At 65.6% G+C, this 93,134-nt stretch carries 91 protein-coding genes (1 of these 91 cut by a window edge); 41 read left to right on the top strand and 50 right to left on the bottom strand.

Annotation, left to right across the window (positions count from 1 at the left end):
• Positions 1-208 precede the first annotated feature (208 nt).
• Positions 209-2,107: an ATP-binding cassette domain-containing protein gene (locus J8G26_RS11095; RefSeq protein WP_210568955.1), complete on the top strand. Its 1,899-nt coding sequence runs from the start codon at positions 209-211 to the stop codon at positions 2,105-2,107.
• 52 nt (positions 2,108-2,159) lie between these two features.
• Here the strand turns inward: J8G26_RS11095 and J8G26_RS11090 are convergent, their stop codons facing one another.
• The 7 genes from J8G26_RS11090 to J8G26_RS11060 form a co-directional block, all read right to left on the bottom strand.
• On the bottom strand, positions 2,160-3,260 hold the full coding sequence (locus J8G26_RS11090) for a chemotaxis response regulator protein-glutamate methylesterase (RefSeq protein WP_087743671.1): 1,101 nt from the start codon (positions 3,258-3,260) through the stop codon (positions 2,160-2,162).
• Between the two features lie 15 nt (positions 3,261-3,275).
• The gene (cheD, locus tag J8G26_RS11085) at positions 3,276-3,986 is read right to left on the bottom strand and encodes a chemoreceptor glutamine deamidase CheD (RefSeq protein ID WP_087743669.1); all 711 of its coding nucleotides are present in this window, start codon (positions 3,984-3,986) and stop codon (positions 3,276-3,278) included.
• An 84-nt stretch (positions 3,987-4,070) separates the two neighbouring features.
• Positions 4,071-4,982: a CheR family methyltransferase gene (locus J8G26_RS11080; protein ID WP_210568954.1), complete on the bottom strand. Its 912-nt coding sequence runs from the start codon at positions 4,980-4,982 to the stop codon at positions 4,071-4,073.
• Between the two features lie 108 nt (positions 4,983-5,090).
• Positions 5,091-5,579 carry a chemotaxis protein CheW gene (locus tag J8G26_RS11075; RefSeq protein ID WP_087748149.1) on the bottom strand — a complete coding sequence of 163 codons (489 nt, stop codon included), beginning with the start codon at positions 5,577-5,579 and terminating at the stop codon, positions 5,091-5,093.
• A gap of 54 nt (positions 5,580-5,633) precedes the next feature.
• Positions 5,634-7,760: a chemotaxis protein CheW gene (locus tag J8G26_RS11070; RefSeq protein ID WP_210568953.1), complete on the bottom strand. Its 2,127-nt coding sequence runs from the start codon at positions 7,758-7,760 to the stop codon at positions 5,634-5,636.
• Positions 7,761-7,799: 39 nt separating this feature from the next.
• A complete protein-coding gene (locus J8G26_RS11065; protein WP_086913393.1) occupies positions 7,800-8,162 on the bottom strand; it encodes a response regulator in 363 nt (120 codons plus the stop codon).
• A 49-nt stretch (positions 8,163-8,211) separates the two neighbouring features.
• A complete protein-coding gene (locus J8G26_RS11060) occupies positions 8,212-8,658 on the bottom strand; it encodes a hypothetical protein (protein ID WP_086913394.1) in 447 nt (148 codons plus the stop codon).
• Between the two features lie 175 nt (positions 8,659-8,833).
• On the opposite strand from J8G26_RS11060, the gene J8G26_RS11055 reads away from it, so the two are divergent.
• A complete protein-coding gene (locus J8G26_RS11055) occupies positions 8,834-9,946 on the top strand; it encodes an ATP-binding protein (RefSeq protein ID WP_210568952.1) in 1,113 nt (370 codons plus the stop codon).
• Positions 9,943-10,572: a response regulator transcription factor gene (locus J8G26_RS11050; protein WP_086913396.1), complete on the top strand. Its 630-nt coding sequence runs from the start codon at positions 9,943-9,945 to the stop codon at positions 10,570-10,572. Before J8G26_RS11055 ends, J8G26_RS11050 begins: the two co-directional genes overlap by 4 nt.
• On the opposite strand, the gene fliR is transcribed toward J8G26_RS11050, so the two are convergent.
• The 13 genes from fliR to fliF all read right to left on the bottom strand — a co-directional run bounded on the left by fliR (position 10,573) and on the right by fliF (position 21,690).
• Positions 10,573-11,343, bottom strand: coding sequence for a flagellar biosynthetic protein FliR (fliR, locus tag J8G26_RS11045; RefSeq protein WP_086913397.1), 771 nt, complete (start codon positions 11,341-11,343; stop codon positions 10,573-10,575).
• Positions 11,344-11,499: 156 nt separating this feature from the next.
• Positions 11,500-11,769: a flagellar biosynthesis protein FliQ gene (gene fliQ, locus J8G26_RS11040; RefSeq protein ID WP_086913398.1), complete on the bottom strand. Its 270-nt coding sequence runs from the start codon at positions 11,767-11,769 to the stop codon at positions 11,500-11,502.
• Positions 11,770-11,781: 12 nt separating this feature from the next.
• Positions 11,782-12,486: a flagellar type III secretion system pore protein FliP gene (gene fliP / locus J8G26_RS11035; RefSeq protein WP_157896625.1), complete on the bottom strand. Its 705-nt coding sequence runs from the start codon at positions 12,484-12,486 to the stop codon at positions 11,782-11,784.
• 79 nt (positions 12,487-12,565) lie between these two features.
• Positions 12,566-12,910 carry a flagellar biosynthetic protein FliO gene (locus J8G26_RS11030; RefSeq protein ID WP_086913399.1) on the bottom strand — a complete coding sequence of 115 codons (345 nt, stop codon included), beginning with the start codon at positions 12,908-12,910 and terminating at the stop codon, positions 12,566-12,568.
• A 7-nt stretch (positions 12,911-12,917) separates the two neighbouring features.
• Positions 12,918-13,358, bottom strand: coding sequence for a flagellar motor switch protein FliN (gene fliN, locus J8G26_RS11025; protein WP_086913400.1), 441 nt, complete (start codon positions 13,356-13,358; stop codon positions 12,918-12,920).
• Complete coding sequence (fliM, locus tag J8G26_RS11020) at positions 13,348-14,352, bottom strand: flagellar motor switch protein FliM (protein ID WP_086913401.1); 1,005 nt, start codon at positions 14,350-14,352, stop codon at positions 13,348-13,350. The genes fliN and fliM overlap by 11 nt, the downstream gene beginning before the upstream one ends.
• A gap of 18 nt (positions 14,353-14,370) precedes the next feature.
• Positions 14,371-14,937, bottom strand: coding sequence for a flagellar basal body-associated FliL family protein (locus J8G26_RS11015; protein WP_210568951.1), 567 nt, complete (start codon positions 14,935-14,937; stop codon positions 14,371-14,373).
• 222 nt (positions 14,938-15,159) lie between these two features.
• On the bottom strand, positions 15,160-16,389 hold the full coding sequence (locus tag J8G26_RS19375; RefSeq protein WP_246881352.1) for a flagellar hook-length control protein FliK: 1,230 nt from the start codon (positions 16,387-16,389) through the stop codon (positions 15,160-15,162).
• A 2-nt stretch (positions 16,390-16,391) separates the two neighbouring features.
• The gene (gene fliJ / locus J8G26_RS11005; protein WP_086913403.1) at positions 16,392-16,856 is read right to left on the bottom strand and encodes a flagellar export protein FliJ; all 465 of its coding nucleotides are present in this window, start codon (positions 16,854-16,856) and stop codon (positions 16,392-16,394) included.
• A gap of 20 nt (positions 16,857-16,876) precedes the next feature.
• The gene (gene fliI, locus J8G26_RS11000; RefSeq protein WP_210568950.1) at positions 16,877-18,283 is read right to left on the bottom strand and encodes a flagellar protein export ATPase FliI; all 1,407 of its coding nucleotides are present in this window, start codon (positions 18,281-18,283) and stop codon (positions 16,877-16,879) included.
• Positions 18,261-18,995, bottom strand: a complete 735-nt coding sequence (locus tag J8G26_RS10995) for a flagellar assembly protein FliH (RefSeq protein WP_210568949.1) — start codon at positions 18,993-18,995, stop codon at positions 18,261-18,263. The genes fliI and J8G26_RS10995 overlap by 23 nt, the downstream gene beginning before the upstream one ends.
• Positions 18,982-19,977, bottom strand: a complete 996-nt coding sequence (gene fliG / locus J8G26_RS10990) for a flagellar motor switch protein FliG (protein ID WP_210568948.1) — start codon at positions 19,975-19,977, stop codon at positions 18,982-18,984. Before fliG ends, J8G26_RS10995 begins: the two co-directional genes overlap by 14 nt.
• Positions 19,978-20,004: 27 nt before the next feature.
• On the bottom strand, positions 20,005-21,690 hold the full coding sequence (gene fliF, locus J8G26_RS10985) for a flagellar basal-body MS-ring/collar protein FliF (protein WP_210568947.1): 1,686 nt from the start codon (positions 21,688-21,690) through the stop codon (positions 20,005-20,007).
• 173 nt (positions 21,691-21,863) lie between these two features.
• Here fliF and fliE point away from each other — a divergent pair, with 173 nt between their 5' ends.
• Positions 21,864-22,175, top strand: a complete 312-nt coding sequence (gene fliE, locus J8G26_RS10980) for a flagellar hook-basal body complex protein FliE (protein WP_210568946.1) — start codon at positions 21,864-21,866, stop codon at positions 22,173-22,175.
• Positions 22,176-22,180: 5 nt separating this feature from the next.
• Here the strand turns inward: fliE and J8G26_RS10975 are convergent, their stop codons facing one another.
• The 6 genes from J8G26_RS10975 to J8G26_RS19550 all read right to left on the bottom strand — a co-directional run bounded on the left by J8G26_RS10975 (position 22,181) and on the right by J8G26_RS19550 (position 27,558).
• Positions 22,181-22,516: a type II toxin-antitoxin system RelE/ParE family toxin gene (locus J8G26_RS10975; RefSeq protein WP_210568945.1), complete on the bottom strand. Its 336-nt coding sequence runs from the start codon at positions 22,514-22,516 to the stop codon at positions 22,181-22,183.
• Entirely contained in the window at positions 22,513-22,764 is a 252-nt protein-coding gene (locus tag J8G26_RS10970) for a type II toxin-antitoxin system ParD family antitoxin (protein WP_210568944.1), read from the bottom strand. Before J8G26_RS10970 ends, J8G26_RS10975 begins: the two co-directional genes overlap by 4 nt.
• Positions 22,765-22,847: 83 nt before the next feature.
• Positions 22,848-23,156 (bottom strand): flagellar protein FliT, encoded by a 309-nt coding sequence (locus tag J8G26_RS10965; RefSeq protein ID WP_210568943.1) that lies wholly within the window; start codon positions 23,154-23,156, stop codon positions 22,848-22,850.
• Positions 23,140-23,667, bottom strand: a complete 528-nt coding sequence (gene fliS / locus J8G26_RS10960; RefSeq protein ID WP_246881350.1) for a flagellar export chaperone FliS — start codon at positions 23,665-23,667, stop codon at positions 23,140-23,142. Before fliS ends, J8G26_RS10965 begins: the two co-directional genes overlap by 17 nt.
• A 98-nt stretch (positions 23,668-23,765) precedes the next feature.
• Positions 23,766-25,235: a flagellar filament capping protein FliD gene (gene fliD / locus J8G26_RS10955; RefSeq protein WP_210568942.1), complete on the bottom strand. Its 1,470-nt coding sequence runs from the start codon at positions 25,233-25,235 to the stop codon at positions 23,766-23,768.
• 166 nt (positions 25,236-25,401) lie between these two features.
• Positions 25,402-27,558, bottom strand: coding sequence for a flagellin (locus J8G26_RS19550; RefSeq protein ID WP_210568941.1), 2,157 nt, complete (start codon positions 27,556-27,558; stop codon positions 25,402-25,404).
• Between the two features lie 456 nt (positions 27,559-28,014).
• Between J8G26_RS19550 and motA the strand changes: the two genes are divergently transcribed.
• The 9 genes from motA to J8G26_RS10905 all read left to right on the top strand — a co-directional run bounded on the left by motA (position 28,015) and on the right by J8G26_RS10905 (position 37,263).
• Positions 28,015-28,875, top strand: coding sequence for a flagellar motor stator protein MotA (motA, locus tag J8G26_RS10945; RefSeq protein ID WP_210568940.1), 861 nt, complete (start codon positions 28,015-28,017; stop codon positions 28,873-28,875).
• 27 nt (positions 28,876-28,902) lie between these two features.
• Complete coding sequence (gene motB / locus J8G26_RS10940) at positions 28,903-29,835, top strand: flagellar motor protein MotB (protein ID WP_210568939.1); 933 nt, start codon at positions 28,903-28,905, stop codon at positions 29,833-29,835.
• An 84-nt stretch (positions 29,836-29,919) separates the two neighbouring features.
• Positions 29,920-30,306: a chemotaxis response regulator CheY gene (cheY, locus tag J8G26_RS10935; RefSeq protein WP_210568938.1), complete on the top strand. Its 387-nt coding sequence runs from the start codon at positions 29,920-29,922 to the stop codon at positions 30,304-30,306.
• Between the two features lie 4 nt (positions 30,307-30,310).
• Positions 30,311-30,931 carry a protein phosphatase CheZ gene (locus tag J8G26_RS10930; RefSeq protein ID WP_210568937.1) on the top strand — a complete coding sequence of 207 codons (621 nt, stop codon included), beginning with the start codon at positions 30,311-30,313 and terminating at the stop codon, positions 30,929-30,931.
• 98 nt (positions 30,932-31,029) lie between these two features.
• Positions 31,030-32,184, top strand: coding sequence for an EscU/YscU/HrcU family type III secretion system export apparatus switch protein (locus J8G26_RS10925; RefSeq protein WP_210568936.1), 1,155 nt, complete (start codon positions 31,030-31,032; stop codon positions 32,182-32,184).
• A complete protein-coding gene (gene flhA / locus J8G26_RS10920) occupies positions 32,181-34,262 on the top strand; it encodes a flagellar biosynthesis protein FlhA (protein WP_210568935.1) in 2,082 nt (693 codons plus the stop codon). Before J8G26_RS10925 ends, flhA begins: the two co-directional genes overlap by 4 nt.
• Entirely contained in the window at positions 34,259-35,752 is a 1,494-nt protein-coding gene (gene flhF / locus J8G26_RS10915) for a flagellar biosynthesis protein FlhF (protein ID WP_087743615.1), read from the top strand. The genes flhA and flhF overlap by 4 nt, the downstream gene beginning before the upstream one ends.
• The gene (locus J8G26_RS10910; RefSeq protein WP_210568934.1) at positions 35,745-36,542 is read left to right on the top strand and encodes a hypothetical protein; all 798 of its coding nucleotides are present in this window, start codon (positions 35,745-35,747) and stop codon (positions 36,540-36,542) included. Before flhF ends, J8G26_RS10910 begins: the two co-directional genes overlap by 8 nt.
• Before the next feature lie 4 nt (positions 36,543-36,546).
• A complete protein-coding gene (locus tag J8G26_RS10905) occupies positions 36,547-37,263 on the top strand; it encodes an RNA polymerase sigma factor FliA (protein WP_087748145.1) in 717 nt (238 codons plus the stop codon).
• Between the two features lie 66 nt (positions 37,264-37,329).
• On the opposite strand, the gene J8G26_RS10900 is transcribed toward J8G26_RS10905, so the two are convergent.
• From J8G26_RS10900 to flgA, 3 genes are all read right to left on the bottom strand, one after another.
• Positions 37,330-37,698 carry a hypothetical protein gene (locus J8G26_RS10900; protein ID WP_210568933.1) on the bottom strand — a complete coding sequence of 123 codons (369 nt, stop codon included), beginning with the start codon at positions 37,696-37,698 and terminating at the stop codon, positions 37,330-37,332.
• Between the two features lie 43 nt (positions 37,699-37,741).
• Positions 37,742-38,059 (bottom strand): flagellar biosynthesis anti-sigma factor FlgM, encoded by a 318-nt coding sequence (gene flgM / locus J8G26_RS10895; protein WP_087743609.1) that lies wholly within the window; start codon positions 38,057-38,059, stop codon positions 37,742-37,744.
• A 93-nt stretch (positions 38,060-38,152) separates the two neighbouring features.
• Positions 38,153-38,905 carry a flagellar basal body P-ring formation chaperone FlgA gene (flgA, locus tag J8G26_RS10890; protein WP_087743606.1) on the bottom strand — a complete coding sequence of 251 codons (753 nt, stop codon included), beginning with the start codon at positions 38,903-38,905 and terminating at the stop codon, positions 38,153-38,155.
• Positions 38,906-39,169: 264 nt separating this feature from the next.
• Between flgA and flgB the strand changes: the two genes are divergently transcribed.
• From flgB to J8G26_RS10825, 13 genes are all read left to right on the top strand, one after another.
• The gene (gene flgB, locus J8G26_RS10885) at positions 39,170-39,613 is read left to right on the top strand and encodes a flagellar basal body rod protein FlgB (protein WP_087743604.1); all 444 of its coding nucleotides are present in this window, start codon (positions 39,170-39,172) and stop codon (positions 39,611-39,613) included.
• 30 nt (positions 39,614-39,643) lie between these two features.
• Positions 39,644-40,048 (top strand): flagellar basal body rod protein FlgC, encoded by a 405-nt coding sequence (gene flgC, locus J8G26_RS10880; protein ID WP_087743602.1) that lies wholly within the window; start codon positions 39,644-39,646, stop codon positions 40,046-40,048.
• 18 nt (positions 40,049-40,066) lie between these two features.
• Complete coding sequence (locus J8G26_RS10875; RefSeq protein ID WP_210568932.1) at positions 40,067-40,732, top strand: flagellar hook capping FlgD N-terminal domain-containing protein; 666 nt, start codon at positions 40,067-40,069, stop codon at positions 40,730-40,732.
• 27 nt (positions 40,733-40,759) lie between these two features.
• Complete coding sequence (gene flgE, locus J8G26_RS10870) at positions 40,760-42,004, top strand: flagellar hook protein FlgE (protein WP_210568931.1); 1,245 nt, start codon at positions 40,760-40,762, stop codon at positions 42,002-42,004.
• 33 nt (positions 42,005-42,037) lie between these two features.
• Complete coding sequence (flgF, locus tag J8G26_RS10865; RefSeq protein ID WP_210568930.1) at positions 42,038-42,778, top strand: flagellar basal-body rod protein FlgF; 741 nt, start codon at positions 42,038-42,040, stop codon at positions 42,776-42,778.
• A 31-nt stretch (positions 42,779-42,809) separates the two neighbouring features.
• A complete protein-coding gene (flgG, locus tag J8G26_RS10860; protein WP_210568929.1) occupies positions 42,810-43,583 on the top strand; it encodes a flagellar basal-body rod protein FlgG in 774 nt (257 codons plus the stop codon).
• 11 nt (positions 43,584-43,594) lie between these two features.
• A complete protein-coding gene (locus tag J8G26_RS10855; RefSeq protein ID WP_210568928.1) occupies positions 43,595-44,308 on the top strand; it encodes a flagellar basal body L-ring protein FlgH in 714 nt (237 codons plus the stop codon).
• Complete coding sequence (locus J8G26_RS10850) at positions 44,309-45,298, top strand: hypothetical protein (RefSeq protein ID WP_210568927.1); 990 nt, start codon at positions 44,309-44,311, stop codon at positions 45,296-45,298.
• Between the two features lie 133 nt (positions 45,299-45,431).
• Entirely contained in the window at positions 45,432-46,571 is a 1,140-nt protein-coding gene (locus J8G26_RS10845; RefSeq protein ID WP_210568926.1) for a flagellar basal body P-ring protein FlgI, read from the top strand.
• Positions 46,572-46,620: 49 nt separating this feature from the next.
• On the top strand, positions 46,621-47,517 hold the full coding sequence (gene flgJ, locus J8G26_RS10840) for a flagellar assembly peptidoglycan hydrolase FlgJ (protein ID WP_210568925.1): 897 nt from the start codon (positions 46,621-46,623) through the stop codon (positions 47,515-47,517).
• Between the two features lie 25 nt (positions 47,518-47,542).
• Entirely contained in the window at positions 47,543-49,507 is a 1,965-nt protein-coding gene (gene flgK, locus J8G26_RS10835) for a flagellar hook-associated protein FlgK (RefSeq protein ID WP_210568924.1), read from the top strand.
• Positions 49,508-49,527: 20 nt separating this feature from the next.
• Positions 49,528-50,790, top strand: coding sequence for a flagellar hook-associated protein FlgL (gene flgL, locus J8G26_RS10830; RefSeq protein ID WP_210568923.1), 1,263 nt, complete (start codon positions 49,528-49,530; stop codon positions 50,788-50,790).
• A 75-nt stretch (positions 50,791-50,865) separates the two neighbouring features.
• Positions 50,866-52,104 (top strand): HDOD domain-containing protein, encoded by a 1,239-nt coding sequence (locus J8G26_RS10825; RefSeq protein WP_087743585.1) that lies wholly within the window; start codon positions 50,866-50,868, stop codon positions 52,102-52,104.
• 35 nt (positions 52,105-52,139) lie between these two features.
• Here J8G26_RS10825 and J8G26_RS10820 read toward each other — a convergent pair whose 3' ends face one another.
• Positions 52,140-53,600 (bottom strand): PLP-dependent aminotransferase family protein, encoded by a 1,461-nt coding sequence (locus J8G26_RS10820; RefSeq protein WP_210568922.1) that lies wholly within the window; start codon positions 53,598-53,600, stop codon positions 52,140-52,142.
• A 137-nt stretch (positions 53,601-53,737) separates the two neighbouring features.
• Here J8G26_RS10820 and J8G26_RS10815 point away from each other — a divergent pair, with 137 nt between their 5' ends.
• From J8G26_RS10815 to J8G26_RS10785, 7 genes are all read left to right on the top strand, one after another.
• Entirely contained in the window at positions 53,738-54,337 is a 600-nt protein-coding gene (locus J8G26_RS10815; RefSeq protein ID WP_210568921.1) for a LysE family translocator, read from the top strand.
• Entirely contained in the window at positions 54,334-55,263 is a 930-nt protein-coding gene (locus tag J8G26_RS10810) for a DMT family transporter (RefSeq protein ID WP_210568920.1), read from the top strand. Before J8G26_RS10815 ends, J8G26_RS10810 begins: the two co-directional genes overlap by 4 nt.
• A gap of 178 nt (positions 55,264-55,441) precedes the next feature.
• Positions 55,442-56,629, top strand: a complete 1,188-nt coding sequence (locus tag J8G26_RS10805) for a PLP-dependent aminotransferase family protein (protein WP_210568919.1) — start codon at positions 55,442-55,444, stop codon at positions 56,627-56,629.
• Positions 56,630-56,631: 2 nt separating this feature from the next.
• Positions 56,632-57,255 (top strand): glutathione S-transferase, encoded by a 624-nt coding sequence (locus tag J8G26_RS10800; protein WP_087743575.1) that lies wholly within the window; start codon positions 56,632-56,634, stop codon positions 57,253-57,255.
• A gap of 496 nt (positions 57,256-57,751) precedes the next feature.
• Positions 57,752-58,840 carry a cyclase family protein gene (locus J8G26_RS10795; RefSeq protein ID WP_087743573.1) on the top strand — a complete coding sequence of 363 codons (1,089 nt, stop codon included), beginning with the start codon at positions 57,752-57,754 and terminating at the stop codon, positions 58,838-58,840.
• A 32-nt stretch (positions 58,841-58,872) separates the two neighbouring features.
• Entirely contained in the window at positions 58,873-60,129 is a 1,257-nt protein-coding gene (locus tag J8G26_RS10790) for an ABC transporter substrate-binding protein (RefSeq protein ID WP_210568918.1), read from the top strand.
• Positions 60,130-60,142: 13 nt separating this feature from the next.
• Positions 60,143-61,264 carry an SDR family oxidoreductase gene (locus J8G26_RS10785; protein ID WP_210568917.1) on the top strand — a complete coding sequence of 374 codons (1,122 nt, stop codon included), beginning with the start codon at positions 60,143-60,145 and terminating at the stop codon, positions 61,262-61,264.
• A gap of 26 nt (positions 61,265-61,290) precedes the next feature.
• Here the strand turns inward: J8G26_RS10785 and J8G26_RS10780 are convergent, their stop codons facing one another.
• Genes J8G26_RS10780 through J8G26_RS10770 form a run of 3 tightly spaced genes read right to left on the bottom strand, consistent with a single transcriptional unit; the run spans position 61,291 to position 64,270 of the window.
• Entirely contained in the window at positions 61,291-62,322 is a 1,032-nt protein-coding gene (locus J8G26_RS10780) for a phosphotransferase (protein ID WP_210568916.1), read from the bottom strand.
• Positions 62,319-63,092 carry a glucose 1-dehydrogenase gene (locus tag J8G26_RS10775; protein ID WP_210568915.1) on the bottom strand — a complete coding sequence of 258 codons (774 nt, stop codon included), beginning with the start codon at positions 63,090-63,092 and terminating at the stop codon, positions 62,319-62,321. The genes J8G26_RS10780 and J8G26_RS10775 overlap by 4 nt, the downstream gene beginning before the upstream one ends.
• Positions 63,089-64,270 carry an acyl-CoA dehydrogenase family protein gene (locus J8G26_RS10770; protein WP_210568914.1) on the bottom strand — a complete coding sequence of 394 codons (1,182 nt, stop codon included), beginning with the start codon at positions 64,268-64,270 and terminating at the stop codon, positions 63,089-63,091. The genes J8G26_RS10775 and J8G26_RS10770 overlap by 4 nt, the downstream gene beginning before the upstream one ends.
• Before the next feature lie 129 nt (positions 64,271-64,399).
• On the opposite strand from J8G26_RS10770, the gene J8G26_RS10765 reads away from it, so the two are divergent.
• Entirely contained in the window at positions 64,400-65,107 is a 708-nt protein-coding gene (locus tag J8G26_RS10765) for a GntR family transcriptional regulator (RefSeq protein ID WP_210568913.1), read from the top strand.
• Between the two features lie 108 nt (positions 65,108-65,215).
• Here J8G26_RS10765 and J8G26_RS10760 read toward each other — a convergent pair whose 3' ends face one another.
• The 5 genes from J8G26_RS10760 to J8G26_RS10740 form a co-directional block, all read right to left on the bottom strand.
• Positions 65,216-67,330, bottom strand: coding sequence for an acetate--CoA ligase family protein (locus J8G26_RS10760; protein WP_210568912.1), 2,115 nt, complete (start codon positions 67,328-67,330; stop codon positions 65,216-65,218).
• A 76-nt stretch (positions 67,331-67,406) separates the two neighbouring features.
• Positions 67,407-68,405 (bottom strand): tripartite tricarboxylate transporter substrate binding protein, encoded by a 999-nt coding sequence (locus tag J8G26_RS10755; RefSeq protein ID WP_210568911.1) that lies wholly within the window; start codon positions 68,403-68,405, stop codon positions 67,407-67,409.
• Between the two features lie 61 nt (positions 68,406-68,466).
• Positions 68,467-68,859 (bottom strand): OB-fold domain-containing protein, encoded by a 393-nt coding sequence (locus J8G26_RS10750; RefSeq protein WP_210568910.1) that lies wholly within the window; start codon positions 68,857-68,859, stop codon positions 68,467-68,469.
• 3 nt (positions 68,860-68,862) lie between these two features.
• On the bottom strand, positions 68,863-70,017 hold the full coding sequence (locus J8G26_RS10745) for a thiolase family protein (protein ID WP_210568909.1): 1,155 nt from the start codon (positions 70,015-70,017) through the stop codon (positions 68,863-68,865).
• Entirely contained in the window at positions 70,014-70,853 is an 840-nt protein-coding gene (locus tag J8G26_RS10740) for an IclR family transcriptional regulator (protein ID WP_087743551.1), read from the bottom strand. Before J8G26_RS10740 ends, J8G26_RS10745 begins: the two co-directional genes overlap by 4 nt.
• A 219-nt stretch (positions 70,854-71,072) precedes the next feature.
• Between J8G26_RS10740 and J8G26_RS10735 the strand changes: the two genes are divergently transcribed.
• Positions 71,073-71,744, top strand: coding sequence for a histidine phosphatase family protein (locus J8G26_RS10735; protein WP_210568908.1), 672 nt, complete (start codon positions 71,073-71,075; stop codon positions 71,742-71,744).
• Between the two features lie 43 nt (positions 71,745-71,787).
• Here the strand turns inward: J8G26_RS10735 and J8G26_RS10730 are convergent, their stop codons facing one another.
• Together J8G26_RS10730 and J8G26_RS10725 are read right to left on the bottom strand one after the other, a co-directional pair.
• Complete coding sequence (locus J8G26_RS10730; protein WP_210568962.1) at positions 71,788-72,612, bottom strand: NUDIX domain-containing protein; 825 nt, start codon at positions 72,610-72,612, stop codon at positions 71,788-71,790.
• A gap of 2 nt (positions 72,613-72,614) precedes the next feature.
• Positions 72,615-73,598 (bottom strand): quinone oxidoreductase, encoded by a 984-nt coding sequence (locus J8G26_RS10725; RefSeq protein ID WP_210568907.1) that lies wholly within the window; start codon positions 73,596-73,598, stop codon positions 72,615-72,617.
• A gap of 93 nt (positions 73,599-73,691) precedes the next feature.
• Here J8G26_RS10725 and J8G26_RS10720 point away from each other — a divergent pair, with 93 nt between their 5' ends.
• Entirely contained in the window at positions 73,692-74,591 is a 900-nt protein-coding gene (locus tag J8G26_RS10720; protein ID WP_210568906.1) for a DMT family transporter, read from the top strand.
• 80 nt (positions 74,592-74,671) lie between these two features.
• Here J8G26_RS10720 and J8G26_RS10715 read toward each other — a convergent pair whose 3' ends face one another.
• The 9 genes from J8G26_RS10715 to J8G26_RS10675 form a co-directional block, all read right to left on the bottom strand.
• Positions 74,672-75,502 carry an SDR family oxidoreductase gene (locus J8G26_RS10715; RefSeq protein ID WP_210568905.1) on the bottom strand — a complete coding sequence of 277 codons (831 nt, stop codon included), beginning with the start codon at positions 75,500-75,502 and terminating at the stop codon, positions 74,672-74,674.
• 90 nt (positions 75,503-75,592) lie between these two features.
• Positions 75,593-76,510, bottom strand: coding sequence for a DMT family transporter (locus J8G26_RS10710; RefSeq protein WP_087743539.1), 918 nt, complete (start codon positions 76,508-76,510; stop codon positions 75,593-75,595).
• A gap of 152 nt (positions 76,511-76,662) precedes the next feature.
• Positions 76,663-77,958 (bottom strand): DUF3422 domain-containing protein, encoded by a 1,296-nt coding sequence (locus tag J8G26_RS10705; protein WP_087743537.1) that lies wholly within the window; start codon positions 77,956-77,958, stop codon positions 76,663-76,665.
• A 140-nt stretch (positions 77,959-78,098) separates the two neighbouring features.
• Positions 78,099-79,610 (bottom strand): tripartite tricarboxylate transporter permease, encoded by a 1,512-nt coding sequence (locus J8G26_RS10700; RefSeq protein WP_094098742.1) that lies wholly within the window; start codon positions 79,608-79,610, stop codon positions 78,099-78,101.
• An 18-nt stretch (positions 79,611-79,628) separates the two neighbouring features.
• On the bottom strand, positions 79,629-80,117 hold the full coding sequence (locus tag J8G26_RS10695; RefSeq protein ID WP_087743534.1) for a tripartite tricarboxylate transporter TctB family protein: 489 nt from the start codon (positions 80,115-80,117) through the stop codon (positions 79,629-79,631).
• A 144-nt stretch (positions 80,118-80,261) separates the two neighbouring features.
• Positions 80,262-82,055, bottom strand: coding sequence for a GspE/PulE family protein (locus J8G26_RS10690; RefSeq protein ID WP_094098743.1), 1,794 nt, complete (start codon positions 82,053-82,055; stop codon positions 80,262-80,264).
• Between the two features lie 47 nt (positions 82,056-82,102).
• On the bottom strand, positions 82,103-82,867 hold the full coding sequence (locus tag J8G26_RS10685) for a spermidine synthase (protein WP_210568904.1): 765 nt from the start codon (positions 82,865-82,867) through the stop codon (positions 82,103-82,105).
• Entirely contained in the window at positions 82,868-83,443 is a 576-nt protein-coding gene (locus J8G26_RS10680; RefSeq protein ID WP_210568903.1) for a DNA-deoxyinosine glycosylase, read from the bottom strand.
• 97 nt (positions 83,444-83,540) lie between these two features.
• Complete coding sequence (locus tag J8G26_RS10675; protein ID WP_210568902.1) at positions 83,541-84,371, bottom strand: TatD family hydrolase; 831 nt, start codon at positions 84,369-84,371, stop codon at positions 83,541-83,543.
• 232 nt (positions 84,372-84,603) lie between these two features.
• Between J8G26_RS10675 and J8G26_RS10670 the strand changes: the two genes are divergently transcribed.
• From J8G26_RS10670 to J8G26_RS10655, 4 genes are read left to right on the top strand one after another with little or no spacing between them, the layout of a single operon-like run.
• Entirely contained in the window at positions 84,604-85,524 is a 921-nt protein-coding gene (locus J8G26_RS10670; RefSeq protein WP_210568961.1) for a trypsin-like peptidase domain-containing protein, read from the top strand.
• Between the two features lie 26 nt (positions 85,525-85,550).
• Positions 85,551-86,591 carry a MoxR family ATPase gene (locus J8G26_RS10665; protein ID WP_210568901.1) on the top strand — a complete coding sequence of 347 codons (1,041 nt, stop codon included), beginning with the start codon at positions 85,551-85,553 and terminating at the stop codon, positions 86,589-86,591.
• Positions 86,572-87,624 (top strand): DUF58 domain-containing protein, encoded by a 1,053-nt coding sequence (locus J8G26_RS10660; RefSeq protein WP_210568900.1) that lies wholly within the window; start codon positions 86,572-86,574, stop codon positions 87,622-87,624. The genes J8G26_RS10665 and J8G26_RS10660 overlap by 20 nt, the downstream gene beginning before the upstream one ends.
• A 42-nt stretch (positions 87,625-87,666) precedes the next feature.
• Positions 87,667-88,710, top strand: a complete 1,044-nt coding sequence (locus J8G26_RS10655) for a VWA domain-containing protein (RefSeq protein ID WP_210568899.1) — start codon at positions 87,667-87,669, stop codon at positions 88,708-88,710.
• Between the two features lie 82 nt (positions 88,711-88,792).
• Here the strand turns inward: J8G26_RS10655 and J8G26_RS10650 are convergent, their stop codons facing one another.
• A complete protein-coding gene (locus J8G26_RS10650; RefSeq protein ID WP_210568898.1) occupies positions 88,793-89,650 on the bottom strand; it encodes a creatininase family protein in 858 nt (285 codons plus the stop codon).
• A 115-nt stretch (positions 89,651-89,765) separates the two neighbouring features.
• Between J8G26_RS10650 and J8G26_RS10645 the strand changes: the two genes are divergently transcribed.
• Positions 89,766-93,134, top strand: the 5' portion of a protein-coding gene (locus J8G26_RS10645; RefSeq protein WP_210568897.1) for a DUF748 domain-containing protein. Its footprint extends 480 nt past the window's final position; only the first 3,369 of its 3,849 coding nucleotides appear in the window; it begins with the start codon at positions 89,766-89,768; the stop codon falls past the right edge of the window.

The raw sequence follows: 93,134 nt of genomic DNA, 5'->3' as shown, positions 1-93,134 counted from the left end.
CGCCTCCGAACAGCGAAGCCTGTGACTATAGCATGGAAATTCCTGAGAAGCCAATCCCCTATCAGCGCGCCATCCAACTACCTACATCTGCATTGTCAAAGTAGGCACCTCTCAACTTCGTTGTGCGGCGAAAATGATTTCGATGCACCATGGGTGACTGCCGCCCCCATCAAAGAACCGGTGGCGCCCCCTGATAATCAGCTCCACCATGGCACTTATCACCTTACTGGACGCCCAACTTGCATTTGGGCATGTCGCATTGCTGGATCACGCCGGCTTTTCCCTTGAAACCGCGGAGCGCATCGGGCTGATCGGACGCAACGGCGCTGGCAAGTCCTCGCTGCTCAAAATTCTGGGGGGATTGGCCAAGCCAGATGATGGCACCCTGCAGGTACAGCAAGGAGTGCGCATCGCCTATGTGGCGCAGGAGCCTTCCCTTGATCAGCAAGCCACCATTTTCAAGGCGGCGTCCGAAGGTTTGCAGCATGTGATTGCTGTCAGAGACCAGTATCTTTCTGGGGCGGAGGGGCTTGATCTGGACGCGCTCCAATCCGTGATTGAAGCCTATGACGCCTGGAACTGGGAGCAGCGCGTCGAAGAGACGCTGCAACGCCTGCATCTCGATCCGGATGCTGTCGTAGGCACCCTCTCCGGAGGCACCAAGAAGCGCGTTGCCCTAGCCCAGGCATTGGTGGCACGGCCCGATGTGCTGCTGCTGGACGAGCCCACCAATCATCTGGATCTGGACTCCATCGAATGGCTTGAAGACCTGCTGCTCGACTTTCCCGGCAGCGTTGTCACCATCACCCACGATCGGGCCTTTCTGGACCGGGTGGCCACGCGAATTGTGGAGCTGGACCGAGGGCAACTGCGCTCCTATCCGGGCAACTTCGCCCAATACCTTGTGCAAAAGGAAGAGCAACTCGCACAAGAGGCCGTCATTTCTGCCAAGGCCGACAAATTACTGGCGCAAGAAGAGGTATGGATCCGCCGGGGCGTGGAAGCGCGGCGCACCCGCAGCCAAAGCCGGATCACGCGGCTGGAGCATCTGCGCGCGCGCCGGGAAGCGCGACGGGATGTGGTGGGAAGCGTCAAGATGGACGTTGCCACGGGCTCACAAAATGGCTACCAGGGCAAGATCGTGGCCGAACTGACCGGGGTCAGCAAGGCGTTCGGCGACAAGACCATTGTCCGCAACTTCAGCGCAACCATCCTGCGCGGCGACAAGGTCGGGCTGATTGGTCCGAACGGGGCCGGAAAAACCACCCTGCTCAAGCTCATCCTGGGCGAACTTCAGCCCGATGCGGGACAGATACGCCAGGGCGCGAACCTCCAAGTGGCATATTTCGACCAGATGCGGCACGCCATCAATCTGGATGCCACCCTGGAAGACTTCATCAGTCCCGGCAGCGAGTGGATTGAAATTGGTGGACAGCGCAAGCACGTCAAAAGCTACCTGAGCGATTTCCTGTTTTCCCCTGCCCGCGCGCATTCACCCGTGAGGTCTCTTTCCGGCGGAGAGCGCAACCGGCTTTTGCTGGCGCGCCTGTTTGCGCGGCCTGCCAATGTACTGGTGCTCGATGAGCCAACCAACGACCTGGACATCGACACGCTGGACTTGCTGGAAGACCTGCTGGAATCCTACGATGGCACCGTATTTCTGGTGAGCCACGATCGCACCTTTCTGGACAACGTGGTGACCAGCACCATCGCGTTCGAAGGCGATGGCAACTGGCGTGAATACGAGGGCGGCGTGCAAGACTGGCTGATTCAATCCAAGCGAAGCCGGGCCCTGGCAGCGTCTGCCGCTGCTCCGAGGGAGAGCGCGGCAAATATTTCAAGCAAAATCACCCCCGAGCGCTTATCAGGCAAGCCCGAGCAGCTATCAAAAAAGAAGCTTAGCTACAAAGAGCAGCGTGAACTGGACCAGTTGCCACAACAGATTTCCGATCTGGAGGCCGAACAGAAAACCCTGCAGGACACGCTGGCCGACGGCACGCTGTACAGCCAGGACGCTGCCCGAGCCGCCGCACTCCATGCACGCGAAGGGGAAATCGAGGAGCAGCTGATGGCGGCACTGGAGCGTTGGTCAGCGCTTTCTGCCTGAACTCCTGGCCACCAGCCGCAAAGCGTGCGCCCCGCAGTGCGGTTTGGTTGGTTCAGATGCGATGGTGCAGGCGATTGGTGGCCCCGCGCAGGCGGGTGATCAACGCGGGGGCGATCTGGTTCAAAGGCAGCACCTCGTCTGCCGCACCATGCGCAATCGCTTCGCGCGGCATACCGAACACGATGCAGCTTGCCTCGTCCTGCACATAGTTGTAGCTGCCTGCATCTTTCATCTCCCGCATCGCCACCGCGCCATCGTTGCCCATACCGGTGAGCATGATCCCGAACGCATTGCGACCCACCACGGTCGCTGCCGATTTGAAGAGCACCTCCACCGAGGGCTTGTGTCGGTTGACCGGAGCGCCATCGTCCACCACCGCCACGTAATTGGCGCCACTGCGCGCCACATGAAACTGCGTGCCACCAGGGGCGATATAAGCATGCCCCGGCAAGATCCGCTCGCCATTGACGGCCTCCTTGACCGTGATCTGGCACAAACCATGGAGCCGCGCCGCAAAGCTGGTGGTAAAGCCAGGCGGCATATGCTGGGTGATCACAATCGCGGGTGAATCGGCCGGCATCTGCACCAGCACTTCGCGGATCGCCTCCGTGCCTCCCGTCGAGGCACCGATGCAAATCAGTTTTTCTGTCGACAGTCGCCCCAGCAACGCCGCTGCTGGCGCGGGGTGTGCCACCCCGGAGGTTGATGCTGCAGCCGCATGGCGTGGCGGTGGCGCGGCACGGCGTACCCGTGCCACCGCTGCCACGCGAATCTTGTCGACGATCAGGGAGGCGAGTTCATTGATGCCATTCGCCAAACCCACACGGGGCTTGGCCACAAAATCCACGGCACCCAGTTCCAGCGCCTTCATAGTGACCTCAGCGCCGCGCTCGGTCAGTGTGGAAATCATCACCACCGGCATGGGACGCAAACGCATCAATCGACCCAGAAAGTCAATGCCGTCCATGCGCGGCATTTCCACGTCCAGCGTGATCACATCAGGGTTTAGCTCGCGGATCATTTCCCGCGCAACCAATGGATCATTGGCCGTGCCGACACACTCCATATCCCGCTGGCGATTGATGATTTCGGCCAGCAAACTACGCACCAGCGCCGAATCATCCACTACCACCACCCGAATTTTCCTGTTCATTCCCTCACGCCTTCCTCAAAACAGATCCACCGACCCGCCCGATGTGGTCTTCGCGACAATGGCCGCATTTCCGCGCACCTCTTGGGCCACGAGCGTTTCGGGATGGGTATGCGCCAGCCGCTTCACCATGACTTTGCCAGTCACGGGGAAAAACACCACTTTGCGCGGATAAATATCCAGCACGTCCTCGGACATGATGGGAATACGCTCGGTCTGGAGATAGTTCAATACAAAATTCGTGTTGCGCTCACCCACGTTCATCGTGGTGAAGTTGTGCATCACCTGGGCACCGCCAAAAATCTTGGCCTGCAGCGTCTCGCGCCTGGCACCCAGCTTGAGCATTTCATTGATCAGCAACTCCATCGCGTAAGACCCATAGCGGCCTGAGACATCCGCCAGATCTCCGTCTGGAAGCATGAAATGGTTCATTCCTCCAATACGGGCTCGGCTGTCCCAAAGACACGCAGCAATGCAGGACCCCAGCACGGTCATGATGACCATGCTCTCGTCCGAAACGAAATACTCACCCGGCAACACCTTCACCGCGTTGTGCTGGAAGTGGTGATCCAGATAAAAGAACGATGCCTCACCAGACTTGCGTGCCCGAGCCTTCAACGCCTCCAGGGAAGACGCTTTTGCGACCGACGCGCCAGCAGTGGCGTAGATGTCTGCGCTCAAAGGAGCAATGCGCGGCGCGCGCCGCCGCTCGGTGGTGTCAAACGCCATGGAAAGATATCCCGGAAAGACCGCTGGCTAAATCGCGTTGGATCATTATTTGGTCACGGAAATTGCAAGGCATAGCAGATGCGCTCAACGCCGTTCGTACACCGTTTTGCCGCGCAGGGTGAAGAGGTCGCGGGATTCACTGAAGTTCTCCGCATGACCGACGAACAGCATTCCGCCGGGTTTGAGCACCCGGTGAATTCGCTCCAGCACTTTGCGCTGGGTCGGGGCGTCAAAATAAATCATGACGTTGCGGCAGAAGACCACATCGAAGGGTTCCCGGAACGGCCAATCATCGCGAATCAGGTTCACGCTCATGAACTCGATTGCCTTGCGCATCTCTGGTTTGGCGCGGACCATGCCTTCATTGCCCGCCTTGCCACGCAGGAAAAATTGGTGAAGACGCTCAGGGCTCAGCCCTTTGACATTGTCCAGACGATAGACACCTTGCGCCGCCGTTGCCAGAACACGAGAGTCGATGTCACTGGCCGTCAGTTGGAAGGGCGCATTCGGGCCGAGCGTTTCCAAGGCGGTCATGACAATGGAATAGGGCTCCTCCCCAGTGGAGGCGGCATTGCACCAGACACGCCACGGCGTGCCGGAAGGCTTGCTTTTCAGATGCGCGGCCAGAATTTCGAAATGGTGCTGCTCACGAAAAAACGCCGTCAGATTGGTAGTCAGGGCATTCACGAACTCTTGCCACTCGGGCCCGTCGTGGGCTTCAAGCCAGCTCAGGTACTCGTTGAAGCTCGTGTGCCCCGTCTCCCGAAGTCGGCGCGAGAGCCGGCTGTACACCATCGCGTGCTTGCCGTCGTGCAGGCTGATACCGGCACGCTGGTAAATGAGTCCCTGAACGCGCGCGAAATCGGCTGTGGTCCAGACAAATTCGCGCCCTTGCGACAGAGGGCCGGATGCCGCCGTTGCCCCAATGGCAGTATCCGCCTTGCTGGAGAGTGTCCGCGTTCGCGTCGAAGATGCAGTGCTGGTGGTCTGGGACATGTGTGGTTCCAACGGGAAGTCCTGTTCGCTCCATGGAGCCCCGTGAAGCATTTCACGGGCCTGTAGTTGCCTGAGACTCTGAGCCACCGATTGAGCGATGCGCCCGTTCTAATCGTCGGCAGCTACCAGCCCCATGTCCACACTGGACATCAGTTTCTCAATATCCAACAGGATGAGCATGCGCTCGCCCACCGAGCCCAGGCCAAGGATGCAGCTGTTGTCAATCGCGCTTTCGATATCGGGGGCTGCACGGACACTGCCGGACGCGAGTTCCATGACATCGCTGACCGAGTCCACCACAATGCCGACCACCCGCTGGCGCAGATTCAAAATGATGACCACCGTGAAGGTGTTGTAGTCTGCCTGCGCGCAGTTGAACTTGATGCGCATGTCCACAATGGGGACTATCGTACCCCGCAAATTGACCACGCCCTTGATGAATGGGGGCGCATTGGCAATGCGGGTGGGGGGCTCGTAGCCACGAATCTCCTGCACTTTCAGAATGTCGATTCCGTATTCTTCCTGGTCCAGCCTGAACGTCAGATACTCCCGGGCACCGGACGCTGTGGTTTCTTCTGATTTTCCCATCACACTCATGGTGATCTTTCCTTTCATGACAGCGCCCGCGACGATCTGCGCAGGCGCTATAACCTAGTGGCGTGCTCGCCGCACCAGCCCGCCGGTATCCAGAATCAGGGCCACGGTGCCGTCGCCCAAAATCGTGGCCCCCGATACATTGGGCACTTTGCGATAGTTGGATTCGAGGTTCTTGACCACCACCTGGTGCTGGCCCAGCAACTCGTCCACCAGAAGAGCCACACGGCTGCCATCGGCTTCCACCACCACCATGATGTTGCTGGATTTGCTGGCGTCGAAGCGGGGCACCTGGAATATCTTTTCCAGCGCAATCACGGGCATGTATTCGTCCCGCACCTTGACCAGCTGCGACCCTTGCGCGACAGTGCTGACATCTTCGGCCTTGACCTGGAACGACTCCACCACCGACGACAAGGGAAGAATGTAGACCTCGTCACCCACGCCGACCGACATGCCGTCCATGATGGCCAGCGTCAGCGGCAGCCGCACGGACACCCTCATCCCGTAGCCTTCGGCCGAATCGATTTCGACCGAGCCGTTGAGCGCCGCAATGTTGCGCTTGACCACGTCCATGCCCACGCCTCGACCGGACACATCGGTCACCTCATCGGCCGTGGAAAAGCCCGGTGCAAAAATAAGCTGCCAGACTTCGGCATCGCTCATGTGCTCGGACACATCAATGCCACGCTCCAGCGCCTTGCTCAGGATCTTTTCCCGCGACAGCCCTTTGCCATCGTCGCGCACCTCGATCACGATCGAACCACCCTGGTGGGAGGCCGAAAGGGTGATGGTGCCATGCTCCGGCTTGCCCTTGGCCAGGCGCTCGGCAGGCATTTCGATGCCATGGTCGCAGCTGTTGCGCACCAGGTGGGTCAAGGGGTCGGTGATTTTTTCCACCAGGCCCTTGTCCAGCTCAGTCGCCTCGCCCAGCGTCACAAGGTCCACCTTCTTGCCGAGCTTGTTCGCCAGATCGCGCAGCATGCGCGGAAAGCGGCTGAAGACGATGGACATGGGGATCATGCGGATCGACATCACCGATTCCTGCAGATCACGGGTATTGCGGTCGAGATCCGCCAGTCCCGCCAGCAATTGCTGGTAGGCGCCAGCATCAAGACCTCGGCTGTTTTGCGCCAGCATGGCCTGGGTGATCACCAGCTCACCCACCAGGTTGATCAGCTGATCGACCTTGTTCACGGCCACCCGGATCGTTGTCGATTCCATCTGGGCCTGGCTTTGCACCCTGGGCTCGGCTGCCTTGGGCGCCACGGGCTTGGCCCCGGTGGCTGCTGGCACCGCCGCAACAGGGGCTGCGGATGCACTGACAGGGGCTCCGGGCGCGTCCTGAAAAAACCCGTAAGGCACTTCGGCGGCATCACCGCCTTGCGCGGCCGTCTCGGCCGCGGCAGCACCTGTCGCCGCGGCATCGCTGATCACCACCTGCTCCTTGGCGACGTGGAACGCAAAAAGGTCCAGCAGATCGTCATTGGTCGATGTGGTCTCTACGGCAAACCGGCGCGTGGCAGGCTCCACCCCGGGCAGATCACTGATCGACCCGAGACCGGGGATATCGCGGAACAACTCCTTGATGGCATCCGCATGCTCGGGCCGCTCCAGCGGACCGATCTGGATTTGCAGCGTGCGCGGCTGCCCTGGCACCACTGCTGGCGCAGGCACGAACGCAGGTGCTGCCGCGACTGCCACCACCGCAGGCGCGGGCGCTGGAGCCACGGGTGCGGGCGCGGCCGCCCCCGGAACCCGGCCTGCAGCCAGTTCACTGATGCGGAGCACCAAATCCGTGGTGGAAACCGCCTCGCCCTGCTCTCCCGCCTGGTGGCGCGCCAGCAAACTGCGCGATGCGTCTGCAGATTCGAGCAATACGTCCACCATTTGCGGGATCGGCTGAAGTTCGTGGCGCCGAAGGCGGTCCAGCAGCGACTCCATCTGGTGCGTCAATTCCGCCACGTCGGCAAACCCGAACGTGGCGGAGCCACCCTTGATCGAGTGCGCGCACCGGAAAATGCCGTTGAGCTCTTCGTCGTTGGCATTGACCAGATCCAGATTCAGCAACATGTGCTCCATCTGATCGAGGTTCTCGCCTGCTTCTTCGAAAAAGATCTGATAGAACTGGCTCAGATCAAAATCTGCACCAGACCCCGATCCTTCTTGGTAGGTTTCCGCCATGGAGGCTCCTGTTGTCTTGCTTTCCTCTGTCCAGACGGATCAGCGAATGACTTTCTGAATCACTTCGATCAATCGGCTCGGATCGAAGGGCTTCACCAGCCATCCCGTGGCGCCTGCAGCGCGGCCTGCCTGTTTCATCTGGTCACTGGATTCAGTGGTCAGAATCAATATGGGAACGGTCTTGAATTTTGGGTGCTCGCGCAGCTTGCGTGTCAGGCCGATGCCATCGAGTCTGGGCATGTTCTGGTCAGCGAGCACCAGATGGATGTCGTGGGTTTCCGCCTTTTCCAGGGCATCCTGCCCATCCACGGCTTCCACTACATGGTAGCCAGCACCCGTGAGGGTAAAAGACACCATTTTTCGCATGGAAGGTGAATCATCTACGGCAAGGATCGATTGCATGTAAGGCTCCAACTGGCTTGAATGTATAGGTTAACCAACGAGATAAACGTCAAAACAGATCCACAGAACCCGCATCCATCTCGCTTTGGGTCACAGGATTGGGTCGGTCAGGTGCCATTTCGGCAAAGGGTGCAGCCTCTTCACCGTCCTCATGGCCCATGGCTTCCGAGGCAAGCCGAAAGGCGCACCCCTGGAGCACCTTGGTGGTATGCCAGATCAACTGCGACGCCATGTCCTGAAACTGCAACTCGGTCACGGCCCTGCGCAATGCGGTTCGTGCAGCCACCAGTTCCGGCGCATCGGTATCCACCACATCGGACAAGGCGGCATTGGCCTCTCCAAAGCGCTCCAGCAAGTTGTCCGTGGCGTGGTTCAGCAACCCTTCGAGCCGATGCAAGTCGTGCATGACCACCAGCAGAGAGTCCTGCAACTCCGCCGCGACCATGACGGGGACCTGTACTCCGGGTCCTCCGGAGGGTGTGAGCGTAGATTGCATCGTTTTTCCATCCCGGCAAATATTGCAAAGCACGCACAAAAGCAGATCCCGCGGAATCCGCCACCAAGCACCAGACGTTCACCCTGCACGGTGTTGGTCATCTGGCGCGTCGCGCCGCTTACCTTCCGCGAGATAACACTATTTGTTCCAATATGTATCCTATGATAGCGCCCCTATGGTCACAGCAATACCCGACCATCCCCTAAAGATCCTTCATCTTGAAGATTCTCTTGCCGATCACGGACTGGCCAAGGCGGCCTTGCGGCGCTCCGGGATGGCATTCACGCTCCAGCATGTGGATACGCTGGAAGCGTTCCAGACCCTGACGACAAGCGAGCCTTTCGACATCATCCTGGCCGACTACCGTCTGGCTGGTTTTACAGCCCTGGATGCATGGCGGCATGTTGCGCAATTGCCGCAACATCCGCCCTTTGTCCTGCTCTCCGGGGCCATCGGGGAAACAGCGGCTGTCGACGCCATGCGACTCGGAATTGCGGATTACCTGTCCAAAGACGACATGGTGCGCCTGCCCCACGTCATGGCCCGCGCCATCGAGGTCCACGAGGCGAGGACGATGCGTGAACACGCCATGGCCGAACTGGCCGCATCCCAGCGCCGCCTGGCCGAACTGACCGAGCACCTGCAAACATCCATCGAACAGGAGCGGGCGGCAATCGCCCGGGAAATCCACGACGATATCGGTGGTGCCCTCACTGCCGTACGCTTTGATATCGCCTGGATCGGGCGCCACACCCATGACCCGGCGATGCAGGAACATGCCACTGCTGCGGCCGAAATGCTCCAACATGCCATTGGCGCCAGCCAGCGCATCATGATGAACTTGCGCCCGCCCATTCTCGATCAGGGTCTGGTCGCTGCTGTCCAGTGGCTGGCCAGCAGTTTCGAGCGCCGCACGGGCGTCCCGACCGTGCTCCGTATGAGCAGCGCAGTGGTCAATATACCGGCCGAAGTGCAGTTGGTCGCCTATCGCACCGCCCAGGAAGCGCTAACCAACGTCGCCAAATATGCAGCGCCACAAAGAGTCCACATCGACCTGGCAGACAGCGAAGGCGTGCTGACCCTGGAGGTCGCCGACGACGGCTGCGGAATCGAACCTGCCATGCGCGACAAACCCAAGGCGTTTGGCCTGAAGGGCTTGCTGGAGCGGGCGCGCACCGTGAACGGCTGGCTGGACATCAGCAGCCAGCCCGGCAAAGGCACCAGCGTGATTCTCTCCGTCCCTATCGCGTCGCGCGACAATGCATCCGATGAAGGAGAGCCCCAGTGATTCATGTTGTGTTGTGTGATGACCATGCTGTCTTGCGCCGCGGCATACGCGATACGCTGGCCGAAGCACCCGACATCCTTGTCACCGGCGAGGCGGGGGGGTATTCGGAGCTGCGCGAGGTGCTGCGCGCCACCCCTTGCGATGTGCTGCTGCTGGACCTGAACATGCCGGGACGCAGCGGCCTGGAAGTGCTGGCCAGCGTGCGCGAAACCCACGCCAGCATCAAGGTGCTGGTGGTCTCGATGTATCCAGAAGACCAATATGCACTGCGCTGCCTGCGCGCCGGGGCGCAGGGATATGCCAACAAGGCCAGCGATCCGGTCGAACTTATTGCCGCGGTGCGCACCGTGATGCAGGGGCGCAAATACCTCACACCCGAGGTGGCCCAGATGCTGGCGGAAAGCCTGGCACAACCTGCACCCGAGGCGCCCCATGCCGCGCTCTCCGAGCGGGAGCTGCAGACCCTGGTCAAGATCGCCTCGGGACGCAAGCTGTCCGACATTGCCGAAGAACTGATGCTCAGCCCCAAAACCGTCAGCGTCTACCGCTCGCGCGTTCTCGAAAAGCTCAAGCTCTCCAACAACGCCGAGCTGACGGTCTACGCCATCCGCAACGAGCTGGTTTGACTACCGCTGGACCTCATAAAGATCCATGACCTGCTGCATCAACGCCAGCACCGGCTGCTCCAGCATGGGCAATGTAGCGGCAATACCGAGCAAGCCGACCGTCAGGGTTACCGGAAAACCCACCGCATAGATATTCATCTGCGGGGCCACACGGGAAATGATGCCCAGGGTCAGGTTGACAAACGTCAGCAGCGCGATCATTGGCAGCGCAATCCACAAAGCACTGGAAAACAGCGAGGACCCCAGTTCGTGCAGGTGCATCTGCCCCAGTGCCTGCAGGAAATTTCCGTCAGCGGGAAAACTGTCAAAACTCTTGACCACGGCCATCAACACCATCAAGTGCCCATTGATGACCACAAAGAGCAAGGTTGCGATGTTTCCGAAAAACCGTGCAACAGCGCTGACCTGCGCATTGCTCGTCGGGTCGAAAAACGAGGCGAAATTCAGCCCCATCTGCAGACCGATGATTTCACCCGCCAGCTCCACGGCAGTGAACACCAGCCGCACGGCAAACCCAATGGCCAGGCCCACCACCACCTGCTGGGCCACGGCCCCCAGGGCCTCGCGCCCGTTCACACTGATCACCGGCTGGTTGGTCAAAACCGCCTGCGCGCACAGCGCGACCAGAAAGGCCAGTCCCACCTTCACCCGCATGGGAATGGCGCGCATCGAGAACACGGGCGCTACCGTAAAAACGGCCAACACCCGCAAGAAGGGCCACAAAATGGGTGATATCCAGGCAACGAGCTGCGCCTCGGTGAAGGTGATCACGAAAAATCCACCATCCGAGCCGGAGTCAGGGGCGCGCCCCGGAAGAAACCCGCCGCCCGCATCACAATGCACCCAACGCCCGCGCAGAGCGAAGGCATCGGCACACACCCGAGCCATTGGCGCGGCATGCTCACCATCCCCAAGCGGTCTGCCACATCAGGCAATCACCGACGGTATCGATTCAATGGTCCGGCGGATGTAGTCCACCAGGGTGCTGATCATCCATGGGCCGGCCACCGCAAAGACCACCATGGCGGCGATGAGCTTGGGAACAAAGGCCAGGGTTGCCTCATGGATCTGTGTCACAGCCTGAAAGATGCTGACCACCAAACCGACCGCCATCACGACGCCCAGCACGGGCATGGCGATCATCAAAAGCAGGGTGAGCGCTTCGCGCCCCATGGTCAAAACCAGCTGAGATGTCATAAAACGGCGTCCTCAGGTCACAAAACTGGCCGCCAGCGAGCCAATCAGCAAATTCCAGCCATCGGCCAGAACAAACAGCATGAGCTTGAACGGCAATGCCACCAGCACGGGGGACAACATCATCATGCCCAAGGACATCAGGATGCTGGACACCACCATGTCGATGACCAGAAACGGGATAAAGATCATGAATCCAATCTGGAATGCTGACTTGAGCTCACTCGTCACAAAGGCAGGCACCAGCACCCGCAGCGGCGCCGTTTCGGCGGTGACCGTTGCGTCCAATCGCGCCAGGCGGGAGAACAGCGCAAAGTCGGACTGCCGGGTCTGCTTGAGCATGAACTCCCGCATCGGTGCCTCGGCTTTTTCCAGCGCCGCCTCGAAACTGATGGCGTTGGTGGTGTAAGGCACATAGGCATCCTTGTACACGCGGTCCAGCGTGGGCCCCATGACAAAGAACGTGAGAAACAGCGACAAGCCGATGATCACCTGATTGGGCGGGGCCGATTGCGTCCCCAGGGCCTGCCGCAACAGCGACAGCACAATGACGATGCGGGTGAATCCCGTCATCATCAGCAGCACTGCCGGCAGGAACGACAGCGCCGTGAAAAACAGCAATGTCTGGATAGGCACCGAGAAACTGGTGCCCGCGCTGCCCGATCCCACGAGCAAAGGTAATGAGCCCCCGCTTTGCGCAATGGCCGGTACATGCACCATGGCCAACGCAGCACATCCCACCAGCCATGCCGGCGGGCGCAGTGCCCCCCCCGCCCTGTTACGGCATCCGCCAGCCGCTTCAGACATGGGAAGCCTTTTCGGGGGTTTGTGCGGCCAGCGCCATGGCACCGGCAAACGAAGCCACAGGAGCAGCCTGCACAGCAGCAGGGGAACCCATGACATGCAGACAGGTAATGCTCTGGGCCGTCACGCCCAGCACCAGACAGGCGCGTGCCCCTTCGGGCCCCACCTCCACGGTCACCACACGCTGCTGGGGGCCCACCGCCACGGCGGACAGCACACGAGACGCAGCGCCGCCCGGGGCGCCACCCGCCGCATGGCGCAACTGCACTCGCCGCACCAGCCACGGCAAGGCCGCCATGACCGCCACGAACAGCACCACAATGACAAGCGTCTGCGTCATGCCGGCACTATCCACGGCTGACCCGGCGCAGGCGCTCCGATGGCGTCACCACGTCGGTGAGCCGAATGCCGAACTTGTCGTTGACCACCACCACCTCGCCCTGCGCGATCAGGTAGCCGTTGACCAGCACATCCATGGGCTCGCCCGCCAGCGCGTCGAGCTCCACCACCGACCCCTGGGCCAGCTGGAGGATGTACTTGATGGGCACCTTGGTACGCCCCAGCTCCACCGACAGCTGCACGGGAATGTCGAGCACCATGTTGATGTCGTTGACCGTTCCGTCACTGCCACCGGAGAACGGACGAACCGGTTCGCCGGACAACGGCCCCCCCTGCTCCGCGTCACCAGGCTTGTCATCGGTGCGCTTTTGCTCTTCGAGCGCTTCGGCCCAGCCGGCAAACGGATCGTCCGCGCTGTCTTTGCCTTCTTTATTGTCGTCAGTGGACATCTTTTTCTCCCATCCAGCTCATGTCCGCATTGCGCAGGCATTCTTCAATGCGGATCGCATATTTGGAATTGTGGGTGCCATACTGGCACTCAAAAATAGGCACTCCACCAATGGAGGCCCGAATACGGGGTTCCCGGTCCAGCTCAATGAAATCGCCGGGCTTCATGGCAAGCAACTGCTCGACGGTGGCATCCGCCCGCGCCAGCTCCGCCACCAGGGTCACTTCGGCCGCCTGGATTTCGCGCGTCAGCACCCGCACCCAGCGCCGATCCACCTCGATCGAGTCACCCTGCGTGGACGAATACAGCACATCCCGGATCGGCTCCAGGGTGGCATAGGGCATGCAGATATGGATGGCGCCCGAAAGGTCGCCGATCTCCAGCTGGAACGCCGTGGACACCACAATTTCACTGGGCGTCGCGATGTTCGCAAACTGGGGCTGCATTTCCGAACGCTGGTATTCCAGCTCCAGCGGATAGATACCGTGCCAAGCCTTCTTGTACTCGGTGCAGATCACATCGACCAGGCGATTAATGACACGTTGCTCGGTGGGCGAAAAATCACGCCCCTCAATGCGGGTCTGAAACTTGCCCACGCCGCCATACAGCGTGTCGATGATGCCGAATACCAGCGAGGGCTCGCACACGATCAGTCCACTGCCGCGCAGTGGGCGGATCGCCACAATGTTGAAGTTGGTGGGCACCGCCAGTTCGCGCAGAAAGGCGCTGTAGCGCTGCACCGAAACCGTGCCCACGGAGATTTCCGGGCTGCGGCGGATGAAGTTGAACAACCCGATACGGAAATTGCGCGCAAACCGTTCGTTGACGATTTCCATCGTCGGCATGCGGCCACGAACAATACGTTCCTGGCTGGAGATGTCATAGTTGCGGACAGCCCCCGCCTCGGCAACTTCCTCCACCGATTTCTGACTCTCTCCGGTGACCCCTTCCAGAAGGGCATCGACCTCTTCCTGGGAAAGAAATGAATCACTCATGGGGAAATCCTTACCAGCTCACTGGATGATGAAACTGGAAAACAACACCCGCTGCACAGGGTTCTTCTCGACCTTGCGGCGCGGGGCGGGTTCTTCCACGTCGTCGTCCTGCACTTCGCGGCGGGGCTTGGCCGACGACACCGGGTAACCCAGCGGACGGGACACTTCGCGCAAGATATCGGAGGCCAGTTTTTCCTTGCCCTCCCGCTGCAGCAGCTCTTCCGAGGTGCGCTGCGAGGTCAGCAGCAGAATTCCGCTGCGAATGCTGGGAAGGTATTGCTTGATCTGCTCGGCGGTCTTGGCGTCCGCCACTTCCAGCGTGATACCAATTTGCGCAAAACGGTCGCCACCAGGGTCGGCGAGATTGACCACCATGTTCTCCATGGGCAGGAACGTGGGCACCACCTTGACCGCCTCCTTGCGCTCAGGCGCCGAACCATCGTCTTCTTCGGCATGGGACCGGCTGGCAAGGAACCATGCGGCGCCAGCGCCCACAAGGACCAGCAAGACAAGCACGGCGCCGATCACGATCAGCTTCTTGCTTTTCGCCGGGACCGGTGCGGCAGCGGGAGTGGTGGCAGACACGTTGAAAATTCCTTGCGGTAGAAAGCATGCAGCGTCCGCGTCCGAAGGAACGCACGATCAACTGGAAGCCCATTATTGGGCGAGGTGCCAACCAATAATAGCCAGAATAAAAGCCCAAAACCCCGGCATTCCGCCACCTCACGCCAAGAGTTCAGCGGGACCATTCCGTAAAAATAAGCGTTCCCCCTGCCTGCGCGCCCCAGTGTCGGGGGGGCCAAGGCATCACACAAAGATGTCCACGGCCCGCTCAGGCGCATCGCCAGGGCGCCGCACCGTTGCCACGGCAGCCGGCACCGACGCCACCACCTGTGTGCGCCGCTCGCCTTCCCGGCCCTGGCGCTGTCCGGAGTCGTTGGGCGAAGCGCCATCGCGCGCCGTGGTTCCCACCGTGGTGCCCGCCAACACCAGACCCTCATCGCGCAGCAGATCCCGCAACTGCGACATGCTCGAATCCAGCAACTCGCGGGTCTGCGCCTGATCGCTGCGAAACGTCACATGGGCCTCGCTGCCCGAGAGCGACACGGTCACCTGCACCGGCTGCCCATCGCGGTCCAGTGTCATTTCGGCGTTCTGCGTTTTCTGGTTCACCCAGTAGGCCACCTGGTCCGCGACCTGCTCTTCGGCCCCCGCCTGCGTCGGATCCGCAAATGCGGCAGCACCGTCCACGCCCGCCGCCTCCGGCCCGGTGTGGGCTACTCCCCAGTCGCCCCATGCGGCCTCTGCGGAAGGGCGGCCACCTGCGTCACCACTGGAAGCACTGCCTGCGCGTTGGGGCACCCGGCTTTCAGCAAAGGCGTCCAGCGCGATCGCCGGTGCAGCGCCGCCCGGCCCGCCCGCCAACTCGCGCCCGTCGCGCAAGCCTGCGTCGGGCAACGGACCACCCAGGGCACGCGAATCCACGACGGCCTGAGCCCCCTGTGCTGCAACAGCAGTCATCGTCAATGCCTGCTTTTTTTCTGCCCCAATGACGCCAGCCACCGAACCCGGCAATTCACCCCCTTGCGACAGCGCATTCTGGATGCGCGAAAACATGCGGCTGTAGCCCGCCACGGCGCCGCCGGGCGGCTTCACGCCCGATACGTCCGCAGCGCCATCGAGCATGGCGGTCTGCGCCACCAGGCCATCGGCGGCGGGCAACCAATCGGAACCGGGCACACCCCCAGCACCAAGCGTTGCCGCAGACCCGGGCACCGCCCCAGGCGCCAGCAGCCCCTGCCAGGCGGCCATTGAAGCCGGGTCGGCATTCAGAAGTGCGGGGTCTCCCGCACTGTCTGGGGCAGCCCCATCACCCGGTACCGCGCTGTCCAGAGCCGCCAGCAACGCCATAAACCCGCCCTGGGCCGAGGGGTCCACAGGGCCACCGGCTTGCTGCGCGTTCCCTTTCGCGCGCGTGGACTGGGTACCCTGGGCGCCCTGGCCGCCTTGCGGGGCAGAGATGCGTGTTGGTTCCATTTTCAATACTCCTGGCCATGCGGGCCATTGATCGCATTGCGCACCTGCATCGAGGCGCGCTCATCGGTTTGCTTCTGCTCGCGCCGCATCTGCTGGCGTTGGTGATCTTGCTGGCGCTTTTCCACCACCTTGCGCAAGCTGGCCAGGCGCAACTCTGCATCGAGCAAGTTGCGGGTGGCGTCCTGCACCCGGCTGGCGTGCTCACCCACCACCGTGGTCTGCAGACCCGCAGCATGGCCCAGGCGGTCCATGAACTGGTAGTGGTGGAACATCACCTCGGGCTGCACGGCGGCGTCCGCGCGCATGCCCCAGCGACCTTCGGTTTCCCGTGCATAGCCCTGCAGCTGGTCCAGCTGGTCCTGCGCGGCTTGCTGCGCGCCCTGCGCATCCTGCAACAGCCGCCGGGCCTCATCGCGCTTGCGCGAGGCCACTTCCACGGCCACCGTCAGGGCGTTCAGGGTTGACATGGTGACTCGCTTCCCGTCAGTCAGCGGTCGAGCACCGCAGCCATGCCGCTGAGGCATTGCTCCATGGAGGCCGCATCAAACATGTCTTGCTGCAGGAAGGCGGCCATCTGGGGTTGCAGGCGGATCGCTTCATCCAGCGCCGGATCGGAGCCGCTCATGTACGCCCCCACCTGCACCAGATCCCGGCTCTTCTGGTAGCGCGAATACACCGCCCGAAATCGCCTGGCCAGGTCGAAGTGCCCGCGCGACACCACGTTGTGCATCACCCGCGAGGCAGACTGCTCGATATCGATGGCCGGAAAATGCCCCGTTTCGGCCAGCGCCCGCGACAGCACAATGTGCCCGTCCAGAATGGCCCGCGCCGCATCGGCGATGGGGTCCTGCTGGTCGTCGCCTTCCGACAGCACGGTATAGAAAGCGGTGATGGAGCCCACGCCATGCAGCCCGTTGCCGCTGCGTTCCACCAGCGCAGGCAGCTTGGCAAAACACGACGGCGGATAGCCCTTGGTGGCCGGTGGCTCGCCAATGGCCAGCGCGATCTCGCGCTGGGCCATGGCATAGCGGGTCAGCGAATCCATGAGCAGCAGCACATGCTTGCCCTTGTCGCGAAAATGCTCTGCCACGGCCGTGGCATAGGCGGCCCCCTGCATGCGCAGCAGCGGCGGCGCATCGGCCGGCGCCGCCACCACCACCGATCGCGCGCGGCCATCCTCGCCCAGAATGTCTTCGACAAACTCCTTGACTTCGCGCCCCCGCTCGCCAATCAGCCCCACCACAATCACATCGGCCTGGGTGTAGCGGGCCATCATGCCCAGCAGCACGCTCTTGCCCACGCCCGAGCCCGCAAACAAGCCCAGCCGCTGCCCCCGCCCCACGGTCAGCAGGGCGTTGATGGCGCGCACACCGGTATCCAGCGGTTCGCGCACCGGGTCCCGGTCCATGGCATTGATCGGGCGGCGGTCCATGGGCTCGGAGACCACATCCTGCACCGGGCCGCCATGGTCCAGAGGCTGCCCCTGCGAATCCACCACGCGCCCGAGCAATCCGTCGCCCATGGGCAACCGCAGCACACCGGCGCGATGCACCGGGCGCGGTGGTTCGCCCAGGCGCGGCATGGGGATGTAGGGCGCCGCAGGCACCACGCTGGCGCCACTGGACAGGCCATGGATATCCCCGGCGGGCATCAAAAAGGCCCGGTCGGCAGAAAAGCCCACCACCTCGGCCAGGATGGGCGCGTGGCCCGGCATCTGCACCATGCACTGCGAGCCCACCGGCACGCGGATGCCGGCAGCCTCCAGCACCAGACCCGTCAGGCGCGTGAGCGTGCCCCGCGTTTCCAGCGGCACGCCCGCCTGCACGCGTGCACGGGCATCGTCCATGAAACGCGTCCAGGCAGAACCCGGCTCAGCGGTCGTTGCCATCGCCATCCCCGCCGTCCTGCCACGCAGAATCGAGCCCCAGCGCCGCCACGGCCCGCTGCCAGCGCTTGTCCAGGCTGCCATCCACCACCGTGCCGGCCGACTCCACCAGACAGCCGCCAGCCGGCACCGCGGCGTCCGCCATCCACTGCACGGCGGCGCCATCCCACTCTTCGCGCAACGGCGCTGCCAGCGTTTCCATGTCCGCAGGGTTCAGGCGCACCAACGCCGGGCGCCCCTCGGATACCAGCATGCCCACGGCCTCGCGCACCACCGGCTGCACCGCGTTCGGGTTGACCGACAACTCATGCCGCAGCACCTGGCGGGCAATGTCACTGGCCAGGTGCAGCATGTCCTGCGCCATGTGCTGCTGCATGTCGGCCAGCGAGGCCTGCAGCGACTGGACCACGGCGTTGAGCCGCTGGGCCGCTTCCTGGCCCTGGTTCGCCACGTAGCCGTCCATGCGGCGCTGCCATTCCAGCGCGGCCTGCGCCTCGCCCTGGGCCACGCCCCTCGCATAAGCCTCATCGCAGGCCTCCTGCATCAGGGCCTGCTGCTGCGCCTCGTCAAGTGCAGGCGGCAACTCTGGCACAGCCTCGGCGTCGGGCGTGGGCTCTACCAGGCCAGAGCCGTCCATCGCACCGAACTTCCAGTGGGTGACATCCCCCACCTCTTCGCTGGGGATGAAGCGGGAATACACCCGCTGGTTAGACGAAGGCATCGTCACCGCCACCGCCAATCACAATCTGGCCCTCGTCGGAGAGACGGCGCACCGTCTTGAGGATTTCCTTTTGCTGGGCTTCCACTTCCGACAGGCGCATGGGGCCACGCGATTCCAGGTCTTCGCGCAAGGCCTCTGCCGCACGGGTGGACATGTTGGACAGGAATTTCTCGCGCAATTCGGGCACCGCGCCCTTAAGGGCCACGATCAGCGTCTCCGACGCCACTTCGCGCAGCACCGTCTGGATGGCCTTGTCATCGAGCTTGAGCACATCCTCGAAGATGAACATCTTGTCCATGATCTTCTGGGCCAGGTCGGGGTCGTATCCGCGAATGGATTCGAGCACCACGCTGTCCATGTTGCCGCCCAGCATGTTGATGATCTCGGCCGCCGCCTTGACGCCGCCCAGCGAGCTCTTGCGAATCTTGTCGCCACCCGCCAGCACCTTGAAAAGCACCTCGTTCAGGTCTTTCAGCGCGGTCGGTTGAATGCCTTCCAGGGTGGCAACGCGCAGCAGCACCTCGCTGCGCTGGCGCTCCGAGAAGTTCATCAGCACGGCAGCGGCCTGGTCGGAATCGAGGTGCACCAGAATGGCCGCCACGATCTGGGGATGCTCGTTGCGCAGCAGTTCTGCCACCGACAGCGGGTCCATCCACTTCAGGCTTTCAATGCCCGAGACGTCGCCACCCTGCAAAATGCGGTCGATCAGCAACCCGGCCTTATCGTCGCCCAGCGCCCGCTTGAGCACCGCGCGCACATAGTTGCCGGTGTCGGACACCAGCAGGCTTTGCGCCGCTGCGGCGTTCGAAAACCGGTTGATCACCATGTCCACCTTGTCGCGCGACACCGAACGCATGCGCGCAATGGTCTCGCCCAGCTTTTGCACCTCTTTGGGCGAGAAGTGCTTGAACACTTCGGCCGCCTCTTCCTCGCCGAGGGACATCAGCATGATGGCGGCGTCGTTGAGGCCCTGCTCATCCATAGATAAGTTGTCCGTTCAGATCCGGATTCAGACGGGGTCGCCGTTCACCCAGGTTTTCAGAATATTGGCCACGGCCATGGGGTTCTCCTTGGCCAGCCGGCGTGCATCTTCCAGCTGCATCTGCTCGGGCGTCACCGGCAGCAGCTCATCCTTCCTGGTCGGCGCCGGCAAGGCGGGCCGCTCGGGCTGCTCGGCCTCCAGGGCGTCCAGCGTGCCACCGGCTACCGCAATGGCCCGGGGCCGCGCCGCGCCCTTGAGGGCCGGCCGCACCAGCCCCAGCAAAACCAGGGCCGCAAACAGCACCGCACCCACGGGCCAGGCAAAGCTCTTGGCCAGGTCCAGCATTTCGGGCTGCTTCCACAGCGGCACATCGTTGACCGGCGCCACATCCACCTGGAACGGCGTGTTCATCAGGTTGACAGAATCCCCGCGCTCCTTGTTGAACCCGATGGTTTCGCGCACCAGCGCCGTCATCTGCTCCAGCTGCTCGGGCGTCAGCGCCTTGGCTACGGTCTTGCCCTTGTCTTCGGCCGACTGGTAGTTCACCACCACCGCCGCACTCAGGCGTTTGACGGCGCCGCTGCCGCCCCGCGTCACGCGGACGGTTTTGTCGACTTCGTAATTGATCGTCGACTCGCGCTTGCCCCCAGCACCCAGGGCACCCTGCGGCTGGCCGTTGGCAGCGGCCAGCGGCGGATTGGCGCCGTTGATGGGCGCGGCAGACGGCGCGGGCGGCTGGTTAGAGGCGGCGCCGGGCACGCCAGTGGGCAGCGCGCCGCCCTGGGGGCCATTGCTTTCCACCACCTGCTGGCTGCGGATGGCGCTGGCATCGGTAGCCAGATTGGGGCGGTGCTGCTCAGAGGTGGACTCGGTCTGGGTGAAATCGACCTCGGCAGACACCTGCGCCTTCACGTTGTTGCGCCCCACCACGGGCTCCAGAATCTCCATGATGCGGCGCGTGTATTGCTGCTCCAGCTGCTGCACATACAGCAGCTGCTGCGCATCCACGCCGGTGCCCGATGCGGCGTCGGGCGACTGCGACAGCAGCTTGCCCGTATCGTCCAGCACGCTCACGGCCGATGGCGCCAGCTCGGGCACGCTCGACGCCACCAGATGCACGATGCCCGCCAGCTGCGCCCGGTCGAGCACGCGGCCCGGGTGCAGGCTCACCAGCACAGAGGCCGAAGGCTTTTGCTGCTCCCGAAAAAACCCGTTCTGGTTGGGCAGCGCCAGGTGCACGCGCGCGCCCTGCACCGACGACAGCGCCTGGATGGAACGGGTCAGCTCCCCCTCCAGCCCGCGCTGAAAATTCAGCCGCTCCTGGAACTGCGTCATGCCAAACTTGCTCGACTCCATCAGCTCAAATCCGGCCACCGAGCCCTTGGGCAGCCCCTGCGTGGCCAGGCGCAGGCGCACGTCGTGCACGCGGTCGGCCGGAATCAAAATGGCGCCGCCGCCATCGGCGTGCTTGTAGGGCACGTTCATCTGCGACAGCTGCGCCACGATGGCGCCCCCATCCTTGTCATTCAGATTGGCAAATAGCACCCGGTAATCGGGCTGGCGGCCCAGCACAATGGCCGCAACGGCCACCGCCACCAGCAGCGCCACGCCCACGCCCAGCCGCATGCGCTGCGCCCGGTCGAGCGCCGACAGGCGCGGCAGCCAGCCAGAGCTTGCAGGGGGAGTGACGGGGATTTCAGCAACTGCAGACATTTCGCTTTCCAGTAGGGCAGGCACGGCGGGCGCACCTTGCGTTGACTCGATTATTCGGGCGCATCACCCGGACGTTCGCTGGATAAGCCGCGCATTTGACCATCAATTCCCCCGGATGGCCGGCGCCCCAGGGCCTAGTATTGCGCCATCCCCCCTTCCCGCCCCACACCGCCATGGACCTCCGCATTTCAAGCTCTACCGCCCCCCTGTCGGGTGCCGGCCTGGCGCGCCGTGCCGCAGCGCCCCAGGCCGAAGGCAACGAGGTCGGGTTTTCGGGGGCGCTCAAAGGCGCACTGCAATCGGTCAGCGCGGCCCAGAACCACGCCTCCGGCCTGCAGCAGGAAGTGCAGATGGAAAACCCCTCCGTCAGCCTGGAGCAGACCATGGTGGCCATCCAGAAAGCACAAATCGGTTTTCAGGCCACGCTGCATGTGCGCAACCGCATGGTGCAGGCGTATACCGACATCATGAACATGCAGGTGTAAACGCCTCAAGTACCAAACTCGTCGGGCTCCTGCATCCACGCGGGTATATCGCGTCGGCCGTGCAACACCCGCCAGACATCAATGTGGTCGGCGCGTTCAACATAAAACACCACATGGGGATACCGCGCCAGCGACCAGGAGCGCAGCCCTGGAATGCCCAATGCATGTGCATAGCGGGGCGAACCCGTTGCAGGGTGGCGGCCGATGTGGGCATAGGCCTGCTCCAAGGCATCAATCCATCCGAGCGCGGCTTGCTCGGCATCTTCACTCAGGTAATACGCGATGGCGTCGTCCACATCGCGGTGCGCCTGCGCACGCGGGATAACGGGCTTGGGCATCACCCCCGAACGCCAGACTGGCCCGCCTTGCGAACCCGGTCGCGCAGACCGCCAAAGTAAGCCGCATCGGCCGGGGCCGTGGGCGCAGATGCCGCGCCCACCAGCAGCAAGCCGCGCAGCTGGAGCCGGTCTTGCTCCTTGCGGATCAACTCCCGCATGTATTCACTGCTGGTGCCGTAGCCGCGCTGGCTAACCTGTTCGTCCACAAAGGTCTTGAGGGCGTCGGGCAAGGAAATATTCATCGTGCTCATGCACAAAGCATAGAAACTTTGGCAAAAATTGGCAAGACACCAGCCAACCCCGTTGCAGGGCCGGCCCCTCAAAACCCGGTGCCTCAATGCACCATCTGCGACTGGCCTTCAAACATGTGTTCCACCTGCGCCAGCCAGGGCTCGGCCAGGCAGCGGATCTGGGCGTCGTTGCGCAAGATGCGCTGCATGATGCGGGTCTTTTCCTTGCGCTGCTCGGGCGGCAGGTCCTGCGCTTGTGCCTCGTAACGCAGCTGCTCGATCAGCACGGCGCAAGCGCTCTCGTAGCGCACCACGCCATCCCAGTCTTTGGCGCGGGCAGCTTCCAGCATCTTGAGGCTGCTGTCTTCAATGGCCTTGTAGTAGTCAATCAGCACATCAGGCTCCCTGGGCATAAGCCGCAGCACCGGCAGACACCATACGGCGCAGCGCCATGCCTGAGGTCACGGCGGGGCGCATCGCCACGGGGGCAGCCACCGGCTCGGGCGCCATGGCGGCGGCCTGGTCGCCAATCTGCTTCCAGCTGTCGGCCACGGGAGCAATCAGGCGCACCACCTCGGCGAGCGCGTCGGCATCGTTGTGCAGATTGGCCTGGGTCAGGCGGCGCACACAGTAGTCATAAAGGGCCCGCATGTTGGCTGCCACCTCGCCCCCGCGCTGCATGTCCAGCCCGCCCTTGAGGCCCTCATCCAGAATGCGCACCGCACGCCCCACCTGCTGGCCAAAAGTGGCGATGTCCTTGCGCTGCAGCGCGCCACTGGCGTGGTTGACGGCCTGGAGCAGGCCATCGAACAGCATCACGATCAGCTGGTGCGGGCTGGCGCTTTGCACCACGGTTTCCACACTGGAGGCTTGGTATGCAGTGGCAGCACGGGAGAAGGCGGGAGTAAACACGGTGGCATCCATAGCGGGTTGTTCTTGTTGTATTTATCGGCTGTGCGGCGCCAAACTCAAGGTTTTTTGCCAAAAACTTCTGCGCTTTCGGCTGAGCGCCCATCGCGCCATCATTGGGTGGGCTTGTTCCACTGCTCGACCTGCTGAGTGATGTAGCTGTTGAGTGAATTCATCTTGTTCATCGTCGCGTCCAGCGCCGAATACTGCTTGCGGATGCGCGCTTCCCAGTTGTCCACCCGGGCCGTCACACGCTCCTGCTCCTTGGTCAGGGTCGTCTTCTGGTTATTCAGCGCCTCCGACTTGGAAGCAAACGTGCCCCCCGTACCCAGCACCGCATCGGTCATGCGCTTGAACTTCAACGCCACCCCCTCGGTGGCCGCGTCATCGGTGCTGGCGGTGAACAGCGAGCGCACGGCGCCCACATCGGCCAGCGCCGCCTTGAGCTTGCTGCTGTCGATTTCAAGATTGGTTGACGTGACCTTGCCGCCCACGCTCTTGGGCACGCCAATGCCAATGTCCGACAAGCGCCCGAACACGCCGCCGGCACCCGCCGCATCGCCCACCATGCGGCGCATCTGGTTTTGCAGCGCCAGCACCGTCGAGTCGCCCTGCAGCAGCGAGCCGCCCTCGCCGGCCTTGGCCGTGCTGTCGTAGCCCGTCAGGTTGGTGATCATCTGGTTGGCCGCGTTGTAGGCCGACACAAAGCCCTCCACCGCCTTCTGCATCGATGCGGTGTCGTCCTTCACATCCACCTGTACCGGGGCGCCGGCGGTGGTTTTCTGGTTCAGCGTCAAGGTCATACCCTCTACCGCAGAACTCAGCGTATTGCTGGCCGACTGCACGGCAATGCCGTTGATGGCGGCCTTGGCATCGGTGGCGTACTGCATGCTGCTGGCGCCCTGGTCCAGCACCAGGGTGCTCAGGGCCACCTCGTCAGCCTGCAGCGGCGGGTCGGCGGCATCGGCCGTGGTCATCTGAAAACCCATGGCCTCGCCGGTGCTGGCGGACTTCAGCAGCAACTGCGGCCCCCCGGTGCCCGCCACCACGGTGGCCGTCACGCCCGCCTTGGACTGGTTGATTTGTGCGGCCACGCCCGACAGGCTGGAGCCGGCATCAATCTTGATATCTACCGCCGCGGCGCCGCCAGGCACAAACTTTTTGCCAAACGGCTCGGCTGCGTCGTCGCTCCAGGTGCCCAGCTGCAAGGTCAGCGTGCCGCCGCCCAGGTTTTTGCCCGCCGGCAACACGGTAGAGGCCGACACCTGCGCCTGCGCCAGCTGGGTCACCTCGACCGAAAACGAGGTGACAGCCGCGCCGCTGGAGGCCGAGGCCGACACCGCCGCGCTGTTGGACGAAGTCACCGTGCGCGCCGTCCAGGTGGACGACTGCGACAGCTTGGATGCCGCATCGGCCAAACCAGAAAACAGCGACTGCACCTGGCCATAGGCCGAAATTTTGGTGTCCACCAGCGACGCTTTGCTTTGCAGCAGCGTCAGCGGCCGCTCTTCAATGCTGCGCAGTTGCGTGACGATGGTGTTCACGTCCAGGCCACTGCCCAAACCGACTGAAGTGATTGCCATGATGTGACCTCCGGTGATGCCCTGCCTGCGCCCTTGCCAGAACCGCCATCATGACAGGACGACGGCGGCCATAAAGCTTGAAAAGCGGCGTGCGGACAGGCCGCGCGCCGCTTTACCGTTAAACCCCGGGGCCAGGCCCTGCGGCCCGGCCCTTTGCCAACCGTGCTTAACGCAGCAGCGACAGGATGTTTTGCGGCAGCTGGTTGGCTTGCGCCAGCATGGCCACACCTGCCTGCTGCAGCACCTGCGCTTTGGACAGATTGGCGGTTTCTGCGGCAAAGTCAGCGTCCTGAATGCGGCTGCGGGCGTCGGTCAGGTTGGCCGACGTCGAGGCCAGGCTGCTGAGCACCGAGTCAAAGCGGTTTTGCACCGCACCCTGGTCGGCACGGGCCGAGTCCACCGTGGCCATGGCGTTGTCAATGGCCTTGAGGGCGGCGCTGGCGCCTTCCTGGGTAGACAGGTCGATGGTGTCCAGCGACTGGCCGCTGCGGCCGGCGCCGTAGGTGCCAACACCCATGCCCAGGCTGTCCGTCAGCACCGCCGGGGTGTTGGTGCCCTTGTCAATGGTGAATTCGCTGACCGATGTCAGGGTGACGCTAGCGGTGAAAGTCGCAGCATTTTTCTGAGCTGCGGTCGCACTTGCCGCTGCGACGTCTGTCAAAAATGCAGCATTTAACCCCGAAGAATCAGCCGTCAGCGCAGCGGTTCCGCTATCTTGCGTAACGGTGATGTTGCGACCATCAGCAGCCACAAGTTTCACGCCCTCGGCCTCGTCGTCTACCGCGACCACGCCAGTTTGGGCTGAAAACTTGTTGATCTCCGTAATCACTGCAGCGCGGTTCTCTGCATTGGTTGCGCTTCCAGAAACGGTGATGGTGCCTGTGGTCACGCCATTGATCGTCAGCGTCGCGTCACCATCCGCGGCGGTCATCCCCCCCGCACCAACTCCCGCCACTTCGTTCGCATTGGCTGTTGCAGTCACGCCGGTTTTGTCGCTGATCGCATTGATGGCAGCGGCCCGCGAGATGGCGCTGCTGTCCTTGGCGTTGTACGACGCCGTGTCATAAGTTGTCAGAGACGCACCTACCAACTGACCGTTGATGGCGAAGTCACCGGCTGCAATTTTTGTGGTGGCATTGGTAGCCAGCGCCGCTGTAGCCGCCACACCCGAAGCCGAGGCCACCTGGGCGTCGTAGCTGCCCGCACGCAACCCCGAGTTCGTCAGGTCACCAGAGCCACTGGTAACGGTAATGGGCTTGTCAGATACCAAGGTGAATGAGCCGGCGAAGGTCACATCGTCAGTGGACGTTGCGTCAAGCGCCAAGCCGGTGTTAGCGGCGGTCAACCCAGCGGCACTCGCCTTCAAAGTGATATTGCGACCATCCGCGGCCGTTAACTTGATGCCACCGCTGTCCAGACCCGTGTCTTCGGCTGTCACGCCGGTTTCTTGGGACCTGGCGTTGATCGCTGCAGCAATGCTGGCGCGGGTGGTTGCGCTGTCGTTAGCAGTGGTGTTCACAGCAATATCAACGCCGTTGAGGGTGATGTTGCCTGCGGCGGTAGCAGCACCCCCTACCGTCATGGCGCTGCCGCCCACCTCATTGGCATTGACCTGGGCGGTCACGCCAGTCTGCGCCGACTTGGCGTTGATGGCAGCGGCCTTGGCAATGGCGCTGGAATCCTTGCTGGTGAATGACGCCGTGTCAGACACTGTGGACGAGGCACCGATGGCCACGCCGTTGATCACCAAATCATTGCTGCTCAACGCTTTAGGCGCCTTTTGCCCAATGGAGTTGACGGCGGCCGTAGAAGCGCTGCCCAGCGTTTTGGTGTCCATGCGGCCAATCGACACGCTGATGGTTTCGCCCGCATTGGCGCCCACCTGGAACTGGGTCTTGAACGAGCCATCAAGCAGCTTGGAGCCGTTGAAGTTGGCGGTGCTGGAGACGCGGTTGATTTCTTCGAGCAGCTGCTTGGATTCGGCCGCGATGGCCTTGCGGTCCACACCGGTGTTGGTGCCGTTGGCCGACTGCACGGCCAGCTCGCGCAGGCGCTGCAGGCTGTTGTTGACTTCGCCGATCGCGCCTTCCGCCGTCTTGGACAGCGAGATGCCGTCGTTGGCATTGCGGCTGGCCTGGTTCAGGCCCTTGATCTGGGCGGTGAAGCGGTTGACGATGGACGAACCGGCGGCGTCGTCCTTGGCGCTGTTGATGCGCAGGCCGGAAGACAGGCGCTCCATGGCCGTGGATTGCGCGGCCTGCGACTTGTTCAACTGGTTTTGCGTGTTGAGCGATGTGAGGTTGGTGTTGATGAACTGTGCCATGGTGATAGCTCCTTGTGTAACGAAAGTCCGAACGCGCGGTATTGCTGTCGGTATCCAGTGCCAGCCCACGCTGGCCGCCCAACCCGTTGGCGCCTCACTTTTGCTTGCGGGGTTTGCTTTCGGGGGCAGGGGTTTTGTTCCCTGTTGCTTGGGTTATCGGCCCCATGCGCAACAAACTTTAGGGCTGGCGTAACTTTTTGTGTGTTGTGCGCGCTTTTGGCTTGGTCAAGCCGCAAGCCCTCACCCCGCCCTCTCCCGGCGGGAGCGGGAGTCAAACCGGCGCAACCGAGGGGCGGTCACCAAAACGTTCGGGGCGCAGGGCGACGGGTGACGCGGATTTGCATCGGGCAGTGCAAGCGCTGGCAGTGGCCAACATGCTCCAGCAGCGCAATCTGGCGGCCCAAGCGGGCCTTGTTCGCGCTTATGGGCGCCAAGGACTCTGCCAGAATCCCCACCATGCTCGTCATCATTGGTTACATCGTCAGCCTGGTCTGCGTCTTTGGCGTGTTCATCCTGCATGGCGGGGCCATTGGCGTGGTGCTGAAGGCGCTGCCTTTTGAAATGGCCACCATCGGCGGTGCGGCGGTGGGGGCTTTTGTGGTCAACAACCAGCCCAAGGTGATCAAGGCCACCATGAAGGCCATCCCTGTGGCGCTCAAGGGGTCCAAATACACCAAGGCGCGCTACATGGAGCTCATGGCGATGCTCTATGACATCCTGCAAAAGGCCCGCAAAGAGGGGCTGATGGCGATTGAAAAGGATGTGGAGGCGCCGGCAGAGTCTGAAATATTCACCAAATACCCCACGGTGGGCAGCGACCACCATGTGATCGAGTTCATGACCGATTACCTGCGCATGATGGTGTCGGGCAACCTCAATTCGCATGAAATCGAGGCGCTGATGGACAGCGAGATCGACACCCACCACCAGGAGGCCCATGCGCCGGTGGCGGCGCTCAACCGTGTGGCCGGTGCCTTGCCGGCCTTCGGCATTGTGGCCGCCGTGCTGGGGGTGGTGAACACCATGGGATCGGTGGGCCAGCCGCCGTCGGTGCTGGGCGGCATGGTCGGGTCGGCGCTGGTGGGGACCTTTCTGGGGATTTTGCTGGCCTATGCTTTTGTGGAGCCGCTGGCAGGGCTGGTGGAGCAAAAAGCCGACGATGCGGCCAAAGAGCTGCAGTGCATCAAAAACACGCTGCTGGCCAGCATGCAGGGCTACAACCCGGCCACGGCCATCGAGTTTGGCCGCAAGGTGCTTTTCTCTGGTGACCGCCCCAGCTTCCTGGAGCTGGAGAGCCATGTGAAGGGCAGGAAGTAAGCGCGCGCCGCGCCAGAACACCACGCCATGGCAGAAAAAAAACTCCAGCCCATCATCATCAAGCGCGTCAAGAAGACCGGCCATGCCGCCCATGGCGGGGCGTGGAAGATTGCCTACGCCGACTTCATGACGGCCATGATGGCCTTCTTTTTGCTGATGTGGCTGCTGGGCTCGACCGCCCAGGGCGAGCTGCAGGGCATTGCCGCTTATTTCAGCGCGCCGCTGAAGGTGGCCATGGCGGGCGGTGACGGCGCGGGTAACAGCTCCAGTGTGATTCCGGGCGGTGGCACCGATCTGACCAAGGTGCACGGGCAGGTGAAGCGATCTAACGTTGAGCAGGAAAAGGAGCGCCGCATGAGCATTGACACGGCCCGTGTCGAGCGCGCCAAGCAGGACGCCACGCGCATCAAGGCCTTGCGGGCCAAGATAGACGCCATGATCACTGAGAACCCGCGGCTCAACGAATACAAGTCGCAGATCCGCATCGATGTCACGCCGGACGGCCTGCAGATCCAGATTGTGGACAACCAGAACCGCCCCATGTTTGACAGTGGCAGCGCCCTGGTCAAGCCCTACATGCGCGATATTCTTCGCGAAATTGGCGCGGCGCTGGGCGGGGTGGAAAACCGCATCAGCCTGGCCGGCCACACCGACGCCGCGCCCTATGGCAACAGCGACCGGGGCTATAGCAACTGGGAGTTGTCGGCCGACCGGGCCAATGCCTCGCGACGCGAACTGGTTGCAGCGGGCATGCCAGACGCTAAACTGGGCCGGGTCGTAGGCCTGGCCGCCAGCGATTTGCTGGAGCCCGACAATCCGCGCGCCCCTGCCAATCGGCGCATCACCATCACGGTGTTGACGCGTGAGGCCGAAGAGAGACTCATGGGAAAAAGCATTCCTACCGTCACTTCCACCGAGTTGATGGAAGAAAAGCAGGAAAATGCCGAGCCCGGCAGGTAATCATTGCGACTTGCGTTACGACTTGTCACACAACCTGCACTCTATGACAATACCTCCAGCCAATTTCGACCGAAAGGGTCCCCTGTGACCACCGCCCTTCGCTTTTTGATCGTTGACGATTTTTCCACCATGCGACGCATTGTTCGCAATCTGCTCAAGGAAAGCGGATTTGCCGACGCCGATGAGGCCGAAGATGGCGTGGTCGCGCTCAACAAGCTGCGCAACAGCAAATTTGACTTCGTGGTCACCGACATCAACATGCCGAACATGAACGGCTTTCAGTTGCTGGCGGAAATCAAGAAGGACGAAAAACTCAAGCACCTGCCTGTGCTGATGGTGACGGCAGAAGCGCGCAAGGAAGACATCGTGGCCGCCGCCCAGGGTGGCGCAGCGGGCTACATCGTCAAGCCATTTACCAAGGCGACCCTCGAGGAGAAGGTCACCCTGATTCTCAAGAAGATGGGGTTATGACGCCATGGAGCCCACCGAAAACTCTTCGGCAGACTCTGCCGCCGTTCACCACAAGATCGGCCAACTGACGCGCCAGCTGCACGATTCGCTGAACGAGCTGGGTTATGCCGAGAAGCTGCGCGGTTCCATGGGCGAATTGCCCGATGCGCAAAGCCGGCTGTCGTATATCGCCCGGCTTACCGGGGAAGCGGCCGAGAAGGTGCTCAACCGCGTCGAGCAGGCCAAGGCGCAGCACGATTTCATTGCCAAAGAAACCCGCAGGGTGGTCACGTCGCTGGTGAAAGACCCGGTAGCGGCGGTGGCCAAGGGCGAGATCATGAACTTTCTCACCGATGTGGAGCGCGTGACCGCCGAGGCCGACGAGCACCTGACCGAGATCATGATGGCGCAGGACTTCCACGATCTCACGGGCCAGGTGATTGCCCGCGTGGTGAATCTGGCGGCAACGATTGAGCAGCAACTGGTGCAGTTGCTTATCCAGACCGCGCCGCCCAACGTGCAGGCCGCGCCGCCAGAGGCGCCGCGCGCTCATCTGGCGGGGCCGGTGGTGGACCCCGAGCACACGCCCGACGTGGTGACCAACCAGTCGCAGGTGGATGACCTGCTGGCAAGCCTGGGTTTCTGACCTGCGCCACCCGATAAGCAGGCCCAGCGGGCCTCTTATCGGGCTTTAGATTTCCAGGTCGCTCACGACAATGGCATGGCACCCACCGTCATGCCACCATGGAATCCAGCCAAGAAAAAAGCCTCCCCGCGACCGAGCGAAAGCTCCAGAAAACGCGTGAAGACGGCCAGGGCGCCCGCTCGCGCGATCTCTCGCACCTGGCCATCCTGGGCGCCGGGGCCGGCTGCCTGATGGTGCTGACCCCTGAATTAATGGAGCACATGCAGCGCGCCATGGAGCAGCAGCTGAGCTTCGATGCAGCCACCGTGATGGCCACGGGCAGCATGCTCACCCGCCTGAATGACATGGTGCTGGTGGGCCTGGTGGCCAGCACGGTGTTTGCCGTGCTGACGGGTGGCGCGGCCCTGCTCAGCGCCATAGGTGCGGGCGGCTGGATTTTCAGCGCAAAGCCCATCGCGCCGCAGTTCAGCCGGCTCAACCCGATCTCCGGGGCCGCCAACCTGTTTTCCAAGCAGCAGATAGCCAACGTGGCCAAGATGGTGCTGATGACCGCGATCCTGTCATTCGTGGCGTGGAATTTCATGGGCAACAGCATCCACAGCGTGGCCATGCTGGTGCTGCAACCCTCGCCGCTCGCACTTCGCCATGTTGCACAGTGGATGATTTCCGGCACCAGCCTGCTGCTGCTGGTGGTGTTTTTGGCGGCCGTGATCGATGTGCCGCTGCAGGCATATTTCTTCAAGTCGCGGCTGAAGATGTCGCACGAAGAAGTCAAGCAGGAACATAAAGAGTCGGACGGCAACCCCCACACCAAGGGCCGCATCCGCCAGCGCCAGCGCGAAATGGCCGACCGCGCCAGCGTGGGCGCCGTGCCCAAGGCCGATTTTGTGGTGATGAACCCCACGCACTATGCCGTCGCCCTGAAATACGACGAACAGTCCATGAGCGCCCCGCAGGTGATTGCCCGCGGCACCGACCTGATCGCCTTGAAGATTCGCGATCTGGCCGGCGCCCACGGCGTGCCGGTGCTGCAGTCGCCCATGCTGGCGCGCGCGCTGTATGCCCATGCCGAACTCGACCAGGCCATTCCCGCCACGCTGTACACGGCGGTGGCCCAGGTGCTAGCCTATGTGTACCGCCTCAAGGCCGCCCTGCGTGGCGAGGGCAAGATGCCCGACGCGATGGTGCAGCCCCATGTTCCCCCTGAGCTCGACCCGCTGAACCGGGTGGCACCGCAAGGCCCTGCCGTATGAACACCTCCGTAAACTCTCTTCGGCAATGGGCGGGCAGCAACGCCGGCGCGTTGCAGGGCCTGTCGGCCCCTTTGCTGGTGGTTGCCATCCTGGCGCTGATGGTATTGCCCATCCCGCCGTGGCTGCTCGATGCGTTCTTCACGCTCAATATCGCGGTGGCGCTGATGGTGATGATGGTGGCGGCATACATGCTGCGCCCGCTGGATTTTGCGGCCTTTCCCTCGGTGCTGCTGCTGACCACGCTGATGCGCCTGTCGCTGAACGTGGCCTCGACCCGCGTGGTGCTGCTGGAAGGCCACACCGGCCCCGGCGCGGCGGGTGCCGTGATCGAGGCGTTTGGCCACTTCCTGATTGGCGGCAACTTTGCCGTGGGCCTGATCGTGTTCGCCATTTTGGTGGTGATCAACTTCGTGGTGGTGACCAAGGGCGCCGAGCGCATTGCCGAGGTGTCGGCCCGCTTCACGCTGGATGCCATGCCCGGCAAGCAGATGGCGGTGGATGCCGACCTGAACGCCGGCCTGATTGACGAGAAAGAAGCCAAGCGTCGCCGCGCCGAAGTGGCCGAGGAAGCCAACTTTTTCGGCTCGATGGACGGCGCCTCCAAGTTTGTGCGCGGCGATGCCGTGGCCGGCATCCTGATTTTGCTGATCAATATCGTGGGCGGTTTTGCCATTGGCGTGCTGCAGCACGACCTGTCGGCCAAGCAGGCCGCCGACAGCTACATTTTGCTGGCCATTGGTGATGCACTGGTGGCCCAGATTCCTGGCCTGCTGATTTCGGTGGCGGCCGCCATGGTGATCTCGCGCGTGGGCAAAGACCATGACATGGGCCGCCAGATCGTGGAGCAACTGTTCCTGTCGCCGCGCGTGCTGGGCGTGACCGCCGGCATCCTGCTGCTGCTGGGGCTGATTCCCGGCATGCCGCACATCGTGTTCCTGACCATGGGCGGGCTGCTGGCCTATGGCGCGTGGGTGCTGCACGAGCGCCAGAAGGTGCCACCAGCCGTCGAGACCCCGCCCGCCCCCGTGAGCGACGGCGAAGCCACCTGGGACGACCTGCAGCCGGTGGACCTGCTGGGGCTGGAGCTGGGCTACCGGCTGATCACGCTGGTGGACAAAAGCCGCCAGGGCGACCTGCTGACCCGCATCAAGGGCGTGCGCCGCAAGTTTGCGCAAGAGGTGGGCTTTCTGCCGCCCGCCGTGCATGTGCGCGACAACCTGGAGCTCAAGCCCAGCGGTTACCGCATCACGCTGCGTGGCGTGGTGGTGGGCGAAGGCGAGGCGTTCCCCGGCATGTTTTTGGCCATCAACCCCGGCGGCATCACCACGCCGCTGATCGGCACCCCCACCACCGACCCCGCTTTCGGGCTGCCCGCGCACTGGATCGACGAACGCCAGAAGGAAGCGGCACAAATGGCGGGTTTTACCGTGGTTGATTCAGAAACCGTGATGGCCACCCATTTGTCACACTTGATGCAAGTGCAAGCCGCCAAATTGCTCAGCCGGACAGAGACCCAGCAGCTGGTGGAGCATGTGGCCAAGCTGGCCCCCAAGCTCATCGAAGAAGTGGTCCCGAAAATGGTTTCTATCGCAACGTTCCAGAAAGTCCTGCAGCTGCTGCTGGAAGAATCTGTGCACATTCGCGATATCCGCACCATCATCGAGACGCTGGCCGAGCACGCCGTCAGCATTTCGGACCCGGCAGAACTGGCGCGGCGGGTGCGCATTGCGCTGTCGCCCGCCATCGTGCAGCAAATCTACGGCCCGACGCGCGAACTCAACGTCATCGCCATCGAACCCGGGCTGGAGCGCCTGTTGGTGCAGGCCCTGGGCAATGCCGCCGGCCCTGCCCTGGACCCCGGCGTGGCAGACATCCTGACGCAAAAAGCGGCCGAAGTGGCGCTCAAGCAGGAAGAGATGGGCTTGCCCGCCTGCCTGCTGGTGCCCGACCAGATTCGCACCGCCATTTCCCGGCTGGTGCGCCGCGTAGCGCCGCGCCTGCAGGTGCTGGCGCACAGTGAAATTCCCGAGACCCACACCATCCGTATTGGGCCCATCCTCAAAGGTGCATCCGCATGAACATCCAACGCTTTCACGCTCCCACGTCACGGGAGGCCCTGGCCAAAGCGCGCATGGCGTTTGGCGAAGGCACGCTCATCCTGTCCAACCGCCCCACGGCCAATGGTGTGGAGGTGGTGGCCACCGCCGAAGACACCCTGTCGGACCTGGACAGCGGCAGCGCCGCCTCGGGCATGCAGACGCATCTGACTCCCGCCGCGCAACGCGCCGCCCGCCCGGCACCCGCCGCGCGCAACCCGGTGGAAGAAGACACGGAACAGCTGGCGATGAGCACACTTTCTTTTCAGGACTATGTGCGCGAGCGCATGCTGCGGCGCCGCCATGAGGCGCTGAATGGCCCAGCCGAAACGCCCACGCTCACGGATCGCAGCCGCGACCCCACTTCCGATCGCGAGCGCATGCCCGCCCCGCAGGCGCCGATGCAGGTGGCCCGCCACAACCCGCTGCGTGCGGCGCCCATGGAGCGCCCCGCAGAGCCCGCGCCCCGTCGCCGCCCGGAGCCCCCGATGGCCCAGGCAGCCGCACCCGCATCCTCGGCAGGCCAGCAAAGCCTGATGAACGAGCTGCAGGCCATGAAGGAGCTGATTGAAGACCGGTTCAACACGCTCTCGTGGCTGGGCCAGGCCAAACAAAACCCGATCCAGTCCAATCTGATGCTCAAACTGATCCGCGCCGGCTATTCGCCTGCCCTGTCGCGTGCCATCCTGGAGCGCATGCCCGAAGAGCTGTCGGCGGCCGAATCGGTGCGCTGGCTCATGGAGGTGCTGGAGCGCAACCTCAAGACCGACATGCACGCGCCGCCGCTGTATGAAGAAGGCGGCATCTTTGCACTGGTGGGCTCGACCGGTGTGGGCAAGACAACCACCACGGCCAAGCTGGCCGCCCATTGCGCACGCATCCACGGACCTGCCAGTGTGGGCCTTATCACGCTGGACACCTACCGCGTGGGCGCCCATGAGCAACTGCGCACCTACGGGCGCATGCTGGGCATCGTGGCCCACCTGGCCCACGACCGCGCCGCGCTGCAAGACCTGCTCGGACTGCTGAGCGGCAAGAAGATGGTGCTGATCGACACCACGGGCGTGGCGCCGCGCGATCCGCGCAAGCGCGACATGCTGGACGTGCTGGACCTGCCCAACGTCAATCGCCTGCTGGTGCTGAACGCCGGCTGCCACGGCGACACGCTCGACGATGTGCTCACCGCCTTCAAGACCAGCGGATCGCAGCAGGCCATCCTTTCCAAGGTGGACGAAGCCGTCAAGCTGGGCCCCGCGCTGGATGCGCTGATCCGCCACCAGATGGTGCTGCGCGGCATCACCAATGGCCAGCGCGTTCCCGAAGACTGGGATACGGCCGATGCGCACCAGCTCATCAGCACATCGATGCGCGCGCCGACAAAGTCAGCGTTCGACCCCAAGGCGACCGACCTGAACTTCTTTTTCTCACACTCGCCCGACACCATGACCGAACGGGGGCTTGTGGATGCTTGACGTCAGCTTTCACCAGGGTGCTGGCCTGCTCAGCTTCACACCGCAGTCCGAATTGCGCGTGCTGGCCGTGGCCAGCCAGGGGCAAGCGGAAACCGGCATGGAGGTGCTCTGGCAACTGTGCGCCAGTCTGCAACGCCTGGGCTACCCGGTGGTGGTGCTGGATGGCACGGCCTATGAGACAGAGGCATCTCCGGGGCTTCACCACCTGCTCAGCCAGGCGCCGTGGCACGAGGGCGCAAGCCTGAACCTGGGGGACATCGCCTCGTCCCTGGCTGTCATCCCTGCCGCCCAAGGCCTGCCCGAACTGGCGCGCATCGCCCGGGCAACCGACACCGCTCCGCTGCAAGGGTTGCTGCCCTATTTCCGCGCCTACGGGCTGCTGGTTCTTCACGCCCCGGCCAGCGTACTCGGCCCGCTGCTCACGCACACGGCCACCACGCCGCTGGTCATGATGCCGCCGGGAGCAGCAGGCGTGCTGACGAGCTACCAAACCCTCAAGCAGATCGCGCTGCATGCCGGCCTGCCTTGTACCGTGGCTGCAGTATTGCAGGAAAACAGCGCACCGGAGCGCACCCAAGCAGCGGGTGCATTGCGCACCTTGCAGCAATGCGCAGACCGCCACCTGGGGGGGCGGGTGCGCACCACCACCCTGTCCGCCCACAATAGCCAGGATATGCAGCGCCTGGCCTTGCAACTACTGGAAAACGCGGGCACCATCGGTGGAACGATGTCAGCAATGCCTATCCACAACCTGACCGGCCTGCCTTCACATGGTGTTCGGAGCCACTGATCTGATGTATACCGCCAAAGGCCAGCTCGACCGTGATGCGCTGATTCGCCAGCACATACCGCTGGTTCGACGAATCGCTCACCACATGATTGCCAAGCTGCCTCCCAATGTGGAGGTGGACGACCTGATCCAGGTGGGGATGATGGGCCTGGCGGAGGCGCTTTCGCGCTACGAGGCCACCCAAGGAGCACAGTTCGAAACCTTTGCCACCCAGCGCATCCGCGGCGCCATGCTGGACGAGCTGCGCGAGGGCGACTGGATGTCCCGCAGCTCCCGCAAAAGCCAGAAAGACATCGAGCACGCTGTACGACGGCTGGAACAGAAACTGGGCCGCAGCCCCCTGGAGTCGGAAATTGCCGCCGACATGGGCATGGCCCTGGCCGAATACCAGAGCCTGCTCGGCAAGGTGCGCGGCACCCAGTTGGTGTATCTGGAAGACATGACCCACGGCAATGATGACGAGGATGGCTTTCTGGACCGCCACGCGGCCGACAGCGACGCCGACCCTCTCGAACTATTGCGCGACCACCGCCTTCGTTCTTCCCTGGTCCAGGCCATCCAGAGCCTGCCCGAGCGCGAACAGCACATCATGGGCATGTATTACGAGCATGACATGAACCTGAAAGAAATTGCGGCGGTGCTGGGTGTCACGGAATCACGGGTGTGCCAGCTGCACAGCCAGTCGATTGCCCGTCTTCGCGCCAAAATGCGCAGCCACTGAGCGCTGGAATTTCGATGGAAGGGGTTGTGGCGCTCATTGCGCCGCATGCACTTTTTGTGCGACTTTTCAGCTGGCAGACCGGTAAATACGGGCCACGCTTCCCGCGTTGCGCCCCCCCATCGCGCGGCCATAGGTGGCAGCCGCATCTGCGGGAGGCAACAATCCTGCGACTTGCCTGTCGGTAATGGCCGCCAGACGGGCCAGGCTTTCACGCTGGACAGCCAGCATGGCGCCGACGGCCTGCAGACGCTTTTGCATGGCGGCAGGCAGGGCACCCTGCCGTTGAATCTGCGCCATGACCTGTGAAAGCTGCGCGGATGCGTTGCGCAGCTGGGCGCTGCCCGACTCCAGCGCTTGCGGGTCTGCAGCCAACAGCGCTGCAGAAACGCCATCCAGATGTTTTTCTACTGCGGAGAGTGCGTCTTCCAGCTGCATGGTGCCCTGTGTGCGGGTGAAAGCGCTAAGGATGGAAAACGGGTTAGCCGCGGGAGCGGGAGAAAATTTCCTGGGCGTTGGACAGCATTTTGTCGGCAATGGCCTCGGCATCCACGGTGAAGGTGCCTTGATCGATGGCAGCTTTCACAGCCTTGACCCGGCCCGCGTCAAAATCTCCCACGCTTCGCGCAGTTTGTGCAAGGGTTCGAGCGCTCGTGGAAACCGTTACAGGCACGCCAGCGGCCGACGCGGAAACCGCGCTTTTTGCCGACTCTTCTGCCACGGCTGGGGCTTTTGCTTGTTTGGACAGCCCTGTCTGCGCTAGTGCGCCCGGGAGTTCCGGTTTTTGACCAATTTTCATCGCTCTCTCCACCACCCCGCTTGATGTGGGGCACAGTAGCAATGTTTTCGACCCATTTGAGTGAGACTTTAGCCATTTCTGGCCAAAGACACATCAAAGAGATGCATTGATCGTCCCGTCATCATTCACAATGCCTGAGACTAACCGCCCATTACCCATGCGGACGCGGACAGTCTGTCCCACGGCTCCGTTCGACATGGCCTGGCCCGATGAGGTCACCGCATAACCCGGGCCTTGGGCCACCACCCGCACCTGCGCACCCGCTCGGAAGACGCTGGGCGCCCGCACCATGGACTGGCGCACCGCTTGCCCCGCCATCAACTGGCGGGACGCCACCTGCCCGACCCATTGGTCGGGGTTGGCCAGAACGGGCGCGGCTTCAGCAGCCCAGTCCACCTCGGCTTCGCTGGCATCTGCCGCAGTCAGCTCGGCTCCGGACGCCACATTGCTGTTGAGCACCCAGGCCGGGCCAAAGGCCTTGATGCTCACCGGCAGAAAAACATTCCAGGCTGCGGCCCCTTCCACACAGCGCAGCCCAAGGCGCGTGCGCCCCCAAAGGCGTGAGCCCGCCGGCAAGTAGGGCTCCACACGGGCGCAGGGCGCCAGGCGCAGCCGGCTATCGAGCTGGCCCACGCTGACTTCCATGCGCAAGGGCAAGCCGCCAGGCTGGTTGCGCGCCAGCGCATCGTCCAGCCAGCGCTGCGTGAGCGGCGCCAGATCGACAGCCGGATCCGCCGCTGCCTGCGCCCGGGCGGGGCCGCCGCACAGAGCTGCCCCCAAACCCGCCAGCACCAGGGTCGTGCACAGCAAGCTGCGCCGCAGCGGTGGTGGCAGGCAAGCCCGCATCAAGCGGTGCAACGAGGCAAGGGGGGGCAGGGGGATAAGGGGCGACATGGCGATCTCCGGGGCGGGCGCATGGACTGCCAGCCACTGGGCAGACCATTTCACCGCTGCAACTATAGGCAGACCCGCGCCAGATGAACCCGGAAACTGCGCGCCAATGCCCGCGTTCTTCGGGCTTTAGAAAAAGCCGGCGATTTCCATAATCAATCCACGCCGAAAACCCTCTTCAGGACCCGGCGCCACTGCAACCCTGAGTGTGAGGCACACATGCTTGACAAGATGACCGACCGGCTGGACTTTCACGGCAACGCACTGTTGCTGCGTGCCGAGCGCCAGCGCGCCATCGCCAGCAACATTGCCAACGCCGACACACCCGGGTACGTGGCCCGCGACGTCAACTTTGCCCAGGCCATGCGCGAGGCCACCGGTTCTTCCACCGGCACGGGCGCAGCCCGGCTGGCCAGTGGTGGCGCCGGCGCTGCGGGCGCCACCGACCCACGCCACATTCCGCTGCCCGCATCAACCACCGGCATCGGCTCGCAAAGCACGCTGGGGTACGCGCTGCAAACCCAGCCCAGCCTGGACAACAACACTGTGGACCTCGACCGCGAGCGCGCCAACTTCGTGGACAACGCCGTGCGTTACGAGGCCACGCTGCGCTTCATCAACGGGCAGTCCAAGACCATGCTCAGCGCCATCCAGGGGCAATAAGCCCGGCCGCGCAGCAAAAGGGAAACCACCATGTCCATGTTCTCCATCTTCAATGTGTCGGGCAGCGCCATCAGCGCGCAGTCGCAGCGCCTCAACGTCGTGGCCAGCAACCTGGCCAACGTGGATGCCGTGGCGGGGCCGGACGGCCAGGCCTACAAGGCGCGCCAGGTGGTTTTCCAGACCACGCCCATGGGTGCAGACAGCTCTGCCGGGGTGCGCGTGAGCGCCATCAACGAAACCACCACGCCGGGGCGGCGCATCCACGACCCGGGCCACCCGTCCGCCGATGCGCAGGGTTACGTGACCCATTCCAACGTCAACGCCGTGGAGGAAATGGTGAACATGATTTCCGCCTCGCGCTCTTACCAGAACAACGTCGAGGTGATGAACACGGCCAAGTCGCTGCTGCTCAAGACCCTGCAGATGGGCCAGTAATTTTCAAGACAAGCCACCATGATCACCAGCACCACCTCCGCCACGTCGGGCTCTTCGGCCTTGGACTCCATCACGACCAAAAGCGACGCCGCAACCGACCCCGCAGCCGCCCAGGATCGGTTTCTGAAACTTCTGGTGGCCCAGCTCAACAACCAGGACCCCATGAACCCGATGGACAACGCGCAGATGACTTCGCAAATTGCGCAGATCAACACGGTGACCGGCATCCAGCAGCTCAACGACACCGTCGCCGGACTGGTCAACCAGTTTTCGGCCCAGCAGATGCTGCAGGGCAGCGCCATGGTGGGTCGCCAGGTGCTGGCCGAAGGCGACACCCTGTCCGTGGACAGCGAGAGCGGCCAGGCCACCGGCGCCTTCGACCTCGCCGGATCAGCCGCCAGCGTGAAGATCCAGGTGCTCGACGCCGCCGGCAAAGAGGTGGGCACGGTCGACATGGGCGCACTGCCCGCGGGCCGCTTCAACTTTGCCTGGGACGCATCCGCCTACCAGGACGACAGTGCACCGCGCTTCAAGGTGCTGGCCGCCAATGGCGAGACCAACGTGGCATCCACAGCGCTGATGATCGACAAGGTCACTGCCGTGAGCATGGACAGCGGCAGCCTGCAACTGCAGCTGTCGCGCGGCGGCACGACCACCCAGGCAGGCATCAAAGCCATTCTGTAATTTCAAGATTCATCAGGAGCACACACCATGGCTTTCCAACACGCCCTCTCGGGACTGAACGCTGCCAGCAAAAACCTGGACGTCATTGGCCACAACATTGCCAACGCCAGCACCACCGGTTTCAAATCCTCGCGCACTGAATTCGCAGACCTGGTGGCATCCTCCATGGGCTCCGGCGGCGGCGGCGACTACGGCATTGGCGTGGAAGCGGCCACCGTGGCCCAGCAGTTCTCACAGGGCAATGTCACCGTGTCGGGCAACAACCTCGATGTGGCGATCAACGGCAACGGCTTTTTCAAGGTGCAGCAGCCCGATGGCTCGGCCGCCTACACGCGCGCCGGCAACTTCAAAATAGACAAGACGGGTGATCTGGTTACCACCGGTGGTGCGCAGGTGATGGGCTTCAAGATCGATCCTGCTACGGGGCTCAGCACCTCCGAGGCGCAACCGCTAAGTTTCCCGACGGGCGCACCCATCGAGGCTAAAGCCACCGCCGGCATCACTGCGGTGCTCAACCTGGACGCACGCGCTACTGGCAACCCTGCAAAAGTAGGCCCGCCAGCCGTTGCCGCCGTCGCCCCTGCGGATCGTTCCACCTACGGCACCTCCATCAACGTGTATGACACACAAGGCGTGCCTGTGCCAGTCAGCATCTATTTTCAAAAGGCCGACGCCAACCAGTGGAATGTGTATGACACGCTCGACACCACTGCTGCCCCCCGGGGCACCATCACCTTTGACGGCAATGGCAAGTACGTCAGTTCCACACCCTCACCCCTGACGGTGAACGTCGATCCGTCCGCGGTCAACCCCAACAATCCACCCGCGCCGTGGGATGTGACCATTGATCTCTCGACCGTCACCCAGCTCGGCAGCGAATTCGCCGTGGCCGACCTCTCGCAAGACGGCTATGCCTCGGGCGACCTCACGAGCATCGGCATCGCCAACAACGGCATGGTCATGGCCGCCTACTCCAATGGCGTGACCCGTGCCGAGGCGCAGGTGGCGCTGGCCAACTTCCGCAACCCGCAGGGCCTGCTGGCCGTGGGCGGAAACAACTGGGTGGAATCGTTTGACTCCGGCGCGGCCGTGCTGGGCAAGCCGGGTGACGGCAACTTTGGCGCGCTGCGTTCGGGTGCGCTCGAAGACTCCAACGTCGACCTGACGGCCGAGCTGGTCAACATGATGACCGCCCAGCGCGCCTACCAGGCCAACGCCCAGACGATCAAGACGCAAGACCAGGTGATGTCCACCCTGGTGAACCTGCGCTGACCCACGCAGTACCACTGAACCCGGAGCACTGCAATGGACCGCATCATCTACACCTCCATGACGGGCGCCAACGCCGCCGCGCACCGGCAGGCGGTGCTGGCCAACAACCTGGCCAATGCGTCCACGCAGGGCTTTCGCGCAGAGCTGTCCACCTTCCGTTCGGTGCCCGTCCAGGGCGAAGGCTCGACGACGCGCGTGTTCGCGCTCGAAGCCACCGCCGGCCACTCGGACAAGACCGGGCCGGCCCAGACCACGGGACGCAACCTAGACGCCATGGCCGTGGGCAATGCCTGGTTTGCCGTACAAGGGCTCGATGGCACCGAGGCCTACACCCGCGCGGGCCGTTTCGAAGTCTCCAACACCGGCCAACTGGTCACACCGGCCGGTCTGCCCGTGCTGTCGGACGGCGGCGCGCCCATCGACATTCCGCCCAACGCCACCATTTCGCTGGGCACAGATGGCACGGTCACCGCCAGGACGGGCAATGAGCCCCCGACGCCGGTGGGCCGCCTCAAGCTGGCCACGGCCACGGCCGACAACCCGGTGCGGCGCGGCGATGACGGCATGTTCCGTGCCGCAGCCGGCGACGCCCTGCCCGCCGACCCCAACGCCCGCATGCAACCCGGCGCGCTGGAAGGCTCCAACGTGAACGCCGTCGAAAGCATGGTCGGCATGATCGCCGCAGCACGCCAGTTCGAACAGCAGATGAAGCTGCTGCAGACCGCCGAAACCAACGACAAGAGCGCCAGCCAGCTGCTGAGCCTCAACGGCTAAGCGCCGCACCAGAAACCAAAGGAAAACCACCATGATGAATTCACTGTGGATCGCCAAGACCGGCATGACCGCCCAGCAAACCCAGCTGGACGTCATCTCGCACAACCTGGCCAACGTCTCGACCACCGGTTTCAAGCGCAATTTCGCCGTGTTCGAAGACCTGATGTACCAAAACCAGCGCCAGGTGGGATCGCAAGCCAACGAAAACGCCGAACTGCCCACAGGCTTGCACCTGGGGCTGGGCGTGAATGTGGGTTCTGTGTCGCGCAATTTCCTGCAAGGTGGCTTGCAGAGCACCGGCAATGCGCTGGACATGGCCATCAATGGCCAGGGCTTCTTCCAGGTCCAGTTGCCCGATGGCACAACCGCCTATACACGGGCAGGCAACTTCACGCTGAGCTCCACAGGCGTCGTGGTGACGCCCGAAGGACATGAGCTGGTGCCGCAAATCACGGTGCAGACGGGCGACACGGTGGACATCAGCCGCAGTGGCCAGGTCTCGATCACACGGGCCGGCGTCACCACCAACGGCCCGCAGCTGCAACTGGCCAACTTCGCCAACCCGGCCGGCATGGAGCCGATGGGCAACAACCTGTTCCGCGAAACCGTGGCCTCTGGAGCGCCGGAAGTGGGCAATCCGCTGACCAACGCGCTCGGGGAAATCCGGCACAAGTTTCTGGAAAACTCCAACGTCAACGTGGTGGAAGAACTGGTGAACATGATCCAGACCCAGCGCGCCTACGAGATGAACTCCAAAGCCATCCAGACCTCGGACCAGATGCTGGCCAAACTGGCGCAAATGTGAGGAGCACCGCCATGAACACCCTCCTGCGCCTGATGGGCTGCGCCGCTCTCGCCATGCTCGCCGCGGGCTGCGCCAGCTTGAACCCACCGCCCCCCGTGGACGTTTTGTCCACCGCGCCACCGCTCCTGGCCCCCGCACCGTCTCGCAGCGCTGGGCCTGCCACGGGCAGCCTGTTCCATACCGCCAGCTACCGTCCCCCGCTCGAAGACCAGCGGGCGCGTTTTGTGGGCGACATGGTCACCATCAGGGTTTTCGAGAAAATCAAGGCTAGCCAAAACAGCCGGTCGAACGTTGACCGCGACGGCAGCGTTGGCGGCGGTATCACAGCGCTCCCTCTGCTCGGTGCTTCCACAGCAGCAAAGATCGCCGGGCGCTCGGCCATGGAAGCTGGTTACAACAACGATTTCAAAGGCGGCGGCAAAACGACCAGCGAAAATGAATTCGACAGCAAGATAACCACCATAGTCACCGAAGTGCTGCCCAATGGTCACCTCGTCATCACGGGTGAAAAGCAGGTGGGCGTGAACCGCAGCGTGGATGTGCTGCGGTTCTCGGGCATCGTCGATCCTCGCCATCTCAGCCGCGAAGCACAGCATGCAGGCAGCGCCATCGACTCGAAATACGTTGCCAACGTGCGCGTAGTCTCCCGCGGCCAGGGCGAGCAGGCGGAGGCCCAGGCCATCGGCTGGCTGACACGCGCCTTCAACTCCATCACGCCGTTCTAAATGAACCCCCTGGTCGCTCGGTTTCTCCGCCTCTCCGCCTTGGCGCTGGTGCTGTGCGGCGGCTTGGCCACCGCGCAGGACCTGCGCGACCCTCCTGAGCAGACCTTTACCGTCTGGCCCAACATTCCCGTGATCCGCGCTGCCGACCTGGGCGACTATGGGCAGGACCGGAAAATCTTTGCCGACCTGCACGCCGCCAAAGCCGACCCGGCCAAAACGCTGGAAGCGCTGCAGGCGGTGGACCAGCTGCAGGCCCACCACGAGCGCATGGCACTCGGCCAGCTCGGCCGCTCGGTGAATGCGCAGTTCATTGGCGAAGTGGACAAGCAAAGCCGCCGCATCAACGGCACCCGGCCCCGGCTGCGTTTTGAGTTTTCGGGCATCACGCCTGACGAGTTGCAACGTGCAGCCGTGCTGGATGCTGCGGCCAAGCAAGCCCTGCAGAACAAGGCGCGCAACGTGGCACTGGCCGCCTACATCAGCTACACGCGCCTGCAAGAGACGCTGGTACAGGCCACCGTGACGCTGGTGCGGCTGGGCACGGGTGCGTCACAAAGCTTCACCGTCACCGCCCCGGCGCAGGAGCTGGGCGAAGCGCTGGCGCGCGCCGTGGTGGACTACTTCAGCGGCACGCGCTTTTCCGCCCACCAGAACCCTTTGGGCGCTGCACAGTGGCTGCTGTCTGCGCCGGGGCATGCAGACCAGCTGGTATCGCGCGACATGGCGCAGCGCTATTGCCAGTCGCAGCAGGCGGCACTGCCCACCGTCGACGAAATGGAAGCCGCCGAGGCCGCGGGCTTCTACGGCGGCGGCGTGACCCTGCGGCCCCACACCCCCTACCACGTGCAGACCGGCCTGTACGACCCCGCCGACGATGCCGGCAAAGTGCGCCCCAACTACATCGCCAGCGTGCGCAACGGCTACTACTACTGCATCCGCAACCCGCTGCCAGCACCACAGGTGCAACGCCCGAGAAATCAAAAACGATAGCTGCTCGCGCTTGATGGATAAGCGCTTGAGTCCAATTTAGCTTGAAACGCAGCCCACTTTGTGACCCCAACAAGCGCCGGAAGCCGCCTCTTTTCACGCTTTAGCTGGCGGCACAGGTCTCCACAATGGAGCCATGAACTTCCTGCCTTTGTCCCGCCGCATTGCCTACCTGGCCGCACTCGCAATGCTGACCCTGGCCCTGCCCGCGCAGGCGCTGCGCATCAAGGAAGTCGCCGCCGTGCAAGGGGTGCGCAACAACCAGCTGTCGGGCTACGGACTGGTGGTCGGCCTGGACGGCACAGGCGACAAATCGGGCATGCCCATCACCGGGCAGGCCATGCAGAACTACCTGCAGCAGATGGGCATCAGCCTGCCGCCCGGCGCGGCGGCCCTCAAACTCGACAACGTGGCCACTGTGGTGGTCACTGCCCAGCTGCCGCCGTTCGCGCAGCCTGGCCAGGTGATCGACGTGACGGTTTCCTCCATCGGTTCGGCCAAATCCATCAAGGGCGGCACCCTCATCGCCACGCCGCTACGTGGCGCAGATGGAGAGATCTATGCGATGGCCCAGGGCAATCTGGTGGTGGCTGGCGCCGGTGCCACCGGAGGTCGCGCCAACACGGCGGGCGACCGCAGCAGCGTGCAGGTCAACCACCTCAGTGCCGGCCGCATCCCTGGCGGGGCGCTGGTGGAGCGCTCGGTACCCACGCCGCTGCACGAAGGCGACACCATCACGCTGGGGCTCAACGCCTCGGACTTCCAGACGGCACGCACGGTAGCGCAGGCGATCAACGCGCGACGTGGCCCGGGCACGGCCGAAGCGCTTGACGCACGCACCGTGCGCGTACAGGCACCACCGGATGCGCATGCGCGCGTGAACTTCATTGCGGATCTGGAGGAGCTGCCCCTGCCCGAAACACCCCGCGCCGCCAAGGTGGTCATCAACGCGCGCACGGGCTCCATCGTCCTGAACCAGGCCGTGACACTGGGCCCATGCGCCATCGCCCACGGCAACCTGTCGGTGATCATCAATGAGACACCAGTCATCAGCCAGCCCAATCCGCTGTCGCGCGGCCAGACCGTGTCGGCGGTCAAGAGCGACATCGCCATCCAGTACGACGGCGGCAAGGTGGTCAACATGCCGGCATCGCCCCTGCTGAGTGACGTGGTGCGCGCACTGAACAGCCTAGGCGTGACGCCCCAGGATCTGCTGGCCATTTTGCAGGCCATCAAGGCGGCCGGTGCCCTGAACGCCGAGCTGGAAGTGATCTGACCATGCCCTGCCCCACCAGCGCCCTGTCGGCCACGCACCAGGAGTCACCATGGCTTTGACCCTGCCCTCTTCCGCGACCTCCAGCACCACCAATGCGCTGGCGGCCGATGCACGCTCGCTCAACGCCCTGAAATACGAGGCCGGGCAAAACAGCCCCCAGGCCGCCAAGGAAGCCGCCAAACAGTTTGAATCGCTGTTCATGCGCGAGCTGATCAAGAGCATGCGCGAAGCCACCATGAAATCCGGCCTGATGGACGGCGCCCAGGGCAACCTGGGCACCGACCTGCTGGACCAGCAGCTGTCGGTCAACATGTCGGGCGTGCCCGGCGGGCTGTCGGAAGCCATTGCGCGCCAGCTTTCGCGCCAGATGGGCGGTGCCGACACCAGCATCTCCGTGCCGTCCACTCTCAGCCTGCCCGGCGTGACCTCGCGCGGCGCAGCCCCCGTGGCCACGGGCCCGGTGCCCAAGGGGCGCGACGGCTTCGTGCAGTCGCTCAGCGCCACCGCCGAGCGCGTGGCGCAAGACAGCGGCATTCCGGCCAGCTTCATGCTGGGCCAGGCGGGGCACGAAACCGGCTGGGGCAAGAGCGAGATCAAACACAAGGACGGCTCCAACTCGTTCAACCTGTTCGGCATCAAGGCCGGCAAGGGCTGGACCGGCAAGGTGGCCGAGATCACCACCACCGAATACATCAACGGCAAGGCCCAGAAGGTGACCGCCAGGTTCCGCGCCTACGACTCGTACGAAGACTCGTTTCGCGACTACGCCCGCCTGATCACCGACAGCCCGCGCTACGAAAAAGCCCAGGCCACCGCCCGGACCGGCTCGGCCGTGGCCTATGCGGCAGAACTGCAGAAGGCCGGTTACGCCACTGACCCCGAATACGCCAAGAAGCTCAGCGGCGCCATCAACAGTGCGCTGCGCGTGCAACGTGCCCAGGCGTGATGGACGAGAAGAACCGAGGTAAGCCATGAGTCTGCTCAACGTCGGCGCCCGCGCCCTGCAGGCCAACCAGGTGGCCCTGCAGACCGCCGGCCACAACATTGCCAACGTCAACACGCCCGGCTATTCGCGCCAGAGCGTGGTGCTTCAGACCGTGCAGGGCCAGTTCACCGGGGGCGGCTACATCGGCAAGGGCGTGGATGTGCAGACCATCCAGCGCAACCACAGCGAGCTGCTCACGCGCCAGGCCACGGCGGCATCGGCGGTGGATGCGGGCGACACGGTGCGCATGGACCGACTGCGCCAGCTGCAGGAGGTCTTTACCGGCGGCACCAGCGGCATCGGCGCCTCGATCAACGACATGATGAACGCGCTCTCCGATGTGGTGAGCGCCCCCACCGACCTCACCGCGCGCAGCGTGGCCCTGACGCGCATGGACGAAACGGCGGCGCGCATGCGCGATGCCTCGCAGCGCCTGGACGAAATCGGCTACACCGTGGCCGAGCAGCTCAAAGGCAGCATGCTCACGGTCAACAGCCTGGCCAAGAACATTGCCGGCGTGAACGAGCAAATTGCCCGCGCCCAGGGCAACGGCCAGCCCGCCAACGACCTGCTAGACCAGCGCGACCAGCTCATCCGCGAGCTCAACCAGCACATCCAGACCTCGCAAGTGGCCGCCGATGACGGCACCGTGAGCGTGTTCGTGGCCGGCAGCCAGCCGCTGGTGCTGGGCAGCAAGGCAGCCACGCTGTCGATCGACGACCCGGCCGACTTTGGCGCGGGCAGCGGCAAGAAGGTGCTGAACTTCCAGCAGCCGGGCTCCAGCACCAAGGTGGAACTCAACGAAAGCATGCTCGGCGGCGGCCAGGTGGCAGGCTTGCTGCGCTTTCAGAACAACGACCTGGCCGAGGGGCGCAATCTGCTGGGGCGCATGGCCATTGCCATCAGCGAGTCGATGAACACGCAGAACAAGCTGGGGCTGACGCTGGACGGCCAGCCCGGCCAAAACCTGTTTGCGCCGATCAGCCTGGGCAATGCCACTGCGGGCAGCGGCAATAGCTCGTTGGCTTCCATGATGCTGGCGGTTTCGAATCCGACGCTGCTGCAGGCATCCAGCTACACCATCAGCTTTACCACGGCAGGCGCGGGGTCGGTCACGCGGCACTCGGATGGCAAGGTGTTCAGCTTCGACAACTCGGCTCCGGCCACGACGATGGCGGCTGTTTTCTCGGCGCAGGGGTTAAGCGTCGTCCCGACAGCCCCACCCAACGCTCCAGTCGCTGGCGACCAGTTCATGATCAACCCACTGCAGGGTGCTGCAGCGGAACTGAAGGCGGTGCAGTACTCGCCAGTGAATTTGGCGGCGGCCAATCCGGTCAATGCGGCCATGGGACCAGCGAATATGGGTTCGCTTCAGTTGGTTTCGCTGAAGGCAACCGGCCCGATCACGCAACCTGCAACGGGAAGTCCTGTAACGATTACCTTCCAAGCAGGATCGCCTGCCACATATTCAGCATCGCTTCCCGGTGCGCCCCCAACCATTGTTTCCGGCAACTATGTTTCCGGCGAAAAAATTTCCATCGACGGCTGGGAAATCACGCTCAGCGGTTCGCCCAAGGACAACGACACCGTCACAGTAGGCAACGCCACCGATCCCCAATACGGCGACTGGTACCAACGCGACACCGGCAACGCCAGCGCACTCATGGCCCTGCGCGACGTGCCCATGTTCGACGGCGCCACGCTGTCCGATGGCTTTGCCAGCGCCATGGCGCAGGTGGGCACGCGCACGCAAAGCGCGCAGTTTGCGGCCGAGCTGTCCTCCTCCATCGCGGCCAATCTGGAGCGCGACCGCACGGCCGTCTCGGGCGTCAACCTGGACGAGGAAGCGGCACGGCTGATCCAGTACCAGCAGGCCTACCAGGCCTCGGCCAAGTTGATCCAGATCGCACAAAATATCTTTGACACCCTGATCCAGGGGCTGGGCCGCTGAAGGTCTGAACGGAGTCCGTCATGAGCAACTCTCTATACCGGGTGAGCACCGCCAACCAGTACGACAACGCCCTGCGCAACATTGGCCAGCGCCAGACCTCCCTGTCCAACCTGCAGGAGAACCTGACCTCGGGCAAGCGCGTGGTGCGCGCCAGCGACGACCCGGTGGCAGCCGCGCAGGCCGAGCGCGCGCTGACGCGCATCAGCCGCATCCAGACCGAGCAGCGCGCTCTGGAAACACAGCGCAACGCCATTGCGCAGGCCGAATCCGCCATGGGCGACGCCGTGGGCCTGGTACAGAACGCACGCGAACTCATCGTGAACGCGGGCAACGGCACCCTGACGGCCAACGACCGGGCCACCATTGCCAACCAGTTGCAGAGCCTGCGCGAACAACTGTCGGAGGTGGCCAACCGCAAGGACACCAATGGCGTTCCGCTGCTGGGCGCCCTGGGCAGCGCACTGTCCCCATTCCTTGGGCCGCAGAGCACGTCGCCAGACTACGACTTCAACGGCCTGGAAGGGCAGTACAGCAGCACGGGGGTGGCCATTCCGAACACGCTGGACGGCGATTCGGCCTTCATGTTTCAGCCGCAGCGCGACGGGGTGTACAACGCCAGCGTCACCCGCGGCACCGGCAGCTCCCTGGTAACGAGCGCCATCACAACCTCCAACCGCGAGGCGCTGGATGGAGCGACGTATGCGTTGGCGGTGACCGCCACCAACGTGGACCTAGCTGCGGGCACGACCTCCCTCAGCTACACCCTGACCAAGACTGCCAAGGACGGCACGGAAACCACATCGACCGCGACCAGTGCACCCGTCAAGACTGGCCAACCCTTACCCATCACCATCAGCGAAGGCACAGATACGGTGATGTCATTCAGCCTCACTGGCACTCCCGTATTGGGCGATACCATCACCCTGCAACCCAGCGCCAGCGTGTTCAGCGTCCTCGACAGCGCGATCAACGACCTCCGCAGCGCGCCCAACAGCAGCGCCGCCAGTCAAGCCGTGGGCCAGGCGCTGGCCAACCTCGACACGGGGCTGGAGCGCATGCACAACATGCGCGGTTACGCAGGCGAGTTGCTCAACCGTGCAGACCGCATCACGGGCGACCAGGAAAAGCGCTCCATCCAGCTCGAAGACGACCGCTCGCGCGCCGAGGATCTCGATATGATCCAGGGCATTTCGGACTTCCAGAACCAGCAGGTGGGATATGAGGCTGCCCTCAAGTCCTATGCCCAGGTTCAGAAGCTGTCCCTGTTCAACTTCATCAGTTAAGGACGACCTGCTCGCGCGATGGGGGTCCACCCCGTCGCCAGGATCCGGCCCCGCTGTCTTATCGCTTCACCGCCCATGGTCCAATCCGTCCTCGGCAGCCTGATTCTTGGCTACCGCCCTTTGTGGAACCGGGCCCGCAAACTCGCGGGCATCCGGCTTTACGCCCAGAACGAGGCCGCCGCGGTGGTGGATGCCGCCCACCTGCTGCGCACGGTGCAAGAGCTGTGGTCTGCCAGCTCGCCGCCGTTGCTGCTGTCTGCGCAAACGCGCCAGCTTCTGTGCACGCTGCTGGATGAAGCGCCGCGCGGCGCCCCGTGGATCGAGGTGCGGGGCGACTGGCTGTCGGACACCGCCATCTTCAGCCGCGTCAAGGCGGCGCACCAGCGCGGCCTCAAGCTGGTGTGGCGTGGCGACATGGCCCGCCTGCCCGAGCCCGAGGTGGCGCGCTGCTTTGACAACAGCCTGCTGACGCTGCGCCCCGAAGACGCCGTGGCCGCACTGCAAACCACCCCCGCCCGCCCCGGTGACCCGGCCCCCGCAACCCGCAGCAAAAGCCCAGTGCTGGCCGGCCAGATGTATGAAAACATCGCCAGCCGCGCGCTCATGGAGCATTGCCTCGATCAGCAAAACGCCCTAGCCTTGGCCGGCTGGCCGGTGGAAGATGTGCTTTACGGCCAGCGGCACCAGTCGCCACAGCCCTCGCACGCAGTCATCGTGAAGCTGATGAAGGCGATTGACGCCGAGCAGTCGCTGGAAACCTTCGAAGAAATCCTGGGCGAAGACCCGCTCTTGGCCTACCGCTTCATGGTCTACACCAACTCGGCGGCGCTGGGCCTGCGCACGGGCATCGATTCGTTGCGCCGGGGGCTGGTGATGATGGGCTATGGCTCCATCAAGCGCTGGCTGTCCGATCAGCTGCCCCACGCCAGCACCAACCTGAACCTGCGGCCCGTGCGCGAGGCCATGGTGATGCGGGCGCAGCTCATGACGCATCTGCTGGATGCCGGTGTGGAAAACGACCTGCGCCGCGAAATCTACCTGTGCGGGCTGCTGTCGCAGCTGGACGATGTCATGGGCGAATCCCTGGGCACCATCCTGCGCCGCATCCCGCTGTCCGAGCGCATCTATGACGCCGACGTGCTGGGCACCGGCCCCTATGCCTCGGGCCTGCAGATGGCCCGCGCACTGGAATCGGACGACGCCAGCGTGATCCGCAAGCTGTGCGAAACCCATGAAATGGATCTGGAGGAAGTCAACCGCGCGCTATTGCGGGTGCTGGCCGATCTGGAAGTGGAACGCCCCGCCGCCGCCTGAACCTGCGCGGCCCGTTGCAGTGCAGCGCACCGTGGCTACCGGCTCTGCGCCACCACCCGCTGGAACACGCGCCAGAAGGCCGCGTCCTGCGTGGTGGTGAAGTTGATGCGCATCAGCGTGCAGGGTTGCCGGCTGGCGTGGAACAACGCCCCGGGCGCCAGCAGGTAGCCCTCGTCCAGCATGCGCTGGGCCAGCACGTCAGTGTCCACACCCGTCTCCACCCAGCCAAACAGCCCCGCCGGCTCGGCCGCAAAGCTGCAGCCGGCGTCCAGCGCCAGCTGCACGCTGCGTGCGCGTGCCTGGGCCAGGCGCAGGCGCATGCGCGCGGCATGGCGGCGCAGCTGGCCCTGATCGATGCACAGGGCCAGCGCCTTTTCCAGGATGGACGGTGTGGTCAGGGTGGACAGCAGCTTGGTGTCGAGCAGGCGCTCCACCAGATCGGGCGGCGCCGCCAGGTAGCCCACACGCCAGTTGGGCGCCAGGATCTTGGCGAAACCGCTCACGTAAATGGTGCGCCGCAGGCCGTCGAGCACCGACAGCCGCGTGGCGTGCTCGGGCGCGATGTGGCTGTAGGTGTCGTCTTCCACCACATGAAAGTTGTGCTGCTGTGCCAGCTGCAGCACCTGGTGCGCACTGCCGGGCGACAGGCAATAGCCCGTGGGGTTGTGGAACACGCTCACGCTCACGAACAGCTTGGGGGCGTGGGCCTCGCAATAGCGCGCCATCACAGCCAGATCGGGGCCATCGGCGTGGCGCGGCACGGGCAGGATGCGCATGCCCAGGGCATCAAGGCGCGCAAACTCCACCGACCAGCCGGGCTCCTCCACCATGACCGGGTCGCCGGGCCGCAGCAGGGTGCGGCTGACGATGTCGAGCGCATGGGTGGCGCCGACCGTGGTCATGATCTGCCCGGCCCGCGCGGGAATGTCCAGGCCCGCCAGCTTGCGCGCCAGCACCTGGCGCAGGCCGGGGTCGCCCATGGGGTCGCCATACTGCAGCGAGCCGTCTTGCAGCGCGCGGCTGCCGGTCACCTTGCGCACCGCTGCCGCCATGAACCCCGCCTCCAGCCAATCCGACGGAAACACGCCGGCGCCCGGCTGCGGATGGGTGGATGCCTGGTGGAACATGCCCCGGATCAGCGCCGTGGCGTTGATGCGCGACCCCGATGGCAAAGGCGCGGTGCCCGTGGCCGTCCTGAGGGCTACATTTGCTATATTTTGTATAGCTGATTGCGCTTGCCCCTCCTGCGCTTGCGCCCCATTTTGCACAAAATCGCGTACAAAGAAACCACGTTGACTGCGCGCCTCCACCAAGCCCTGGGCCTGCAACTGGTCGTAGGCCGCGACCACGGTGTAGGGGCTCACGCCCTGCTGGCGCGCGCATTCGCGCACCGACGGCAGGCGAGTGCCCGCAGGCAGCAGCCGCGAGCGGATGCGCTCGGCAAAACGCTCGGCCAACTGTTCGGTCAGTGTGTGGCTGCTGGAACGGGTAAGCATGGGAAGGGCCTTGTGCAGAAATGCCGACTGTGCTGAAACAATCACCACTACAGATGGCGTGATTGTCAGATTAACTGTACCGGCACTGTATTGCAATTACCTCTACAGTAACAGCCTACCTTTTTCTTTTCAGCGCCATGCCACCTGTTGAATTCACTGCCCTGCTGGCACTGGCCACCGCCATGAGCTTCAGCCCCGGCCCCAACACCACGCTGTCCACCGCGCTGGCGGCCAACCGCGGGTTGCGCCACGCGATGCGTTTTGTCTGCGCCGTGCCCGTGGGCTGGAGCGCGCTGCTGCTGCTGTGCGCGGGCGGCCTGGGGGCTGCGGTGCTGGCGCTGCCCGCGCTGCGCTGGGGCATCAAGGCCGTGGGCATTGCCTATCTGGTGTGGCTGGCCTGGAAGCTCAGCCAGAGCGGCCAGCTCGGCGAGGCCGACGCCGCCCGCATGGACGTGGGTTTCTGGCAAGGGGCGGCGCTGCAGTTCGTGAACATCAAGGCCTGGCTGCTGTCGCTGACCATCGTGGCGGGCTGGATCATCGGGCGCGAAGACAGCCTGCAGCGCCTGGCCGTGGTGCTGCCGGTGATGGCGTTGTTTGCGCTGTCCAGCAATTTTGTGTATGCCGCCGTGGGCGCGCTGCTGCGCCACTGGCTGGCGCACGGCCGGCGCCTGCTGTGGTTCAACCGTGCCATGGGCTGCGTGCTGGTCGTCACGGCCGCATGGATGGTGCGCACATGACCGCGCCCAGCCACTACCCTGCCCACCCCCATGAGGCCCGCGGACTGGCCCTGGGCCTGCTCGGCGTCACCATTTTTGCCCTGACCCTGCCCATGACCCGCCTGGCCGTGGGCACGCCCGATGCCCCGCTGATGTCGGGCCTGTTCATCGCCATGGGGCGCGCGGCCCTGGCCGGGCTGCTGTCGGGGGCGCTGCTGCTGGCCCTGCGGGCACCGCTGCCGCAGCGCTCCGACGCCCGGCCACTGGTGCTGACAGCGCTCGGTGTGGTGTTTGGCTTTCCGCTGCTGACGTCGGTGGCGATGCGCCACGTCAGCGCCGTGCACGCCAGCGTGATCGTGGGCGTGCTGCCGCTGGCCACCGCAGCCGTGGGAGCGCTGCTGCACCGCCAGCGCCCGTCGCCAGCCTTCTGGGCCTGCGCGGTGCTGGGCACGGGTCTGGTGGTGACTTTTGCCGTGCTGCGGTCGGGCAGTGCCGGGCTGGCGCTGCACCCGGCCGATGTACTGCTGCTGGGCGCCATGCTGTGCGCGGCCGTGGGCTATGGCTTTGGCGCGCGGCTGTCGCAGCACATGCGGGCCGAGTTCGTGATCTGCTGGGCGCTGGTGATCTCGCTGCCGGTCACGGTGCCGCTGGCGGCGCTGTCGTGGCCCGCCGTGCCCCTGCCCGCGCAGGCCTGGGCTGGCTTTGCCTATGTGTCGGTGTTTTCGATGTGGCTGGGCTTCTTTGCCTGGTACCGGGGCCTGGCGCTGGGCGGCACGGTGCGCGTGAGCCAGGTGCAACTGGTGCAACCCTTTCTGGGCATGCTGTTTGCCGTGCCCCTGCTGGGCGAGGGCCTGGACGCGGCGAGCGTGGGCTTTGGCCTGGCCGTGATGGCCACCGTATTGCTGGGCCGCCGCATGCCGGTGCGCGCACCGCCCCGTCCGGGATGATGATGACACCCCGCCACACACCCACGGCCACATGGCGAATGGCGCTGCGCACAGGGCGGACCCGGCGGGTTAAAGTGCGAGCCCATCGCCCACCCGCAGGCTCCTGCACCGCCGCACAGCGGCACTTTTTATCGGATGACAAGCGCGCCCCTGCCGGGCGCCCACTGGAGATGACTGCATGACGAACTGGACCCTGGCCGCACGCGCCGCCAAGATGAACCCTTCCGCGATCCGCGAGATCCTCAAACTGACCGACAAGCCCGGCATCATCAGCCTGGCCGGTGGCCTGCCCTCGCCCAAGGCGTTCCCCCTCGAAGAATTCACCGCTGCCTGCAACACCGTGATGGCGCGCGACGGCGCCGCCGCCCTGCAATATGCCACCAGCGAGGGCTACGCCCCGCTGCGCCAGGCCGTGGCCGACATGCTGCCCTGGGCCGTGGACCCGGACCAGGTGCTGATCACCACCGGCTCGCAGCAGGCGCTGGACCTGATCGGCAAGGTGTTTCTCGACAAAAACAGCCGCATGCTGGTGGAAACGCCCACCTACCTGGGCGCGCTGCAGGCCTTTGCGCCGCAGGAACCGATGGCCGTGAGCGTGGCCAGCGACGACGACGGCATTCTGGTGGACGACTTTGCCGCCCAGGCCGGCAGCGGCGCCGACAAGGCCCGCCTGGCCTATGTGCTGCCCAACTTCCAGAACCCCACGGGCCGCACCATGACCGAGGCGCGCCGCGCTGCGCTGGTGGCCAAGGCGGCCGCGCTGAACATTCCGCTGATCGAAGACAACCCCTATGGCGACCTGTGGTTTGGCGAAGCCCCACCCGCGCCCCTGACGGCGCGCAACCCCGACGGCTGCATCTACATGGGCTCGTTCTCCAAGGTGCTGGCCCCGGGCCTGCGCATCGGTTACATCGTGGCGCCCCAGGCCATCTATCCCAAGCTGCTGCAGGCCAAGCAGGCGGCCGACCTGCACACGCCCGGCTTCAACCAGCGCGTGGTGGCCGAGGTGATCAAGGACGGTTTTCTGGACCGCCATGTGCCCACGATCCGCGCCCTCTACAAGCAGCAGCGCGACACCATGCTGGCCGCACTCGAGCACGAGATGGCCGGCCTTGACGTGCAATGGACACGCCCGGCGGGCGGCATGTTCCTGTGGGTGCGGCTGCCCGATGGAGTGGATGCGCAGGCCCTGCTGCCCGAGGCGGTGGAGCGCAACGTGGCCTTCGTGCCCGGCGCGCCTTTTTATGCCGACCACCCCGACACCCGCACCCTGCGCCTGTCGTATGTCACGGCCACCAGCGACGAGATCCGCACCGCCATCGCCGCGCTGGCAGCGGCCATCCGCGCGCACCAGGCCAGGGGCTGAGCATGCTGCGGCTGTGGGGACGGCTCTCGTCCATCAACGTGCGCAAGGTGGTGTGGACGGCGCAGGAACTGGCGCTGCCCTTGCAGCGCACCGATGCGGGCGGTCAGTTCGGCATCGTGCGTGATGCGCATTACCTGCACCTCAACCCCAACGGCCTGGTGCCCCTGATCGAGGACGAAGGCGGCGTGGTGCTGTGGGAGTCGAACACCATCGTGCGCTACCTGTGCGCCCGCTATGCACCCGGCCAGCTCTATCCCGACGCGCTGCCCGCCCGGTTTGTGGCCGAGCAGTGGATGGACTGGCAGCAGACCGCACTCAACCCGGCCGGGCGCGACGCCTTCATTCAGTGGATCCGCACACCGGCCGCGCAGCGCAACGAGGCGCTCATCCGCCACTCGGTGGCCGCCACCGAAGCGCTACTGGCGCTGCTCGACGCCCATCTGGCGCGCCAGCCCTTCATGGCGGGCGAGCACTTCACCATGGCCGACATTCCGGTCGCCTGCGAAATCCACCGCTGGTGGGGCCTGCCCCAGGAGCGCACCGCCCGGCCTCACCTGGAGCGCTGGTTCCAGGCCCTGCGCGAGCGCCCCGGCGCACGCGGCGTGCTGGACCAGCCGCTGTCCTGATTCCTTCCCTTTCGCGGCCCCGCCATGCACCACCGCCCTTCAAAACAGCCTGTAGCGCTTACCCAGTAAGCGTTAGCAGCTATCAAAACAGGAATTGGCACCATATCTCTTCCTTCCCACCCTGGCCAACATCGAAGCCGCCGCGCCAGTGGTGTGCCGCGACTTCCCGCCCACGCCGCAATACCGCTGGGGCCTGCCCATGCAAAGCACCAGCGAGCGTGGCGCTCACCGGCGGCAATGTGGATGCACCCGTATTCGCGCAGACGCCCGCAGCAGCCTGAAACACCCCGGTCGGTAGTTTTGCTCAACGAAACCATCTCTGGCAACGCCACCTGATCCGCACACTGATTTGCGCGAAACGCCGCGTCAGACGGAAGGGTTTACCCGATATTTGATTTCATTCCTCGAAATATTCACCACGGGGTTTGACATGGGCCGCCTGCGCCCAACACCATAGTCTCCACATCCGCGATCCACAGCGGCGGGAGACAACAGCATGCGATGGAAACAACGCCCACCAGGCTCGAACTGGGGCGACTTCGGGCCCGACGACCAACTCGGGCGCGCCAACCTGATTGGCCCCGAACAGGTGCGCAAGGGCGCGCAAGAGGTGCGCGAGGGGCGCAGTTTTTGCCTCTCGCTGCCGCTGGACCTGCCAGGCGGCAATGCACTCAACGCGCGGCGTCATCCGCCGCGCCTTTCGCCCACGCGCAATGGCGACCGGCCCTACCTCAACTTCCCGCTGGGCCACGTGTACGCGGGCGCCACCGATGTGATCAGCGATGACCAGGTGCTGCTCTCGCTGCAGTACTCCACCCAGTGGGACTCGCTGGCCCATGTGGGTTCGCTGTTCGACTCCGAGGGCGACGGCCAGCTGCGCACCACCTATTACAACGGCTACCGGGGCCACGAACATGTGCTGGGGCCCGTTGACCATGGCCTGCCGCAGCGCGACGCGCAGGGCGCGCCCGGCCCCTACCGCCCCGTGTGCTGCGCGGGTCGGCCCGCCGACGCCAGCGTGGCGCGTGCCCTGGGCGTGGAAAACCTGGCCAGGAAAGGCATGCAGGGCCGCGGCGTGCTGGTGGACCTGGCCCGCGTGTACGGCACGGATTTCCAGGACATCGGCTACGAACAGCTCATGCACGCCATGGCGCAGTGCGGCGCCACGGTGGAGCCGGGAGACATGCTGCTGCTGCGCACCGGCTTTGCCGGCGTGGTGCTGTCCATGCAGGGGCAGCCCGACGCCGAGCGCCTGCACCACAGCTGCGCGGCGCTGGACGGCAGCGACCAGCGCTTGCTGCAATGGATCACTGACAGCGGCATCGCGGCCCTGGTGGCCGACAACTATGCCGTGGAGCGCCACCCGCCCACCCGCGTGCCGCAGGACGGTTCGCCCTATGCCGTGGTGCCGCTGCACGAGCACTGCCTGTTCAAGCTCGGGCTGCCGCTGGGCGAGCTGTGGTATCTGGACGAACTCGCCGAGGCACTGCACGCGCTGGGGCGCACGCGGTTCTTCCTCACCGCGCCGCCGCTGCGCCTGCCCGGCGCCGTGGGCTCGCCCGTCACGCCCATCGCCACCATTTGATTCCCGCTAGCCACACACTCAAGGAGACAAGCATGAACCGCCACACCCCCCGCAGCCCCCTGCCACGCGCATGCCGCGCGCTGTGCACCAGCCTGGCCCTGCTGGCCGCGACCACCGCGGTCACAGCGCAGGACGCAAAGATTTCCGACGACACCGTGCGCCTGGGCATCCTCACGGACCTCAGCGGCCCATTCGCCGACATCACCGGCCCGGGCAGCGCGGCGGCCATCCAGATGGCCATCGACGACTTTGGCGGCCAGGTGCTGGGCAAGAAGATCGAGCTCATCGTGGCCGACCACCAGAACAAGGCCGACATCGCCTCCAGCAAGGCACGCGAATGGTTCGACACCGGCAAGGTGGACGCCATCATGGACGTGGCCGTCTCCGCGCCCGCACTGGCAGTGCTGGAAGTGGCCAAGCAAAAGCAAAAGGTCGTCGTCTTCAACGGCCCCGGGCTGGACCGCCTCACGGGCGACCTGTGCATGCCCAGCACCGTGCACTACGTGTACGACACCTATGCCCTGGCCAACGTGACGGCCAGCGCCATCACCCAGCGCGGCGGCAAGGACTGGTTTTTCATCACCGCCGACTACGCCTTCGGCCACAGCCTGCAGGAGCAAGCCAGCGCCGTGGTCACGGCCCAGGGCGGCAAGGTGCTGGGAGCCGCCAAGCACCCCATCGCCGCGACGGACTTCGCCTCCTTCCTGATCAGCGCACAAAACAGCAAGGCCCAGGTCGTCGGTCTGGCCAACGCGGGTGGCGACACGGTCAATACCATCAAGGCTGCGCGTGAGTTCGGCCTGACGCAGGGAAAAAACAAGCAAACCCTGGCCGGCCTGCTCATGTACATCAACGACATCCACGCCATCGGCCTGCGCACTGCGGGCGGTTTGATGCTCACCGAAGGCTTTTACTGGGACATGAACGACGAGACGCGCGCCTGGTCCAAGCGCTACTTCGAGAAGATGAAGAAGATGCCCAACATGAGCCAGGCAGGCGCCTACTCGTCCACCATGCACTACCTCAAGGCCGTGCAGGCCGCCAAGACCGACGACACGGCCCAGGTCATGGCCAAGATGAAGGCCACGCCGATCAACGACTTCTTCGCAAAGAACGGCCGCATCCGCGAGGACGGCCGCATGGTGCACGACATGTATCTGTTCGAGGTCAAGTCGCAGGCCGAATCCAAGTACCCCTGGGACTACTACAAGCTCTTGGCCACGGTGCCGGGCGACAAGGCCTTCCTGCCGCTGGCGCAGTCCAAGTGCCCGATGGTCAACAAGAAGTGAGGGCGCCTTCGCCATGACGACACCCGAGAAGACCGCCCTCATCGTGGGCGCCACCGGTGTGGTGGGCCAGGCCTGCCTGCGCCACTTCGCCAGCCTGCCCGGCTGGCGCGCCATCGGCGTGGCCCGCCGCCCCATCACCCCGCCGCCCGGGGCCGAGGCCCTGCAGCTGGATCTGCAGGACAGCAACGCCTGCGCGGCGGCACTGGCTGGCCGCGACGACATCACCCATGTGGTCTATGCCGCGGTGTACGAGCAGCCCGGCGGGCTGGTCGGCGGCTGGCGCGACCAGGACCAGATGCGCACCAACCTGCAAATGCTGCGCAACGTGGTTGAGCCGCTGGACCGCCCCGGCGGCGCGCTGCGCCACGTCACCATCATGCAAGGCGGCAAGGCCTACGGCGTGCACATTCACCCCGAAATCGCGGTGCCAGCGCGCGAGCGCTGGCCGCGCGACGCACACGAAAACTTCTACTGGCTGCAGGAAGACTTCCTGCGCGAACGCCAGGCCAAGGCGGCGTGGCACTTCACCATCATGCGCCCGCGCATCGTCTTTGGCGACGCCCTGGGCAGCCACATGAACCCGATCCCGGCCATCGGCGTCTATGCCTGGCTGCGCCACGAGCAGGGCTTGCCCCTGGCCTACCCCGGCGGCCCCGCGCGCGTGAACCAGGCCATCGACGCCGACCTGATCGCCCAGGCCTGCGCCTGGGCTGCAGACGCGCCCAACGCACGCAACGAAACCTTCAACCTGGAGAACGGCGACGTGTTCGTCTGGCAGAACGTCTGGCCCACCATCGCCGAGGTGCTGGGCATGCCCGTGGGCGAGCCCGAGCCGCAATCCCTGGGCACCACCCTGCCGGGCCAGCAAAAAGCGTGGGAGCGAATCGTCAACAAATACCAGCTGGCCGCCCCGCGCGCGCTGGCGGCCTTCATCGGCCAGGGCGCCACCTACGCCGACTTCCAGATGAACCATGGCAAGACCGGGCCCCTGCCGCCCGTGATCATGAGCTCGGTGAAGATCCGCCAGGCAGGTTTTGCGGCCTGCATGGACACCGAGGACATGTTCCGCAAGTGGTTCGGCCAGTTGCAGCAACGCCGGCTGCTGCCCAGTGCCGACGAGGCCCGCGCACGCTGAATGCGCGCGGGCTGCGGGCCCCTGCGCTACCGCGCTGTGTGGCGCTGCGCCCACTCCCAGCCCAGCAGTGCCAGCGGGCCGGCCTTGCGCCCGGTTTCCTCGGCATCGGCCGACGCCGCACTTCCATCGGCTGCGCGCTGTGCAATGCCGTAGAGGATGGCCGCCATGCGAAACAGGTTGTAGGCCATGTAGAACGACCAGTGGCCCTGCGCATCGCGCCCCGTGGCTGCACGGTAGTCGGCCAGGTACTGCGCCTCGGTAGGAATGCCCAGCGCGGGCAGGTCCAGCCCGCCGATGCCGCGCCACAGGGCGGGCGGCACGTTCCAGGCCATGCAGTGGTAGGCCAGGTCGGCCAGCGGGTCACCCAATGTGGACAGCTCCCAGTCGAGCACGCCGATCACGCGCGGCTCGGTGGGGTGGAACACCAGGTTGTCGATGCGGTAGTCGCCGTGCACCAGCGTGGTTTCGTCCGCCGCGGGCACCTGTGCGGGCAGCCAGTCCATCAGCCGGTGCATGGCCGGGTCCAGCGGCACCGTCAGCGCACGGCATTGGCGCGACCAGCGGTCGATCTGGCGTTCGACATAGCGCCCCGTGCGGCCGTAGTCCGCCAGGCCCACGGCCACATGGTCCACGCTGTGCAGCGCGGCCATCACGCGCCCCATCTCGCGGTAGAGTGCGCCGCGCTCTGCGGGGGTGCTGTCCGGCAGGGCCGGGTCCATGAACACGCGGCCCGGCAGGAAATCCATCACGTAGAACGGTGTGCCGACGATGGACGCGTCCTCACAGTAGGCCCGCATGCGCGGCACCGGCACATCGGTTTCCTGTAACGCCCGCATGACGCGGTATTCGCGGTCAATGGCATGCGCCGACGGTGCCAGAACACCGGCCGGCTTCTTGCGCACCACGTAGGCGTGTTCACCGGCCATAACACGAAAGGTGGGGTTCGACTGCCCCCCCGACAGCGGGGCTGCCTGGATCGCTTCGTTGCCCGCAAGACCCTGGTCGCACAGGTAGTCGGCGAGCGGCCCCAGGGGCAGGGTTGCGGCGCCGGCGCTCATAGCGAACTCACCAGGTGTGCGCCGTCCACGGCCACCGTGGCGCCCGACATCGCGGCGCCAGCGTCCGATGCCAATAGCAGCAGCGGACCGTCCAGGTCGTTCAACTCGCCAAAGCGCCGGCTCGGGATGCGGTTGCGCAGCTTGTCGCCCGCGTCGCTGGTCAGGAACTCGCGGTTCAGGTCGGTCACCACATAGCCCGGCAGCAGCGCGTTCACGCGGATGCGGTGGCGCGCCAGTTCCAGCGCCATGGCCTTGGTGGCCTGCACCACGCCGGCCTTGGAGATCGCGTAGGGCGCCACGCCACCAGCCACGCGCTCGCCCAGGATGGACGCCACGTTGACGATGCTGCCGCCCTGCCCGGCCGCCACCATGCGCCGCGCGGCCTCGGTGGCGACCAGCCAGCAGCCCTTGAGGTTGGTGTCCAGCACCTGATCAAAGTCCGCTTCGGTCTGCTCCAGCAGCGGCCGCGTGACGGTGACGCCGGCGTTGTTCACCACGACATCAGGGGCGCCCCAGCTGGCCAGCGCATCCAAGCAGGCGCGCACGCTGGCCCCGTCGGAGACATCGATCGACAGGGCCCGCGCCTGTCCACCGTCCTGGGTGATGCTGTCGACAACGGCCTGCAGCTTGTCCGCACGGCGTGCCGCCACGGCCACGCGCGCACCAGCCTGTGCGAGCAAGCGTGCGAAGTGCGTGCCCAGCCCGCTGGACGCGCCGGTGACCAGCACCACGCGGCCATCCAGGCGAAAACGATCGATGGCCGCGCTCATGCCTGCGCCCCTGCCTTCTCGGCCTGGTGGACCAGCTTGCGCGCCATGCTCCAGCGGTGCACTTCGCTGGGGCCGTCGTAGATGCGAAAGGCGCGCATGTCGGTAAAGATGCGCATCACCGGCGACTCGGACGTGACACCCGATCCGCCCAGCATCTGCACGCTGCGGTCCACCACGCGCCACTCGGCCTCTGAGCACACCACCTTGGCACGGCTCGATTCGAAATTGCATTTCTCACCCTGGTCCAGCAGCCATGCGGTGTGCCAGATGTGCAGGCGCGCGGTGTGCAGGTCCATGTCGTTGTCGGCCAGCATGAAGCCCACGCCCTCGTGCTCGGCCAGCGATTTGCCGAAGGCCTGGCGGCGGCGCGTGTAGGCCAGCGCCGCATCGTGGGCGCGGCGCGCCTGGCCCAGCCAGCGCATGCAGTGCGTCAGGCGCGCGGGCGCCAGGCGCACCTGGGCGTAGCGAAAACCCTTGCCGATCTCGCCCAACACGTCGGCGGCGGGTATGCGCAGGTTGTCAAAGCGCAGCACGCCATGCCCGCCCGTAAAGCAGCTGTCCATGGCGTCCATGCTGCGCTCCAGGGTGATGCCGGGGCGGTCCATGTCGGTGAGGAACATGGTGGCCGCGCCGTCTTCCATGCGCGCCATCACGATGGCATAGTCCGCACCCTCGGCACCGGTGATGAACCACTTGAGCCCGTTGATGAGGTAGTCATCGCCATCGCGCACCGCCGTGGTGGCCAGCATGGAGGGGTCGGCACCCGCGCCTGGCGAGGGCTCTGTCATGGCAAAACACGAGCGGGTGTGGCCAGCCACCTGCGGGCGCAGCCAGCGCTCTTTCTGCGCCGGCGTGGCCACTTCTTCCATCAGGTGGATGTTGCCTTCGTCGGGTGCGTGAATGTTGAGTGCCGTGGGGCCAAGCCACGAATAGCCCGCTTCCTCGAACACTGCGGCCTTGGCCACATGGCTCAGACCCAGGCCGCCCATTTCCTTCGAAGCGTGGGGCGTGAGCAGGCCGGCGGCACGGGCGCGCGCGACCAGCTCGCGGCGCAGCGCCTCGCTGGGGCCATGAGACGACTGGCGTTCGTCGTTTTCGAGCGGGATGATCTGTTCGGCAATGAACTGCCGCGTCTTGTCCCGCAGTTCCTTGATCTCAGGTGGCAAATCGAAGTCCATGGAGCTTCTCCTTCGGGTGGGGTGGGTCGTGAAAACGTCTGATTTTTCGATTTATTGTAGGACGATATATTAGGACGATATTGTCCAATATTTGGTTGGCAACTTCAGAGCCTCCCTATAATTTCCGCGATGAACCCTTCCGCCCCCCCCGAGAACGCTCTTTCTGCGGCCAATGCCGGCGATGCCCGCAGCGCCTCCGATGTGGTGTTCTATGGCGTGGTCAACGGCCTGGAAGCACAGCGTTTCGCGCCGGGCCAGCGGCTGGTCGAGGTGGACCTGGCCCAGCAGTTCGGTGTCGGCCGCAACTCGGTGCGCGAGGCGCTGCAACGGCTTGCGGCGGACGGCATCGTGGACACCTTTCGCCACCGCGGGGTGGCCATCAAATCCCTGTCGGCGCAGCAGACCCTGGACGTGCTCGACGTGGCCGAACGCATGACCGGGCTGCTGGCGCGCTCTGCCGCACGCGGCATCCAGGCGGGAAAAGCATCGCAGCCCATCGGCGCGGCGCTCGACCAACTGCGCGCCGCCGAAGACGAGGGCGACGGCGATGCCTTCGGCCGCGCCCGGCGCAACTTCTACCGCGCCCTGCTCGAAGCCAGCGGCAGCCTGGAACTCCGGCGGCTGTTCCCTTCGATCCAGATGCCCATCGTCTATGCCCAGCACCGCTTCGCCGCGCTGCAAAAGCTGCGCCTGCGGGACTATGTGGCCATGGGCCGCGCCGTGACAGACGCCGATGAAGAGGCTGCGGATGCGGCAGGCGTGAACCATGTGCGCAACGTGCGCGCGGAAATCCTGCGCAACATGGGTGCGCTCGCACCCGGTGGCGCGCCGGATTGAGCGGCCCCTGGCTCCCACCCAATACTTCAAGGCATTTTGGCCTCTAGCGCTTATCCTGTAAGCGCATGCAGCTACTTATTCAATAGCAAAATGCCACGAGCTGTGGCCTCAAGCGGGCTGCGCGCGGCCGGCCGGCGTGGGGACAGCGCATTCCACCAGCGCGTCCACCACGATGGCGCCGTCACCGGCGGCGCCCACCATCACCGGGTTGAGGTCGACGGAGGCGATGGCACCGCCGGCCCCGGCAATCACCTTCCCTACGGCCACCGCAATATCGGCCAGCGCCTGCACGTCCAGTGGCGGATCGCCACGCACGCCCCCCAGCAGCGGAGCGATGCGCAGGGTGCCCAGGGCGCGAACCACCTCTTCCTGGCTGAAGGGCGGCAACAGCACGGCGCAATCCTTGAGCGCCTCAACGTTCTTGCCGCCATCGCCCACCACGACCACCGGGCCAAAGACCGGGTCGATGCGCGCGCCCACCATGAATTCGTGGCGGCCCTTGCGGGTGGCGGCCACGATCACGCCGTCGCGCGCCACGCCCATCTCCGTCATCTTCGCGTCAAAGCGTTCGTACAGCGCACCCGTCTGCTCGGATGTGGCCACGCCCAGCGCCACCAGACCATGTTCGGTCTTGTGCGGCACCTCGGCAGAACAGGCCTTGACCACAGCGGGCGCACCGACGGCGTCGAACGCCACCCGCGCCTCCTGCGCCGAGCGGCACAGGTACATCGGGACGGTAGGCACGCCATGGCGCGCCAGCAGCGCCAGGCTGTCGGCCTCGTTGAGGAAGCCCTGCGCGCCCCTCGGAAGGGCCACCTCGGGCAGCGCGGGCCACGCCACGCGTTGCCGACGCATCAACGCCGTATGGTTCGCGACCTGTGCCAGCACACCCAGTGCCTCGCCCTCGTTGGGGAAAGTGGGAATTCCCTGCGCGCGAAACGGCTCGGCCACGCTCTCCTGCCAGGCAGCCACGGCCACGGGCTTGCCCGTGGTGGCCTCGAACGCTGCGGCATCGCGCGCAAAGGCCTGCACGTCGTAGCCCGCGCCGGCCACGGGAATATTGATAAAGAAAAGATCGGCCGCCGGATCTTGCGCCACCTCCGGCAGCACCTTGCCGAACAGGCCACTGTCGCTCAGCAGCGCCGCGGTGACATCGATGGGATTGCTGGCCGTGGCAAAACCCGGCAACTGGGATGCCACAGCGGCCTGCGTTTGCTGCGACAGCTCCGCCAGGGGCAGACCTTCGTCTTCTGCCGCATCGGCGCCCATCACACAGCTGGCGCCCGAGTTGCTGATGATCACCAGGCGCCTGCCCTCGGGGCGCCAGCCCTTGAGGTAGGCCTGCGCCGCGCGCGCCTGCTCATGCGGGTCGCGCACGCGCCAGATGCCGTGGTGGCGAAAGAACGCATCCACCGTGCGGTCCTCGTTCGCCAGCGAGCCCGTGTGCGAGGACGCGGCCTTCTGCCCCAGCGCCGAACGCCCCGCCTTGATGGCAATGATGGGCAGGTCGCGTTCGCGCGCATGGGCGGCCGCGGCGGCCAGCATCTCGGGGTTGGCGATGCTTTCCAGGTACAGCAGCAGCAAACGCACGTCAGGGTCGTGCGCCACCGCCAGCGCCAGCTCGCCCGCAGTCACGTCGGCCTCATTCCCCGTGGCGTGTACGTGCCGCACGCCCAGGCCACGCCCGCGCAGCAGGCCGTAGGTCATGGCGCTCATGCCGCCGCTCTGGCTCACGATGCCGATGGGGCCGTCCATGGGCGGCACTTCGATGAACATGGTGGAAAAGCCCGCGATGGCGCCGGTGCCAAAGTTGGCCAGCCCCTGCGTATTGGGGCCATACAGCCGCATGCCTGCAGCGCGCGCCTGGGCCACCATGTGGCGCTGCAGCTCCATTCCCTCCGGGCCCGTTTCGCCAAAACCCGAAGCGATGATGACGGTCGACTTCACGCCGCGTGCCGCGCACTCCTCCACGGCCGCCACGGTCTTGTCACCCCCCACCACCACCAGCGCCAGATCCGGAACTTCCGGCAGGGCCGACAGCGAGGCATAGCTCTTGTAGCCCTGGATCTCCTCGCGCGCCGGATTGACCGGATAGATGGCGCCTTGAAAACCATGGCGCTGCATGTAATAGATAGGCCGCCCGCCGATCTTGTGGATGTTGTCCGAGGCGCCAATGATGGCGACCGAGCGCGGCTGCAGCGCAGAAGTGAGAAGGTCAGTCATGGTGAGAACCGGCGCGGGCAACGCGCCAGAGAATGAGGGTGGATGGAATGAACGAGGTGGATGAAGGCGTGCTGGCTCAGTCGATCTTGGCGCCGGAGGTCTTCACCACCTTGGCCCACTTATCGACCTCGGCCTGCAGGAAGGCGCCATAGGCCACCGGTGAGCTCCAGGCCGCGGCAAACCCCTGGGCGTCAAAGCGCTGGCGGATGTCGGGGCTCTCGAGCACTGCCTTGAGCTCGGTGTTCAGCCGCGCGACAACTTCCCTGGGCGTGCCGGCGGGGGCCAGCAGGCCGTTCCATGCAATGGCCTCGTAGCCGGGCAAGCCGGACTCCGCCACCGTGGGCAGGTCGGGCGCAACAGCCGAGCGTTGGGCGCTGGTCACGGCAAGGGCCTTGAGCTTGCCCCCCTTCACATGCGGCATGGATGACAGCATGGTGTCGAACATCAGGTCCACCTGCCCTGCCATCACGTCGGTCAGCGCAGGCGCACTGCCCTTGTAGGGCACATGGGTCATCTTCACCCCGGCCATGGCGCTGAACAGTTCGGCCGACAGATGCGTGGACTGGCCATTGCCCGACGACCCATAGTTCAGCCCGCCGCTGCGGCTTTTCGCCAGCGCGATGAGTTCCGCCACATTGTTGGCGGGCAGGGCCGGGTTCGCAACGATCACCAGCGGGCCGCCAGTGAGCTGCGAGATGGGCGCGAAGTCCTTGAGCAGAGAATAGTTGAGCTTGGCAAACAGCGCGGGGTTGATGGCGTGCGCCGTGGTGGCCACCACCAGCGTGTAGCCGTCTGGCGCGCTGCGTGCCACGGTCTCGGCGCCCAGGTTGGCCCCTGCACCGGGCTTGTTGTCCACCACGAACGGCTGGCCCAGGCGCTCCTGCAGCTTTTGGGCCACGGCGCGCGCCACGATATCGGTGGGGCCTCCCGGCGGGTAGGGCACGACCAGCTTGACGGGCTTGTTCGGGTAGTCCTGCGCAAAGGCCAGCGGTGCCGCCGCGGTGCACAGCGCGGCGCAGGCCATGCCGATCCAGTGGCGGCGGGAAGTCAGGGGGGAAATTGCAGTGCGCATCATGGTTTGTCTCCTGTATTGGTTTATTACGAATGCCGATCCAAGAACGCGAAATCAAAAAGTTCTAGGTCACTGGCGCAAAACGCACCAGCGTGCGCCCCTGGTGCTCGAAGAAGCCCGCATGCACGCGGTCGCCAATGCGCACGCCTGGCACGGCATGTGCCATGAGGCGCGGCCCTTCGTCGAGCTGCACGATCACAAGGGTGTACGGTGCCAGCGCACGGAATTCGTCGGACGGAGCGCGCGCCACCTCGGTGACGGCGCACACCGTGGCCGCGCCCGCAGCGTCGCGCCAGTGCAATCCACCGCGCTCGCCGCAGTGTTGGCAGGCATACCGTGCCAGCGTCTGCGCGCCGCCGCAGTGGGTGCATTGCTGGTAGCGCAGCAGGCCCTCGCGCAGGCCATCGGTGAAAGGGGCGGCCAGGGGGCGCGCGGCGGTGGTTTCGGGGGCACTCATGGCTCAGTCCTCGCGCGAAAGGATCAGGCTGACATGGGACGACATCACGCCCCCGTCGGCATGGATGAAGGCCGTGCGCGGCGGCGCGATCTGGCGTGCACCGGCCTGGCCGGTCATCTGACGCCAGGTTTCCACCGCGTGCGCCAGGCCGCCGGCCACACCGCAGTGGCCAAACGACAGCAGGCCGCCGTGCGTGTTGAGTGGCAACGCCCCGGTGGGGGCAAAGTCGCCCGCACGGGCGCGCTGGGCAGCCCCGCCGCGGGGGGCGAAGCCAATCTCTTCGAGCAGCATGACCAGCGTGATGGTGAACGAGTCGTAAATGCCCAGGTAGTCCACATCACCCAGGCCCAGCCCGGCCTCGTCAAAGGCGCGTTGCGCCGCCTCGGCAGCGCCGCACTGCATCACATCGCCCATCGCCGTGAGGTGCTGGTGGCGGTGTGCCTGGCCGGCGCCCACCATGGCGACCGCGCCCTGCGCTGCAGGCTCTGCCGACACGACGAGCGCCATGGCCCCGTCCGAGATCGGGCAACAGTCCAGCAGCGACAGCGGCCGGGCAATCGGCTTGGCGGCCAGCACCTCCTGCAGCGTGATGGGCGTGCGCAGGTGCGCGTCCGGGTGATGGGCCGCGTTGGCGCGCATGAGCACGGCAAATTCGGCCAGATCCTGCGACGTGACACCCGTGCGGTGCATGTACTGCGAGGCCATCAGCGCGTAATACGCGGGCACCGACGCGCCGTTGGGCACCTCGTAATCGGCATCCCCCACCTGCGCCAGGGTCTGGATGGAGCTGTCGCGTGACTGGCCCGTCAGGCGGTTTTCGCCCCCCACCACCAGCACATTGCGGCAGCGGCCCGAACGCACCAGCTCGCGCGCCGCCATCAGCATCGCGGCGCCCGAGGCGCCGCCCAACTGCAACCCGTGTGCATAGTGAGGCCGCAGCGCCAGGCGTTCGCAGAGCAGCGTGGACAGCATCAGGTGCGGCAGCGTGGTGGCGTAGCCGCACAGCACGCCGTCGATCTGATGGCGCCGCAGGCCACTGGTCTCGATGGCCTGCGCAGCGGCCACGTCCATCAGATCGAGCGCGCTGCGCCCCTCGTGGCGCCCGAAAGGCGTGCCGCCTGCGCCGCGCAGGTAGGCGGACCGCAAAGCTGTCGTCATTTACATGTCTCCTTGATGGGGGATGCAGGTCGGCGGTCGGCGCGCGTGGCTTCGGCCCAGCGCACCTGGCAGACCGTGGCCTCGTGCAGCAGCGCCTGCGCCAGCGCCGGCTCGCGCGTGAGGATGCGCTCGTTCAGCGCTGCAATACTCAGTGCCGCCACGGGGCGGCCCTCGGGGTCGAGGATGGCAACGCCAATGCCGCCCATGCGCTCGACCACCACATCGAGCAGCACAACAAAACCGCGCTCACGCGCCTGGTCGATGCGTTCGCGCAGGAGCGCGGGGGTGATGCGCGGGTAGCGATCGAGCTGGCCCAACAGCGTCTCCAGCGCCGCCTCGCGCTCGTCATCGGGCATCGCGGCAAGCAACGCCAGACTGCCCGCACCCACGCCCAGTGGCCGGCGGCTGCCCACGGTGAGGTAGTTGGCGCGGATGGGGTAGGTGCCCTCCTCCACGTCAATGCACAGTGACTCCACACCGCTGCGAATCGAGAGCACCACGGTGTCCTGGAACACGCCCGCCAGGCGCATCAGGCTGGGCCGTGCCAGAGGGCGCGGGTCAAAGCGCCGCAGCGCCGCAGCGCCCAGCACCGTGAGCTCGGGCCCCAGCGTGAACTGCTTGCTTTGCGCGTCGCGCTTCACAAAACCCTCGCGTGCCATCACGTCGAGCAACCGCAGCGCCGTGGCTTTGTCCAGGTCTGCCGCCGACGCAATGTCGGTCAGGCGCAGGCTGCCGCCTTCGGACATGACGCGCAGCACGCGCAAGGCACGCTCCACCGACGAGGTGGCACCTCGTTCATGGGTGATGACCGCCTTGGGGCGGGTTGAAGTGGACATGGAGTTTCTTTCGGTGAAACCATCAAGACAGTTCACGCAATTTAGAGCCACACCATCCCATAGTCAAAACACGGCGATCAAGTTTTATTGAATGAAATTTCAGCCACCCACGGGATGGTGGCCGCCACACCAGCGCACGGCGTCAATTTGCTCACTATTTGATAGCACAAGTCGCACCAGCGACAAGGGCGCAGGCCCTGTGCAAGCCACAATCGCGCCATGGGAACCCTTTACCTTGTGCGCCATGGCCAGGCCTCGTTTGGTGCGGACGATTACGACCAACTCAGCCCGCGCGGGCGCCAGCAGGCGGTGCGCCTGGGCGAGCACTGGCGCACACAGGGCCAGGCGTTTGACGCCATCCTCACCGGCACCCTGCGGCGCCACACACAAACGCTCGAAGGCATTGCCGAAGGCCTGCAGATCACCCCCGAGCCGCTGCAGATGCCCGGCCTCAACGAATACGACAGCCTGGCGCTCATCCGCGCCATCCACCCCCAGCCACTGCCCAAACCCGATACACCCGAGCGTTACCGCCAGCACTTCCGCCTGCTGTGCGACGCGCTGGCGCAATGGATGGCGGGCGTGATCAGCCCGCAGGGCATGCCCAGCTGGGATGCGTTTGCGGGCGGCGTGCGCGCCGCACTCGACCATGTGCGCCACCAGCACGCGGGGCACAACGTGCTGCTGGTGAGCAGCGGCGGCCCCATTGCGGCGGCGGTGGGCGAGGTGCTGGGCACGGCGCCCGAGGTGACCATTGCGCTGAACATGCGCATCCGCAACAGCGCCGTGACGGAGTTCAGCGTGTCGCCCAAGCGGCTGATGCTGCAGACCTTCAACACCCTGCCGCACCTGAACGGGCGCGAGCATGCCGACTGGGTGACGCACGCCTGAAAGGCGGATCCGCGCAGTAGGATGCCCTGCCGCAGACGGCTTCTCAAAGACCCAAGCAAGCGCCCAGCACCAGCGCGGCCTCCAGCGTGAAGTCGCCCGCGGCCATGCGTTCTTGCACCTGCGCCAGGCTCCACAGCTCGAAGCGCTCCACCTCGCCATCCTGGTTGCGGGGTTCCAGCCCGCCGGGCACGGTGCAGCGAAACCAGTCGATGCGCTCGACCATGTAACCCACGCCGCCGCCCTCGCGGCTGGGGCGGCTGAAATGCACCTGGCCGCCATGTTCCGGGCCGTGCAACTGCGGCAAGCGCAAGCCCGCCTCCTCCCAGGTTTCGCGCTCCAGCGCCTGCTGCAAGGTGTCGGCGGCCGAGACCATGCCGCCCATCAGCGTGTCCCACATGCCCGGGTTGTTGGGCTTGGTGCGGGAGCGCTGCTGCACCCACATGCGGCCATCGGGCGCCCGGCCCACCAGGTGCACCGCCCGCGTGGCAATGCCCAGCACGCGCACGGCGCCGCGCTCCACGGTGCCCAGCCGCTCACCCCGGGCATTGCACACCGCCAGCTGCTCGTCGCGCCAGGGGCCGCACCGGCCCTCGGCGCGCAGGGCCTGCGCCAGCAGGTTCAGCGCGGGCGTGACCGCGTCGGGTGGCACATCCAGGTGCCACACCACGCCACCCGATTGCTCCTGATTCAGGAGCTGGTAGCGCTTGTCAGAAAGGCGCCAGAGATCAATTGGATTCAACACCCCTGACGCCACCGACCCCACGGCCTGCCCCGCCACCCACAGCGGCTGGCGCGCTTGCGCGGGCGGCTGGCGGGCGGCCGCGCGGGCTGCGGCCAGCCAGTCGGCGGCAGATGCGGCGGCGGCCAGCGTCACAGCGTGAGGATGGTGGATCCGGTGGTCTTGCGCGCTTCCAGGTCGCGGTGCGCCTGCTGCACTTCGGCGAGCGGATAGCGCTGGTCGATGTGAATCTGGACTTGGCCGCTGGCCACCACCGCAAACAGGTCGTCAGCCATGGCCTGCGTGCCTTCGCGCGTGGCGATGTGGCTGAACAGCGTCTGGCGCGTGACGTAGAGCGAGCCCTTGGCGCCCAGCGAGCCCGGCGCGAACGGCGGCACCGGGCCGGAGGCATTGCCAAAGCTGGCCATCAGGCCAAACGGCCGCAGGCACGCTAGCGACTTGTCCCAAGTGTCCTTGCCCACCGAGTCGTACACCACCTTCACGCCCTTGCCACCCGTGATCTCTTTCACGCGCGCGGCAAAGTCTTCGGTGGCGTAATTGATGGCGTGGGCCGCGCCATTGGCCAGCGCAAGCTGGCACTTGGCATCGGTGCCGGCGGTGGCGATGAGCTGCAGGCCCAGGGCGCGGGCCCACTGGCAGGCAATCAGGCCCACGCCACCGGCGGCGGCATGGAACAGCACAAAGTCACCAGCCTGCAGGCCTTGCACGGGCAGCGTCTTTTTCAGCAGGTATTGCGCCGTCAGGCCCTTGAGCATCATGGCCGCGCCGGTCTCGAAGCTGATGGCGTCGGGCAGCAGGCACACGCATTGGGCGGGCATCACGCGCACTTCGCAATAAGCGCCGGGGGGCTGGCTGGCATAGGCGGCGCGGTCGCCCACCTTGAGGTGCGTGACGCCCTCGCCCACGGCTTCGATCACGCCGGCGCCTTCCATGCCGATGGTGGCGGGCATGCTCAAAGGGTACAGGCCGGTGCGGTGGTACACGTCGATGAAGTTCAGGCCGATGGCATGGTGGCGGATGCGGATTTCGCCCGGCCCGGGCTCCCCCACGGCCACGTCAACCAGGTGAAGTTCTTCGGGGCCGCCATGCTGGCGGATCTGGACGGCAAGGCTCATGAAAACGGTCTCCTGTAATGGGTTTGAAAAGTGGGCGCCATCCTGCCATGAATCTGCAAGCCTTGCCCGCCGCAGCGCCGTTACAGTGGCGGCATGACACAACGACTGACGCCCGGCACCGCGGCGCTGCTGGTGACGGCGCCGCTGCTGTGGGCCGGCAATGCCGTGGTGGGCCGCATGGTGCACGACCTGGTGCCGCCCATCACCCTCAATTTTCTGCGCTGGGTGCTGGCCCTGGCGCTGCTGCTGCCGCTCACGCACCGTGTGCTGCGCCCAAGCAGCCCGCTGTGGCCGCACTGGCGGCGCTTTGCCCTGCTGGGGCTGCTGGGCGTGGGCCTGTACAACGCGCTGCAATACCTGGCGCTGCAGACCTCCACACCGATCAACGTGACGCTGGTGGGCTCCAGCATGCCGGTGTGGATGCTGGCGGTGGGCGCGCTGTTTTTTGGCGTGGCCGTCACCCGCCAGCAGCTGGCGGGCGCGACCCTGTCGATGGCGGGCGTGCTCACCGTGCTCAGCCGCGGTGAGTGGAGCCAGCTGCTGGCGTTGCGCCTGGTGGTGGGCGACTTGTTCATGCTGCTGGCCACCATTGCGTGGTCGTTCTACAGCTGGCTGCTGGTGCGCACCACCGAGCCCGCCAGCCTGCGCGGCGACTGGGCGGCCTTCCTGGCCGGGCAGATGGTGTTTGGCCTGGCCTGGTCGGGCGCCTTTGCCAGCGCCGAGTGGGCCACGGGGCACACGCACATCGCATGGGGCTGGCCGCTGGCGGCGGCGCTGCTGTTCATTGCCATCGGCCCGGCGCTGGCGGCCTACCGCTGCTGGGGCATTGGCGTGCAGCGGGCCGGGCCGGCAGTGGCCGGGTTCTTTACCAACCTGACGCCGCTGTTTGCAGCCTTGTTGTCGGCCGCGTTTCTGGGCGAGACACCCAGCGGCTACCACGCCGTGGCGTTTGCGCTGATCGTGGGCGGAATTGTGGTGTCGTCGCGGCGCTGAAGGGTTTTGAATAAAAACAACCGCCAGCGCTTTGTGGGTAAGCGCAAGCAGCTATCAAAAACAAAGCATCCCCAACGCTGTCAGAACGTGCCAGGGTAGGCGCCGCCGTCGGCCAGCAGGTTCTGGCCCGTCATGTAACCCGCATGCACGCTGCACAAAAATGCGCAGATGGCGCCGAATTCTTCGGGGGTGCCAAATCGGCCAGCCGGAATCTGCGCCTGCTGGGCGCGGCGCACGTCGTCCAGGCTTTTGCCGGTCTTGGTGGCGGCCGCGCCCAGCGTGGTGGCGAGGCGGTCGGTGTCGAACTTGCCGGGCAGCAGGTTGTTCAGGGTCACGCCCTGCGCCGCCAGCTTGCTGCGCGCGGCGCCGGCGACAAAGCCGGTGAGCCCGCTGCGCGCGCCATTGGACAGGCCCAGGATGTCAATCGGTGCCTTCACCGCGCTGGAGGTGATGTTGACGATGCGGCCAAAGCCCCGCGCGGCCATGCCGTCCACCGTGGCCTTGATGAGCTCGATGGGCGTGAGCATGTTGGCGTCCACCGCCTTGATCCAGGCGTCGCGGTCCCAGTCGCGAAAGTCGCCGGTAGGCGGGCCACCCGCGTTGGTCACCACGATGTCGAAGTCGCGCCCCGGCCCGCCGGGCACCGCAAACACGGCGGCCCGGCCTTCGGGGGTGGTGATGTCGGCAGGCACCGCCAGTACCATGGGTTTTATGCCATTTTGACCTCTGGCGCTTGCTGCGTCTGCGCTAACAGCTATTAATTTGGAAGCAGCCAACTGCAGCGCATCGGCATTGCGCGCGTTGATGACCACGTTCACCCCTTCGAGCACCAGCGCCTGCGCGCAGCCAAACCCCAACCCTTTGCTGGCGCCACACACCAGCGCCCACTTGCCCGCGATACCCATATCCATAAAAAACTCCCGATGACTGGCTGCAACACGCAGCCGTTTCAAATCATAAGTGGGGCTTGGCAGCCCGGTCGGGCGCCCCCCCGCGTCGCCTCAGCGCGACATGCGCGTGAACACAAAGATGCCGGCCATCACCAGCGCGGTGCCCGCCGCCACCCACAGCGTGAAGGGCTCGCCCAGAATCCACACCCCCATGAAGATGGTGGACAGCGGGCCCACCATCCCGGTCTGCGCAGTCATGCCGGCGCCAATGCGCTCGATGGCCATCATCACCATCAGCACCGGCGCCGCCGTGCACAGCGTGGCGTTGAGCACCGACAGCCAAATCACCTCCGGCGCCACCACCGCAGCGCTCAGGGGCCGCAGCAGCACGAACTGCAGCAGGCAGCACAGGCAGGCCACCGTGGTGGCCAGGCCCACCAGCCGCAGCGCGCCGATGCGCTGCACCATCTCGCCGCTGTAAACAAGGTAGATGGCATAGCTCACGGCGCTCAAGAACACCAGCAGCGTGCCCCAGGCCGCATCGGCGCCCTGCAGTTGGGCCTCCAGGCCAAACACCAGCACCACGCCGCAGTAGCTGATGGCCATGCCCAGCGCCTGGCCCCAGCGGATGCGGCGGCCATACAGCAGCCAGCCGAGCATCATCACCAGCGTGGGGTTGAGGTACAGGATGAGCCGCTCCAGGCTGGCGCTGATGTAGGCCAGCCCGGCAAAGTCGAGAAAACTGGCCAGGTAGTAGCCCGTGACGCCCAGGCCCGCCACGCCCAGCCAGTCGCGGCGCAACAAAGGCGGCTTGCCCCGGCTGGCCCACCACGCCATGACGGCAAAAATGGGCAGCGCGAACAGCATGCGGTACATGATGAGCGTGACCGCGTCCACGCCATGGCGGTAGGCCAGCTTGACGATGATGGCCTTGCCGCTGAAGGCGATGGCGCCGAACAGCGCCAGCAAGAGGCCGGTTGCTACATTTTTTCTAGCTGCTTGCGATGGTTGGGATAGGGCTGTAGGCACTTTTTACTTAAAACTCACGCAAACGCATTCAAAAACCGGCAGCGCGCTCCCCCAAGGGCCTGCACCGCCCACCGAGCGGATGCCCGCATACAAGGGCAGTCGCCGGATGGCATGGGGCCATTATCGGCGGCACGCCCAGGGCACGCTGGGCCTCAATGGGCATGGAACACCCGGTGGTGCAGCCGCCGCAGCGACCACCACACGCCCACCGCCACCACCGGAATCGCCACGGCCGCCGTGGTCTCGGACGACAAGGGCCAGCCCAGCTTTTGCGCGCCCTTGGCCAGGTAGCTCACCAGCCCGACGATGTAGTAGGTGATGGCCGCCACCGACAGGCCTTCCACCGTGGACTGCAGTTGCAGCTGCAGATCCTGGCGCTGGTTCATGGTGGCCAGCAGGGCCTGGCTGCTTTGCTGCTGCTCGATCTCGACGCGCGTGCGCAGCAGGTTGCTCATGCGCGAGACGCGCTGCGACAGCGCATCCTGGCGCCGCGTGGCCCACTCGCAGGTGCTGCGCGCGGGCGTCAGGCGCCGGTCCATGAACTCGCGGATGGTCTGCATGCCCGCCAGGCGCGATTCGGCGATGTCCTGGATGCGGCGGTCCACCAGCTCAAAATAGGCGCTGCTGGCCGAAAAGCGTGAGTGCGTGGCGGCGTACTGGCTTTCCACCTGCCCGGCCAGGCGGGTCAGGCGGTCGAGCAGCGCGGGCTCGGCATCGCGGTTGGCGGTGCGGATGGCATCGGCCAGCGCGGCCAGCTCGCGCTCGGCAAAGGCCAGCACCGTGGTGGCCTCGCGTGCGGCGGGCAGGCCCAGCAGGGCGGCCATGCGGTAGGTTTCGATCTCCAGCAGGCGCTGCACCAGGCGGCCCAGGCGGCGCGGCGCCATGCCGCCCGCCAGCAGCACCATGCGCGAGAAGCCATCGGCGTGGATGGCAAAGTCGGTGTACAGCTCGCCATGCCCGTCGGCCACGGTGGAGGCCACCAGCGTGTCTTCGTGCAGCACATGCTTGACCAGCGAGCCCGAGCCAAACTGCTGCGTGGGCAGCACCCACAGGTTCAGGCTGCACAGGCAATGGCCCGGCAGGGCGGCCAGCCATTCGTGTGGAACCACATCGATGGCGCTGGTGGGCTCGCGCTCGCCAAAGGCCTCGGCGGACGCCGGGACCATGAAGGTCCAGGTGACGAACTCGGTGTGCAGCTCCCAGCGCAGCCGAAAAGCACCCAGGTCCATCCGCAAGTGGGTGGTCTGGGCATCGGGCAGCGCCATGTGGTGGTCGCGCAGCAGTGCCGCCACATGGGCGCGGCTGGCTTCGCGGCCCGCCGCATCGGCCAGCATGACGATGTGGGCAATGGCCAGCGGTGCTGCCAGGGCCTCGGGCGGGCGGGCGTGGATCTCGTTGTGCAGCATGACCCGGTGCGGGTGCTGCGTGGGGCGGTTGGGTGGTTGCATGCGGTCCTCGGTGCGCCATTGTGTACCGGGCCTTCGCCCTTTCCACCGAGTCACCGCCCCAAAAAGCAACGGCACCCGAAGGTGCCGCTGTGCTTGCAGCCGGGGCCCGCCCTGCGGGACCGGCGAACGGGGTAAGGGGCTCAGTCTTCGACGAAGGCCTCTTCGCGCTTGTTCTTCACGGCGGGCAGCAGCACGATGACGAGCAGCAAGGCAGCAGCCGCCAGCAGGCCGGCCGACAGCGGACGCGTGACAAACACGCTCCAGTCGCCGCGCGACAGCAGCAGCGCACGGCGCAGGTTTTCTTCCATCATCGGGCCCAGGATCAAGCCGAGCAGCAAGGGCGCAGGCTCGGTACCCAGCTTGTGGAAGATGTAGCCAATCAGACCAAAGATACCCACCATCCAGACGTCAAAGGTGTTGTTGTTGGTGGAATACACACCCACCGCGCAGAACAGCACGATGGACGGGTACAGCCAGCGGTAGGGCACCGTGAGCAGCTTGATCCAGATGCCGATCAGCGGCAGATTCAGAATCACCAGCATGGCATTGCCGATCCACATCGAGGCGATCAGGCCCCAGAACAGCTCGGGGTTGCTGGTCATCACCTGGGGACCCGGCTGAATGTTGTGGATGGTCATCGCACCCACCATCAGCGCCATCACGGCGTTGGGCGGAATGCCCAGCGTCAGCAGCGGGATGAACGAGGTTTGCGAACCCGCGTTGTTGGCGGCCTCAGGCGCAGCCACTCCGCGGATGTTGCCCTGGCCAAAGGGCACTTCGCCGGGGTGCAGCTTGGTTTTCTTCTCAATGGTGTAGGCAGCAAAAGCCGACAGCAAGGCACCGCCGCCGGGCAGGATGCCCAGGGCAGAGCCCAGGGCCGTGCCACGCAGCACCGCGGGGAACATGCGCTTGAAGTCCTGCGCCGTGGGGAACAGGCCCTCGACCTTGGCCGTGAACACCTCGCGCTCGTCTTCGGGGCGCGAGAGGTTGGCAATGATTTCGCCATAACCGAACACGCCCATGGCGATGGTCACGAAGCCGATGCCGTCGGTCAGCTCGGGAATGTCAAAGCTGAAGCGGGCCACGCCCGAGTTCACGTCGGTACCCACCAGGCCAATCAGCAGACCCAGCACGATCATGCCCACGGCCTTGAGCAGCGAGCCCGAGGCCAGCACCACGGCGCCGATCAGGCCCAGCACCATCAGCGAGAAGTATTCAGCAGGGCCGAACTTGAAGGCCACTTCGGTCAGCGGTGGCGCAAACGCCGCCAGGATCAGCGTGCCCACGCAACCGGCGAAGAACGAGCCCAGGCCAGCAGCCGCCAGCGCGGGCCCTGCCCGGCCCTTGCGCGCCATCTGGTAGCCGTCGATCACGGTCACCACCGAGGACGATTCGCCCGGCAGATTCACCAAAATGGCGGTGGTGGAGCCCCCGTATTGCGCGCCGTAATAGATGCCGGCCAGCATGATCAGCGCCGCCACGGGCGGCAGCGCGTAGGTGGCGGGCAGCAGCATGGCGATGGTGGCCACGGGGCCGATGCCAGGCAGCACGCCGATCAGCGTGCCCAAAAGGCAGCCGACAAAGCAGTAAACGAGGTTCTGAAACGTGAAGGCGACGCCGAAGCCGAGCGCCAGGTTGTCAAACAATTCCATAGTGTGGGTGCTCCTGCCTTAACCGGAAATAAAACTGGGCCACACCGGGAACTGAAGCTTCAGCGCCCAGACGAATGCCACATAGCTGCCCACGGCGAGCACCGTGGCAAGTACAAACACCGACTTCGCATGGAACTCGTTGCCTGCCAGGCTGGCAATGAAGGTCAGCGCATAGATGCCGACGATCAGGCCCATGGCGGGAATACCCAGGCTGGGCAGGCCGGCCAGCAAAATGCCGAAGGCAAAGTTGGCGGCCAGAATGAAGAACAGCGGCTTCCAGGCCCATTTGCCGATCTTTTCACCGTCCACGGTTTCCACCACGGTGGCCTTGAACGTAATAACGCCGCCGATGATGGCCAGCAAAATACCCAGCAACAGGGGGAAATAGCCCGGTCCCATGCGGGCGCCGGTGCCGACGTTGTAAGTTGTGGCGCCCCAGGCGAAGGCCACGCCGACGCCCATGAACATGAGGCCGGCAAAAAAGTCTTTTTGACTCTTGATTTTCACGAATGTCTCCTTGGCGGAATCTCAACCACGGGATTGTGCGGGGAATGTGGGCGCATAGCGATGTGGATTCCACCTACATCCCGTCACAATCGCCGCCCGCTGCGGTGCGGCGCCCTGGGTGAGTGCGGGTTTACCCCGACTTGATCAATCGAGCGGCGGCGTCGCCGCAATCACCTCGTCCAGCGTGGTCAGCCCTTCGGCCACCCGCAGAGCGCCGGCCAGGCGCAAGGGGCGCATGCCGTCGGCCACCGCCTGGCGGCGCAGCACCTCGATCGAAGGCGCCTGGGTGATCTTGTCCTTGAGCGCCTCGCTCACCGTCAGCAGCTCGTAAAGCCCCATGCGCCCCAGAAAGCCCCCCATGCGGCAGTCCACGCAGCCCACGGGCTTGTAGGGCTGGTAGGCGCCCGTGATCTTCCAGGGCTTGACCACCTCGACCAGCGCCTCGGGGGTGGCCAACGTATCGGGCTGCTTGCACTGTTTGCACAGCGTGCGCACCAGCCGCTGGGCCAGCACGCCCAGCAGCGTGGCGTTGATCAGGTAGGACGGCACGCCCAGCTCCATCATGCGGGTGATGGCCGAGGGTGCATCGTTGGTGTGCAGCGTCGAGAACACCAGGTGGCCCGTCAGCGCCGCCTGGATAGCCATCTCGGCGGTTTCCAGATCGCGGATTTCGCCCACCATGATGATGTCCGGGTCTTGGCGCATCAGGGCGCGCAGGCCTTCGGCGAAGTTGAAGTCGAGCTGCGGCTGCACCTGCGTCTGGTTGAAGCTGGGCTCGATCATTTCGATCGGGTCTTCCACGGTGCTCACGTTCACCTCTTCGGTGGCCACGCGCTTCAAGGTGGCGTACAGCGTGGTGGTCTTGCCCGAGCCGGTGGGCCCGGTCACCAGGATGATGCCGTGCGGGCGCTTGACGAGCTGCTCCCAGCGCTGCGCGTCGTGCGGCGCGAAGCCCAGCGCGTCGAGATCCTTGACGGTGTTGTCGGGGTCAAAAATCCGCATCACCATCTTCTCGCCAAACGCCGTGGGCAGCGTGGACAGGCGCATTTCCACCTCGTCGCCGCGCTGGTTGCGGGTCTTGATGCGGCCGTCCTGCGGGCGGCGCTTTTCCACCACGTCGATGCGGCCCAGCAGCTTGATGCGCGACACCATGGCGTTGTGCACGCCCATGGGCATCTGGTAGACCGGGTGCAGCACGCCATCGATGCGAAAGCGGATCACGCCCTGCTCGCGGCGCGGCTCCAGGTGGATGTCGCTGGCGCGCTGATCAAAAGCGTATTGCCACAGCCAGTCCACCACCTTCACGACGCCCTGGTCGTTGGCATCGAGCTGCTTGTTGCTTTGGCCCAGCTCCACCAGCTGCTCAAAGCTGCTGCCCCCCGAGTTGCCGCCCGCCTTCTGCGCCGCCCGCACCGATTTGGCCAGCGCAAAAAACTCGGCCGTGAAGCGGTGAATATCCTGCGGGTTGGCCACCACCCGGCGCACCGTGCGGCGCGACTGGCGCTCCACCTCGGCCACCCAGTCGTCGATGAAGGGCTCGGCCGTGGCCACCACCACCTCCTTGGCCGTCACCTGCACCGGCAGCACCTTGTGCCGCTCGGCATACGAGGCGCTCATGGTGTCGGCCACGCGGCCCACGTCCACCTTGAGCGGATCGATGCGCAGGTAGTGCAGCCCGGCGCGCTGGGCCAGGTATTCGGTCAGCGATTCAATATCGAGCGGCTTGCCATCGCTGGCGCGCGCCATGGCGACGCTGGCCAGCCGCACCAGCGGATGCTGCGAGCTTTCGGCCTGCGAGCAGCGGGCGATGGTGCGGTGCGCCTCTTGCGGCGAGATCACGCCATCGGAGCGCAGCCAGCCCACCATGCTGCGCCAGTCCAGCGGACCCGCATGGGCCGCAGGCGCAGCGGGCGCGGGGAATTCGGTGAAGGTTTTCATCAGGGGCTTCGGTGTTCAGTTCAATGGCGAGGCGGAGCGGCGGACGGTCAGCCCGCCACGGGTTTGAACACGCGCAGCCATTTGGCCGAAGGGATGTCCCAGCGCGCCTGGATGGCCTCGGCCCGCGCGGCCAGCTCGGTGCGCTTGGGCCGGCTGGGCGTGCGCTGCGCCAGCACCACGGTGTTGCCCTCGCGGGTGGGCTTGAAGGCCCACAGGGCGTCTTCGCCAAAGGCGCTGGCCATGCTCTTGAGGCTGCGCTCGAAGCTCGATGCCCGGCCAAACAGGTTGACGGTCATGCAGCCGTCTTCGGTCAGCAGGGCGCGGCAGTCGGCGTAAAAGTCGGGGCTGTCGAGCACCGGCGCCGCGGCTTCGTGGTCGTACAGATCGACCGCCAGGGCGTCCACGGTGCCCAGCCACATCGGGTTGCGGATTTCCTCGGCCGCATCGGCCAGCACCACGCGCAGCTTGGGGCCATCGGGCGGCAGCTTGAACCACTGGCGGCACACCGCCAGCACCTGCGGGTTGAGCTCGATGGCGGTGGTGCACAGGCGCAGTTTCTTGTGGCAAAACTTGGTGATGGCCCCGGCCCCCAGCCCCAGCTGCATGGCGTGGCGCTTGGTGACACTGGCGGGCTCAACAAACAGCAGCCAGGCCATCATGCGCTGCACATACTGCAACTCGATCTCGAACGGCTCGGCCACGCGCATGGAGCCCTGGATCCAGGGCGTGCCCAGGTGCAGGTGGCGCACCTCGCCATCGTCAGAGACGCTCACTTCGGGCAGTTCAACTTCGGTCTTTTTATTGCGGGCCATTCACACCAATCCATGCCGGGCCAGCAGTTCGGCCCAGGCGTTCAATTTACGTTCAAAACTCCACGACGCGTTGGCTGGGCTGGTGGAAGGCAGGCGGTGCACCGCCACCCCCAGCAACGCCGTGCTGCGCGCATGCTTGAAGCTCTCCCCGCCATTGTGGGCGATGGCCGCCAGCCGGGGACAGCGCGCGCGCAGGCTGGCAAAGTCGTTGACCTGCGCATTGCGGATGCGGGTGTCCAGGCTGCCCACCCGCTCACAGCTGGCGTACACGTCCCACAGGCCCAGCCCGCGCGCCAGCAGCCAGTCGCAGCGCTCGCCATAGTGCGCTGCGCCGGGCAGCGGGTGTTGCGGCCAGAGCGCCTGCAGGATGCGCCAGAAATGGTTTTGCGGGTGCGCATAGTATTGCCCCGCCCGCAGCGAGGCCGCGCCCGGAAAGCTGCCCAGCACCAGCACCACCGTGCGTTCGGACACCACGGGCGCCAGCCCCGCCAGGCGCTCGCCGCCGGACGGCAGGAGCGGGCTGTGCACATCGCGGGGTCGGGTGGACCGGCCCACAGCCGCCTTGTTTTCCTTCATGCGCCCATTCTGGCCTGAAATCCAACACACACCTCGGTCACTATCAAATAAATAGCTACCAGCGCTTATCTGGAAAGCGCCAGCGGCCAAAAACACCTCAAACTTCCTGCACCAGCCCGGCCAGCCGCGGCAGCGCCGCACAGGCGTTGGCGGTGCTGCCGCGCGCCAACTCCGCCAGCGGCATCCCGCGCAGGCCCGCCACCACCGCAGCGATGCGCGGCAGCTCGGCCGGGGCGTTGCGCCCCTGGGGTTGTCCGGCGGCCCGCTGCCCGGCCGTGGTGTAAAGCCAGTGCGGCGGGATGTCGGGCGCGTCGGTTTCCAGCACCAGCGCCGATTCGGGCAACTCGGCCGCCAGCCGGCGCAATTGCAGTGCCCGGTCATAAGTCACCGCGCCGCCAAACCCCAGCTTGAAACCCAGCGCGATGAACGCCTGCGCCTGCTGCAGGCTGCCGTTGAAGGCATGGGCAATGCCGCCCGGCACGGCAATGTCGCGCAGGCCCTTGAGCAGCCTGTCCGCCGAGCGGCGCACATGCAGGATCACCGGCAAGTCAAACCGGCGCGCCAGTTGCAGCTGGGCACGGTAAAACTGCTCCTGCCGCGCGAGGTCAAGGCCCTCGGCAAAAAAATCCAGCCCGATCTCGCCGATGGCCACCAGGCGCGGGTCATGGCGGTGCTGCTCCAGCGCCTGGGCCAGCAGCGCCAGGTCGGCATCGGCCGCCCGCGCGGTGCAGAGCGGGTGAATGCCCAGGGCGTAGCTGTCGCCATGGTGGTGCGCCAGCTCGCGCACGGCGTCCCAGTTGGCGCGCTCCACCGCCGGAATCACGCAATGCGCCACGCCCGCGGCAGCGGCCTGCTGGCGCACGGCGTCGCGGTCGGCGGCGAACTCGGCGGCGTCCAAGTGGCAATGCGTGTCGATAAAAAAAGGCATGCCGCCATGATGCCGCACCCGCGCCCGCCCCACAGCGGCCGGCGCGCCCAGCGCACCATGCCAGAAGGCGGATGCACAAATCAGCGATCCGTGCTACTGTCAAATCCGTGCGCCACGCCCTGGCGCGACATGCCTTTTCCTCACCCCCGCGCGCCAGCACCGGCGCGGCGCCCGCAGCCCATGGGCATGCGCGCCGGGACAGGAAATGGCCATGGAACCAGAAGGTGACAGGATGCCCCGGCCCGCCCTCTACAGCAGTTCCCGCCCCACCCGGCGCCCGGCAGAACCGGCGGCCGAATCCGCAGGCACGCCGGAGCCGTCGCCATCGCTGGCGCAAGCTTCCGCACCATCCACAGCCACCACCGCCCAGCGCAACCGCCTGCGCGCCCTGTGGGCGGCCGTGGTGCTGCTCACCGCGCTGCTGCTGGCCAGCCTGTGGCTGCACCCGGGCGCAGCGCCGCGCCGCATCACGCAGGACGACATCGACGCCGCCGTGCTGCGCACCCTGGAAACCACCACCTTGCCATCGCCCGCCGCAGCAGCGGTGGAGGCCGTGGCGCCGTCGGTGGTGCGCGTGGTGGGCTACATGCGCAGCAAGAACGGCAAGACCGAGGTCGAGCGCGGCGTGGGCACCGGCGTGGTGATTGTGGATTCGGGAATCATCCTCACCAACCTGCATGTGGTGCAGGGCGCCAGCCGCATCACCATCACCTTCCACGACGGGCTGGAGACCACCGCCAGCGTCACCGGCGTCCAGCCCGAGAACGATCTGGCCGTACTCCAGGCCCACAAGGTGCCCGACGACCTGGCCGCCGCGACGCTGCGCTCCACACAAGACCTGCGGGCGGGCGACCAGGTGGTGGCCATCGGGTTTCCGTTCGGCATCGGGCCGTCGGCTTCGGCGGGCGTCGTGTCGGGCCTGGACCGGGAATTCGAATCGCCAGAAGGCAATCGTCCACTGACCAACCTGATCCAGTTCGATGCGGCCGCCAACCCCGGCAACTCGGGCGGCCCGCTGGTCACCATGGACGGCGAGGTGGTGGGCATCGTCACCGCCATCCTCAACCCCACCGAGGCCCGCACCTTCATCGGCATCGGCTTTGCCGTGCCCATTGAAAACGCCGCGGCTGCGGTAGGGATGCCGCCGTTCTAGTCTCCACCCGTTTCTGCAAGGACGCCATGACACCCACCGCCACACCCCCTGCTGCCGCATCCACCGCCACGCTGATGGAGCAGGTGCTCTACGAGGTCAAGCGCGTCGTGGTCGGGCAAGACCGTTTTCTCGAACGCGTGATGGTGGCCATGCTGGCCCAGGGCCATCTGCTGGTCGAAGGCGTGCCCGGCCTGGCCAAGACGCTCACCGTGAAAACGCTGGCCCGCACCATCCAGGGCAGCTTCAAGCGCATCCAGTTCACGCCCGATCTGGTGCCCGCCGACCTGGTGGGCACGCGCATGTACAACCAGAAAACCGGCGAGTTCAGCACCACGCTGGGCCCGGTCTTCACGCACCTGCTGCTGGCCGACGAAATCAACCGCGCGCCCGCCAAGGTGCAAAGCGCCCTGCTGGAGGTGATGCAGGAGCGCCAGGTCACGATTGCCGGCGAGACCCACAAGGTGCCCGAGCCCTTTTTGGTGATGGCCACGCAAAACCCCATCGAAACCGAAGGCACCTACGCCCTGCCCGAGGCGCAGGTGGACCGTTTCATGATGAAGGTGCTGCTCGGCTACCCCACCGAGGAGGAAGAGTTCGTGATTGCCCAGCGCGCACTGGATGCGCCCGTGCAGGTGCTGCCCGTGGCCACCACGGCGCAGCTGTCGGCCCTGCAGGCCGAGTGCCGCAGCGTGTATGTGGACCCGTCGCTGCTGCAATATGCGGTGAAGCTGGTGGCGGCCACGCGGGCGCCCGCACAGCATGGCGTCAAGGACATTGCGCAGTTCATTGCCTGCGGCGCCAGCCCGCGCGCCACCATCTGCCTGGCCGAAGGCGCCCAGGCCCTGGCCATGCTGCGCGGGCGGGCCTATGTGCTGCCCGAAGACATGACCGACCTGGCAGCCGATGTGTTGCGCCACCGGTTGTCGCTGTCGTACGAAGCGCTGTCGGACGGGCTGGATGCCGATGCGCTGATTGATCGCATCATGGCCAAGATACCGGCGCCTGCACGGCCTTTGCACCACGCGCAAAACAGCATGGGCCCTCACCATGAGCAAAAAGCCGCCTGAAACCGCCGCCGGGCAGCCCCTGCCCAGCTTGCCCGGCCAGGCCGACCGCCTGCTGCGGCAGCTGGAGTGGCATGTCATTCGCCGGCTCGACGGTCTGCTGCAGGGCGACTACCGCACGCTGGTTCGCGGCAGCGGGCTGGACCTGGCCGATCTGCGCGAATACCAGCCCCACGACGATGTGCGCCACATCGACTGGAACGTCACGGCCCGCCTGAACGCCCCCCATGTGCGCGTGTTCACCGAAGACCGCGAGATGTCGGCCTGGTTTCTGCTGGACCTTAGCCCTTCCATCCACTTTGGTCCACAGGGCCACGCCAAGCGCGACATCCTCACCGGCTTTGTGGCGGTGCTGGCGCGCCTGCTCACGCGCCACGGCAACCGCGTGGGCGCCATGCTGTATGGCGCGGCTGGCGCAGGTGGTGCGGGCGGTGCAAAGGGCGCAGAGGGCCGCAGCGCGCGTGCGGTGGATGCCGTGCTGCCCCCGCGCAGCAGCCGCGCGCAGGTGCTGCACCTGGTGCACCGGTTGCTGCAGCCGGGCACCGTCCAGCCCGCTGGCGGCACGCAACTGGGCTTGCTGCTGCAGGCCGGCCTCGGCGGCATCCGCCGGCGTTCCACGGTGTTCGTGGTGTCGGATTTCATCAGCGCGCCCGGCTGGGAAAAGCCGCTGGCTCAGCTGGCGCAGCGCCACGACGTGGTGGCCGTGCGCCTGTTCGACCCGCTCGAACTCGAACTGCCCGACCTGGGCCTGGTGCTATTGCGCGATGCCGAAACCGGCGAACAACTGCAGGTCGACACGCACGACCAGGCCTTTCGCCAGCGCTTTGTCCGTCTGGCCGCCGAACGCGAGGCCGCTCTGCGCGCCAGCCTGGCCGCAGCGGGCGCCGACACGCTGGAGCTGCGCACCGATGACGACCTGATCGACGCCCTGCTGCGCTTCATGGACCTGCGCCAGCGCCGCGCCGGCCCGCGGCTGCGCGCTTTCAAGCCCAGCCCCCGCGCTACCAGCGTGCCGGCCGGGCGGGCCGCTGCCTAACACCGCTCCATCAAGAACATAAGAACCCAAGGACACCCGACCATGGTCTTTCTCTGGCCCACCCTGCTCTGGCTGCTGCTGGCGGTGCCGCTGCTGGTGGCGCTGTATGCCTGGCTGCTGCACCGGCGCAAGCAGACAGCGCTGAACTACCCCAGCCTCGGTCTGGTGCGCGCGGCGCTCGGCCCCGGTCAGCGCCTGCGCCGCCATATCCCGCCCGCATTGCTGCTGCTGGCACTGGTGGCCCTACTGCTGGCGGCGGCGCGCCCGCTGGCGGTGATCACGCTGCCCTCGGAGCAGCAGACCATCATGCTGGCCATGGATGTGTCGGGCAGCATGCGCGCCACCGACGTGCAGCCCGACCGCATCACCGCCGCGCAAGACGCCGCCAAGGCCTTCATCGCCGAGCTGCCGCGCCATGTGCGCGTGGGCATCGTGGCCTTTGCGGGCAGTGCCCAGCTGGCGCAGCTGCCCACCCAGAGCCATGAAGACCTGGTCAAGGCGATCGACAGCTTTCAGCTGCAGCGCGGCACGGCCACGGGCAACGGCATCATGCTGGCGCTGGCCACGCTGTTCCCGGATGCGGGCATCGACATCGCGGCCCTGGGCGGGCGCCAGGCCATGCGGCCGCGCTCGCTCGACGAAGTGACCAAACAAGACCCGGCGAAAACCTTCACGCCCGTGGCACCGGGCTCGTACAACTCGGCCGCCATCATCATGCTGACCGACGGCCAGCGCACCACCGGCGTGGACCCGCTGGAAGCCGCCCAATGGGCCGCCGACCGGGGCGTGCGCGTGTACACCGTGGGCGTGGGCACGGTGCAGGGCGAAACCATCGGCTTCGAGGGCTGGTCGATGCGCGTGCGGCTCGACGAAGAAACCCTCAAGGCGGTGGCCTTGCGCACCCAGGCCGAATACTTCCACGCCGCCACGGCCGCCGATCTGAAAAAAGTCTATGAAACCCTGAGTTCGCGCCTCACGGTGGAAAAGCGCGAAACCGAAATCTCGGCCCTGCTGGCGCTGGCGGGCGCCACGCTGGCGCTGCTGGCCGCCGGGCTGTCGGTGTGGTGGTTCGGGCGGGTGATGTAGTCAGCCACTATCAAAACAAGAGCTGCTTGCGCTGGCTGGATAAGCGCTAGAGGCCAAAAGCACCCAAAACACCCAAACCCCACTATTCGGCCAGGCCCCCAGGGCCCTTCACCAGGGTGGTCAGCGGCAAATCGTGCAGTTCCTGCAGCAGCCGCACCAGTTGCTGCGCGGCGGCGTCCACCACCGCTCGGCCCTTGTCGGCTGTGGCGGCGGCGGCATTGCCCACCGCGCCGGCGACATGGTAGTCCTGCATCTGCCAGCCCAGCTTGGCGCTTTTGCCGTTGCCCAGAATGGCGTAGCGCTCGGCACGGTCCTGCGAGGTGGAGCGGAAATCGCGCGCGTGCTCCATGTGCACCGTGGCGGGCGCCAGGTGCAGCATCATTGATGTCTCGATCTCGCCCGCATGGATGCCAAAGCGGTGTTCTTCGGCGCTGAACTGGCCGGCCACCGCATCGGGCAGCGGCAGGCTGAACCAGCTGGCGCCGTACACCAGCAGACCGCAGCGCGTGCGCAACTCGCGCGCCACGATGTCCATCACGCTGACCTGGCCGCCATGGCCGTTGAACAGCAACAGCTTTTTCACCCCGGCGCGCGCCACGCATTCGCCGATCTCGGTCCACAGCGCGATCACCGTGGCGGGCGACAGCGTGAGCGTGCCGGGAAAGCGGATGTGCTCGGGGCTCAGGCCCACCACCTGCGGCGGCAGGAACAGCGCGGGCAGCGCAGCCGGCAGCAGCGGCAGGGCGGCGTCGATCACGCCCTGCAGCAGCGTGGCGTCCACCGACAGCGGCAGGTGCGGCCCATGCTGCTCGATGGCCGCCACGGGCAGCACGGCCACCGTCTGCCGGGCCTGGCCGCTGGCAAGCAGCCGGGTGAAGTCGCGGGTGGAAAGGTCGGCCCAGAGGCGCGACGGCAGGGATGGGGTGGCAGCGGCGGTCATGCCTGCCATGGTAGTGGAGCAGCGGCACGCGCGGATAATCCGGCCTGTGCAAAGCCCGCGCCGCCGGTCCGACGGGCTTTGCGCCCCCTTTCGCTCCACATTGCCCGACAGCCCCATGCCCCAGCCCCTTGCCCTCACGTCGCTCGCCACATTACGCCACCACCGTTGGGTTCGCCGGGGCCTGTGGGCCTTGCTGGCGCTGTTGCTGCTGTGGCTGCTGAGCTGGCTGTCGGTGCCGGCGCTGGTCAAGGGCCCGCTGGAGCGCATCGCCAGCGAACAGCTGGGCCGCCCCGTCACCGTGGGGGCCATCGAGTTCAAGCCCTGGACGCTGGAAGTCACCCTGCGCGACATCGCCATCGGCGGCGCCCAGGGCGGCCCGCCGCAGCTGAGCATTGCGCGCATCTATGCCGATGCCGAGCTGCAGTCGCTGCTGCGCCTGGCGCCGGTGGTGGACGCCCTCGCGATCGACGCGCCCCATCTGCGGCTTACGCACCTGGCCGACGGCCACTACGACGTGGACGACATCCTGGCCCGGCTCACCGCCCCCACCGACAAACCCGCCAGCGGCCCCGCCCGGCTGGCGCTGCACAACCTCACGCTGACCGGCGGCGCCATCGACTTTGACGACCGCACGGTGGACAAAACCCACGCCGTGCGCCAGCTGGCCCTCAAAGTGCCCTTCATCAGCACCCTGCCCGCACAGCGCGAGATCCAGGTCGAGCCGCACCTGTCTTTCGAAGTGGACGGCAGCCGGTTTGACTCGTCGGCGCAGGCCACGCCGTTTACCCAAACCGGCAAGGGCGACGCCACGCTGAAGTGGGAGGGGCTGGATCTGGCACCTTACCTGCCCTACCTGCCTGCCAGCCTGCCGGTGCGCGTGCAGGGCGCCGTCCTCGACCTGGACCTGAAGGTGGCGTTCGAGCAGGCACCCCGCCTGGCCGTGACGCTGTCGGGCCAGGTGCAGACGCGCAAAGTGCAGATCACCGATCGCCACCAGCAACCCCTGCTGTCCTACGAGCGCCTCACGGTGGACATGGCCGATGTGCGACCGCTCGACCAGGTGGTGCGCCTGGCCCGCGTGGAGCTGGCATCGCCCATCGTGACGGCCACGCGCAATGCCAAAGGCGAGATCAACCTCGCGCAACTGGCCGCACCGGCGGGATCTCCGGCGGCATCCCCCACCGCCAAACCCACACCGCCTGCCGCACCGGCCCCCCAGGGCCCCGCCAGCGGCGCGACCCCATCTACCAGCGGCGCAACGACACCCGCCAGCAGCGCCAGCAGCGCAACTCCACCCGCCGCCCCGCCCGGCTGGACCGTGGCCGTGGCGCAGGCCGCCGTGCGCCAGGGCCAGCTGCGCTGGACCGACCAGAGCACCCGGCCCGCCGCCGCGCTGCAGGCCACCGACTTCACGCTGGATGTGGCCGATGTGGCCTATCCCTTCAAGGCGCCGCTCACCTTCACGGGCGCGCTGGGCGTGCAAAGCAGCACGCAAAGCCTGCAGGGCAGCACCCTGGCCTTCAAGGGCCAGGCCACCGACCGCGCCGCCGAGGTCAACCTGTCGGCCAAGGCCCTGGCTCTGCAGCTGGCCGCGCCCTACCTGGCGCAGACGCTGGAGCCCGCGCTGACCGGCCAGCTCAGCGGCGAGATGGCCGTGCAGTGGCAAGCCCCCGCCGGTGACGCAGCCAAGGCAGGCGCCACGGGGGTCACCCTCAGCGCCGGCCCGCTGGCGCTGGAGCAACTGGCGCTGCAACAGGGCAAGACCGCGCTGGCCAGCGTGGGCAAGCTGGGCCTGGACGGCCTGAAGCTGAATCTGGACACCCGCACCGTGGACATCGCGCGCCTGGGCATCACCCAGCCCCAGGCCACGGTGGAGCGCGCCGCCGACGGCCGCTGGATGTTCGAGCGCTGGCTCAAGGCCGCACCCGCCACCACGCCCGCCGCCAAGCCCGCCAGCAGCACCACGGCGGCAGCGCCCGCCTGGCGCGTGCGCCTGGGCGAGCTGAACGTGGACCAGGGCAGCGTGGCCTTTGCCGACCGCGCCCAGCCCCGCCCCGTGGCACTGAACCTGTCGGCGCTGAGCCTGCAGGCCCGCAACCTGGCCCCGGACGGCCGCAAGCCCGAAGCGTTCCACCTGTCGGCCCAGGTGGCTGCACGCCGGGGCAACGCCGGCAAACTCGAATTCGGGGGCAACGCCGGCAAGCTCGACTACCGGGGCACGCTCACGCCCCAGCCCTTTGCCACGCAAGGCCGCCTGGAGGCCAGCCGCCTGCCCCTGCACGCCCTCGACGGCTACCTGGCCGACCGCTTCGCCATCGAACTGCTGCGCGCCGACGTGGGCTTTCGCGGCCAGGTGGCGATGTCCCAAAGCCCGCGCGGCACCACGCTGCGCCTGAACGGCGACGCCGCCATCGACGCGCTGCGCGCCAACAGCACGGCCGCCGCCACGCCCAAGACCGCCGAGCAGGTGGGCGAGGAACTGCTGGCCTGGAAGAGCCTGGGCCTGCGCGGCCTCTCCGTGGCCCTGGCGCCCAACACCGCCCCCCGCGTGGAGGTGAAGGAAACCAGCCTGGCCGACTTTTATGCGCGCATCGCCATCAACGAAAACGGCCGGATCAACCTGAGCGACATCGCCAAAAGCCCGGCCGAGGTCAACAACCAGGCGCCCACCGCCACGCCCGCGCCACCCACCCCCGTGGCCGCTGCCCCTGATACGCCCCCCGACACGCCCGCAAACACCGCCACCGCATCGGCCAGCGCCCCCCTGCCGCCCGACCCGCTGGCGCCGGTGGTGGTGTTCGGCCCGGTGAGCCTGGTCAACGGCAAGGTGCTGTTCTCGGACTACTTCATCAAGCCCAACTATTCGGCCGACCTGACCGAGCTGACCGGCAAGCTCAGCGCGTTCTCGTCCCAGCCGCCGGGCGGCGAGCCCGTGCTGGCCGACCTGGAACTGCGCGGCCGCGCCGAGGGCTCGGCCTCGCTGGAAATCACTGGCAAGCTCAACCCGCTGGCCAAGCCGCTGGCGCTCGATATCCACGGCAAGGTGCGCGACCTCGAATTGCCGCCCCTCACGCCCTATGCGGTGAAATACGCGGGCCATGGCATCGAGCGCGGCAAGCTCAGCATGGACGTGTCCTACAAGGTGCTGCCCAACGGCCAGCTCACCGCCAGCAACAAGCTGGTGCTCCACCAGCTCACGTTTGGCGACCCCGTGGAGGGCGCCCCCAACAGCCTGCCGGTGCGGTTGGCCGTGGCCCTGCTGGCCGACAGCCAGGGTGTGATCGACCTCGACCTGCCCATCAGCGGCTCGCTGAACGACCCGCAGTTCCGCGTCGGCCCCGTCATCTTCAAGATCATCGTCAACCTGATCGGCAAGGCCATCACGGCGCCGTTCAGCCTGCTGGCCCGCGCGTTTGGCGGCGGCGACGAACTCAGCAGCGTGGCCTTTGCCCCCGGCAGCGCCACGCTCACGCCCGAAGCCCGG

Origin of the sequence: Acidovorax sp. JG5 (assembly GCF_017939685.1) — a bacterium.
Lineage (GTDB): Bacteria > Pseudomonadota > Gammaproteobacteria > Burkholderiales > Burkholderiaceae_C > Acidovorax.
Note: the sequence above shows the minus strand (reverse complement) of the source record. Positions and strands in the feature narration are given on the sequence as shown.

Coding starts and splice junctions, on each gene's coding strand:
- J8G26_RS11095 (WP_210568955.1), top strand. CDS start 209: ATGGCACTTATCACCTTACTGGACGCCCAACTTGCATTTGGGCATGTC.
- J8G26_RS11090 (WP_087743671.1), bottom strand. CDS start 3,260: ATGAACAGGAAAATTCGGGTGGTGGTAGTGGATGATTCGGCGCTGGTG.
- cheD (WP_087743669.1), bottom strand. CDS start 3,986: ATGGCGTTTGACACCACCGAGCGGCGGCGCGCGCCGCGCATTGCTCCT.
- J8G26_RS11080 (WP_210568954.1), bottom strand. CDS start 4,982: ATGTCCCAGACCACCAGCACTGCATCTTCGACGCGAACGCGGACACTC.
- J8G26_RS11075 (WP_087748149.1), bottom strand. CDS start 5,579: ATGAGTGTGATGGGAAAATCAGAAGAAACCACAGCGTCCGGTGCCCGG.
- J8G26_RS11070 (WP_210568953.1), bottom strand. CDS start 7,760: ATGGCGGAAACCTACCAAGAAGGATCGGGGTCTGGTGCAGATTTTGAT.
- J8G26_RS11065 (WP_086913393.1), bottom strand. CDS start 8,162: ATGCAATCGATCCTTGCCGTAGATGATTCACCTTCCATGCGAAAAATG.
- J8G26_RS11060 (WP_086913394.1), bottom strand. CDS start 8,658: ATGCAATCTACGCTCACACCCTCCGGAGGACCCGGAGTACAGGTCCCC.
- J8G26_RS11055 (WP_210568952.1), top strand. CDS start 8,834: ATGGTCACAGCAATACCCGACCATCCCCTAAAGATCCTTCATCTTGAA.
- fliQ (WP_086913398.1), bottom strand. CDS start 11,769: ATGACATCTCAGCTGGTTTTGACCATGGGGCGCGAAGCGCTCACCCTG.
- fliP (WP_157896625.1), bottom strand. CDS start 12,486: ATGGTGCATGTACCGGCCATTGCGCAAAGCGGGGGCTCATTACCTTTG.
- J8G26_RS11030 (WP_086913399.1), bottom strand. CDS start 12,910: ATGACGCAGACGCTTGTCATTGTGGTGCTGTTCGTGGCGGTCATGGCG.
- fliN (WP_086913400.1), bottom strand. CDS start 13,358: ATGTCCACTGACGACAATAAAGAAGGCAAAGACAGCGCGGACGATCCG.
- fliM (WP_086913401.1), bottom strand. CDS start 14,352: ATGAGTGATTCATTTCTTTCCCAGGAAGAGGTCGATGCCCTTCTGGAA.
- J8G26_RS19375 (WP_246881352.1), bottom strand. CDS start 16,389: ATGGAACCAACACGCATCTCTGCCCCGCAAGGCGGCCAGGGCGCCCAG.
- fliJ (WP_086913403.1), bottom strand. CDS start 16,856: ATGTCAACCCTGAACGCCCTGACGGTGGCCGTGGAAGTGGCCTCGCGC.
- fliI (WP_210568950.1), bottom strand. CDS start 18,283: ATGGCGATGGCAACGACCGCTGAGCCGGGTTCTGCCTGGACGCGTTTC.
- J8G26_RS10995 (WP_210568949.1), bottom strand. CDS start 18,995: ATGCCTTCGTCTAACCAGCGGGTGTATTCCCGCTTCATCCCCAGCGAA.
- fliG (WP_210568948.1), bottom strand. CDS start 19,977: ATGGATGAGCAGGGCCTCAACGACGCCGCCATCATGCTGATGTCCCTC.
- fliF (WP_210568947.1), bottom strand. CDS start 21,690: ATGTCTGCAGTTGCTGAAATCCCCGTCACTCCCCCTGCAAGCTCTGGC.
- fliE (WP_210568946.1), top strand. CDS start 21,864: ATGGACCTCCGCATTTCAAGCTCTACCGCCCCCCTGTCGGGTGCCGGC.
- J8G26_RS10970 (WP_210568944.1), bottom strand. CDS start 22,764: ATGAGCACGATGAATATTTCCTTGCCCGACGCCCTCAAGACCTTTGTG.
- J8G26_RS10965 (WP_210568943.1), bottom strand. CDS start 23,156: ATGCCCAGGGAGCCTGATGTGCTGATTGACTACTACAAGGCCATTGAA.
- fliS (WP_246881350.1), bottom strand. CDS start 23,667: ATGGATGCCACCGTGTTTACTCCCGCCTTCTCCCGTGCTGCCACTGCA.
- fliD (WP_210568942.1), bottom strand. CDS start 25,235: ATGGCAATCACTTCAGTCGGTTTGGGCAGTGGCCTGGACGTGAACACC.
- J8G26_RS19550 (WP_210568941.1), bottom strand. CDS start 27,558: ATGGCACAGTTCATCAACACCAACCTCACATCGCTCAACACGCAAAAC.
- motA (WP_210568940.1), top strand. CDS start 28,015: ATGCTCGTCATCATTGGTTACATCGTCAGCCTGGTCTGCGTCTTTGGC.
- motB (WP_210568939.1), top strand. CDS start 28,903: ATGGCAGAAAAAAAACTCCAGCCCATCATCATCAAGCGCGTCAAGAAG.
- J8G26_RS10930 (WP_210568937.1), top strand. CDS start 30,311: ATGGAGCCCACCGAAAACTCTTCGGCAGACTCTGCCGCCGTTCACCAC.
- J8G26_RS10925 (WP_210568936.1), top strand. CDS start 31,030: ATGGAATCCAGCCAAGAAAAAAGCCTCCCCGCGACCGAGCGAAAGCTC.
- flhA (WP_210568935.1), top strand. CDS start 32,181: ATGAACACCTCCGTAAACTCTCTTCGGCAATGGGCGGGCAGCAACGCC.
- flhF (WP_087743615.1), top strand. CDS start 34,259: ATGAACATCCAACGCTTTCACGCTCCCACGTCACGGGAGGCCCTGGCC.
- J8G26_RS10910 (WP_210568934.1), top strand. CDS start 35,745: ATGCTTGACGTCAGCTTTCACCAGGGTGCTGGCCTGCTCAGCTTCACA.
- J8G26_RS10905 (WP_087748145.1), top strand. CDS start 36,547: ATGTATACCGCCAAAGGCCAGCTCGACCGTGATGCGCTGATTCGCCAG.
- J8G26_RS10900 (WP_210568933.1), bottom strand. CDS start 37,698: ATGCAGCTGGAAGACGCACTCTCCGCAGTAGAAAAACATCTGGATGGC.
- flgM (WP_087743609.1), bottom strand. CDS start 38,059: ATGAAAATTGGTCAAAAACCGGAACTCCCGGGCGCACTAGCGCAGACA.
- flgA (WP_087743606.1), bottom strand. CDS start 38,905: ATGCGGGCTTGCCTGCCACCACCGCTGCGGCGCAGCTTGCTGTGCACG.
- flgB (WP_087743604.1), top strand. CDS start 39,170: ATGCTTGACAAGATGACCGACCGGCTGGACTTTCACGGCAACGCACTG.
- flgC (WP_087743602.1), top strand. CDS start 39,644: ATGTCCATGTTCTCCATCTTCAATGTGTCGGGCAGCGCCATCAGCGCG.
- J8G26_RS10875 (WP_210568932.1), top strand. CDS start 40,067: ATGATCACCAGCACCACCTCCGCCACGTCGGGCTCTTCGGCCTTGGAC.
- flgE (WP_210568931.1), top strand. CDS start 40,760: ATGGCTTTCCAACACGCCCTCTCGGGACTGAACGCTGCCAGCAAAAAC.
- flgF (WP_210568930.1), top strand. CDS start 42,038: ATGGACCGCATCATCTACACCTCCATGACGGGCGCCAACGCCGCCGCG.
- flgG (WP_210568929.1), top strand. CDS start 42,810: ATGATGAATTCACTGTGGATCGCCAAGACCGGCATGACCGCCCAGCAA.
- J8G26_RS10855 (WP_210568928.1), top strand. CDS start 43,595: ATGAACACCCTCCTGCGCCTGATGGGCTGCGCCGCTCTCGCCATGCTC.
- J8G26_RS10850 (WP_210568927.1), top strand. CDS start 44,309: ATGAACCCCCTGGTCGCTCGGTTTCTCCGCCTCTCCGCCTTGGCGCTG.
- J8G26_RS10845 (WP_210568926.1), top strand. CDS start 45,432: ATGAACTTCCTGCCTTTGTCCCGCCGCATTGCCTACCTGGCCGCACTC.
- flgJ (WP_210568925.1), top strand. CDS start 46,621: ATGGCTTTGACCCTGCCCTCTTCCGCGACCTCCAGCACCACCAATGCG.
- flgK (WP_210568924.1), top strand. CDS start 47,543: ATGAGTCTGCTCAACGTCGGCGCCCGCGCCCTGCAGGCCAACCAGGTG.
- flgL (WP_210568923.1), top strand. CDS start 49,528: ATGAGCAACTCTCTATACCGGGTGAGCACCGCCAACCAGTACGACAAC.
- J8G26_RS10825 (WP_087743585.1), top strand. CDS start 50,866: ATGGTCCAATCCGTCCTCGGCAGCCTGATTCTTGGCTACCGCCCTTTG.
- J8G26_RS10820 (WP_210568922.1), bottom strand. CDS start 53,600: ATGCTTACCCGTTCCAGCAGCCACACACTGACCGAACAGTTGGCCGAG.
- J8G26_RS10815 (WP_210568921.1), top strand. CDS start 53,738: ATGCCACCTGTTGAATTCACTGCCCTGCTGGCACTGGCCACCGCCATG.
- J8G26_RS10810 (WP_210568920.1), top strand. CDS start 54,334: ATGACCGCGCCCAGCCACTACCCTGCCCACCCCCATGAGGCCCGCGGA.
- J8G26_RS10805 (WP_210568919.1), top strand. CDS start 55,442: ATGACGAACTGGACCCTGGCCGCACGCGCCGCCAAGATGAACCCTTCC.
- J8G26_RS10800 (WP_087743575.1), top strand. CDS start 56,632: ATGCTGCGGCTGTGGGGACGGCTCTCGTCCATCAACGTGCGCAAGGTG.
- J8G26_RS10795 (WP_087743573.1), top strand. CDS start 57,752: ATGCGATGGAAACAACGCCCACCAGGCTCGAACTGGGGCGACTTCGGG.
- J8G26_RS10790 (WP_210568918.1), top strand. CDS start 58,873: ATGAACCGCCACACCCCCCGCAGCCCCCTGCCACGCGCATGCCGCGCG.
- J8G26_RS10785 (WP_210568917.1), top strand. CDS start 60,143: ATGACGACACCCGAGAAGACCGCCCTCATCGTGGGCGCCACCGGTGTG.
- J8G26_RS10780 (WP_210568916.1), bottom strand. CDS start 62,322: ATGAGCGCCGGCGCCGCAACCCTGCCCCTGGGGCCGCTCGCCGACTAC.
- J8G26_RS10775 (WP_210568915.1), bottom strand. CDS start 63,092: ATGAGCGCGGCCATCGATCGTTTTCGCCTGGATGGCCGCGTGGTGCTG.
- J8G26_RS10770 (WP_210568914.1), bottom strand. CDS start 64,270: ATGGACTTCGATTTGCCACCTGAGATCAAGGAACTGCGGGACAAGACG.
- J8G26_RS10765 (WP_210568913.1), top strand. CDS start 64,400: ATGAACCCTTCCGCCCCCCCCGAGAACGCTCTTTCTGCGGCCAATGCC.
- J8G26_RS10760 (WP_210568912.1), bottom strand. CDS start 67,330: ATGACTGACCTTCTCACTTCTGCGCTGCAGCCGCGCTCGGTCGCCATC.
- J8G26_RS10755 (WP_210568911.1), bottom strand. CDS start 68,405: ATGATGCGCACTGCAATTTCCCCCCTGACTTCCCGCCGCCACTGGATC.
- J8G26_RS10750 (WP_210568910.1), bottom strand. CDS start 68,859: ATGAGTGCCCCCGAAACCACCGCCGCGCGCCCCCTGGCCGCCCCTTTC.
- J8G26_RS10745 (WP_210568909.1), bottom strand. CDS start 70,017: ATGACGACAGCTTTGCGGTCCGCCTACCTGCGCGGCGCAGGCGGCACG.
- J8G26_RS10740 (WP_087743551.1), bottom strand. CDS start 70,853: ATGTCCACTTCAACCCGCCCCAAGGCGGTCATCACCCATGAACGAGGT.
- J8G26_RS10735 (WP_210568908.1), top strand. CDS start 71,073: ATGGGAACCCTTTACCTTGTGCGCCATGGCCAGGCCTCGTTTGGTGCG.
- J8G26_RS10725 (WP_210568907.1), bottom strand. CDS start 73,598: ATGAGCCTTGCCGTCCAGATCCGCCAGCATGGCGGCCCCGAAGAACTT.
- J8G26_RS10720 (WP_210568906.1), top strand. CDS start 73,692: ATGACACAACGACTGACGCCCGGCACCGCGGCGCTGCTGGTGACGGCG.
- J8G26_RS10715 (WP_210568905.1), bottom strand. CDS start 75,502: ATGGATATGGGTATCGCGGGCAAGTGGGCGCTGGTGTGTGGCGCCAGC.
- J8G26_RS10705 (WP_087743537.1), bottom strand. CDS start 77,958: ATGCAACCACCCAACCGCCCCACGCAGCACCCGCACCGGGTCATGCTG.
- J8G26_RS10700 (WP_094098742.1), bottom strand. CDS start 79,610: ATGGAATTGTTTGACAACCTGGCGCTCGGCTTCGGCGTCGCCTTCACG.
- J8G26_RS10690 (WP_094098743.1), bottom strand. CDS start 82,055: ATGAAAACCTTCACCGAATTCCCCGCGCCCGCTGCGCCTGCGGCCCAT.
- J8G26_RS10685 (WP_210568904.1), bottom strand. CDS start 82,867: ATGGCCCGCAATAAAAAGACCGAAGTTGAACTGCCCGAAGTGAGCGTC.
- J8G26_RS10680 (WP_210568903.1), bottom strand. CDS start 83,443: ATGAAGGAAAACAAGGCGGCTGTGGGCCGGTCCACCCGACCCCGCGAT.
- J8G26_RS10675 (WP_210568902.1), bottom strand. CDS start 84,371: ATGCCTTTTTTTATCGACACGCATTGCCACTTGGACGCCGCCGAGTTC.
- J8G26_RS10670 (WP_210568961.1), top strand. CDS start 84,604: ATGCCCCGGCCCGCCCTCTACAGCAGTTCCCGCCCCACCCGGCGCCCG.
- J8G26_RS10665 (WP_210568901.1), top strand. CDS start 85,551: ATGACACCCACCGCCACACCCCCTGCTGCCGCATCCACCGCCACGCTG.
- J8G26_RS10660 (WP_210568900.1), top strand. CDS start 86,572: ATGAGCAAAAAGCCGCCTGAAACCGCCGCCGGGCAGCCCCTGCCCAGC.
- J8G26_RS10655 (WP_210568899.1), top strand. CDS start 87,667: ATGGTCTTTCTCTGGCCCACCCTGCTCTGGCTGCTGCTGGCGGTGCCG.
- J8G26_RS10650 (WP_210568898.1), bottom strand. CDS start 89,650: ATGACCGCCGCTGCCACCCCATCCCTGCCGTCGCGCCTCTGGGCCGAC.